The organism is Rhodococcus kronopolitis, from assembly GCF_042654025.1.
GTDB classification, from domain to species: Bacteria; Actinomycetota; Actinomycetes; order Mycobacteriales; family Mycobacteriaceae; genus Rhodococcus_G; species Rhodococcus_G kronopolitis.
Genome location: NZ_JBHSFO010000004.1, coordinates 195,989 through 306,914 on the forward strand (window position 1 = coordinate 195,989; position 110,926 = coordinate 306,914).

General features: G+C 70.4%; 109 protein-coding genes and 1 pseudogene (2 of these 110 cut by a window edge). 60 read left to right on the forward strand and 50 right to left on the reverse strand.

Translation table 11 applies throughout. The annotated features are described in order from the left end of the window. From ACFO6S_RS09810 to ACFO6S_RS09820, 3 genes are all read left to right on the forward strand, one after another. On the forward strand, positions 1-141 hold the final stretch of the coding sequence (locus tag ACFO6S_RS09810) for an acyl-CoA dehydrogenase family protein (RefSeq protein ID WP_378416435.1). The gene continues 1,038 nt to the left of window position 1, outside the view; the window shows 141 of its 1,179 coding nt (coding positions 1,039-1,179); its start codon lies beyond the left edge, outside the window; its stop codon occupies positions 139-141. A 34-nt stretch (positions 142-175) separates the two neighbouring features. Then, positions 176-1,093 carry a VOC family protein gene (locus tag ACFO6S_RS09815; RefSeq protein WP_378416437.1) on the forward strand — a complete coding sequence of 306 codons (918 nt, stop codon included), beginning with the start codon at positions 176-178 and terminating at the stop codon, positions 1,091-1,093. A gap of 173 nt (positions 1,094-1,266) precedes the next feature. After that, positions 1,267-1,998: a flavodoxin family protein gene (locus tag ACFO6S_RS09820; RefSeq protein WP_378416439.1), complete on the forward strand. Its 732-nt coding sequence runs from the start codon at positions 1,267-1,269 to the stop codon at positions 1,996-1,998. A gap of 64 nt (positions 1,999-2,062) precedes the next feature. Here ACFO6S_RS09820 and ACFO6S_RS09825 read toward each other — a convergent pair whose 3' ends face one another. From ACFO6S_RS09825 to ACFO6S_RS09840, 4 genes are all read right to left on the reverse strand, one after another. Then, positions 2,063-3,226, reverse strand: coding sequence for an alpha/beta hydrolase (locus ACFO6S_RS09825; protein WP_378416441.1), 1,164 nt, complete (start codon positions 3,224-3,226; stop codon positions 2,063-2,065). Positions 3,227-3,420: 194 nt separating this feature from the next. Continuing rightward, positions 3,421-4,209, reverse strand: coding sequence for an SDR family NAD(P)-dependent oxidoreductase (locus ACFO6S_RS09830; protein ID WP_378416442.1), 789 nt, complete (start codon positions 4,207-4,209; stop codon positions 3,421-3,423). 28 nt (positions 4,210-4,237) lie between these two features. Further along, entirely contained in the window at positions 4,238-4,462 is a 225-nt protein-coding gene (locus ACFO6S_RS09835; protein WP_378416444.1) for a hypothetical protein, read from the reverse strand. A 16-nt stretch (positions 4,463-4,478) separates the two neighbouring features. Continuing rightward, positions 4,479-5,639, reverse strand: coding sequence for a Rieske 2Fe-2S domain-containing protein (locus tag ACFO6S_RS09840; RefSeq protein WP_378416446.1), 1,161 nt, complete (start codon positions 5,637-5,639; stop codon positions 4,479-4,481). A gap of 176 nt (positions 5,640-5,815) precedes the next feature. On the opposite strand from ACFO6S_RS09840, the gene hsaA reads away from it, so the two are divergent. Continuing rightward, a complete protein-coding gene (hsaA, locus tag ACFO6S_RS09845; RefSeq protein WP_378416448.1) occupies positions 5,816-6,982 on the forward strand; it encodes a 3-hydroxy-9,10-secoandrosta-1,3,5(10)-triene-9,17-dione monooxygenase oxygenase subunit in 1,167 nt (388 codons plus the stop codon). On the opposite strand, the gene ACFO6S_RS09850 is transcribed toward hsaA, so the two are convergent. Further along, complete coding sequence (locus ACFO6S_RS09850) at positions 6,979-8,958, reverse strand: acyl-CoA dehydrogenase family protein (protein ID WP_378416450.1); 1,980 nt, start codon at positions 8,956-8,958, stop codon at positions 6,979-6,981. The two genes, hsaA and ACFO6S_RS09850, sit on opposite strands and share 4 nt — an antisense overlap. A 120-nt stretch (positions 8,959-9,078) precedes the next feature. On the opposite strand from ACFO6S_RS09850, the gene ACFO6S_RS09855 reads away from it, so the two are divergent. Next, positions 9,079-10,278 carry a homogentisate 1,2-dioxygenase gene (locus tag ACFO6S_RS09855; RefSeq protein WP_378416451.1) on the forward strand — a complete coding sequence of 400 codons (1,200 nt, stop codon included), beginning with the start codon at positions 9,079-9,081 and terminating at the stop codon, positions 10,276-10,278. Continuing rightward, complete coding sequence (fahA, locus tag ACFO6S_RS09860; protein WP_378416915.1) at positions 10,275-11,447, forward strand: fumarylacetoacetase; 1,173 nt, start codon at positions 10,275-10,277, stop codon at positions 11,445-11,447. The genes ACFO6S_RS09855 and fahA overlap by 4 nt, the downstream gene beginning before the upstream one ends. A 105-nt stretch (positions 11,448-11,552) precedes the next feature. Here fahA and ACFO6S_RS09865 read toward each other — a convergent pair whose 3' ends face one another. Then, complete coding sequence (locus ACFO6S_RS09865) at positions 11,553-13,085, reverse strand: FAD-dependent oxidoreductase (protein ID WP_378416452.1); 1,533 nt, start codon at positions 13,083-13,085, stop codon at positions 11,553-11,555. Positions 13,086-13,267: 182 nt separating this feature from the next. Here ACFO6S_RS09865 and ACFO6S_RS09870 point away from each other — a divergent pair, with 182 nt between their 5' ends. The 7 genes from ACFO6S_RS09870 to ACFO6S_RS09900 all read left to right on the forward strand — a co-directional run bounded on the left by ACFO6S_RS09870 (position 13,268) and on the right by ACFO6S_RS09900 (position 20,897). Next, positions 13,268-13,891: a TetR/AcrR family transcriptional regulator gene (locus tag ACFO6S_RS09870; protein ID WP_378416454.1), complete on the forward strand. Its 624-nt coding sequence runs from the start codon at positions 13,268-13,270 to the stop codon at positions 13,889-13,891. 208 nt (positions 13,892-14,099) lie between these two features. Further along, positions 14,100-15,263, forward strand: coding sequence for a steroid 3-ketoacyl-CoA thiolase (locus tag ACFO6S_RS09875; protein WP_378416456.1), 1,164 nt, complete (start codon positions 14,100-14,102; stop codon positions 15,261-15,263). An 83-nt stretch (positions 15,264-15,346) separates the two neighbouring features. Next, positions 15,347-17,548: an acyl-CoA dehydrogenase gene (locus ACFO6S_RS09880; protein ID WP_378416457.1), complete on the forward strand. Its 2,202-nt coding sequence runs from the start codon at positions 15,347-15,349 to the stop codon at positions 17,546-17,548. A gap of 11 nt (positions 17,549-17,559) precedes the next feature. Continuing rightward, positions 17,560-18,768 carry a lipid-transfer protein gene (locus tag ACFO6S_RS09885; RefSeq protein WP_378416459.1) on the forward strand — a complete coding sequence of 403 codons (1,209 nt, stop codon included), beginning with the start codon at positions 17,560-17,562 and terminating at the stop codon, positions 18,766-18,768. 2 nt (positions 18,769-18,770) lie between these two features. After that, complete coding sequence (locus ACFO6S_RS09890) at positions 18,771-19,643, forward strand: MaoC/PaaZ C-terminal domain-containing protein (protein WP_378416461.1); 873 nt, start codon at positions 18,771-18,773, stop codon at positions 19,641-19,643. Continuing rightward, positions 19,640-20,290 (forward strand): PaaI family thioesterase, encoded by a 651-nt coding sequence (locus ACFO6S_RS09895; protein ID WP_378416463.1) that lies wholly within the window; start codon positions 19,640-19,642, stop codon positions 20,288-20,290. The genes ACFO6S_RS09890 and ACFO6S_RS09895 overlap by 4 nt, the downstream gene beginning before the upstream one ends. Positions 20,291-20,495: 205 nt before the next feature. Continuing rightward, positions 20,496-20,897 carry a DUF1801 domain-containing protein gene (locus tag ACFO6S_RS09900; protein WP_378416464.1) on the forward strand — a complete coding sequence of 134 codons (402 nt, stop codon included), beginning with the start codon at positions 20,496-20,498 and terminating at the stop codon, positions 20,895-20,897. Positions 20,898-20,994: 97 nt separating this feature from the next. On the opposite strand, the gene ACFO6S_RS09905 is transcribed toward ACFO6S_RS09900, so the two are convergent. The 3 genes from ACFO6S_RS09905 to ACFO6S_RS09915 form a co-directional block, all read right to left on the reverse strand. Then, entirely contained in the window at positions 20,995-21,714 is a 720-nt protein-coding gene (locus ACFO6S_RS09905; protein WP_378416466.1) for a hypothetical protein, read from the reverse strand. 120 nt (positions 21,715-21,834) lie between these two features. Continuing rightward, on the reverse strand, positions 21,835-22,212 hold the full coding sequence (locus ACFO6S_RS09910) for an SHOCT domain-containing protein (protein ID WP_378416468.1): 378 nt from the start codon (positions 22,210-22,212) through the stop codon (positions 21,835-21,837). A 154-nt stretch (positions 22,213-22,366) separates the two neighbouring features. Then, on the reverse strand, positions 22,367-25,210 hold the full coding sequence (locus tag ACFO6S_RS09915) for an FAD-binding and (Fe-S)-binding domain-containing protein (RefSeq protein WP_378416470.1): 2,844 nt from the start codon (positions 25,208-25,210) through the stop codon (positions 22,367-22,369). 259 nt (positions 25,211-25,469) lie between these two features. Here ACFO6S_RS09915 and ACFO6S_RS09920 point away from each other — a divergent pair, with 259 nt between their 5' ends. Next, the gene (locus ACFO6S_RS09920; RefSeq protein WP_378416952.1) at positions 25,470-25,898 is read left to right on the forward strand and encodes a hypothetical protein; all 429 of its coding nucleotides are present in this window, start codon (positions 25,470-25,472) and stop codon (positions 25,896-25,898) included. 321 nt (positions 25,899-26,219) lie between these two features. Here the strand turns inward: ACFO6S_RS09920 and ACFO6S_RS09925 are convergent. Together ACFO6S_RS09925 and casG are read right to left on the reverse strand one after the other, a co-directional pair. Then, a pseudogene (locus tag ACFO6S_RS09925) lies at positions 26,220-26,549 on the reverse strand (nuclear transport factor 2 family protein); the annotation flags it as partial. Beyond that, the gene (gene casG / locus ACFO6S_RS09930; protein WP_378416471.1) at positions 26,509-28,170 is read right to left on the reverse strand and encodes a steroid-24-oyl-CoA synthetase; all 1,662 of its coding nucleotides are present in this window, start codon (positions 28,168-28,170) and stop codon (positions 26,509-26,511) included. The gene casG and the pseudogene ACFO6S_RS09925, both read right to left, overlap by 41 nt. 203 nt (positions 28,171-28,373) lie before the next feature. On the opposite strand from casG, the gene casI reads away from it, so the two are divergent. Continuing rightward, a complete protein-coding gene (gene casI / locus ACFO6S_RS09935; RefSeq protein ID WP_378416473.1) occupies positions 28,374-30,083 on the forward strand; it encodes a steroid-22-oyl-CoA synthetase in 1,710 nt (569 codons plus the stop codon). 80 nt (positions 30,084-30,163) lie between these two features. On the opposite strand, the gene ACFO6S_RS09940 is transcribed toward casI, so the two are convergent. Both ACFO6S_RS09940 and ACFO6S_RS09945 read right to left on the reverse strand, forming a co-directional pair. After that, on the reverse strand, positions 30,164-30,907 hold the full coding sequence (locus ACFO6S_RS09940; RefSeq protein ID WP_378416474.1) for a thioesterase family protein: 744 nt from the start codon (positions 30,905-30,907) through the stop codon (positions 30,164-30,166). Further along, on the reverse strand, positions 30,904-32,325 hold the full coding sequence (locus ACFO6S_RS09945) for a DHA2 family efflux MFS transporter permease subunit (RefSeq protein WP_378416475.1): 1,422 nt from the start codon (positions 32,323-32,325) through the stop codon (positions 30,904-30,906). The genes ACFO6S_RS09940 and ACFO6S_RS09945 overlap by 4 nt, the downstream gene beginning before the upstream one ends. A gap of 57 nt (positions 32,326-32,382) precedes the next feature. Between ACFO6S_RS09945 and ACFO6S_RS09950 the strand changes: the two genes are divergently transcribed. Then, a complete protein-coding gene (locus ACFO6S_RS09950) occupies positions 32,383-32,904 on the forward strand; it encodes a winged helix-turn-helix transcriptional regulator (RefSeq protein ID WP_378416477.1) in 522 nt (173 codons plus the stop codon). Positions 32,905-32,916: 12 nt separating this feature from the next. Here ACFO6S_RS09950 and ACFO6S_RS09955 read toward each other — a convergent pair whose 3' ends face one another. Further along, a complete protein-coding gene (locus tag ACFO6S_RS09955) occupies positions 32,917-33,363 on the reverse strand; it encodes a nuclear transport factor 2 family protein (protein ID WP_378416478.1) in 447 nt (148 codons plus the stop codon). 133 nt (positions 33,364-33,496) lie between these two features. On the opposite strand from ACFO6S_RS09955, the gene ACFO6S_RS09960 reads away from it, so the two are divergent. The 9 genes from ACFO6S_RS09960 (at position 33,497) to ACFO6S_RS10000 (ending at position 42,328) form a co-directional block, all read left to right on the forward strand. Next, positions 33,497-34,996: an MFS transporter gene (locus ACFO6S_RS09960; protein ID WP_378416480.1), complete on the forward strand. Its 1,500-nt coding sequence runs from the start codon at positions 33,497-33,499 to the stop codon at positions 34,994-34,996. A gap of 43 nt (positions 34,997-35,039) precedes the next feature. Next, positions 35,040-36,206 carry an acyl-CoA dehydrogenase family protein gene (locus ACFO6S_RS09965; RefSeq protein WP_378416482.1) on the forward strand — a complete coding sequence of 389 codons (1,167 nt, stop codon included), beginning with the start codon at positions 35,040-35,042 and terminating at the stop codon, positions 36,204-36,206. Next, complete coding sequence (locus ACFO6S_RS09970; protein ID WP_378416484.1) at positions 36,203-37,165, forward strand: bifunctional MaoC family dehydratase N-terminal/OB-fold nucleic acid binding domain-containing protein; 963 nt, start codon at positions 36,203-36,205, stop codon at positions 37,163-37,165. Before ACFO6S_RS09965 ends, ACFO6S_RS09970 begins: the two co-directional genes overlap by 4 nt. Next, the gene (locus ACFO6S_RS09975; RefSeq protein ID WP_378416487.1) at positions 37,165-38,274 is read left to right on the forward strand and encodes an acyl-CoA dehydrogenase family protein; all 1,110 of its coding nucleotides are present in this window, start codon (positions 37,165-37,167) and stop codon (positions 38,272-38,274) included. Before ACFO6S_RS09970 ends, ACFO6S_RS09975 begins: the two co-directional genes overlap by 1 nt. Beyond that, positions 38,271-38,714: a MaoC family dehydratase gene (locus ACFO6S_RS09980; RefSeq protein WP_378416489.1), complete on the forward strand. Its 444-nt coding sequence runs from the start codon at positions 38,271-38,273 to the stop codon at positions 38,712-38,714. Before ACFO6S_RS09975 ends, ACFO6S_RS09980 begins: the two co-directional genes overlap by 4 nt. Further along, the gene (locus ACFO6S_RS09985; protein ID WP_378416490.1) at positions 38,714-39,892 is read left to right on the forward strand and encodes a lipid-transfer protein; all 1,179 of its coding nucleotides are present in this window, start codon (positions 38,714-38,716) and stop codon (positions 39,890-39,892) included. Before ACFO6S_RS09980 ends, ACFO6S_RS09985 begins: the two co-directional genes overlap by 1 nt. Before the next feature lies 1 nt (position 39,893). Beyond that, positions 39,894-40,712, forward strand: a complete 819-nt coding sequence (locus ACFO6S_RS09990) for a MaoC/PaaZ C-terminal domain-containing protein (RefSeq protein WP_378416492.1) — start codon at positions 39,894-39,896, stop codon at positions 40,710-40,712. Between the two features lie 5 nt (positions 40,713-40,717). After that, positions 40,718-41,497, forward strand: coding sequence for an SDR family oxidoreductase (locus ACFO6S_RS09995; protein ID WP_378416917.1), 780 nt, complete (start codon positions 40,718-40,720; stop codon positions 41,495-41,497). 69 nt (positions 41,498-41,566) lie between these two features. Further along, positions 41,567-42,328, forward strand: coding sequence for an SDR family NAD(P)-dependent oxidoreductase (locus ACFO6S_RS10000; protein WP_378416494.1), 762 nt, complete (start codon positions 41,567-41,569; stop codon positions 42,326-42,328). Between the two features lie 72 nt (positions 42,329-42,400). On the opposite strand, the gene ACFO6S_RS10005 is transcribed toward ACFO6S_RS10000, so the two are convergent. Next, positions 42,401-43,651 carry a cytochrome P450 gene (locus tag ACFO6S_RS10005; protein WP_378416495.1) on the reverse strand — a complete coding sequence of 417 codons (1,251 nt, stop codon included), beginning with the start codon at positions 43,649-43,651 and terminating at the stop codon, positions 42,401-42,403. A 159-nt stretch (positions 43,652-43,810) separates the two neighbouring features. Here ACFO6S_RS10005 and ACFO6S_RS10010 point away from each other — a divergent pair, with 159 nt between their 5' ends. Then, positions 43,811-44,563, forward strand: a complete 753-nt coding sequence (locus tag ACFO6S_RS10010) for a phosphatase PAP2 family protein (RefSeq protein WP_378416497.1) — start codon at positions 43,811-43,813, stop codon at positions 44,561-44,563. On the opposite strand, the gene vsr is transcribed toward ACFO6S_RS10010, so the two are convergent. Together vsr and ACFO6S_RS10020 are read right to left on the reverse strand one after the other, a co-directional pair. After that, positions 44,529-44,972, reverse strand: coding sequence for a DNA mismatch endonuclease Vsr (gene vsr / locus ACFO6S_RS10015; RefSeq protein WP_378416919.1), 444 nt, complete (start codon positions 44,970-44,972; stop codon positions 44,529-44,531). The two genes, ACFO6S_RS10010 and vsr, sit on opposite strands and share 35 nt — an antisense overlap. Before the next feature lie 76 nt (positions 44,973-45,048). Beyond that, entirely contained in the window at positions 45,049-46,206 is a 1,158-nt protein-coding gene (locus ACFO6S_RS10020; RefSeq protein ID WP_378416499.1) for a DNA cytosine methyltransferase, read from the reverse strand. A 391-nt stretch (positions 46,207-46,597) separates the two neighbouring features. On the opposite strand from ACFO6S_RS10020, the gene ACFO6S_RS10025 reads away from it, so the two are divergent. Then, entirely contained in the window at positions 46,598-47,836 is a 1,239-nt protein-coding gene (locus tag ACFO6S_RS10025; RefSeq protein WP_378416501.1) for an Nramp family divalent metal transporter, read from the forward strand. 68 nt (positions 47,837-47,904) lie between these two features. Here ACFO6S_RS10025 and ACFO6S_RS10030 read toward each other — a convergent pair whose 3' ends face one another. Next, positions 47,905-49,488, reverse strand: a complete 1,584-nt coding sequence (locus tag ACFO6S_RS10030) for an MFS transporter (RefSeq protein ID WP_378416503.1) — start codon at positions 49,486-49,488, stop codon at positions 47,905-47,907. A 100-nt stretch (positions 49,489-49,588) separates the two neighbouring features. Between ACFO6S_RS10030 and ACFO6S_RS10035 the strand changes: the two genes are divergently transcribed. The 3 genes from ACFO6S_RS10035 (at position 49,589) to ACFO6S_RS10045 (ending at position 51,802) form a co-directional block, all read left to right on the forward strand. After that, complete coding sequence (locus ACFO6S_RS10035) at positions 49,589-50,218, forward strand: TetR/AcrR family transcriptional regulator (protein WP_378416505.1); 630 nt, start codon at positions 49,589-49,591, stop codon at positions 50,216-50,218. Between the two features lie 108 nt (positions 50,219-50,326). Continuing rightward, complete coding sequence (locus ACFO6S_RS10040; protein WP_378416507.1) at positions 50,327-50,980, forward strand: chymotrypsin family serine protease; 654 nt, start codon at positions 50,327-50,329, stop codon at positions 50,978-50,980. 6 nt (positions 50,981-50,986) lie between these two features. Continuing rightward, complete coding sequence (locus tag ACFO6S_RS10045; protein WP_378416509.1) at positions 50,987-51,802, forward strand: DUF6319 family protein; 816 nt, start codon at positions 50,987-50,989, stop codon at positions 51,800-51,802. On the opposite strand, the gene ACFO6S_RS10050 is transcribed toward ACFO6S_RS10045, so the two are convergent. Together ACFO6S_RS10050 and ilvD are read right to left on the reverse strand one after the other, a co-directional pair. Then, positions 51,781-52,767, reverse strand: coding sequence for an adenylate/guanylate cyclase domain-containing protein (locus ACFO6S_RS10050; RefSeq protein ID WP_378416921.1), 987 nt, complete (start codon positions 52,765-52,767; stop codon positions 51,781-51,783). The two genes, ACFO6S_RS10045 and ACFO6S_RS10050, sit on opposite strands and share 22 nt — an antisense overlap. A 37-nt stretch (positions 52,768-52,804) precedes the next feature. Further along, the gene (ilvD, locus tag ACFO6S_RS10055) at positions 52,805-54,517 is read right to left on the reverse strand and encodes a dihydroxy-acid dehydratase (RefSeq protein ID WP_378416511.1); all 1,713 of its coding nucleotides are present in this window, start codon (positions 54,515-54,517) and stop codon (positions 52,805-52,807) included. 215 nt (positions 54,518-54,732) lie between these two features. On the opposite strand from ilvD, the gene ACFO6S_RS10060 reads away from it, so the two are divergent. After that, positions 54,733-55,572 (forward strand): DUF4913 domain-containing protein, encoded by an 840-nt coding sequence (locus ACFO6S_RS10060; RefSeq protein ID WP_378416513.1) that lies wholly within the window; start codon positions 54,733-54,735, stop codon positions 55,570-55,572. Positions 55,573-55,609: 37 nt separating this feature from the next. On the opposite strand, the gene ACFO6S_RS10065 is transcribed toward ACFO6S_RS10060, so the two are convergent. The 10 genes from ACFO6S_RS10065 to ACFO6S_RS10110 form a co-directional block, all read right to left on the reverse strand. Further along, positions 55,610-56,179, reverse strand: coding sequence for a TIGR03086 family metal-binding protein (locus ACFO6S_RS10065; protein WP_378416514.1), 570 nt, complete (start codon positions 56,177-56,179; stop codon positions 55,610-55,612). Positions 56,180-56,193: 14 nt separating this feature from the next. Beyond that, a complete protein-coding gene (locus ACFO6S_RS10070) occupies positions 56,194-56,970 on the reverse strand; it encodes a VOC family protein (protein WP_378416516.1) in 777 nt (258 codons plus the stop codon). Positions 56,971-57,023: 53 nt separating this feature from the next. Next, positions 57,024-58,529, reverse strand: coding sequence for an MFS transporter (locus ACFO6S_RS10075; RefSeq protein ID WP_378416518.1), 1,506 nt, complete (start codon positions 58,527-58,529; stop codon positions 57,024-57,026). 99 nt (positions 58,530-58,628) lie between these two features. Next, complete coding sequence (locus tag ACFO6S_RS10080) at positions 58,629-59,477, reverse strand: 3-hydroxybutyryl-CoA dehydrogenase (RefSeq protein ID WP_378416520.1); 849 nt, start codon at positions 59,475-59,477, stop codon at positions 58,629-58,631. Between the two features lie 128 nt (positions 59,478-59,605). Continuing rightward, a complete protein-coding gene (locus tag ACFO6S_RS10085; RefSeq protein ID WP_378416522.1) occupies positions 59,606-60,694 on the reverse strand; it encodes a hypothetical protein in 1,089 nt (362 codons plus the stop codon). Further along, positions 60,691-61,878: a sensor histidine kinase gene (locus tag ACFO6S_RS10090; protein WP_378416524.1), complete on the reverse strand. Its 1,188-nt coding sequence runs from the start codon at positions 61,876-61,878 to the stop codon at positions 60,691-60,693. The genes ACFO6S_RS10085 and ACFO6S_RS10090 overlap by 4 nt, the downstream gene beginning before the upstream one ends. 25 nt (positions 61,879-61,903) lie before the next feature. Continuing rightward, entirely contained in the window at positions 61,904-62,194 is a 291-nt protein-coding gene (locus tag ACFO6S_RS10095; protein ID WP_378416526.1) for a LuxR C-terminal-related transcriptional regulator, read from the reverse strand. A gap of 174 nt (positions 62,195-62,368) precedes the next feature. Then, positions 62,369-63,433, reverse strand: coding sequence for a hypothetical protein (locus tag ACFO6S_RS10100; RefSeq protein WP_378416528.1), 1,065 nt, complete (start codon positions 63,431-63,433; stop codon positions 62,369-62,371). Continuing rightward, a complete protein-coding gene (locus tag ACFO6S_RS10105) occupies positions 63,430-64,647 on the reverse strand; it encodes a sensor histidine kinase (protein WP_378416530.1) in 1,218 nt (405 codons plus the stop codon). The genes ACFO6S_RS10100 and ACFO6S_RS10105 overlap by 4 nt, the downstream gene beginning before the upstream one ends. Next, entirely contained in the window at positions 64,644-65,249 is a 606-nt protein-coding gene (locus ACFO6S_RS10110; RefSeq protein ID WP_378416923.1) for a response regulator transcription factor, read from the reverse strand. Before ACFO6S_RS10110 ends, ACFO6S_RS10105 begins: the two co-directional genes overlap by 4 nt. A 944-nt stretch (positions 65,250-66,193) precedes the next feature. Between ACFO6S_RS10110 and ACFO6S_RS10115 the strand changes: the two genes are divergently transcribed. From ACFO6S_RS10115 to ACFO6S_RS10145, 7 genes are all read left to right on the forward strand, one after another. Then, positions 66,194-67,258, forward strand: coding sequence for a magnesium and cobalt transport protein CorA (locus tag ACFO6S_RS10115; protein ID WP_378416925.1), 1,065 nt, complete (start codon positions 66,194-66,196; stop codon positions 67,256-67,258). Positions 67,259-67,626: 368 nt separating this feature from the next. Next, positions 67,627-67,839 carry a dodecin gene (locus tag ACFO6S_RS10120; protein WP_378416532.1) on the forward strand — a complete coding sequence of 71 codons (213 nt, stop codon included), beginning with the start codon at positions 67,627-67,629 and terminating at the stop codon, positions 67,837-67,839. Between the two features lie 172 nt (positions 67,840-68,011). Then, positions 68,012-69,061 (forward strand): ATP-dependent DNA ligase, encoded by a 1,050-nt coding sequence (locus ACFO6S_RS10125; RefSeq protein ID WP_378416534.1) that lies wholly within the window; start codon positions 68,012-68,014, stop codon positions 69,059-69,061. After that, positions 69,058-69,420 carry a DUF309 domain-containing protein gene (locus ACFO6S_RS10130; RefSeq protein ID WP_378416536.1) on the forward strand — a complete coding sequence of 121 codons (363 nt, stop codon included), beginning with the start codon at positions 69,058-69,060 and terminating at the stop codon, positions 69,418-69,420. Before ACFO6S_RS10125 ends, ACFO6S_RS10130 begins: the two co-directional genes overlap by 4 nt. Beyond that, positions 69,420-70,490 carry a DNA polymerase domain-containing protein gene (locus tag ACFO6S_RS10135; RefSeq protein WP_378416538.1) on the forward strand — a complete coding sequence of 357 codons (1,071 nt, stop codon included), beginning with the start codon at positions 69,420-69,422 and terminating at the stop codon, positions 70,488-70,490. The genes ACFO6S_RS10130 and ACFO6S_RS10135 overlap by 1 nt, the downstream gene beginning before the upstream one ends. 783 nt (positions 70,491-71,273) lie before the next feature. Then, positions 71,274-71,864 carry an HdeD family acid-resistance protein gene (locus tag ACFO6S_RS10140; protein WP_378416540.1) on the forward strand — a complete coding sequence of 197 codons (591 nt, stop codon included), beginning with the start codon at positions 71,274-71,276 and terminating at the stop codon, positions 71,862-71,864. A gap of 2 nt (positions 71,865-71,866) precedes the next feature. Beyond that, positions 71,867-72,919 carry a L,D-transpeptidase gene (locus ACFO6S_RS10145; protein WP_378416542.1) on the forward strand — a complete coding sequence of 351 codons (1,053 nt, stop codon included), beginning with the start codon at positions 71,867-71,869 and terminating at the stop codon, positions 72,917-72,919. Between the two features lie 9 nt (positions 72,920-72,928). Here ACFO6S_RS10145 and ACFO6S_RS10150 read toward each other — a convergent pair whose 3' ends face one another. Then, the gene (locus ACFO6S_RS10150; RefSeq protein WP_378416544.1) at positions 72,929-73,501 is read right to left on the reverse strand and encodes a TetR/AcrR family transcriptional regulator; all 573 of its coding nucleotides are present in this window, start codon (positions 73,499-73,501) and stop codon (positions 72,929-72,931) included. A gap of 79 nt (positions 73,502-73,580) precedes the next feature. Between ACFO6S_RS10150 and ACFO6S_RS10155 the strand changes: the two genes are divergently transcribed. Then, positions 73,581-75,344, forward strand: coding sequence for an ABC transporter ATP-binding protein (locus ACFO6S_RS10155; protein ID WP_378416546.1), 1,764 nt, complete (start codon positions 73,581-73,583; stop codon positions 75,342-75,344). 131 nt (positions 75,345-75,475) lie between these two features. Then, the gene (locus ACFO6S_RS10160) at positions 75,476-76,771 is read left to right on the forward strand and encodes a DUF2252 domain-containing protein (protein WP_378416548.1); all 1,296 of its coding nucleotides are present in this window, start codon (positions 75,476-75,478) and stop codon (positions 76,769-76,771) included. Positions 76,772-76,818: 47 nt separating this feature from the next. Here ACFO6S_RS10160 and ACFO6S_RS10165 read toward each other — a convergent pair whose 3' ends face one another. From ACFO6S_RS10165 to ACFO6S_RS10190, 6 genes are all read right to left on the reverse strand, one after another. Continuing rightward, positions 76,819-78,786: a M13 family metallopeptidase gene (locus ACFO6S_RS10165; RefSeq protein WP_378416926.1), complete on the reverse strand. Its 1,968-nt coding sequence runs from the start codon at positions 78,784-78,786 to the stop codon at positions 76,819-76,821. 75 nt (positions 78,787-78,861) lie between these two features. Continuing rightward, positions 78,862-79,830 carry a peptidase associated/transthyretin-like domain-containing protein gene (locus tag ACFO6S_RS10170; RefSeq protein WP_378416550.1) on the reverse strand — a complete coding sequence of 323 codons (969 nt, stop codon included), beginning with the start codon at positions 79,828-79,830 and terminating at the stop codon, positions 78,862-78,864. Positions 79,831-79,936: 106 nt separating this feature from the next. Next, positions 79,937-80,650, reverse strand: a complete 714-nt coding sequence (locus ACFO6S_RS10175) for a DUF4190 domain-containing protein (RefSeq protein WP_378416552.1) — start codon at positions 80,648-80,650, stop codon at positions 79,937-79,939. A 129-nt stretch (positions 80,651-80,779) separates the two neighbouring features. Further along, positions 80,780-81,685, reverse strand: a complete 906-nt coding sequence (locus ACFO6S_RS10180; protein ID WP_378416554.1) for a PaaI family thioesterase — start codon at positions 81,683-81,685, stop codon at positions 80,780-80,782. Between the two features lie 28 nt (positions 81,686-81,713). Next, the gene (locus ACFO6S_RS10185; protein WP_378416556.1) at positions 81,714-82,619 is read right to left on the reverse strand and encodes a PaaI family thioesterase; all 906 of its coding nucleotides are present in this window, start codon (positions 82,617-82,619) and stop codon (positions 81,714-81,716) included. Positions 82,620-82,706: 87 nt separating this feature from the next. Further along, positions 82,707-83,480, reverse strand: coding sequence for a pirin family protein (locus ACFO6S_RS10190; protein WP_378416558.1), 774 nt, complete (start codon positions 83,478-83,480; stop codon positions 82,707-82,709). A gap of 171 nt (positions 83,481-83,651) precedes the next feature. Between ACFO6S_RS10190 and ACFO6S_RS10195 the strand changes: the two genes are divergently transcribed. Next, positions 83,652-84,020, forward strand: a complete 369-nt coding sequence (locus ACFO6S_RS10195; RefSeq protein ID WP_378416561.1) for an antibiotic biosynthesis monooxygenase — start codon at positions 83,652-83,654, stop codon at positions 84,018-84,020. Between the two features lie 37 nt (positions 84,021-84,057). Here ACFO6S_RS10195 and ACFO6S_RS10200 read toward each other — a convergent pair whose 3' ends face one another. Then, on the reverse strand, positions 84,058-84,819 hold the full coding sequence (locus ACFO6S_RS10200) for a pirin family protein (protein WP_378416563.1): 762 nt from the start codon (positions 84,817-84,819) through the stop codon (positions 84,058-84,060). A 5-nt stretch (positions 84,820-84,824) separates the two neighbouring features. After that, entirely contained in the window at positions 84,825-85,790 is a 966-nt protein-coding gene (locus ACFO6S_RS10205) for a pirin family protein (RefSeq protein ID WP_378416565.1), read from the reverse strand. Positions 85,791-86,022: 232 nt separating this feature from the next. On the opposite strand from ACFO6S_RS10205, the gene ACFO6S_RS10210 reads away from it, so the two are divergent. The 6 genes from ACFO6S_RS10210 to ACFO6S_RS10235 are packed head-to-tail and all read left to right on the forward strand — an operon-like array spanning position 86,023 to position 91,425. After that, positions 86,023-87,165, forward strand: coding sequence for an ABC transporter substrate-binding protein (locus ACFO6S_RS10210; protein ID WP_378416567.1), 1,143 nt, complete (start codon positions 86,023-86,025; stop codon positions 87,163-87,165). A gap of 47 nt (positions 87,166-87,212) precedes the next feature. Continuing rightward, complete coding sequence (locus ACFO6S_RS10215) at positions 87,213-88,052, forward strand: ABC transporter permease (RefSeq protein ID WP_378416568.1); 840 nt, start codon at positions 87,213-87,215, stop codon at positions 88,050-88,052. Continuing rightward, complete coding sequence (locus tag ACFO6S_RS10220) at positions 88,040-88,954, forward strand: ABC transporter permease (RefSeq protein ID WP_378416569.1); 915 nt, start codon at positions 88,040-88,042, stop codon at positions 88,952-88,954. The genes ACFO6S_RS10215 and ACFO6S_RS10220 overlap by 13 nt, the downstream gene beginning before the upstream one ends. After that, positions 88,951-90,018: an ABC transporter ATP-binding protein gene (locus tag ACFO6S_RS10225; protein WP_378416571.1), complete on the forward strand. Its 1,068-nt coding sequence runs from the start codon at positions 88,951-88,953 to the stop codon at positions 90,016-90,018. The genes ACFO6S_RS10220 and ACFO6S_RS10225 overlap by 4 nt, the downstream gene beginning before the upstream one ends. 52 nt (positions 90,019-90,070) lie before the next feature. Then, on the forward strand, positions 90,071-90,835 hold the full coding sequence (locus ACFO6S_RS10230) for a GntR family transcriptional regulator (protein WP_378416573.1): 765 nt from the start codon (positions 90,071-90,073) through the stop codon (positions 90,833-90,835). A 50-nt stretch (positions 90,836-90,885) separates the two neighbouring features. After that, a complete protein-coding gene (locus tag ACFO6S_RS10235; protein WP_378416575.1) occupies positions 90,886-91,425 on the forward strand; it encodes an SdpI family protein in 540 nt (179 codons plus the stop codon). Between the two features lie 162 nt (positions 91,426-91,587). Here the strand turns inward: ACFO6S_RS10235 and ACFO6S_RS10240 are convergent, their stop codons facing one another. The 3 genes from ACFO6S_RS10240 to ACFO6S_RS10250 form a co-directional block, all read right to left on the reverse strand. Beyond that, entirely contained in the window at positions 91,588-92,145 is a 558-nt protein-coding gene (locus ACFO6S_RS10240) for an HD domain-containing protein (RefSeq protein WP_378416577.1), read from the reverse strand. Further along, positions 92,142-93,272, reverse strand: coding sequence for a TauD/TfdA family dioxygenase (locus tag ACFO6S_RS10245; protein ID WP_378416579.1), 1,131 nt, complete (start codon positions 93,270-93,272; stop codon positions 92,142-92,144). Before ACFO6S_RS10245 ends, ACFO6S_RS10240 begins: the two co-directional genes overlap by 4 nt. A gap of 149 nt (positions 93,273-93,421) precedes the next feature. Next, entirely contained in the window at positions 93,422-94,348 is a 927-nt protein-coding gene (locus tag ACFO6S_RS10250) for an NADP-dependent oxidoreductase (protein ID WP_378416581.1), read from the reverse strand. Between the two features lie 90 nt (positions 94,349-94,438). Here ACFO6S_RS10250 and ACFO6S_RS10255 point away from each other — a divergent pair, with 90 nt between their 5' ends. The 3 genes from ACFO6S_RS10255 to ACFO6S_RS10265 all read left to right on the forward strand — a co-directional run bounded on the left by ACFO6S_RS10255 (position 94,439) and on the right by ACFO6S_RS10265 (position 96,496). Then, positions 94,439-95,053: a TetR/AcrR family transcriptional regulator gene (locus tag ACFO6S_RS10255; RefSeq protein ID WP_378416582.1), complete on the forward strand. Its 615-nt coding sequence runs from the start codon at positions 94,439-94,441 to the stop codon at positions 95,051-95,053. A gap of 13 nt (positions 95,054-95,066) precedes the next feature. Next, positions 95,067-95,708: a DedA family protein gene (locus ACFO6S_RS10260; protein ID WP_378416584.1), complete on the forward strand. Its 642-nt coding sequence runs from the start codon at positions 95,067-95,069 to the stop codon at positions 95,706-95,708. A 65-nt stretch (positions 95,709-95,773) separates the two neighbouring features. Continuing rightward, on the forward strand, positions 95,774-96,496 hold the full coding sequence (locus ACFO6S_RS10265; RefSeq protein WP_378416586.1) for an SIMPL domain-containing protein: 723 nt from the start codon (positions 95,774-95,776) through the stop codon (positions 96,494-96,496). Between the two features lie 10 nt (positions 96,497-96,506). Here the strand turns inward: ACFO6S_RS10265 and ACFO6S_RS10270 are convergent, their stop codons facing one another. Together ACFO6S_RS10270 and ACFO6S_RS10275 are read right to left on the reverse strand one after the other, a co-directional pair. Then, on the reverse strand, positions 96,507-97,367 hold the full coding sequence (locus tag ACFO6S_RS10270; protein WP_378416587.1) for a DUF6929 family protein: 861 nt from the start codon (positions 97,365-97,367) through the stop codon (positions 96,507-96,509). 10 nt (positions 97,368-97,377) lie between these two features. Next, a complete protein-coding gene (locus ACFO6S_RS10275; RefSeq protein WP_378416589.1) occupies positions 97,378-98,313 on the reverse strand; it encodes a DUF5996 family protein in 936 nt (311 codons plus the stop codon). Between the two features lie 112 nt (positions 98,314-98,425). On the opposite strand from ACFO6S_RS10275, the gene ACFO6S_RS10280 reads away from it, so the two are divergent. From ACFO6S_RS10280 to ACFO6S_RS10290, 3 genes are all read left to right on the forward strand, one after another. Further along, positions 98,426-99,262, forward strand: a complete 837-nt coding sequence (locus tag ACFO6S_RS10280; RefSeq protein ID WP_378416591.1) for an alpha/beta hydrolase — start codon at positions 98,426-98,428, stop codon at positions 99,260-99,262. A gap of 89 nt (positions 99,263-99,351) precedes the next feature. Then, a complete protein-coding gene (locus tag ACFO6S_RS10285) occupies positions 99,352-99,489 on the forward strand; it encodes a hypothetical protein (protein WP_378416592.1) in 138 nt (45 codons plus the stop codon). Then, a complete protein-coding gene (locus tag ACFO6S_RS10290) occupies positions 99,489-100,457 on the forward strand; it encodes an alpha/beta fold hydrolase (protein WP_378416593.1) in 969 nt (322 codons plus the stop codon). Before ACFO6S_RS10285 ends, ACFO6S_RS10290 begins: the two co-directional genes overlap by 1 nt. Positions 100,458-100,600: 143 nt before the next feature. Here the strand turns inward: ACFO6S_RS10290 and ACFO6S_RS10295 are convergent, their stop codons facing one another. Next, positions 100,601-101,119: a 5' nucleotidase, NT5C type gene (locus ACFO6S_RS10295; protein WP_378416595.1), complete on the reverse strand. Its 519-nt coding sequence runs from the start codon at positions 101,117-101,119 to the stop codon at positions 100,601-100,603. A gap of 173 nt (positions 101,120-101,292) precedes the next feature. Further along, on the reverse strand, positions 101,293-101,730 hold the full coding sequence (locus ACFO6S_RS10300; protein WP_378416597.1) for a 6,7-dimethyl-8-ribityllumazine synthase: 438 nt from the start codon (positions 101,728-101,730) through the stop codon (positions 101,293-101,295). A 123-nt stretch (positions 101,731-101,853) separates the two neighbouring features. Here ACFO6S_RS10300 and ACFO6S_RS10305 point away from each other — a divergent pair, with 123 nt between their 5' ends. Then, entirely contained in the window at positions 101,854-102,162 is a 309-nt protein-coding gene (locus ACFO6S_RS10305) for a rhodanese-like domain-containing protein (protein ID WP_378416927.1), read from the forward strand. Positions 102,163-102,222: 60 nt separating this feature from the next. On the opposite strand, the gene ACFO6S_RS10310 is transcribed toward ACFO6S_RS10305, so the two are convergent. From ACFO6S_RS10310 to ACFO6S_RS10325, 4 genes are all read right to left on the reverse strand, one after another. Then, complete coding sequence (locus ACFO6S_RS10310; RefSeq protein WP_378416599.1) at positions 102,223-102,585, reverse strand: hypothetical protein; 363 nt, start codon at positions 102,583-102,585, stop codon at positions 102,223-102,225. 98 nt (positions 102,586-102,683) lie between these two features. Beyond that, positions 102,684-103,055, reverse strand: a complete 372-nt coding sequence (locus ACFO6S_RS10315) for a DUF5313 family protein (RefSeq protein WP_378416601.1) — start codon at positions 103,053-103,055, stop codon at positions 102,684-102,686. Beyond that, positions 103,052-103,525, reverse strand: coding sequence for a MarR family winged helix-turn-helix transcriptional regulator (locus ACFO6S_RS10320; protein WP_378416603.1), 474 nt, complete (start codon positions 103,523-103,525; stop codon positions 103,052-103,054). The genes ACFO6S_RS10315 and ACFO6S_RS10320 overlap by 4 nt, the downstream gene beginning before the upstream one ends. 233 nt (positions 103,526-103,758) lie before the next feature. Further along, positions 103,759-105,534 carry a cytochrome c biogenesis protein DipZ gene (locus ACFO6S_RS10325; RefSeq protein ID WP_378416606.1) on the reverse strand — a complete coding sequence of 592 codons (1,776 nt, stop codon included), beginning with the start codon at positions 105,532-105,534 and terminating at the stop codon, positions 103,759-103,761. A gap of 180 nt (positions 105,535-105,714) precedes the next feature. Here ACFO6S_RS10325 and ACFO6S_RS10330 point away from each other — a divergent pair, with 180 nt between their 5' ends. From ACFO6S_RS10330 to ACFO6S_RS10355, 6 genes are all read left to right on the forward strand, one after another. Continuing rightward, positions 105,715-106,401: a fasciclin domain-containing protein gene (locus tag ACFO6S_RS10330; RefSeq protein WP_378416607.1), complete on the forward strand. Its 687-nt coding sequence runs from the start codon at positions 105,715-105,717 to the stop codon at positions 106,399-106,401. 150 nt (positions 106,402-106,551) lie between these two features. Continuing rightward, on the forward strand, positions 106,552-107,199 hold the full coding sequence (gene sigK, locus ACFO6S_RS10335) for an ECF RNA polymerase sigma factor SigK (RefSeq protein WP_378416929.1): 648 nt from the start codon (positions 106,552-106,554) through the stop codon (positions 107,197-107,199). Next, entirely contained in the window at positions 107,192-107,965 is a 774-nt protein-coding gene (locus ACFO6S_RS10340) for an anti-sigma factor (RefSeq protein ID WP_378416609.1), read from the forward strand. Before sigK ends, ACFO6S_RS10340 begins: the two co-directional genes overlap by 8 nt. 91 nt (positions 107,966-108,056) lie before the next feature. Continuing rightward, complete coding sequence (locus tag ACFO6S_RS10345; protein WP_378416610.1) at positions 108,057-109,574, forward strand: flavin-containing monooxygenase; 1,518 nt, start codon at positions 108,057-108,059, stop codon at positions 109,572-109,574. Positions 109,575-109,770: 196 nt separating this feature from the next. Then, positions 109,771-110,667: a hypothetical protein gene (locus tag ACFO6S_RS10350; RefSeq protein ID WP_378416612.1), complete on the forward strand. Its 897-nt coding sequence runs from the start codon at positions 109,771-109,773 to the stop codon at positions 110,665-110,667. 182 nt (positions 110,668-110,849) lie between these two features. Next, a protein-coding gene (locus tag ACFO6S_RS10355) for a hypothetical protein (protein WP_378416614.1) crosses the window boundary here: on the forward strand, positions 110,850-110,926 show its 5' end (the start). It continues 505 nt past the right edge of the window; only the first 77 of its 582 coding nucleotides appear in the window; its start codon is at positions 110,850-110,852; the stop codon falls past the right edge of the window.

Sequence of the window (110,926 nt, forward strand, 5' to 3'; positions counted from 1 at the left end):
AAGCACCCGATGCAGCGCTTCTTCCGGGACGCGCACGTGGGCATCGCGCACGCGATCCACGTGCCCGGTTCGATCTTCCACTCCTCGGCGCTGGCCCAGCTCGGCGGCGAGCCGCAGGGCATCCACCGGTCGATGATCTAGTCCACCCCGACTCGCGAATAGATAGGTAGAGAACATGACTGAAATCCGGTCGCTCGGATACCTCCGGGTCCAGACCGCGGACGTCCCGCGTTGGCGCGAGCTGGTCGTCGACGGGCTCGGCATGGCCGTCGGGTCGGGTCCGGAGCCGGACGGGCTGTACCTGCGGGTCGACGAGCGTCGCTCACGGCTGCAGGTGCTGCCCGGCGACGTCGACCGGGTGCTGGCCGTGGGCTGGGAGGTCCGCGACGAGTTCGCCCTCGAGGCCGTGCGCCGGCAGGTCGAGAAGGCCGGCGTCGAGGTCACCGAGCTGTCGGAGGAGGAAGCCCTCTACCGGGACGCCGAGCGGGTCATCACCTTCCGCGACCCGTCCGGCACCCTGCTCGAGGTGTTCTTCGGGCCGGTGCTCGACCACAGCCCGGTGGTCACCCCGCACGGTGGCAACTTCGTCACCGGTGCGTCGGGTCTGGGCCACGTGGTGCTGCCGACGCCGGCGGCCACCGAGACCTACGCCTTCTACACCGAGGTGCTCGGGTTCCTGCCGCGCGGTGCGGTCCGCCTCGGCGGGCCGAACGCGCCGCTGCCTGCCCGGCGGGTGCGCTTCCTCGGCGTCAACCAGCGGCACCACAGCCTGGCGATCTGCCCGGCGCCGCCGACCGAGGCCCCCGGCATGGTGCACCTGATGATGGAGGTCGACACCCTCGACGCCGTCGGCCAGGCGCTCGACCGGGTCGGCAAGCTCGGATTCACGATCTCCTCGACCCTGGGTCGGCACACGAACGACAAGATGGTCTCGTTCTACGTGCGGGCACCGGGTGGCTGGGACCTCGAGTTCGGCACCGAGGGGATGCTGGTGGACGAGAGCCACTACACCGCGGAGGAGATCACCGCGGACAGCTACTGGGGCCACGACTGGTCCGCCAGCGAGCCGCTGGCGGCGTTCCAGCCGAAGTAGTCGATCGGCAGGCCCGATCGGCCGGATTCTCCACACCGGAAGAACGCGGCGGTCGCCCTCACCGGGCGGCCGCCGCGTTCTTCCGTTGCCGGGTTCGATGCGTCCGGGGTCTACTCTCGCGCCCCGCGGGCGCATATCGTGGAAGGCCGATCCCACTCTGCCGAGGAGTTGCGATGGCCGCCCAGCTCGAACCGGAACCGGTGCCCAGCTTCGAGGGGCTGCTGGCGACGTACGTCAACTGCACGCTGAAGCGGTCGCCGGAGCGAAGTCACACCCAGGGCCTGATCGACCGCAGCGTCGGACTGATGCGCGAGGCCGGGGTCGCGGTCGACGAGATTCGCGCGGTCGACCACGACATCGCGACCGGCGTCTATCCCGACATGACCGAGCACGGCTGGCCCAGCGACGAGTGGCCACGACTGTACGAACGGATCATCGCCTCGGACATTCTGGTGCTGGCCGGACCGATCTGGCTGGGGGACAACAGTTCCGTGATGAAGAGGGTGATCGAGCGGCTGTACGGGTGTTCCTCGATCCTCAACGAGAAGGGGCAGTACGCCTACTACGGCCGGGTCGGCGGCGCTCTGCTCACCGGCAACGAGGACGGCGTCAAGCACTGCGCGATGAACGTGCTCTACAGCCTTCAGCACCTGGGCTACGTGATCCCGCCGCAGGCCGACGCCGGTTGGATCGGGGAGGCCGGGCCCGGGCCGTCGTATCTCGACGAGGGCTCCGGTGGGCCCGAGAACGACTTCACCAACCGCAACACCACCTTCATGACCTACAACCTGATGCACCTGGCGGCGATGCTCCGCCGCGAGGGTGGTATTCCCGCGTACGGCAATCAGCGATCGATGTGGGACGCGGGTTGTCACCCGAGGTTCGCCAATCCCGACTACCGCTGACCCGGCGGTGGCCGCGCCCCGTCCCCGAGCGCGGCCACCGGTGGTGTCCTCGGTGTGGTCCCGGTCAGGCGGGGAGGCCGAGTGACCGCGCCAGCGTCGGCCAGGCCTTGGGCAACTGGTCCACCCAGTAGGCCCAGGCGTGGGTGCCCGTCGGCTCGAAGTCGAACGTCGCCGGAATCTGCAGTTCCTTCAGTTCGGACTGCAGTTTGCGGGTGCAGACGTCCGCCGCCGCCTCGATGGACCCGCCCACGACCACCCGTTCGGCGTAGTTGGCGATGTCGGGGGTCTCGTACCGGCCCGGCAGCCCCGAGGCCACCGAGACGTAGATGTCCTTGCCGCGCAGTGCTTCCGCGTTGCGCACCGAGTCGTGTTCGGCCCACTGCGGACCGCCGACCTTGCCCCAGAGGTTTGCCGGGTCGCCGCCCCGCGAGGACACCGTCGCCTGCACGCTGAGGCGTCCCACGTCGTTGGTCGTCGAGTAGCAGCCGCTGAACACCGCGATGCCGCGGTACATCTCGGGATACCGGTGGGCGAGCATCATTGCGCCCTGCGCACCCATGGACGCGCCCAGCAGCGACTTGACGCCGTTGGTCTTCAGTCGGGCGTCGAGTAGCGGCGGCAACTCCTTGGTGATGAAGGTTTCCCACTTGTGCAGGCCGACACTCGGGTCGATCCGGTCCCAGTCGGTGTACATGCCGGACACGCCGCCGTTGATCATCACGACGTTGACGTTCTTGTCCGCGAAGAACTGCGGGGCACCGCCGATGCTGACCCAACCGCTGGTGTCCTCGCTGGCGTCGACGCCCTCGAGCGCGTAGATCGACGGGCGCGGGACGGAGTTGTCCTTCGGCAGCAGGACCTCCACCCCGATGTCGCGGCGCATCGCAGGCGAGGCCACGGTGAATCGGACCAGCTGATCGGACTTCTCTTCCTCCCCGACGATCGCCGCGACGGTGATGTCGTCGCGGAGCGCGGGCAGCGGTGGGTGCTCGTTCTGGAGCGGACCGGGAATCGTAGACCCCGCGGTGACGCTGCCCCCGTCGGAACTGCCTCCCACGCTTCCGACCACGCTGCCGAGGCTGCCGCTCGCACTGCCGGCGCTCCCGGAGTCGTCCGCTGCCGCGGCGGGGCCGATCGGCAGTGCGACGAGCGAAGCGACCGAGATGCCGAGGACCGCTGTGCGCAGGGTGCGGCGTACCGAGCGTGTAGAGACCGAACCTGTCGTCACAGAACATCCCCTAGATGGTGCGATTCATTTTGGGGAGAACCTACCGCGGTAAGTGCCGCGCCCAGGGAAATTCAGACGATTTGGTCTGTTTGGTGGAGTCGCGGTCGCGACGCCCTGCCGTGCAGACGACCGTGGCCGCACCCCGGGATCAGGGGTGCGGCCACGATGTGTCCAGGCGTCGGATCCGGTGCCTGCTAGCGGCCCATCAGCTTGCGCATCGCCTCGGCCGCGCCCTTGACCTTCTTGTCGCGGGGGAAGCCGCTGCGCTTCTGCGCGGCCTCGTAGTTGCCGCCTGCGATCCAGATGGGGCCGTCGGTGAGGTGCTCGAGACCCTCGCGGGCCGCGTCCTCGGCCTCCTGGACGATCATGCCCGGGATGTCGAAGTTCAGTCCGGCGCGCACCATGGCGGGGGTGCGGGTGACGCCGAGGACCAGCTCGACGACGTGCACGCCGTGCGGCTCGAGCTCGAGCCACAGGCTCTCCGCGAACACCCGGCTGAACGCCTTCGACGCCGCGTAGATGCTCTGGTGCTCGGAGCCCATGTAGCCGGCCAGCGAACCGAGCAGCATGATGCCGCCACGGCCGCGGTCGCGCATCAGTCCACCGAAGTGGTGCGAGAGCTCGAGCTGCTTGATGATGTTCAGCTCGATCACGCCGCGGAAACCGTCGAGGTCGCCGGTGACGAACTCGTGTCCGTAGCTGTTCGCGCCTGCGTTGAAGATCAGCAGGCCGACCTCGACGTCGTCGGTGACCCGACGGATCTGGGCGAGTGCATCGGTGGCGAGCAGGTCCAGCGACAGGGTGCGAACCTCCACACCGTGCGTGCGGACCTTCTCCGCGGTCTCCTCGAGCGGGCCGGGCTTGCGCGCGATCAGGACGAGGTTGAAGCCCGCCTGGGCCAGCTCGTCCGCGAACGCCGCACCGACGCCCTCGGAGCCGCCGGCGATGACGGCCCACGGGCCGTACTGGTTGATGTCGATCATGAACGGATCCTCTCGGAAAACAGCGTGGTCAGGGTGCGATCTGGGGCTCGGGGACGGGATCCTCGTTGGTGATCGAGATCCGGCCCTCGACCGCGGCGCGCTGGATGGTGGCGTTGAGCGCCTCGCAGCGCATCACGGGAGCGCCGGGACGTCCCTCGCGACCGGACCAGTTGTGGATCTCCTCGCAGGTCTCCTGCGCGGCAGCGTTCCACTGGATCGCGGTGTGCTCCCAGCTGTGCTTCTGGACCTGCACGCAGGCCCCGCACCGCTCACACGCCAGCGGCTGCATTCTCCCGTGCCTTCTGCTCGAGGTTCGCGTCGACCTGCTTGCGCCAGGACGCGACGGCCTTGGAGGTGTCCATCTCGTGCTCGAAGCGCTCGGTCATCTCCGGCTGCACGTCCGCGCGGTCCACGTAGAACTGCTCGTACCAGCGGCGCAGCTGGTAGACCGGACCGTCCTCCTCGCACAGCAGCGGGTTCTCGATCCGGGTCTTGTTCTTCCAGATCGCGATGTCCTGCTCGAAGCCCTTGGCGATGAAGGTGCCGAAGTTCTTGGCCATCTCCGTGGCGGCCTCGCCCTGGAACCGGTCCGACTTCTTCACGATGATGCCGTACATCAGCACGAACTTGTCGGGGCCGACCGGGTAGTGGCAGTTGAGGAGGACGGACTCGACGTCGTAGTCCTCGTACTTGTAGGTCAGGTCGTCGATCATGAAGGACGGCCCGAAGTACGACGCGTCGGAGCGGCTGCCGACCATCTTCGGCGTGCCGGAGGCGTGCGGTCGCATGTCCTCACGCGCCTGGCCGTGCATGAACTGGCTGGCGACCTGGCCCTCGAAGACGTTCTTGAAGAACGTGGGGAACGAGTAGTGCACGTAGAAGAAGTGCGCCATGTCGACGATGTTGTCGACGATCTCGCGGCAGTTGGTGTCGACCTCGGTGGTGTACCAGACCCAGTCGGACCACTCGTCGGACAGCGCGCCCTCGATCCTCGGGATGTACATGTCGGCCTCGGTCGGCGCCTTGCCCTCGGGGTCGTTCCAGACGAAGAGCATGCCGTCCTGGTCGAGGGTGGTCCAGGCGCGGGTCTTGGCGATCGGCGGCACCCGGCGGGCGTAGGGGATGCCGGTGCACTTGCCGTTGCCGCCCCAGCGCCAGTCGTGGAACGGGCACGCGATGGAGTCGCCCTTGACCTCGCCCTGGGACAGGTCGCCACCCATGTGACGGCAGTAGGCGTCGAGGATCTTGATCTCGCCCTCGCTGGTGGCGAAGACGACCAGCTTGGTGCCGAAGGCCTCTACCGAATGCGGCTTGCCGTCGCGGTAGTCCGCGGACAGGCCCAGGCAGTGCCAGCCTCGCGCGAACCTGGTGGGCGCCGTTCCGGACTCGATAACGCGAACTTCATCGTCTGCGGACTGCGTGCTGGTCACGGTTGTTCCATCCCTTCGAGCGATGCCGCCTGGGCTGCGGCGAAAGACCATTGGCGATCGTTGTTTGCGACGCTAGTGAGGGGTGAAGTGGGTGTTTCCTCCAATCTCACTGGCCGGGACGATTCCGACATGACGCGCCGGTCGCGTCGGCGCTCGCCGCCGATAAGATCTATCGAATGACCAACGAGGTTCTCGGGGCCGTGCGCGAACTCCTCCCCGCCATCGCCGCCGGCGCGCTGGCGACCGAGGATGCGCGGCGGATTTCCGAGACGACCATCGGCGCGCTCACCGACGCCGGGGTGTTCCGGATGTTGCAGCCCGCGCGGTACGGCGGCGCCGAGACCAACCCCGTCCACTTCTACGAGGTCGTGCGGGCCATCTCGGGGGCCTGCGGGTCCACCGGCTGGGTCGCCTCGGTGCTCGGCGTGCACCCGTGGCATCTCGGGCTCTTCGACGATTGCGCGCAGGCCGAGGTCTGGGGCGAGGACCCGGACACCCTGATCTGTTCGTCGTACGCGCCGATCGGCCGGATGACGCCGGTTCCCGGTGGGTACGAGGTCTCGGGCGTGTGGCGGTTCTCCTCCGGCGTCGACCATGCCGACTGGGCGCTGCTCGGTGGGATGCTGGTCGGGGATCAGGGCGAGCCGATGGACTTCACCACGATTCTCGTGCCGCGCAACGACTACGAGATCCGCGAGATCTGGGACGCGGTCGGCCTGCGGGGCACCGGCAGCAACGAGATCACCGTCGTGCGGGCCTTCGTGCCGGAGTACCGGGTGATGCGGAACTACCAGATCTCGCAGCTGCGTGGCCCGGGCCAGGAGGTCAACACCGGCCCGCTCTACAAGATCCCGTTCGCGACGGTGTTCACGACGGCGATCGCCGCGCCGGTGATCGGTGTGGTGGCCGGTTGCTACGAGACCTACCTGGCGACCATGCGCGACCGGGTGCGGCTGAGCCTTGGCGGCGGCCGGTTCGTCGAGGACCGGTTCGCGCAGGTGACCGTCGCCCGGGCGGCCTCCGAGATCGACGCCTCGATCCTGCAGATGGACCGCAACGTGACGGCCCTGTACGAGGCCGCGTCCGCTGGTCAGGAGATCACGATGCTGCTGCGGCTGCGCTCCCGGCGAGACCAGGTGCTCGGTACCGAGCGTGCCCTCGACGCCATCGAGAAGCTGTTCAAGACCGCGGGTGGGCAGTCCTTGGACCGCGGCAACCCGATCGAGCGGGCCTGGCGCGACGCCCACGCCGGTGGGGTACACGTCGCCAACGACACCGAACGCGGACTGCAGCTCTACGGCCGCGGCGCGTTCGGTCTCCCGGTCGAGGACAACATGGTCTAGGACGGCTGCTCCTTCGACGTGGCCGCGGTGCCGCCGAACCGGCGCGCGAGGTTCTCCGATGTCGTCGCGCCCGGGCTCCACTGTGCGATCCACGGGCCGGTGCCCTCGCTCTGGTCCAGCACCCCGGACTCGAGCCAGGCGTAGCGCCGCCCCAGGGCCGATTCCGCGATCGTCTGGTCGACCGCGTCGGTGTTGTCCCACAGCGCCGCGAACAGCCGGTCCACCCGCAGCCGGGACTGCAGGCAGAACGCGTCGGCCAGCTCGGGGGCGGCGGTGCCGGTGTCGCCCGGCTCGTGTCGCTGCAGCTCGGCGCGCACGCATGTCGCGGACATCGCAAACAGCTCGGCGCCGATGTCGACCACCCGGCCGAGGAACGCCTGGTGCTTCTCCATCCCGGCCTGCCAGCGTGCCATCCCGTAGAACGTGGACCGGGCCAGCTTGCGCGCGCTGCGTTCGACGAACCGCAGGTGCGTCGCGAGCAGGCCGAACTCGCCGTACGAGTTGGGCAGCTGCCCCTTGCCTGCGACCAGGTGCGGCAGCCACTTCGCGTAGAAGCCGCTGGCGCCGAGCGCCGCCCGCGCCTTGTGCTGCAGGTCCGCCTTGGCGTCCGCGAGGTCCCCGGCCGCGGCCAGGTGCGCGTCTACGGCCTCCCGCGCGACGAGCAGCCGCATGATCTCGCTCGAGCCCTCGAAGATCCGGTTGATCCGCAGGTCCCGCAGCTGTTGCTCGGCGGGTACCGCCCGCTCGCCGCGGGCGGCCAGCGACGCCGCCGTCTCGTACCCGCGGCCGCCGCGGATCTGGACGAGTTCGTCGGCGATCAGGCAGGCCATCTCGCTGGCCCACAGCTTGGCCAGCGCGGCCTCGATCCGGATGTCGTTGCGCCCCTCGTCCGCCATCTGACCCGACAGTTCGAGCACCGACTCCAGCGCGTAGGTGGTGGCCGCGATGAACGAGATCTTGGCGGCCACGGCGCCGTGCCTGCCGACCGGGCGGCCCCACTGCACCCGCTCGGCGGACCATTCCCTGGCGATCTTCAGCGACCACTTCCCGGCCGCGGTGCACATGGCCGGAATCGCGAGCCGGCCCGCGTTGAGCGTGGTCAACGCGATCTTGAGGCCGTCGCCCTCGCGGCCGATCAGGCTCGTGCGCGGCACCCGCACCCGGTGCATCCGGGTGACGCCGTTCTCGATGCCGCGCAGGCCCATGAAGGTGTTGCGCCGTTCGACGGTGATGCCCGGCGCGTCCGCCTCGACGACGAAGGCGGAGATACCCCCGGGGTGCGCATTGCCCGGCTCGCCGGGGCGCCCCTCGCTGCGGGGCACCCGGGCCATCACCACCAGGAGCTCGGCGACCACACCGTTGGTGGTCCAGAGCTTGACGCCGTCGAGCAGGTAGCCGTCGCCGTCGGCGGTCGGCGTGGCGGTCGACGCCATCCGCGCGGGGTCCGACCCGACGTCCGGTTCGGTCAGCAGGAAGGCCGAGATCGCGCCCTTCGCGCAGCGCGGCAGGAACTCGCGCTTCTGGGCCTCGGTGCCGGCCAGCTTCAACGGTTCCGGCACGCCGATGGACTGGTGTGCGGACAGCAACGCCCCGATGCTCGGATGCACCGACGAGACCAGCATCAGCACCCGGTTGTAGGCCACCTGGGACAGGCCGAGCCCGCCGTACTCCTCGGGCACCTTGAGCCCGAAACAGCCGAGTTCGGCGAGGCCGCGGACGTACTCGTCCGGGATGACCGAGTCCCGTTCGATCACCGAACCGTCAAGGCCTGCGCAGTATTCGGCGAGCTCCGCGAGAAACCGTCCGGTGCGCGCGTCGGCATCGGGGGCCGGCCGGGGGAATGGGTGCACCAGGTCCAGCCGGAACCTGCCGAGAAACAATTCCTTGGCGAAGGAGGGTTTGTCCCAGCCGCTCTCCCGGGCTTCCTCTGCGACGGCGCGCGCCTGTTCCTCGGTGACCTGGGCCGGTGCAACCATGATTCGCCTCCTCGACGGGCGATCGGAGAACCTACTGGCGAGTATTCCCCTCTCGTCAGGTCACCGACAACCCCTGGGCTGCCTACAGTGGTAGGTGGATTGCCCGCCCAGGAGGTCGCCATGGCGTACTACCGGCAGCTCGGCAGCGTCCCGCCGAAGCGGCACACCGCGCACCGCGACCCGGCCGGCCGGCTCTACCGCGAGGAGCTGATGGGCGAGGAGGGCTTCGCCTCCGACTCCTCGCTGCTGTACCACCGCGGTGTCCCGTCGGCGATCGTCGACGCCACGGTGTGGGAGCCCCCGGACCAGACGACGACGCCGAACCATCCGTTGACGCCGCGGCACCTGGCCCTGCACGAACTGTTCCCCGAGTCGGCGTGGGCGGAGACCGACGTGGTGACGGGCCGCCGGCTGCTGCTGGGCAACGGGGACGTCCGGATCTCGTACGCGGTGGCCGCGGCCCACTCGCCGCTCTACCGCAACGCGCTCGGCGACGAGGTGGTCTACGTCGAGTCCGGGGCAGGCCGCGTGGAGACGGTCTTCGGCGCGCTCGAGGTCCGCTGCGGCGACTACGTGCTGCTGCCCATGTCGACCACGCACCGATGGTTGCCACGGGGTCCGGAGCCGTTGCGCGCGTATGTCATCGAGGGGAACGGCCATCTCGCCCCGCCGCACCGCTACCTGTCCAGGTTCGGCCAGTTTCTCGAGCACGCGCCCTACTGCGAGCGGGACCTGCACGGCCCCGTCGCGACGCTCACCGAGGACGGCTCGGACGTGCCGGTGCTGGTCAAGCACCGCGCCGCCGACGCCGTGGTCGGCACCCGAATGGTCTACGCGGAGCATCCCTTCGACGTCGTCGGCTGGGACGGCTGCCTGTACCCGCTCACCCTCAACGTCGCCGACTACGAGCCGATCACCGGTCGCGTGCACCAACCGCCGCCCGCCCACCAGGTGTTCGAGGGCACGAACTTCGTCGTCTGCAACTTCGTGCCCCGCAAGGTGGACTACCACCCGCTCTCGATCCCGGTGCCGTATTACCACTCGAACGTGGACTCCGACGAGGTGATGTTCTACTGCGGCGGGGACTACGAGGCGCGCCGGGGATCCGGGATCGGGCCGGGCTCGGTCTCGGTGCACCCGGGTGGCTACGCGCACGGACCCCAACCGGATGCGTACGAGCGCAGCATCGGCGTCGAGTTCTTCGACGAACTCGCCGTCATGGTCGACACCTTCCGGCCGCTCGGGCTCGGCGAGGGCGCGCTGGCCTGCGAGGACCGCGGCTACCCGTGGACGTGGGCCGGGCGGGGCCCGACGCGGTGACGGTGCTCGAGGTTCCCGGCGACTCGCCGTTCGGGACGTCGAACCTGCCGTACGGGGTCTTCTCGACCGCCGACGCCGGGCCGCGGGTCGGGGTTCGACTGGGGGAGTGGGTGATCGACCTGTCCCGGGCTCTGGGCGAGGAGTGCTTCGCCCACCCGAGCCTCAACGCGTTCCTGGCGCAGGGGCGGGCCCGCTGGGCCGAGGTCCGCGGCAGGCTCGCGGAGCTGGTGACGGGCGAGGTGCCGGACGACGCGGTCGTCGGGTTGGGCGCGGCGAGGATGCACCTGCCGTTCGAGGTGGCCGACTACGTCGACTTCTACGCCTCGCAGTCGCACGCCACCAACCTCGGTCGGCTGCTGCGGCCGGATTCCGTTCCCCTGCTGCCGAATTGGAAACATCTTCCGGTTGGCTACCACGGCCGATCCGGCACGGTGGTGGTCTCGGGCACCGGCGTGGTGCGGCCGTGCGGACAGCTGGGGCCCACGGGCGGTCCGGGTCCCGACTTCGGGCCGTCCCGGCGCCTGGACATCGAGGCCGAGGTGGGGTTCGTGGTCGGCGTCGGCTCCGAGCCTGGCAGCCGGATCACGCCCGCCGAGTTCGCCGACCACGTCTTCGGCGTCGTGCTCGTCAACGACTGGTCCGCGCGCGACCTCCAGTCCTGGGAGGGCGCGCCGCTGGGGCCGTTCCTCGGCAAGTCCTTCGCCACCTCGATCTCGCCCTGGGTGGTGCCGCTGGCGGCGCTCGAGGCGGCTCGAATCGACACTCCGGCACAGGTTCCCGAGCCGCTGCCGTACCTGCGTGGCGGTGGCAGGTGGGGTCTGGACATCGAGCTGTCCGTGGCGTGGAACGGTGACGTCGTCTCCCGCCCACCGTTCCGCGAGATGTACTGGTCGCCCGCACAGATGCTGGCGCACCTGACCGTCAACGGCGCCCGCACGCGCACCGGCGACCTGTTCGCCTCCGGCACCGTGTCCGGACCGACCCGGGACCAGTATGGCTCGTTCATGGAATTGAGCTGGGGCGGAAGCGAACCCGTGACCGTCGGCGGTCGGCCCCGCACGTTCCTCGAGGACGGCGACGAGGTGGTGATCTCCGCGACCGCGCCGGGCGGCGATGGCCGCCGGATCGGCCTCGGTGAGGTGCGCGGACGGGTGGCGGCGGCGAGGTGAGGGGCCGCATGGTGACGGGCTCGGTCCGGGGCGGAAGTGATATCGGCCCCGCCCGTCCTCTGAGGGAGAGGTCGGGCGGGGCCGGGTCCGGTGGCGGCCGGTCGGTCAGCCGATCATGTGCTGCGCGGCGCGGAAGGAGAACACCATCGCGGTGCCGAGCGGGACGCCCGGGCCGGGGTAGAACTCGCCGCTGAGCGAGGCGCTGGTGTTGCCGGCCGCGTACAGCCCCTCGATCGGGGTGCCGTCGGCGCGCAGCACGCGGGCGTCGACGTCGGTGACCAGTCCGCCCTTGGTGCCGAGGTCGCTGAGCACGATGCGGGCCGCGTAGAACGGGCCCGTGGCGACGGCGCTCAGCGCGGCGTTGGGGGCGTCGCTGGGCGGGCAGAAGAACGCGTCGTACGGGTCCTCGCCGCGGTGGAACGCCTCGTCCACACCGGTCTTGGCGTAGCCGTTGAACTGCTCCACGGTGGCCCGCAGGGCGTCCGCGGGCAGGCCGGCCTTCTCGGCCAGCTCCTCGACGGTGTCCGCCTGCACCCAGGTGCCTGCCGCGAGGTGCTTCGCGGGGGCGGTGTTCGGGATGCTGATGCCGGGCAGGCCGCCACCCTCGCGGGAGTCGAAGATCATCCACGACGGGACGGCGTCGCCCGTGGTGTTGCGTGCGTGCATGGCCCGGCCGAACTGGTCGTAGGGCAGCGACTCGTTCAGGTAGCGCTCGCCGGCCTTGTCGACCACGATGCCGCCGCGGATGCCGACCAGGAACGCGGCCGAACCGTCGGGCTGCTCGACGCCGGGGCAGAACCAGGCCTGGTCCATCAGCGCGGTGGCGCCGCCTGCCGCGACACCTGCCGCGATCGGGTCGCCGGTGTTGGCGTCGAACGGACCCATCGACCACGCGGCCTTGCCGGGGGTTCCGGACTGCTCGCGGACCGCGGCGTTGCCCTCGATGCCGCCTGCTGCCATCAGCACGCCGCGGCCGGCGCCGATGCGCACGGTCTCGCCGTTCGCCTCGGCCTCCACGCCGACCACCCGGCCGTCCTCGACGACCAGGCCGGTGACGTTGACGCCGGTGCGCAGCTCGGCGTTGCCGGTGCCCGCGACCGCGGCGAGCAGGCGGCCGATCAGGGCGCGGCCGCCGATCATCTTGCCGGGGGCGTGGCCCTGGCCGGTGCGGTCCTGGTCGAGTTCGGGGCGCACCTTGTCGGCGAGGTCGCCGATGTCGGCGGGGTCCAGGTCGAGCGGGTTGATCGAACGGCCGCTGTCCATCCGGCCCTCGCGACGGTAGTAGTCGGGGAAGGCGCGGAACTCGAACTCGATGTTCGGGTCCTTCTCCAGCAGCTCGACGACGACCGGCGCGGTGTCGACGTAGGCGTCCTGGCGCACGCTCTCGGCGTCGCCGAGCAGGTTGCGCAGGTAGGTACGGGCGTTCTCGGTGGAGTCGGGCAGCCCCGCACGCTCCTGGACCTGGGTGCCCGGCAGCCAGATGGAGGCGCCGGAGTACGAGGAGGTGCCACCGAACAGGTCGGTCTTCTCCAGGACGACGGTGCGCAGTCCCTGCGCGGCCGCGGCGTAGGCCCCGGTCAGGGCGCCGCCGCCGGAGCCAACCACCACCACGTCGAATTCGTCGGTCCAAGCCTGCATCTGCGTCTTCCTCCATCGCGCCGGTCGACTCACTGTGCGGTGTCGACGTACTGCCCCAGGCAATCGTAGGAGGGCCTCGAGCGGGGCCTTTGTTCCCACTGAGCGGAACAGGCTGCCGATCCCGCTCTACAGATGTAAGGATCCATGGAGCAGAATCAGGCTGAACAGAAGGTGGGGGAGTGATGCCGAGGATCTCGGAGGCACGCGACGCGGCGGAACCGAGCTCGGTCGAGCAGCGCGCACGGCACGGCCGGATGCTGGATGCGGCCGCGCAACTGGCCTCGGAGAAGGACCTCGAGCGGGTCCAGATGCACGAGGTGGCCAAGCTGGCCGGCGTCGCGATCGGCACCCTCTACCGCTACTTCCCGTCGAAGACGCACCTGTTCGTCGCGGTGATGGTCGATCAGATCGACCAGATGGCCGGCGGCTTCGCGCGCCGCCCGCGGACCTCCGACATCCCGGCCGACTCGGTGTACGACGTGCTGTTGCGGGCGAACCGCGCGCTGATGCGCCGGCCGAAGCTGGCGACCGCGATGATCCAGTCGGCGGCGAGCTCGAACGCGGCGACCATCCCGGACGTCGCGAAGATCGACCGGAACTTCGAGACCATGCTGCTGCGGTCGGCCGGGATCTCGGAGCCGACCGTGCACGACACCACCGTCATCCGGCTGACGGTGTCGCTGTGGTTCGGCCTGATCCAGGCCGGGCTGAACGGGCGGGCGTCGATCCCGGAGACGGAGTCGGACCTCCGCACGGCCTGCGACCTGCTGATGGTGGACCTGTCGAATGCGCCCAGCCGCGTCTGACCGCACTACCGGCCGACCCGAACCCCGATGCCGCGCACCTCGCGCGGCGCCGGGGTTTTCTCGTCTCCTGGCCCGCCCGGCGCGGCGCCGGTTCGAGCCATTGCCTCCGGAGTCAAAGTAGAATACATTTCAGAAAAGTGCTCGTGCTGCGCCGCGGACGAGCCCGGGCCCGGCGCCCCGCGTCGGCATCTGAGCAAGGGGAACTGTCATGAGCAATGTCGTCATCGTCGAGGCCGCCCGGACGCCGATCGGCCGTCGCCGAGGCGCCCTCGCGGGCCTGCATCCCACCGAACTGCTCGGTGCCGCCCAGCGTGGCGTCCTCGAGCGCGCCGGGGTGTCCCCGGAGGAGATCGGCCAGATCATCGGCGGCGCCGTGACCCAGGTCGGCGAGCAGTCCAACAACGTCGCCCGCAATGCGTGGCTGCACGCGGGACTGCCGTACACCACCGCCGCGACCACGGTCGACTGCGCCTGCGGCTCCTCGCAGCAGGCCGTGCACCTGGTCGCCGGGCTCATCGCCTCCGGTCAGATCGACGCAGGCATCGGCTGCGGCGTGGAGTCGATGAGCCGGGTGTTCCTCGGGCAGGCGCTGGCGCCGGGCACCGGCCTGCCCTACCCGGCCGACTGGACCATCGACCTCGGTGACCAGTTCACGTCCGTCGAGCGGATCGCGACCAACCGCGGCATCAAGCGCGGCGACGTCGACGCGCTCGGCCTCGAGTCCCAGCGGCGGGCCGCCCAGGCCTGGGCCGAGGGACGTTTCGACCGCGAGATCGTGCCCGTGCAGGCGCCCGTCGTCGACAAGGAGGGCACCCCCTCCGGCGAGATCGCCACCGTCACCCGCGACGGCGGCCTGCGCGAGACCACCGCCGAGGCGCTGGCCGCACTCAAGCCGGTCGTCGAGGGTGGCGTACACACCGCAGGCAACTCCTCGCAGATCAGCGACGGCGCCGCCGCGGTGCTGCTGATGAGCGAGGAGAAGGCTGCGGCGCTGGGCCTGCGTCCCCGCGCCCGGATCGTCAGCTCGGGCATGGTCGGATCCGACCCGTACTACCACCTCGACGGCCCGATCGACGCCACCCGGCACGTGCTGGCCAAGGCAGGCATGACCCTCGGCGACATCGACCGCGTCGAGATCAACGAGGCCTTCGCGGCGGTCGTGCTGTCCTGGGCGCAGGTGCTCGAGGCCGACATGAGCAAGGTCAACGTCAACGGCGGCGCCATCGCGCTCGGTCACCCCGTCGGCTCCACCGGCGCCCGGCTGATCACCTCCGCGCTGCACGAGCTCGAGCGGTCGGACACCTCCACCGCGCTGATCACGATGTGCGCCGGCGGCGCCCTGTCGACCGCCACCGTCATCGAACGCATCTGACCGGAGGGTCCGGCCGGCTCTTCCCGGGGCGGCCGGACCCCGCCAGAGTATTTAGAATTTCTTCTACTTTTTGAGGACTGTCGATGACCATTGGACTGAGTGACGAAGACCGCGAACTCCGCGACTCGGTGCGGGGCTGGGCCGCGCGCCACGCCACGCCCGCCGTCGTGCGGGAGGCCGTCGAGGCCAAGCGCGAGGAGCGTCCCGGGTACTGGGGGGCGCTCGCCGAGCAGGGGCTGCTCGGACTGCACCTGCCGGAGGAGGTCGGCGGCGCCGGCTACGGGCTGGTCGAGCTCGCCGTGGTCGTCGAGGAACTCGGACGCTCGATGGTCCCCGGCCCGTTCCTGCCCACCGTGCTGGTCAGCGCGGTGCTCGCCGACGCCGGTCGGGACGGCGAGCTCGCCGGACTGGCGGACGGCTCCACGTTGGGCGCGGTCGCGCTGCAGCCGGGCACGCTGCGCCTGGTCCGCGACGGCGACGGCGGCGGTGTCCGGCTGACCGGTACCTCCAGCCACGTGCTCGGTGGGCACGTCGGCGACCTGCTGCTGGTGGCGGCCCGCGACGGCGACGCCACCGCCTGGGTGCTGCTGCGCCGGGACCGGGTCAAGCTCGCCGACCTGTCCAGCTACGACGTGGTCCGTCGCAGCTCGGAGTTCACCGTCGACGGCCTCGAGCTCGCCGCCGACGAACTGCTCGTGGTGGACCCGCAGCGGGTGCTGGACCTGGCGGCGACGCTGTTCGCCGCCGAGGCGTCCGGCCTCGCGGACTGGGCGGTCACCACCGCCGCGGAGTACGCGAAGGTGCGTCAGCAGTTCGGGCGGCCGATCGGGCAGTTCCAGGGCGTCAAGCACAAGGTCGCGCGGATGCTCACCCTGGCCGAGCAGGCCCGGGTCTGCGCGTGGGACGCGGCGCGGGCGATGACCCCCGGCAACGGTGCCGCCACGGACGAGGCCTCCCTCGCGGCCGCCGTCGCAGGCGCCACCGCGCTCGAGGCCGGCTTCTCGGTCACCCGGGACTGCATCCAGGTGCTCGGCGGCATCGGCTACACCTGGGAGCACGACGCGCACCTGTACCTGCGCCGCGCCCAGTCGCTGCGCATCCTGCTCGGCTCCACCGCGAGCTGGCGTCGCCGCGTCGCCCAGCTGACCGTCGACGGAGCTCGTCGCGTGCTCAGCGTCGAGCTGCCGCCGGAGGCCGAGCAGGTGCGCGCCGACGTGCGCGCCGAGCTGGCCGCCGCCGTCGCACTCTCCGGCGCCGAGCGCACCACGTACCTGGCCGAGAACGGCTACACCGCACCGCACTTCGCGGCCCCCTGGGGCAAGGGTGCCGACGCGGTCAGCCAGCTGGTGATCGCGGAGGAACTGCGCGCGGCCGAGCTCGAGCCGCACGACATGATCATCGGCAACTGGGTGATCCCGACCCTGATCGCACACGGCAACGCCGAGCAGCTGGCGCGCTTCGTGCCGCCGTCGCTGCGCGGCGACATCGTCTGGTGCCAGCTGTTCTCCGAGCCCGGCGCCGGCTCCGACCTCGCCGGCCTGTCCACCAAGGCCGTCAAGGTCGACGGCGGCTGGAAGCTGCAGGGCCAGAAGGTGTGGACCTCGATGGCACGCGACGCGCACTGGGGCATCTGCCTCGCGCGCACCGACGCCGACGTGCCCAAGCACAAGGGCCTGTCCTACTTCCTGATCGACATGAAGAACACCGCGGGCCTCGACATACGCCCGCTGCGCGAGATCACCGGTGAGGCGCTGTTCAACGAGGTGTTCTTCGACGACGTCTTCGTCCCGGACGAGATGCTGGTCGGTGGCCCGGGCCACGGCTGGAAGCTGGCCCGCACCACCCTGGCCAACGAGCGGGTCTCGCTCTCGAACGACTCCTCCCTCGGCTCCGGTGGCGAGGCGCTGCTCGACCTCGTCGAGTCGCTGCCCGGCGGCATCGACGACGAGCAGCTCACCGTCCTCGGAAAGGTGCTGTGCGACGCGCAGTCCGGCGGACTGCTGGGGCTGCGCACCACGCTGCGTTCGCTCGCAGGCGCCCAGCCGGGTGCCGAGTCCTCGGTGGCGAAGCTGATCGGCGTCGAGCACCTGCAGCAGGTGTGGGACGTCGCGATGGAGTGGGCCGGCCCGTCCTCGCTGCTCGGCGACCAGCACCGGATGTCGGCGACCCAGATGTTCCTCAATTCCCAGTGCATGTCCATCGCAGGTGGTACCACCAATGTTCAGCTGAACATCATCGGCGAGCGGATCCTCGGGCTCCCGCGTGACCCCGAGCCCGGAAAGTGAGTGTTACAACCATGAATCGCACCTTCGTCGTCGGTGTCGGCATGACCAAGTTCGAGAAGATCGAGTCTCGTGACTGGCAGTACCCGGACATGGTGTCCGAGGCCGTGGGCGCCGCGCTCGCCGACGCGGGCGTCTCGTACGACCAGGTGCAGCGGGCCGCGGTCGGCTACGTCTTCCAGCCGTCGGCCGCCGGCCAGCGCGCGCTGTACGAGACGGGCCTGACCGGCATCCCGATCGTCAACGTCAACAACAACTGCGCCACCGGCTCGTCGGCGCTGATGATGGCCCGCGAGTGGGTGCAGGGCGGCATCGTCGACGTCGCGCTCGCGGTGGGCTTCGAGCAGATGACCAAGACGGCCCTCACCGGAAACGGTGAGGTGCCCAAGGTCTCCACGCTCGACGACCACCTCAAGGTCATGACCGCCAAGCACGAGTGGGGTCGCGGCCCGATGACGGCGCAGCTGTTCGGCAACGCGGCGCTCGAGCACATGGAGCGCTACGGCACCACCGTCGAGCAGATCGCGTCCGTCGCGGTGAAGAACCACAAGCACTCGGTCAACAACCCGTACGCGCAGTTCCGCGACGAGTACACGCTGGCGCAGGTGCTGGAAGACAAGATGATCCACGCACCGCTCACCCGCTCGCAGTGCTCGCCCACCTCGGACGGTGCGGGCGCCGCGATCGTCGTCAGCGAGCGCTTCGTGCGCGAGCACGGCCTCGAGGACCAGGCGGTCGAGATCGTCGCGCAGGCACTCACCACCGACACCGCGGAGGCGTTCGCCGAGCAGTCGATGATCGACGTGGTCGGGGCCCCGATGACGCGGGCCGCGGCCGAGCAGGTGTTCGCCGAGTCCGGCCTCACCATCGACGACGTCGACGTCATCGAGTTGCACGACTGCTTCGCGATCAACGAGATCATCACCTACGAGGGCCTCGGACTGTGCGGTGCGGGCGAGGGCGGCAAGCTGGTCGAGTCCGGCGCCACCACCTACGGCGGCCAGTGGGTCGTCAACCCGTCCGGTGGGCTGATCTCGAAGGGACATCCGCTCGGCGCAACCGGCCTGGCGCAGTGCGCCGAGCTGACCTGGCAGCTGCGCGGCCAGGCCGACGCCCGCCAGGTCGACGGCGCCCGCGTTGGCCTGCAACACAATCTCGGCCTCGGTGGCGCGTGCGTGGTCACGCTGTACCGGGCCTGCACCATCTCGAAGGAGACTCAGTAAGCATGCCGATCGACGTGGCGGCCGCACTGGCCGCCGAACCCACTGTCCGCGAAGCCAACTGGACCGAGCGCGACGTGCTGCTCTACCACCTGGGCCTGGGTGCCGGGGTGAACTCGCTGGATCCGGCCGAGCTGGGCTGGGTCTACGAGAAGGGCCTGCGGGTGCTGCCGACGTTCGCGATGGTCGCGGGCCAGGGCGTCTCGGCGGGCAACCTCAAGCCTGCCGGGATGAACATGCCGGGCATCGACATCGACCTGCGCAAGATCCTGCACGCCGGGCAGTCGCTGACCGTGCACGCCCCCATTCCCGCGAACGGTGCGGCCCGGGTCTCGTCCCGGGTGGCCAACGTGTGGGACAAGGGCAAGGCCGCGATGATCGTGCTCGAGCAGGCCGCCGCCGACCTCGACGGAAACCCGTTGTGGACCACCGAGATGCAGATCTGGGCGCGCGGCGAGGGCGGCTTCGGCGGCGATGCCGGACCCGAGGTCTCCGCGGCGGCACCGGAGCGCGCGCCCGACGCGGTGCTGGTGTCGGCGACCAGCCCGCAGCAGGCGCTGGTGTACCGGCTCAGCGGCGACATGAACCCGCTGCACGCGGACCCCGCGTTCGCGAAGATGGCCGGCTTCGAGCAGCCGATCCTGCACGGGCTGGCGTCGTTCGGGATCGTCTGCAGGGCGGTCGTGGACGGGTTGCTCGACGGCGACCCGTCTCGGGTGCGCAGCCTGTCGGTGCGGTTCGCGGGGTCGGTGTACCCGGGCGAGACGATCGAGACCTCCGTCTGGCGGGACGGGGACACCCTGACCCTGCTCGCGACCTGTCCGGAACGGGACGGCTCGGCCGTGCTGACCCACGCAACCATGGAGGTTCGATCGTGAACGTCGGCGACCATCCCACCGCCCAGACCCACGCCCACGGAACGGTGCTGACCTCGGCGCCGCAGGACGCACCGGTGGACCGGGCGACCGCCGCGGCCCGGCGCGTGATCGACGCGATGCTGCGCACCGACCGGGGCAACGCCAACCTGGACCGGGTCGCGGAGGAGCTCAACAGCATCGCCGACCATCTCGAGGAGCACGCTCCCGAGGTGGCCGAACGCCTCATCGACATGTGGGGCGGCGAGGGCGTCACCCGTCACGACCCGGTGACCGGACCGGAGAACGCGATCGCGCCGCCGCTGGTGCTGGCGGGACTCGAGGACGGCTCGGTGCAGGGTGTCGTCACGCTGACCCTGCCGTACCAGGGACCTCCCGGGTGCGTGCACGGCGGCGTCTCGGCGCTGATCCTCGACCACGTGCTCGGCGTCGCGAACGCGTGGGGCGGCCGGGCGGGCATGACCGCGCAGCTGAACGTGCGGTACCACCGCCCGACCCCGCTGTTCGAGCCGCTGACCATCACCGGCAAGCAGATGTCGGTGGAGGGTCGCAAGATCAACACCGTCGGCGACATCAAGACGGCGGCAGGCGACGTGTGCGTCTCGGTCGAGGGCCTGTTCATCGACGCGGCGGTGCCGCGCCCCCGCTGATCGACGCACCTGCCCCGCCGAATGCCGCATTCGTTCAGCCAGACGAACGAATGCGGCATTCGGTCTTTCGGAGTGAGCGCCGAAGTGGTTGCGCGGCAACGTGATCTGACCCTGCCGGTTCTCGCGATGCGGTCACGGCGGCCGTCCCGGATACTCGAGTCGAGACGGCAATCGTTTGCGAGAACGACCGGTGAGGAGCTGTTCGATGGACGGAGCAGGCGGAGATACTCCCGCTCAGCTGATCGACGCGAGAATCGAGGAGCTGGGCGACTGGCGGGGCGAAACCCTCGATCGGATCCGACATCTCGTCCACCAGGCCGAGCCCGACGTGGTCGAGGAGTGGAAGTGGCGAGGGGTTCCGGTGTGGTCGCACGCCGGCATGATCTGCACCGGCGAGACCTACAAGAGCGCGGTCAAGGTCACCTTCGCGAAGGGCGCATCGCTGGCGGACCCGGCCGGCCTGTTCAACTCCAGCCTCGACGGCAACACCCGGCGTGCCATCGACTTCCACGAGGGCGACGTCGTCGACGAGGACGCGTTCAAGGCCCTCGTCCACGCCGCGGTGGCGCTGAACACGTCCTCGGAGAGCGGACGCCGCGGAAAGTGACGCGCTCCGCGTCAGTCGGCGGACACTGGGCGTCGGACCCGGTTCCGGCCCGACGCCCAGTGCTGCCGAGGCGTCTGTCCCCGACGGGAGCGGGGACCTAGCTGCCGGCACTCCCGGTGCTGCCGGTACTTCCACCGTCTCCGCTGCCTGCGCTGCCAAGGCTGCCGGTGTCGATGCCGAGCAGCGTCAGGATCGCGCTGAACGCCCCGGGAGTGTCGATCACGGCGCTGCCGATGTTCAGCACGGACGACCCGAGTTCGATCTTCGAGCCGACGAGCACCGGTTTGAAGTCGAGGGCGGGCTGGGTGATGTTCGGGTTCACGCACACCCCGAGAGCGACGTACACGCCCGGGGGAATGTCGTCGACCTGGTAGGTGCGCTTCCGGACGAGGGCGCTGGTGACCTCCAGGGAGGGGCCCCACTGGAACAGTGCGGGGTCGATCTGGTCGAGCGGCGGGATGGTCCCGGCCGCGATGTCCGGCAGCAACGGGATGGCCTTCTCCGCGTTCAGCAGGGCGGCGGTGCAGACGGTGAGCGCCTGGGCGAGACCCCGGTTCGGGTCGTCGAGTTCGAGGGTCAGGTCGTTGTCGACGAGGGTGGCCGTGAGGACGGGCGGCTCGGGTGGGGGAAGGGCCTGGGCCGAGGCCGTCGCCGGCAGTGACAGGGCCGCGGCCCCGGCCACCGTCGCGGCCGCCGCCGTCGCGGCGATGGTCCGCCGCACCCGAGTTGTCCTTGCGTTCGTCGTCTTGGCCATCAACATGTCCACCTCGTTCGAGTTGTACCGCTGACACAGCTTCGGTCCGATCGCGTTCGACACTAGCCAGATCCACTCGGAACTCGACCGATTTCGGCCGTGTTCCGGCCGTGTCGTTTCGGCCGGTCGGTGGGCGCAGGTGCTATGGCGCCCACCGACCGGGCGTCGACGATCAGCCGAGCGTCAGGCCAGGGCCTTGGCCTTGAGCTGCTCGAACTCGGCCTGAGTGATGGTGCCTGCGTCGAGCAGCGTCTTCGCCTCGGCGATCTGCGCGGCACCGGACTGGCCGGCGACCTCGCGGATGTAGCTGTCGGCGGCCTGCTTGGCCTCGAGCTGCGCCTCGCGGTTCCGTTCGGCGATGCCCCGGCCGCGGCTGATCAGGTAGACGAACGCGGTCAGGTACGGCAGCAGGACCAGGAAGATGATCCAGACGACCCGGACGACACCGGACATCTTCCGGTCGCGGAACAGGTCGGTGAGAATCTGGAACAGGACCAGCAGGTAGGCAACAAACGCGAAAACCACGAGCGTGTACCAGAGCAGGTCCCAGAATGAATCCATCACAGCGTAATTCCCCTTCAAGGGTGAGAGTCCCGGACTCGGGACATGGCATCAGCTAATTACTAGCAGGCGGGGAGCGGTTTCCGGTGTCGCCGGGCCGTGGTGCCGGGTCCGGATGTGCAAGGCGTCGACCTCGGCGTCGTTTCGGGCGGCGTCAGCGCTCGGTGGTGCCGTGTCCACCGGACTCGAGCGCTCCGGCGAACAGTTGCGCCAGGTGGATTCCGGTGCGGCCGGCCAGGTCCTCGGCCTGGGTGCGGCAGGAGAAGCCGTCCGCCAGCAACACGTCATCGGGTCCGGCCGCCCGTAGCGCGGGCAGCAGGGCATGCTCCGCGACCGCGACGGACACGTCGTAGTGCCCGGATTCCATGCCGAAATTCCCCGCCAGGCCGCAGCACCCGGCCAACTCGGTGACCGTGGCCCCGGACCGCTCCAGCAGCAGACGGTCGGCCTCGAAACCCAGCACGGCGTGTTGGTGGCAGTGCGGCTGCACCAGCACGCGCGTGCCGTCCAGTCGTGGTGGCGACCACGGCGAGCCGTCGGATCCGACTGCGGCGGTGAGGAATTCAGCCAGGGTGTGGGTGGAGGTCGAGGTCAGGCGGGCGCGGGGGTCGTCGGGCAGCAACTCGAGCAGGTCGGAACGCAGCACGGCGGTGCACGACGGTTCGAGCCCCACGATCGGCCGTCCCGCGCGCAGGTGCGGCTCGAGCTGGTCCAGAGTGGCGGCGAGTTGTGTTCTCGCACCGTCCAGTTGGCCGGTGCTGATCCAGGTCAGCCCGCAGCAGGCGGACCGCTCGGTGATCAGCACCCGGTAGCCGGCGTCCTCGAGCAGCAAGACCGCGGCGCGCGCCACCGCCGGCGAGAACGCGTTGGCGAAGGTGTCGACCCACAGCAGCACCTCGGGCCGGCCGGCCGACGCATCGTCTCGCCGCCGCCACCACCGGCGGAAGGACCGCGGAGCCAGGGTCGGTGCCGCCCGGCGGGGGTCGATGCCCGCCAGCCGCAAGCCGGCCCGGCGCAGCGGGGCGATCCCCGCGGCCGCGTTCACGAGTGCGGGCGCCGCGACTGCGAGGCGCAGCCACTGCGGCAGCCGGCCCAGCGTGTAGTGGGCGACGGGGCGCCTGCGGCCCCGGTACTTCCGGTACAGCGACTCGGACTTGTACGCGGCCATGTCCACCCCGGCGGGGCAGTCCGAGGCGCAGGCCTTGCAGGACAGGCACAACTCCAGCGACTCGGCGAGTTCGGGGGCGTCGAATCCGCCGGTGACCAGGGTCCCGTTGAGCACCTCCTGCAGCACCCGGGCCCGGCCCCGGGTGCTGTCCTTCTCGTCGCGGGTGGCCAGGTACGACGGGCACATGAACCCGCCCGTCGCGGAGCCGTCGGCGCGACACTTGCCGATCCCCACGCACCGGTGTGCCGCGACCGCGAGGTCGCCGCCGTCCGCGTCGAGCGCGAGCCCCCCGACACCCGGCGTGCTCCGCACCCCGGCCAGCCGCAGCTGCGCGTCGACGGCGTCCGGTCGCACCACCACGCCGGGGTTGAGCACGCCGTCGGGGTCGAAGAGTCCCTTGAACTCGGCGAAGGCGGACAGTGCGGCGGGCGAGTACATCAACGGCAGCAGTTCCGAGCGCGCCCGGCCGTCACCGTGCTCGCCGGACATCGAACCACCATGCGAGGCAACGAGAGTCGCGGCGTCGACGAGGAAGGCCCGGAACCGAGCCGGTGCGTCCGCAATGGGCAGGTCCAGCCGCACGTGCACGCAGCCGTCGCCGAAATGGCCGTAGAGCAACCCGTCGACCCCGTGCTCGCGGGTCAGGTCCTCGAAGTCGCGCAGGTAGCGGCCGAGTCGGTCCTGCGGCACCGCGGCATCCTCCCAGCCCGGCCACGCCGGGTGCCCGTCCCGGGTGCGTCCGGAGAGTCCGACCCCGTCCGCCCGGATCCGCCACAGTGCAGCCGATTCCGCGCCCGTCGGCAGTACCCGGGTGTCCACAGCGCCGGAGGCCCGGCACAGCGCGGCCGCCCGGTCCAGGGCCTCCGCCGGGGTGTCACCGGCCATCTCGACGAACAGCCAGCCGGCGCCACGCGGCAGGTCGGGCACGGTGCCGTGGTGCCGGCGCACCACGTCGACAAGGCGCGCGTCGATGCCTTCGACGGCCAGTGGTCGCGTGGCGAGCAGGGCGGGCACGTCGTCCGCCGCGGACGGCATGTCGGGGTAGCCGAGCACGGCCAGGGCTGTCGCCGCCGGTACCCGGACCAGGGTCACGGTGGCGTCCAGGAGCAGCCCGCAGGTGCCCTCGGTGCCGACGAACGCCCGGGCCAGGTGGTGACCGCGCTCGGGCAGCAGGTGTTCGAGCGAGAACCCGGAGACCTGCCGTTCGAATCGTCCCAGTTCGGTACGCAGCACGGCCAGGTTGGCGGTGACCAGCCGGTCGAGCCCCGGCACGGCGCTGAGGTTCTCGGCCAGGGTGCGCGGCGTCCCGGTGCCGTCCAGGATCCGCAGGCTGCGCACGTTGTCGGAGGTGCGGCCCCAGGCCACCGCGCGTGGTCCGCAGGCGTTGTTGCCGATCATGCCGCCGAGGGTGCAGCGGTCCTGGGTGGACGGGTCCGGTCCGAATCGCAGGCCGTGCGGGGCGGCGCCGCGCTGCAGCGCGGTGAGCACCACGCCGGGCTGGACGACGGCGGTCCGGGCGTCGGGATCGAGTTCGAGGATCCGACCAAGGTGACGGCTGTAGTCGAGCACCAGCCCGGAGCCGACGGCATTGCCCGCGACCGAGGTGCCGGCACCGCGGGCGGTGACGGGCAGGCCGTGCTCGCGAGCGAAGTCGAGGGTGGCCGCGATGTCCTCCGCCGAGCGCGGGAAGACCACCGCGGTCGGGACCACCCGGTAGTTCGAGGCGTCGGAGGAGTACTCGGCGCGCCGCCTCGTGTCGTCGTCCACCTCGCCCGCGATCCGCGTGCGCAACGCCGTGACGGCGGACGGTATGGCCTCGGGGCTGGGCACCTTTTCGATACTACGGCGCTCGGGCCCTGCCGAACGTCGTGCGAGGTCAGGGTGCCGAACCGTGGGGTCTGGTGAGGTGGCCGGGTTGACCTGTTCGACATCGCGGGTTCCGAGTCCGTCGCTCGAATGAATCATTGTGTTAGACACAATGATTCATTCAGGTGGCTGACGGAGTCGAATATCTGCGGAAGCCCCGATCCGGGCGCGACCGACGGTGCATGATGGCGGCCTCACATATTCTTCAGGAAAGGTGTCCCAAGTGAAGACAACCCCCAAGCGCATCGCCCGTGTCGGAATGATCGCCGGCGTCGGTGCGCTCGCACTCCTCGCGAACCCGGCCCTCAGTTCGGCCGTGGTCGCAGGCACCGCCGACGTGACCGTCGAGGGTGCCACCGTGGTCGTCAAGCTGAGCGGTGTCAGCTCGCCGACGCTGATTGGGTGCGCGGCCCAGATCCTCGATTCCAAGAACGAGGGCCCCGGCGGCCTGGTGCCGCTGACCGGCGAGCCCGGTGTCGGCACGTACACCTCGCCGGTCCTGGACAACGGCGACTACCGGGTGGTGGCGGTGTGCACCGACGCGTCCGGGCTGACCGGCCTCACCGCTCCCGGTGGCGTGCCCGTCACCATCACCGGTGGCACCAGCAGCGAGCTCGACTTCGGCAGCCTGAACCTGAACTTCGGCAGCTGATCGCCGACGCACAGGCAGTATGTCGGGCCGGGACCGAGCGTTCCCACTTGCCTCGCGAGCAGCGAGTCGAGCGGGTCGGTCCCGGCCCGACGTCCGTGCGGGTCCGTCAGTCGCGGCGCAGCAGTCGTTGTGCGTGCTCGCTGAGGTCGCCGGTGTGGTCGATGCAGCACAGCCGCTGCGTGAACCGCCACCGGCCGTCGGCGAGGGCAAACCTGTCGAAGTATCGGCCCGTGAGTACGGGTTGCAGCGACAGTTCCCGGCCGCCTGCAGCACCGTGACGTAGGACAGCGAGGACGCCTCGATGTTGCTCTCCGCCACGGTGATGCGCACATTGGTGGTGACGTGCTTGGTGCGCGGCGACGGCGGGGTGCCGTGCATCTTGATGAACGTCTCGTTGGCGCGGAGGACGGCGCCGGCGTCGCGGTCGATGGGAGTGCCCACCGGGACGCCGGCACCGTCGCACTGTCCGTAGACGGCGTCGGTGAACAGCTCCGACACCTCGGCCAGTGCGCCGAGGTCGATCAGGTGCGAGTACGCGACGATCAGGTCGCGGACCGCCTCGGTCGCGGCCAGCCGCTCGATCGTGTGCCGAATGTCCATCGCGCGGACGCTACAGCGCGATCTTGCCGCGGGCCATCTTTCCGGTTGCATTGCGCGGCAACGGTTCGGTGGTCAGGCGCCACCGGGACGGCACCTTGAAGTAGGACAGTCGCTCGGCCGCGAACGCGCGGAGCTCCTCCTCGTTCGCGGTGCCGCCGTTGGCGATCACGACGATCGCCGCGACCTCCTGGCCCAGGTCCGGGTGGGCCTCGCCGATGACCGCGCACTCGACCACGTCGGGGTGCTCGTCGAGGCACTGCTCGATCTCGGTGGGGTAGATGTTCTCGCCGCCGCGCAGGATCAGGTCCGAGCGTCGGCCGGTCAGCCGCAGCCGGCCGCCGTCGAGGGTGCCGAAGTCGCCGGTGTGCAGCCAGCGGTCCGCGTCGATGGATGCGGCGGTGGCCTCGGGGTTCTCCCAGTAGCCGAGCATCACGTACGGGCTGCGGACGCAGACCTCGCCCTCGACGCCTTCTTCGACCTGCTCGCCGGCGACGTCGCGGATCTCCAGCGCGACGCCGAAGACCGGCCGGCCGAGGGTGCCGGGGAAGGCGGCGATGTCGGAGGGGAGGGCGACCGCGATGCCGGTGCTGCACTCGGTGAGGCCGTAGCTGTCCACCAGTGAGTCCTGCGCGAACGGCACCTGCTCCTGCAGGCGCTGCTTGAACTCGACCGACGACGGGGCCGAGGCCAACGAGAAGGCCGACAGCGACGAGGTGTCGTACTTGCGGATGTTGCCGTGCTCGATCAGGCGGTTGGCCATGGTCGGCACCGCGCCCCAGTTGGTGATCCGCTCGCGCTCGACGAGGGTGAGCGCGCGGTCGACGTTGAACGCGCCCTGGTAGATCACCACGGCGCTGCCGGTGGCCATCCGCGGCACCACGATGTTGTGCAGGCTGGCGATGTGGAACAGCGGGGAGGTCAGCAGGTAGCGCAGTTCGCTCGGGACGGCCGGGTCGTAGTCCTGGCCGCGGAATGCGAGGGCGAGTGCGTCGCTGTAGCGGTGGTAGTCGGCGACGGCGACCAGGTTGCGCTGCGAGTGCAGGGCGCCCTTGGGCTTTCCGCTGGTGCCGCTGGTGAACAGGATGACCGACGGGTCGTCCTCGCCGACCTCGGCGACCGTCAGCTCGGCGCCCGCTCGGTCCGCGATCAGCCGGGGCATGTCCTGCTCCATGGTGAGCACCGGGACGTCGGTGTCCACCTCGGTGAGCAGCGCGGCGCGCTTGGCGTCCACGATCAGCACCTTCGGGGCGGTGAGGGTGAGTCCGTGCTCGATCTCGCGCGGCACCCACCAGGCGTTGAGGCCGACGGTGACGGCGCCGAGTGCCTGGGTGGCCCAGAACGCGACGACCCACTCGATGGTGTTGGCGGCCAGGATGCCGACCCGGTCGCCGACGCCGACGCCGTAGTCCTCGCGCAGCACCGCGGCGAACGCGGCAACCGCGTCGGCGTGCTCGGCGAAGGACATCCGGCGGTCCTCGGTGACCAGGTAGTCGCGGTCGCCGTATGCCGCGGCCGAGGTCAGCAACTCGTGGACCGCGCGCTGGCGGTTCGGCAGCACCGGAATGCGAGCGCCGAGAACCTCTTCCTCGACCAGCTCGAACGGGCTGCCCGGTCCGGTGAGACGGGACATGACAGAGGCCAGGAATGCCTGCTGGTCAGCGGCAGTGGTCATCGATGAGGTGCCTTTCTCGAGCGCTCAAACTGCACAGAACATGTCACGGGCACTCTCGCGAGAGGAGAGGATTTCCACTGACCGAGACTCGGCTTCGTGCTGGTGCGCGGCGTCGATACGGTCGGTCAAATTCACTGCAGCAAATGTATGACCGCGATCTATGGTGGCACGCGAGGCGTGCTCCGGGTTGGATGAGGCGCACCATGACCACCACCGAAACCACTGCCGTGGCCGCCCCGGTACCGGGGACGAGCCGCGATTCCGTCGCCGAGATGCTGATGGACCGCCTCGGCGACCAGCATCTCGGCCTGCGCACCCGCGAACAGGACTGGACCTGGGACCAGGTGGTCCGCGAGTCGGCCGCCTGCGGCTCCCTCGCCCAGTCGCTGCGCGCCGACGGTCCGCTCCACATCGGCGTGCTGCTCGAGAACGTGCCGGAGTTCCTGTTCTGGCTCGGCGGCGCGGCGCTGACCGGCGGCACGATCGTCGGCATCAACCCGACCCGCGGCGCGACCGAGCTCGAGGCCGAGATCCGCTACGTCGACTGCCAGCTGATCGTCACCGACACGGCCGGCATGGCGAAGCTGCGCGGCATGGACCTGGGTCTGGCCGAGGACCGGTTCATCCTGGTCGACGCCCCGGACTACCAGTCGCGGCTCGACGCGCACCGGGCGGAACCGGTGATCGCCGAGGGCGTCGACGAGAACACCCTGTTCCTGCTGCTGTTCACCTCGGGCACCACCGGCATGTCGAAGGGCGTCAAGTGCAGCCAGGGCCGGCTGGCCCGGCTCGCCTACGCCAACACCGGCAAGTACGGCCACCACCGCGGCGACGTCGACTACTGCTGCATGCCGCTCTTCCACGGCAACGCGCTGATGGCGCTGTGGGCGCCTGCGCTGGCGAACGGTGCCACCGTGTGCCTGCCGGAGGCCCGCAAGTTCTCCGCGTCGGGATTCATGCCGGACGTGAAGTTCTTCGGCGCCACCTTCTTCACCTACGTCGGCAAGGCGCTGGGCTACCTGATGGCGACCGCGGAGACGCCGGAGGACATCGACAACACGCTGGAACGTGGGTTCGGCACCGAGGCCTCGCCGGAGGACAAGGCCGAGTTCGTTCGCCGCTTCGGCGCGGTGCTGCACGAGGGCTACGGATCGTCCGAGGGCGCCGGTTCCGTCCGGCTCGACCCGGAGGCGCCCGCAGGCGCGCTCGGCCGTCCCGCCCACGACGGCATCGCCGTGGTGAACCCGGAGACCCGTGAGCAGTGCGTCCGCGCGGTCCTCGACGAGTACGGCCGGGTGCTGAACCCGGACGAGGCAATCGGCGAGATGATCAACAAGGAAGGCGCCCGCGCCTTCGAGGGGTACTACAAGAACGACGTCGCCGACGCCGACAAGATCAAGCACGGCTGGTACTGGACCGGCGATCTCGGGTACGTCGACGAGGCCGGGTTCATCTACTTCGCCGGCCGCAAGGGTGACTGGATCCGGGTCGACGGCGAGAACACCTCGGCGCTGATGATCGAGCGGGTGCTGCGGCGCCACCCCGACGTCATCGCGACCGGCGTCTACGCCATCCCGGATCCCCGTTCGGGCGATCAGGTGATGGCCGCGATCGAGCTGGATACGCTCGAGTCGTTCGATGCGGACGCGTTCGCGTCGTACCTGGTCGCCCAGGAGGATCTCGGCAGCAAGGCCACCCCACGGTTCGTCCGCGTCTCGACGAGCCTGCCGATGACCGGGTCCAACAAGGTGCTCAAGCGTGAGCTGCAGGCCGACCTGTGGCGCACGGACGAGCCGGTGTTCCGGTGGGAGGGTCGCGGCGCGCCCGTGTACCGACTGATGACGGAGGCGGACAAGGCCGCGCTCGAGGCGGAATTCGTCAGCTTCGGCCGCCAGCGTTTCCTGGGCGTCTGACCGCCCGCGACCGCGACACCTTCGGCAGGATCGGCCCCGCATTCCGGGGCGGATCCTGCCGAAGTCGTTGACGGGCGGGGTCAGCTAGCCAGGATCCGGCGCAGCTGCCGGGCCTGGGCGGTGAGGTCGCCGGACGGGGCGAACAGTTCGGTCTCGTCGACGCAGAGGGTCTCGCTCGCCCACACGGTGCGGTGCCGGAGCCGGTGCCACGACGAGCGGGACCGCCCGGTCGGCACGAAGTGGGCACTGAACTCGGCCGTCGGGATGGGTACCGGCGCCGTCCGGGTGGCGTACAGCGCAGGCGGTAGGGCGTCCAGCAGTACCGCGGCCAGTTCGGGCCCGGCCAACCCGAGCGACGGGTCCAGCCTGATCCAGACGTCGAACTCGGGCGTATCGCCGCCGGCGAACGGCCGGGCGTCGTTGATCGGCCGGATGTCGAGGTGCTGGGCGAAGGGGACGAAGTCGACGGGGACGTCCAGGCGCGGCAGCGCCGCGGGGTCGGCAACGTACGACGCGAATCCCGTTGCGGGCAGCGTTATCTCGCCTGCATCGCGGGTCAGCCGGACCAGCGCGGTCACCGAGTCGGACAGCTCGACCAGGGAGCTGACGGTGCGTCCGCCGCGCTCGGGACCGACGGTCAGCTCCGCCGCGCCCGCCTGGACGGGCCGGTGGAAGTGCGCGGTGACCGCGGCCGGTACCGCCCCGGTGGCCTCGGCCGCCGCGCGGAGCACGGTCGCGACGACCAGCCCGCCGTGGATGCCGTCGAAACTGCGCCAGCCGGAGTCGAACTCGACGCGGGAGGTCGGCGCGGCGGCCGCGGTCATCGCGCGGCCTCCACGGAGAGTGCGCGCGAACTCATGCCGAGCGACAGGCCCGCCGCGGCGACGGCGACGGCGACGATCAGCCACCAGACCGTCTGGAACGCGGCGTGGGTGGCGTCGTAGCCCGCGGGACGCGCGTGGGCGAGGACGGCCACGACCAGGCTCACCCCGAGCACCGAGCCGATCTGTCTGCTCATGGTGACGACGGCGCTGCCGGTGGCGGACCGGTCCGGGGGCAGGGTCGCGGTCGCGGCGGACAGGATGGTCGGCAGTGCCAGTCCCACCCCGACCCCGGCGATCAGCCAGCCGGGCAGGACCTGGGCCGCGTAGTGCGGTTCCGGTCCGGCCGAGACGAGGATCAGCGCGGTGCCGGTGGCCCACAGCGCACACCCGACGGCGGCGATGGTGCCGGGCGCCAGACGCCGCGCCAGCACCTGGCCGACCACCGCGAACAGCGGGACCAGCAGCGGTCCCGGCGCGATTGCCAGGCCGGTGCGCAGGGCGGAGTAGCCCCAGACCTCTTGCAGCCACAGGATGTTCGCCAACAGCCCGGCCGCGAAGGCGGCGGTGAAGGCCAGCGCGGTCGCATTCGACCACGCGAAGGTCCGCACCCTCAGCAGGGTCGGTTCGATCAGCGGCGCGCGGTGGCGGGTGTTGCGCAGCCAGAACCCCGCGACCGCCGCGAGCGCGACCGCGAAGGAGGCGAGGATCGACGGGTCGGTCCAGCCCCACTCGGGTCCCTGGACCAGGCCCAGGGACAGCGCGCCGATGCCGGCGGTCAGCAGTCCCGCGCCGAGCAGGTCGAGCGGGCCGTCGTCGGTGTCGGTGCGGACGTTCGGCACGATGCGGACGGCGGCGATCAGGAACGCGATGCCGATCGGGATGTTGATCAGGAACACCCAGCGCCACGAGGCCTCGACCAGCAGCCCGCCGACCACCGGCCCGAGGGCTGCCGCCGCTGCGCCGGACGCGGCCCAGATTCGCACCGCCCCTGCTCTTTTCGGCTCGGGAACCGCGCTGACCAGCAGGCCGAGGCTGGACGGGGTGAGGGCGGCCGCGCCGACCGCCTGCAGCAGTCGGGCGATGACCAGCAGCCACAGCGTCGGGCTCAGCGCGCAGGCCGCGCTGGCGACGGTGAACAGCGCCAGGCCCAGGAGGAATCCCCGTCGCCGACCCACCCGGTCGGCCCACCGGCCCATCGGGACGAGCAGCGCGGCGAACACGATGGCGTAGCCGTTGAGAACCCAACTCAGTTGTCCGAGTGAGTGTCCCGGGTAGCTCGTGGCGATGTCGGCGAACGCGACGTTGACGACGAAGAGGTCCAGGCTGGCGACGAAGGCCGCACCGGACAGGACTGTGAGGAGGGGGCCGATCCGCGGTGGCGCGGTGGCCCCCGACTCGACCTGACTATGGATTGCCATAGTCAGCAACCTAGGTGCTGGCTATGCTTTAGGCAAGCCAGGGGTATGCTGAGGCGCATGGACGCGGCACGGTTGGACGGATTTCTCGCGGATCGAGGGGCGTGGCTGGCCGGTTCGCACTGCTCGATCGGCCGGGCCATGGAGGTGGTCGGTACCCGCTCGGCGATGCTGATCCTGCGCGAGGCCTATTACGGGACGACCAGGTTCGACGACTTCGCGCGCCGGGTCGGCATCACCGAGGCGGTGGCCGCGTCCCGGCTGCGGGAGCTGACGGCGGAGGGGCTGTTCGAGCGCCGGCCGTACCGGGAGCCGGGGCAGCGCACCCGCTACGAGTACGTGCTGACGGAGAAGGGCCGGGACCTGCTGCCCGCCGTCCTCGCGCTGATGCAGTGGGGTGACAAGTACCTGCAGGGCGGGAGCGGGGGCCCGCTGGGGCTGCGCGACGACACGACCGGCGAGCCGGTGCGGGTGCAGGTGCGCAGCGAGTCCGGCCGGGAGGTGCCGCTGGCGGAGCTGCGGGTGACGCCGAACGTCACCGAGGATCAGGTCGCGCGGGCGATGGCGGCTCGGCGTCCGTGACCCGGGGCGCGGTCAGGCGCCCGGCACGGTGACCGGGTTGTCGGACCCGAAGTCGACGACCAGTTCGCGGCGGGCGAGCAGCCAGCGGCCGCCGACCCTCCGGTACCGGTCCTGGTAGCGGATCGCCAGCGCGTTGTCGCGCAGCGCGCCGTCCCGGTCGCGGTAGACGTGGTGGGCCGTGCAGTAGGTCTGCCCTGCCGCGGTGTCCCCGTCGACGTCGAGAACCTGCTGGTGCACGGCGTGGTGGGTCGACAGCAGATGGGCGGTGGCGCCCAGCACGGTCGCGACGATCGCCTCGGCGCCGGTGACGACGGCGTCCTGGCCGCGTCGGACCAGGGCGGGCGGCTGCACCAGCTCGGCGTCCGGGGCGAGCAGCGCGGTCAAGCCTGCGGCGTCGCGACCGTCCACCGCCGCGGCGTACCGGCCTGCCAGGTCCGCCAGCGCCATCCGATCGTTCATGGCCCGAGTATGCGGTCCGGCCGCGGGCGCGGTCCCTTCGCGGTCCGCTGGGCGGGATCGGACGGTCCCGGAGCGGGCCCCGGCGTGGGACGGTGCGGGCTGCACCCGCGTCACGAGTCGCTCTGGAGGGGATTTGCCCGCATCATCACGGATCGGCAGGCGGCCGAGCGCCCGGATCGTGGTGGCGGCGCTCGCGTCCTGCGGCATCGCGGTCTCGCTGATGCAGACCATAGTGATGCCGTTGTTGCCCGAGTTCCCACGACTGCTGGACACCTCCGCGGCGAATGTCACGTGGCTGGTCACCGCAACCCTGATCGCGGGCGCGGTGTGCGCCCCGGTCCTGGGCCGGTTGGGCGACATGTTCGGCAAGCGCCGGATGCTGCTCGTCGCGCTGGCCGTCATGACGGTGGGCAGCGCGCTGGGCGCGGTGTCCGACGAGTTCGCGGTGGTGCTGGTGGCCCGGGCCCTGCAGGGCGCCGCGATGGGCGCCATTCCGCTCGGAATCAGCATCATGCGCGACGAGTTGCCGCCGGACGAGGTCGGATCCGGTATCGCGCTGATGAGCGCCACCCTCGGTGCCGGTGGCGCCGTCGGTCTTCCGCTGACCGGTGTCGTCGCGGAACACCTGAGCTGGCACTGGCTCTTCGGCGGGTCCGCGGTGCTCGGGCTGTTCGAGATCGTCGTGGTCTGGGCGCTGGTACCCGAGTCGCCGGTGCGCACCGGCGGACGATTCGACCTGGTCGGGGCGCTCGGCCTGTCCGGCGCGCTGGTCTGCCTGCTGCTCGCGATCACCCAGGGCAACGGCTGGGGCTGGACCAGCGGGCCGGTCCTCGGGCTGTTCGCGGCGGCTGCGCTCCTGCTCGGGGCCTGGGGCCGGTACGAGCTGCGGCTGTCCGCGGGCGGCCGAGATCACGGGGCGGTCGGGGAACGGACCCGTCAGCCGCTGGTGGACCTGTGGGTCTCCGCCCGGCCTGCGGTGCTGTTGACGAACATCGCGTCGGTGCTGATCGGTTTCGCCATGTTCACCTCCTTCATGGTCAGCGCGCAGATCTTCCAGGCGCCGACCGACACCGGGTACGGCCACGGGCTGTCGCTGACGCTCAGCGGCGTCGCGCTGCTGCCGAGCGGGTTGATGATGATCGCCTTCGCCCCGGTGTCGGCCCGCCTCTCCCGACGGCACGGACCGCGGACAACCTTCCTGCTCGGTGCCGTATTCCTGGCGGCAGGCAACCTGACGCGGACCCTGATGCCACCCCAGCTGACGGTGCTCGTCGTCGCCATCGCGGTCACCGCGATCGGGTCGGCATTCGCCTACGGCGCGATCCCCGCGATGATCATGAGCGCGGTACCGGTCTCGGAGACCGCGGCGGCGAACAGCCTCAACTCGCTCGCCCGGTCGCTCGGCACGTCCTCCTGCAGCGCGGTCGTCGCCGCCGTCACCACCGCGTCGGTCCTGCAGGTCGCGGGTGCCGAGTTCCCGACGGCAGGCGCGTACGCGGCGGCGTTCGGGATCGGGACCGTGGCGGCCGTGCTCGCGCTCGGCGTCGCGGTGTTTGTCCCACCGGCCCGTGACGGTGCGCCGGATCTACCGCTGAGTGAGATTCCGGGGCAGCGGAGCGGCGTCGCGACGTAGCGTCCGATTCGCGGCAAGTGACGCGAGACATGGGAGAGCATCGATGGAGTTGAGGGAGTCGGCAGCGCAGGCCGAGCTTCGGCAGGAACTGCGGGCGTACTTTGCGGCCCTGCTGCCTGAGGAGAAGCGTCGGGCAGCCGGCGAGCAGGGCGTGGGCGGCGAGTACTTCCGTGAGGTGGTCAAGCTGCTCGGCCAGGACGGTTGGCTGGGCATCGGCTGGCCCGTGGAGTACGGCGGACAGGGCCGCTCGATCGAGGACCAGTTCGTCTTCTTCGACGAGGTCCAGCGGGCCGGGTTGCCGTTCCCGTTCGTGACCGTGAACACCGTCGGCCCGACGCTGATGAAGTACGGCACGCAGGAGCAGAAGGACCGCTTCCTGCCCGGCATCCTCGCAGGCGACATCGTCTTCGCCATCGGCTACACCGAGCCCGAGGCAGGCACCGACCTCGCCTCGCTCAAGACCCGCGCGGTCCTCGACGGCGAGGAGTGGGTGGTCGACGGCAACAAGATCTTCACCTCCGGCGCCAACACCGCGGACTACGTGTGGCTCGCCTGCCGCACCGATCCCGAGGCCCCCAAGCACAAGGGCATCTCGATCCTCGTCGTCCCGACCGACGACCCCGGCTTCTCCTGGTCGCCGATCAACACCGTCGGCGGCCTGATGGTCACCTCGACGTACTACAGCGGCATCCGGGTCCCGAGCAAGGACGTCATCGGCGAGATCAACGGCGGCTGGCAGCTGATCGCCGCGCAGCTCAACCACGAGCGCATCGGCCTGGCAGCGATCGGTGGCCGTACCTACGGCCTGTGGCACCAGGTGCTGCAGTGGTCCAAGGACAACGGGACCATCGAGATCCCCTGGGTGCAGCAGGAGTTTGCGCGTACCCACGCGAAGCTCGAGGCGATGCGCCTGCTCAACTGGAAGATGACCTCGGCCGTCGCAGCGGACAAGCTGTCCGGTGCGGACGCAGGCGCCACCAAGACGTACGGCACCGAGACCCACATCGACGTGTACCGCACCCTGCTCGGCATCCTCGGCGCGGCAGGCCGGATCCGGCCCGAGTCGCCGGGCGCGCTGCTGGCCGGTCAGATCGAGCAGATCTCGCGTCAGGGCATGGTCAACACCTTCGGCGGCGGCGTCAACGAGGTCCTGCGCGACATGGTCGGCACGATGGGCCTGGGCCTGGTGCGGGAGAAGAGGGTCAAGTGAGCGAATTCCTCACCACACTCAAGGCATTCGAGGGCCAGACCCTCACGCCCACCACGTGGGGTCCGGACGAGGTCAACACCCCGATGATCCGGCACTGGGTCGAGACGATGGGCGACACCAGCCCGATCTACCTCGACGACGAGGCCGCCCGCGCCACCGGTCGCGAGGGCGCCGTCGCGCCCGCGCTGATGGCGCAGGTGTGGATCATGCGGACCTTCACCGACAAGATGGCGAACAACGACCCGTCGCCGGTGTGGACCGAGATGATCGCCACCCTCGACGCCGCGGGCTTCACCTCCGTCGTGGCCACCGACTCCGACTTCGAGTTCTTCGCGGAACTGCGCCCCGGGGACCGGGTCTCGGTCACCGAGGTGATCGAGGCGATCTCCGAGGAGAAGACCACCGGCCTGGGAGTCGGGCACTTCGTCACCACCCTCAAGACGTATCGCCGCGGCGGTGCCGCGAATGTGGACGGTGGTGACGACGAGGTCGTCGCGACCCAGCGGTGGCGCACGTTGCGCTTCACGCCGAAGGCCGCCGCGAAGCCCAAGGGCCTGCGCCCGCGCCCGGCGCTCAACGCTGACAACGCCTTCTGGTTCGAGGCCGCCATGGAGCACCGCCTGGTGATCCAGCGCTGCACCGCCTGCGGCACGCTGCGGCACCCGACCGGACCGATGTGCGGTCAGTGCCGCTCCCTCGACTGGGACACCGTCGACGCCTCGGGACGCGGCACCGTCTACAGCTTCGTGGTCAACCACCACCCGCAGATCCCCGGATTCGAGTACCCACTGGTCGTGGCGACCATCGAACTCGAAGAGGGCACCCGCCTGATCGCGAACATGACCGGCATCGCGCCGGACGAGGTCGAGATCGGCATGCCGGTGGAACTGGACTGGATCGACGCCGACCCGGAACTGACGCTTCCCGCGTTCCGGCCGGCCGCACGGAAGGACTCCTGATGGACTTCAGCTTCAGCGAAGAGCAAGAGGCGATTCGCAACCTCGCCGAAGAGGTCTTCACCAGCAAGGCCGACATCGACCGGGTCAAGAAGGTCGAACTGAGCGATGAGCGCCTCGACCGCGACCTGTGGCGCGAACTGGCGGGCACCGGTCTGCTCGGCATCGCTCTGCCCGAGAACCTCGGCGGCGGCGGACTCGGCTTCGCCGAGCTGTGCGTCCTGCTCGAGCAGCAGGGGCGCTTCGTCGCGCCGGTCCCGGTGTGGCCGTCCGCCCTCGCCGCCCTCGCGGTCGCCGAGTTCGGCACCGCCGAGCAGGCCGCGGCGCTGGTGCCCGGTGTGGCCGACGGCAGCCACTTCCTGACCGTCGGTGTCGAGGAGTTCGGCCCGTACGTCGACGGCGACCCGCAGACCACCGCCACCGAGGCGGACGGCCGGTGGACGCTGACCGGAGCCAAGGCGGTCGTCCCGGTGACCCACGTCGCGCATCGCGCGATCGTGTCGGCCACGACGCCGTCCGGCCCCGCGCTGTTCGTCGTCGATCTCGCGGGATCCGGTGTGTCCGTGGAGCAGACGCAGTCCACCAACTGGGAGATCTGCGGCAACGTGACCCTCGACTCGGCCCCGGCCGAGCTGCTCGGTCCCGCCGACGGCAACTCCGTCCAGTGGCTGGTCGACCGGGTGGAGCTCGCGCTCGCGGCCCTGCAGATCGGCGTCGGTTCGGGCGCCACGGCGCAGGCCGTGACGTACCTCAACGGCCGGCATCAGTTCGGCCGTCCGCTCGCGACGTTCCAGGCGGTCAACCATCAGCTCGCCGACTGCTACATCGACCTGCAGGCGATGAGCGTGACGCTGTGGCAGGCCGTGCAGAACCTGGCCGACGGCGACCCGGGCACCTCGGTGCTCGTCGCCAAGTGGTGGGCCACCGACGGTGGTCAGCGCATCGCGCACCGCACCACGCACGTGCACGGCGGCATGGGCGTCGACACCGACTACCCCGTGCACCGGCACCTGTTGTGGGGCAAGCAGATCGGCGCCACCCTCGGCGGCTCGGCATCCGACCTCGCGCGCCTCGGCGCGCAGCTCGCCGCCGGCGTCGAGGTGGTCGCATGACCGCCGCCGCGGTGACGGGCCGCAGCTTCGGCGACGTCGCGGTCGGCGACGTCCTGCCCGAGCTGGCGATCCCGCTCACCCGCACGCTGATCGTGGCCACCGCGCTCGCCACCCGCGACTTCCAGGACGTGCACCACGACCCCGAGCTGGCGCGCGAGCGTGGCTCGAAGGACGTGTTCATGAACATCCTCACCAGCAACGGCCTGGCGGGACGGTTCGTGACGGACTGGGCCGGGCCCTTCGCGACGGTTCGCCGGGTGAAGATCCGCCTCGGTGCGCCGAACTACCCGGGCGACACGATGACGATGACCGGCGAGGTGGTCTCCGCGGAGAACGGGCTCGTCGAGGTGAAGGTGCAGGGCGCGAACAGCCTCGGCAACCACCTCTCCGGCACCGTCACCGTCGAGTACCCCGCCGCCGTCGAAGGGAAGGACGCCTGATGGCCATCAGCCCGCTCTCCGGCACCGCCGCGATCGTCGGCATCGGCGCCACCGAGTTCTCCAAGAACTCCGGCCGCACCGAGCTGCAGCTGGCCTGCGAGGCGATCATCGCCGCGCTGGCCGACGCCGGTATCGACCCGTCGGAGGTCGACGGCCTGTCGACCTACACCTCGGAGACCAACGGCGAGGCGATTGTCGCCCGCAACTGCGGACTCGGGGAACTGAAGTTCTTCTCCCGCATCCACTACGGCGGCGGCGCCGCCTGCGGGACCGTGCAGCAGGCCGCGATGGCCGTCGCCACCGGCGTGGCGGACGTCGTGGTGGTCTACCGCGCGTTCAACGAGCGGTCCGGGGTCCGGTACGGACTCGGTCAGCACGACCGCCCGATGGACAGCACCGCCGACCGTGCGGCGTACGCGTGGATGACCCCGCAGGGTCTGTCGACGCCCGCCCAGTGGGTCGCGATGTTCGCCCGCCGCTACATGCACCAGTACGGCGCGACGAGCGAGGACTTCGGCCGGGTTGCCGTCGTGGCGCGCAAGCATGCCGCGAACAACCCCGCGGCGTGGTTCTACGGCAAGCCGATCACGCTCGAGGACCACCAGAACTCCCGGTGGATCGCCGAGCCGCTGCACCTGCTGGACTGCTGCCAGGAGACCGACGGCGGCCAGGCACTCGTCATCGTCTCGGCCGAGCGGGCCAAGTCGCTGGCGAACACGCCCGTCATCATCAAGGGCGCCGCGCAGGGCAGCGCCAAGGACCAGCACATGATGACCAGCTACTACCGTCCCGACATCACCGGGATCCCGGAAATGGGGCTGGTCGGGCGGCAGCTGTACGCGCAGTCCGGACTGACGCCGGACGACATCAACGCGGCGGTCCTCTACGACCACTTCACCCCGCTGGTGCTCCCGCAGCTCGAGGAGCTCGGCTTCTGCAAGCCGGGCGAGGCGAAGGACTTCATCCGCGAGGGCAACCTGGAGATCGGCGGACGACTGCCGGCCAACACCCACGGCGGCCAGGTCGGCGAGGCATACCTGCACGGCGTCAACGGAATTGCCGAGGGAGTGCGACTTGTGCGCGGCACCTCGACCAACCAGCCGGACAACGTGGAGAATGTGTTGGTCACCGCGGGCACCGCGGTTCCGACCAGCGCACTGATTCTGGGAGTTGAATAGATTGAGCACCACTGAGACCGTCGCCGAGAACGCGGGGCGTTGGCGCGGAACGGATCTGGGTACCCGGACCGTGAGCTACACCGAGCGCGACGCGATCATCTACGCGCTCGCGGTCGGCGCTCAGGCGACCGAGCTGGACCTCGTGTTCGAGGACCGGCTGCGGGTGCTGCCGACGTTCGCGTTGACGCTGGCGCAGTGGGCGCCCGACGAGCTCGGCGGCCGCGGGGCGTTCGACACCAAGACCGCACTGCACGGTTCGCAGGAACTGCGGGTGCTCAAGCCGCTGCCGCGTTCCGGTGAGGTGACGCTGACGGCGTCCGTCGGGGAGGTCTGGGACAAGGGCGCCGCGGCGGTGTTCGAGGTGCTCGTCGAGTGCGAGTACTTCGTCGCGACGTGGTCGCTGTTCGCGCCCGGTTCCGGCGGATTCGGCGGGGAGCGCGGGCCGTCCAAGCCCGCAGGCCCGGTCGGCGAGCCGAACCTGGTGGCGGAACTCGCGACCTGGGAGAACCAGACCGCGCTGTACCGCCTGCTCGGCGACATGCACCACATCCACATCGACCCCGAGGCGGCGGCGCGGATCAACCAGCCGCGGCCGATCATGCACGGGCTGTGCACCCTCGCGGCGGCGACCCTGCCGCTGGCCCGCGAGCTCGGTGTCCACCCCGCGGACCTCGTCGAGCTGTCCGGACGTTTCGCGGCACCGGCCTTCCCGGGCCAGACGCTGACGGTCCGCGGCTGGCGCGACGACGACACGGTGGACTTCGAGGTGGGCGCGGACACCGTGGCCATCGGCGGCGCCCGCGCGAAGTTCGCCCGGTGAGCACGATGCTGGAGAACCCGGCGGACTTCACCGGTCGCGCGGTCCTGATCACCGGCGGCACCAAGGGAATCGGACGCGTCGTCGCGGAGACCTTCCTCGCCGCAGGCGCGCAGGTGACCGTGTGCGCGCGGTCCGAGCCCGAGACGCTGCCCGAGGCGGGCGGCCGTCGGGCCGCGTTCCTCGCGGTCGACGTGCGCGACCCGGAGGCAGTCCGCGTGATGGTCGAGCGGGCCGCCGCGGACATGGGTCGGCTCGACGTGCTGATCAACAACGCCGGTGGCTCGCCGGACGCGGACGCGGCGGAGGTCTCGCCCCGGTTCGTGGAGAAGATCGTCGCGCTGAACCTGCTGGCGCCGTTCTACGTCGCGCAGGCGGCGAACCGGGTGATGCGGGAGCAGGCCGACGGCGGCTCGATCGTCAACATCGGTTCGGTGTCCGCGCACGACCCGCAGCCGGGGACCGCGGCGTACTCCGCGGCGAAGGCCGGGCTGCTGGTGCTGACGCGTTCGCTGGCGCTCGAGTGGACACCGAAGGTCCGGGTCAACCACATCACCACCGGGCTGATCCGCACCGAGGCCGCGGCCTCGGTGTACGGCGAGGACGGCGGTGCCGCGGTGACGCGGACCCTGCCGATCGGGCGGATGGCCGTGCCGAACGACATCGCCGGTGCCTGCCTGTTCCTGGCCGGGCCGCTGTCGTCGTACGTCAACGGCGCGGACCTGGCCGTCCACGGCGGTGGCGAGTACCCTGCCCGGTACCTGGCGACTCATCCCGAGATTGCCTGAGCCGCAGGCATACTCGTGTGCCTGCCGGGCATGTGCCGGTAGTACGCACCGCTGAAACGGAGAGCAACTGTGGGAATTCTCGACGGCAAGGTCGCGCTGATCACCGGCGCCGGACAGGGTATCGGTCGCGGCATCGCCCTCGCCCTGGCGAAGGAGGGCGTCGCGATCGCGGTGGCCGGCCGGACCGAGGCGAAGCTGGACAAGACGGTCGCGAAGATCGAGGCGATCGGTGGCACGGCGATCCCGGTGCGCTGCGACGTGAGCGTGGCGTCGGACATCGAGGCCGCGGTGGCCCGCACCGTCGCCGAACTCGGCGGCGTGGACGTGCTGGTCAACAACGCCAACGACTGCAAGCCGGGGGCGTTGCTGGACGCGGACGACGCCGAGTTCGAGAAGTCGTTCTCCACCGGGCCGCTGGCCACGCTGCGGACCATGCGGGCCTGCCACCCGCACATGAAGGCCCGCGGCGGCGGCTCGATCATCAACCTGGTTACCTCCGCGGCGGTCCGCTGGGACGCCAGCAACTACGGCGTCTACGGGTCGATCAAGGAGGGCATGCGCTCGCTCACCCGGGCCGCGGCCTGCGAGTGGGGCGTGGACAATATCCGCGTCAACTCCGTTGCACCGCATGCGCTCTCGCCCGGACTGAAGTGGTGGATGGATAACAACCCGGAGGAGGCCGCCGAGTTCGTCGCGAGCATCCCGATGGGTCGGGTCGGCGACCCGGAGGCCGACATCGGCCGGGCCGTGGTCTTCCTGGTCTCCGAGGACTCCCGGTACCTGACCGGTGCCACCATCCCGCTCGACGGCGGTCAGTCCCGCTGGGGCTAGGCACTTCGTGCTCGTGCGCGGTTGACGGGTCCACAGACCCGTCAACCGCGCACAAGCGACGCGGCCGCCTCGTCAGTGCGCGACGGGGCAGGTGCCGTAGTCGACCTTCAGCTCCTTGACGCCGTTGAGCCAGGCGGAGCGCAGCCGCTTCGGGTCCCCGAGCCGGGAAATGTCCGGCAGGTGGTCGGCGATCGCGTTGAAGATCAGGTCGATCTCCACCCGCGCCAGGTTCGCTCCCATGCAGTAGTGCGCTCCCGTCCCGCCGAAACTCAGGTGCGGGTTGGGGTTACGGGTGATGTCGAACTTGGTCGGCGCCTCGAAGACGTCCTCGTCGAAGTTGGCGGAGCTGTAGTACATGACCACCCGCTGCCCCTTCTTGATCGAGGTGCCCGACAGTTCGGTGTCCTCGAGCGCGGTGCGCTGGAACGCGATCACCGGGGTGGACCAGCGGACGATCTCGTCGGCGGTGGTCGACGGCCGTTCCCGCTTGAACAGCTCCCACTGGTCCGGGTTCTCGAGGAACGCGAGCATGCCGTGGGTGATGGCGTTGCGGGTGGTCTCGCTGCCGGCGACCGCCAACTGGATGACGAAGTAGCCGAACTCTTCCGGCGCCAGCGAGTGGCCGTCGACGTCGGCGTGCACCAGGCTGGTGACGATGTCGTCGGCCGGGCAGGCCCGCCGCTGCTCCGCCATCTGGTACGCGTAGCCGAGGATCTCCACCGACGCCTGCACCGGATCGCCTGCGACCTCCGGGTCGTCGTAGGCGGTCATCTGGTTGGTCCAGTCGAAGATCTTGCCGCGGTCCTCCTGCGGCACGCCGAGCAGTTCCGCGATGGCCTGCAACGGCAGCTCGCTGGCCACCTCGGTGACGAAGTCGCCGGTGGGGTTCGCGGCCGCCGCGGCGACGATCTGGGAGGCGCGTTCGGTCAGGGTCTCGCGGAGCGTCTCGACGGCCCGCGGGGTGAACATCCTCGAGACCAGCTGGCGCAGCTGGGTGTGCTCCGGGGCGTCCTTGTTCATCAGCACGATGCGCTGCATCTCGACGTTCTCGCGGGTGATGTCGTCGGCGTAGCGCGGCACCGCGGTGTTCTGCCAGGACGAGAACACGTCGCTGCGTCGGGAGATCTCCTTGACGTCGGCGTGTTTGGTGACCACCCAGCAGCCCTCGTCGTCGAATCCGCCGACGTCACGGGCCTGTGGGTTCCACCAGATCGGCGCGCTGCGACGCAGCTCGGCGAACTCCCGCAGCGGCAGCGCGCGGGCGTAGATGTCGGGGTCGGTGATGTCGAAACCGGTGGGGAGGTCGGGGGTGGTGCGGGTCATTCCTGGACTCCTGCCGAGGGTAATTCCGTTACAGGGTGAATTGAATACTCCGTAAATTGAAACACCGGACCGGCCCGGTCCGCCGGGGATTGGCCGGACTCCGGTGCCCGGGACGCCCCACTCAGGGTTCTGCCAGTTTTGCTGAGTAACTTCCGGTGAATGCAACACCAACTTTCGGGTCCGCCGAGGCACTGGTCCTATGCGGTCCTCGCACTGCTGATCGCGCTGCTCGCCGTGGTCACCTTCGGTCCGTGGCAGATGGCGAGCAACCCGTTGATGCGCGCGTCCACCTGGCTCTACACACAGATCGACCTGGCGACGTCCGGGTGGTCGAGCGGGGCCGGGACGCTGGTGGATCTGGTCACCGAGGGGCTGCTGGTGCTGCTCGCCGGTCTGCTGGCGCTGACCGTGTGGTTGGCGCGGGGCAACGTGCGGGCCGTCGCCGTGGGGCTGTCCGGTGGGGCCGGGGTCGTCGGCGCGATCGCGGCGACGCTGTTCGTCAAGGCGATGTTCGCCGAGCCGCGGCCGTGCGAGGCGGTGCCGGACCTGCACGCGCTGTCCGAGTGCCCGCCGATGGGCGACTGGTCCTTCCCGAGCAACCATTCCGGGATCTCCGCTGCGCTCGCCGCGGCGGTGGTGCTGACCGCGCTCGCCGCAGGCACCCGGCGGACCTGGCTGCCGGTGGTGGCGGTGGCGTCGGCCGTGGTGACGGCGGCGCTGCGGGTGGTCAGCGGCGTGCACTACCCCCACGACGTGGTGGCCGGGCTGCTGTTCGGCTCGTCCGTCGCGGTCGCGGTGACCATCGCGGCGACCCCGGTCGCGGTCGCGGTGCTCACCCGGTTGGGCATGGGCGGTCTCGTCGAGGCGGACGATGTCGTCACTGCGCCGGTGCCGCTGGTGCGCCAGCCGTAGGCGGGTCTGCGGGGCGGTCGAGCACGCGGTCCACCGCGTCGGCGGCAGTCACCGGGTCCTGGTGCTCCCAGACCCGCACCACCCGCCACCCGGCGGCGGCCAGCCGGGCATCGGTGTCACGGTCCCGCACCACGTTGGCGTCGAGCTTCTCGGCCCACCACCCGGCGTTGTTCTTCGGTGCGGTGCCGTGCACGGGGCAGCGGTGCCAGAAGCAGCCGTCGACGAACACCGCCACCCGCGCGGTCGGGAACACCAGGTCGGCGCGCCGGCGCAGGCCGGGCAGTGGGGCCCGGTCCACCCGGTAGCGACGGCCACGCCGGTGCAGTTCGCGGCGCAGCGCCATCTCGGGTGCGGTGTCGCGGCGGCGCTGCTCACGCATGCGGCCGCGGACGGACGCGGACGCCGGCATCGGTTTCGCTGCGGGTGTCGGCGTCGGCTCGTGATGCGGCGTCGCCGCGTGATCGGTCACGGCCATGAGGCCATTGTCACGCCGCGCGGGCCGGATCCCCACCCATGCGCTCGAGATGCTCGTGGACGTCGTCGAGGAAGCCCGGCACGAAACGCAGGCTGCCCATCCGGACCCGACGCAGGAAGCCTGCGGTGGCGCGGGCCGAGAGCAGCTTCGAGTCGTCGAGGAAGCCGCCGAGGTCCTCGTAGGGGTGCTGCACCGGCCAGGTGCTGAGGTCCGCGCGGTAGGCGTCGCCGCCGCAGCCCCAGGCCGCGGTCGGCCATGCGTCGCCCGGCTTCAGCGGCCGGTCGGCGGAGCCGTCGTAGGGCACCGGGTCCGCCAGTCGGTCGCCGACCCACGCCGACATCCGGGTGCTCACGGCATTGCCGACCAGCTTCCACCGGTGCCCGGCGCGCAGCCCGGGAACCTCCAGCGCGGGCCGCGTCCAGTCCGGGTCGAAACCCTGCAGCCGTTCCGCCCCGACAATTCCCGGGGTGACCAGCTCGCCGGTCAGCATCCGAACCGCAGGCGGGCTCGCGATGCCGATGGACGACCCGCCCTTGAGGGTGGGCACGGCGTTGACCGCCCAGCCGAGGCCGCGGGTGCCCTCGGTCCAGTAGAAGCCGCACGGGTGGTCGCCCGGATCGCCCTCGTCGGCGGCGCCTGCGTCGTCGGCGAAGAGCACCTCGCGGGGGTCCTCGGTCCGCGAGGCCAGCATCAGCACCCGCTGACGACGCTGCGGCAGCCCGAACGCGCGGGCATCGACCACCCGGTAGGCCCAGCGGTAGCCCAGCTCGTCGAGCGCGGAGGTGACGTGCCGCATCGCGGCGCCGCGGCCGAGCTGCAGCATGAACGGCACGTTCTCCAGCAGCAGCCAGCGCGGCCCCTTCTTGCGCTTGACCAGTCGGAACACCTCGTCGACCAGACCGGAACGGGAGCCGGTGATGCCGACGGTCCGGCCGGCCTGGGACAGGTCCTGGCAGGGGAAACCCGCGGTGACCAGATCGATACCGGCGGGCAGCGAGCGCAGCGCGGTGACGTCGGTGTGCAGGTCCGCGTCCGGGAACCGCGCAGCGAGCACGGCACGGGCGCCCTCGTCGATCTCGCAGTAGAGCTCGGTGTCCCAGCCGTGCCCGGCCAGGCCCAACTCGAGGCCGCCGATGCCGGCGAAGAGCCCTACCGCGCGCCCGCTCACCTGACTCCTACCGCCGTTCCCGCTCGTTGCGGCCGTCCGGTACGGCCTAGAGAACCGTACCCGGATATTCGCCGCTCCCGATGTCACCGCCGACGCCCCGAGGTTCACGCCCGGTCGCGTCGGGAAGTGGTCGGCGGCGTGCGCTCCGGCCGGCGCGCGGTGACGGGTCGGGTCGGCGTATCGCGGCTGCTCGGCCGGACGGTCCGGCCGGCCGGTCGGCAGGTCCGGGAGCGGTCGGGTGGCGGTGTCCTGCGGTGCCGATCGCGCCGCCCCGACGGTCACCGCGGAGCGGATGTCGCCACCGAAGTTTGGGTAGCCGAACATTTTGATACGGTTGATAGAAATATTGCTGAAATGAACGGGGTGGTCAGTGGAGAGCGTTCGTACTGAGGTGCGCGATCAGGCCCCTGTGCGCCGTGGCGGGGGCATCGGGCGGCTGATCGTGCTGGCCGGCCCCGCCTTTGTCGCCGCGATCGCCTACGTCGACCCGGGGAACGTCGCGGCCAACCTGACGGCAGGCGCCAAGTACGGCTACCTGCTGGTGTGGGTGCTGGTGGCCGCCAATGCGATGGCCGTGCTGGTGCAGTACCTCTCCGCGAAGCTCGGTCTGGTCACGGGCCGCTCGTTGCCCGAGATGCTGGGTGAGCGTCTGCGACCGGCGTCGCGCAAGGCGTTCTGGGTGCAGGCCGAGCTGGCCGCCGTCGCAACCGACGTCGCGGAGGTCATCGGTGGCGCGATTGCGTTGAACCTGCTGTTCGGGGTTCCGCTACCGCTCGGCGGGCTGATCACCGGCGTGGTGTCGATGGTCATCCTGGCCACTCAGACCCGCGGCCAGCGCACCTTCGAGTTCGTGGTGATCGGGCTGCTGGCGATCATCACGCTCGGGTTCGTCAGTGGCCTCGCGTTCACCGACGTGGACGGTGGGGAGGCCCTGCGCGGGCTGGTGCCGCGGTTCGAGGGCACCGAGACCGTGCTGCTGGCGGCCAGCATGCTCGGCGCGACGGTGATGCCGCATGCGATCTACGTGCACTCCGCGTTGGCGCGGGACCGGCACGGCCGGGGGATCAAGGCGGCCCTGCTGCCACGGTTGCTCAAGGCAACCAAGCTGGACGTCGGCTTCGCCCTGCTCATCGCGGGCTCGGTGAACATCGCGATGCTGCTGCTGGCCGCGTCCGCGCTGCGCGGCTTCGAGGGCACCGACACGATCGAGGGCGCGCACGCGGCCATCTCCAGCGCGCTCGGGCCGACGGTGGCGGTCATGTTCGCGGTCGGGCTGCTGGCGTCGGGCCTGGCGTCGACCTCGGTGGGCTGCGCGGCCGGTGCGGAGATCATGCACGGGCTGCTGCACTACCGGATCCCGATGCTGGTGCGCCGGATCGTGGTGCTGATCCCGGCGCTGGTGGTGCTTTCGCTCGGCATCGACCCGACCCTGGCGCTGGTGATCAGTCAGGTGGTGCTGAGCTTCTGCATTCCGTTCGCGCTGATCCCGCTGGTGCGGATGACGTCCGAGCGGGCGCTGATGGGCGAGCACCGCAACCTGCGCGGCACCACGATCGCGGCCTGGACGGCGACCGGCGTCATCGTCGCGCTGAACGTGGCGCTGCTGGGGCTGACGATCACCGGCGTCTGACCCCTCGCCCGCCCCGCCCCGCCGCCCCCGCCCCCGTTGGCATCGAATGAACGGAATCGTTCATTCGATTAGATCGAGTGAACGTTCCGTTCATTCGGCTGCGGGGCAGGCGTGGCGGGCACGGTGTCGGCGGGGCTGCGGCGACGTCCCGGCGCCCAGATGCCGACGGCCACCGCCGCGACCAGCATCACCCCGGCCAGCACGTACGACGCGTGCGACATCCCGGCCAGGAAGGCCGACCGGGCGAAGTCGGCGAGCTGCTCGCCCTGCGGGCCGCCGGCGAGCTTGGCCACCTCGAGCGCCGCGGCCAGCGAACTGCCGACCGGTTCCTTCGCTGCCTCGGGCAGGGCCGCGACCGCTGGCGCGATGTTGTGGCTGTACGTGGCCGCGAGCAGGCTGCCTGCCAACGCGGTCCCGACCGCCGCGCCGATCTCCCGGGTGGTGTCGTTCACCGCGGACGCGACGCCCTGCTTGCCGTCCGGGGTGTTCTCGACGATGCCGGTGGTCGCAGGCGCGGTGCACAGGCCAAGCCCGAGGCTGAAGATCAGGAGGGCGACCATGGCCGGCCCGTATCCGCCGTCGACCTCCAGCCTGCCGATCAGCACCAGGCTGAGCCCGGCCAGCGCGAGCCCGGCGACGGTGAGCGCACGCATCCCGACCCGGGGGATCAGCCAGGGCGTGATCGCGGAGATCGCGACCATCGGCACGGCCATCGGGGCCAGCGCGAGTGCGGCTTGCAGTGCGCTGTAGCCGAGCACCAACTGCATGTACTGGATGAGCAGGAAGAACAGTCCGAGCGTCCCGACGAACTGCAGCGTCAGCGAGGCCGCGCCGGCACCGAACCCGCGGATCCCGAAGAGCCTCACGTCCAGCAGCGGATGCTCGCGACGTAGCTCGACGGCCGCGAACGCGACCCCGGCCATGACGCCGACGATCAGGGCGACGGCCACCACGGGATCGGTCCAGCCCCGGATCGGTCCTTCGAGCAGGCCCAGGACGAACAGTCCGATCGAGGCCGTCGACAGCACCGCCCCGACGACGTCGAAGGCGGGCGAGTCCCGATCGCGCGACGACTGCAGGGTCCAGGAGAGCGCGAACAACGCGAGCGCCGCCACGGCGAAGCCGACGAAGATCGACTGCCACTGCCACCGTTCGAGCAGCACGCCCGACACGAGCAGGCCCGCGATCCCGCCGGATGCGGCGACGCCTGCCCAGATGGCGACGGCCCGCGACCGCTGCGCCGGCGGGAAGCTCACGGTCAGCAGTGACAGGGTCGCGGGCATCACCAGGGCGGCGCCGACGCCTGCCACCGCGCGCGAGGAGATCAGCCACAGCGGAGAGTCCTGGAAGATCGGGACGGCGGATGCCGCGGCGACGATCAGCAGCCCGATGACCAGCACGCCCCGTCGGCCGTACCGATCGCCGAGCGCACCCGCGGGCAACAGCAGGGCGGCCAGTGTGAGGGTGTAGCCGTCCACGATCCAGGTCAGCTGGCTCTGGGTAGCGCCGGTGTCCAGGGCGAGGCTGGGCAGGGCGGAGTAGAGCGCCGCGGAGGCGGCCATGACCATCGCGACCGCGGCGCACACGACGGTCAGTGTCCATACTTCTCGCGCGGACCATTTCGTCTCGTCGAGCGGGGCGTGCTGGACCATGTCTACCTCTCGACAGCGAAACAAGACCATCAGTCTCGTTTAGTAACGAGACCGCCAGTATCGTTTGAGGCCGGCGATTCCACAACCCCTCGGAGGTGTCATGGGCGAGCAGCCTGCCGCCGCGTCCGGTGCCGGTCCCCGCGAGGACCCGCGCCGGGTGCGCTCACGGGCCCGGCTCCTCGACGCGGCCACCACGCTGCTGGTCAAGGGCGGGACCGAGGCCGTCACCATCGACGCGGTCACCCGCGCGGCGAAGGTGGCCCGGGCGACGCTGTATCGCCACTTCGACAGCGGTACCGAGCTTCTCGCGGCCGCCTTCGGTCGGCTGGTGCCACCGGTCGCGGTGGTCGCGGAGGGCGGTGACCTCCGTGAACAGCTCGTGTCGCTGCTGACCGCGCAGGCCAAGCTGATCGAGGAGGCGCCGATGCAGCTGACCGCGATGTGCTGGCTCGGCATGGGGCCCGGCCTCGGCGACAACGCCGACCGTCCCGAGCTGCGGTCGTTGCGACGGCACATCGCCGAGCAGTACCGGCTGCCGTTCGACCGGATCCTCGCCGGTCCGGCGGCGCGCGAACTGCTCGGCGACATGGATCCGGACCTGGTGCTGGCGCAGTTGGTCGGACCGGTCGTTTTCACCCGGCTGGCCACGCTGCCGCCGTTGGGTCCGGACGCCTGCGCGCGGATTGTGGACGACTTTCTGCGTGCCCGGGCCCTGCCGGAGGGCGATTGATCGGCATGAATTTCGTGGTTCGGGCTCGCGCGGCGACCGCTCACCCGGATAGTGTGACTTAGCGCACACCAACCGGCTACGTCGATCCCGGCGAATAGGGGACGCACGATGCTCAAGCGAATTGCTCTGCTGATTGCTTTCGTTACCGCGATGGCCGGACTGCTGGCGGTGGGGCCCGCATCGGCCGCCGAGCGTGCGGTCCTGGGCGGTGGCTCCGGGATCGTCCTCGGCGGGGAGGCGATGTGCACGCTGACCACGATCGGCACCGACAGCGGCGGCAGACTCGTCGGCATCACCGCGGGACACTGCGGCGAACCGGGGATGGCCGTCGGGGCGGTGGACCGGCAGGAGCTCGGCGTCATCGGTCACATGGTCGGCAAGAACAAGGGCCTCGACTACTCGGTCCTCGAGTTCGACCGCAACAAGGTGATTCCCGTGAACCGTGTCGGCAACGTCACCATCACCGGGATCGGCACGCCTGCGGCCTTCCCGAATGTGGTGTGCAAAGAGGGCCTGACGACGGGTAACACCTGTGGAGTGGTCTGGGGAGACCTGTTGCAGAGCAACGAGACCTGGACCCAGATGTGCGTTATAGAGGGTGACTCGGGAAGTCCGGTCGTGCTCGGCACTACTCTGGTGGGCATGGTGAATGCGTACGTGGGATTCGCGTGCCTGGGCCCGGAGCTCGGCACGGACATCGACGTCATCATGAGCGATATCAACGCTCATGGCGGCGCCGGCGCGGGCTTCCGCCCGATCTAGCCGCCGATGCCACCTCGCAAGAACAGCGTCGACCGTCTGACCGAGCAGGACCTGACGGAACTGGCAGCAGCGGTCGCCGCCGGTAAGCGCGCGACCGTGTACCTCAACGACGCCACGCCGAGTCTCGGCCTGGCGGCGGGCTGTTCGGCCCGGGTGCTCTCGATCGACGGCGGCACGGTGCTGATCCGGCCCAAGGGAGTCAACGACGAGCTGCCGTTCGAGGCGGACGAGCTGCGTCGCACCCAGAACTCAGCCAAGTCCCCGGCGAAGCCCGCCGCCGCCAAGGCGGCCTCGAGGTCCGTCACGCCGAGACAGCCGAAGCCGGTGCCTGCCAAGGCGATCGAGCCTCGGCCTGCGCCTGCCGCGACCGCAGCCCCCCGGACGCCGACAACCGCGCCGGTCGCGGTGCCGGCATCCGTCACCCCACCGAAGGCAGCCGTGACCGCACCCAAGACCGAGCCAGTGAGCCAGGCGCCCGAGAAGCCGGCGCCCGCGTCGCGCCGCGCGCGCCGGCCGAAGGACGCGACCAGCGTCAGCGTCACCCTGCACGCGGAGGCCGCCAACGAGTGGACGGTCACCGTCACGCACGGCGAGCGGCGACCGAGCAAGGCGGTGCCCGTGGCCGCGGACGCGGTCGAGCGCGCGGTCCGCGAGCTCGGCGACCCGGTCGCGGAGCAGGCCGTTGCGGCGGTGCTCTCCGCCGCCAGGGACGCCGCGGCCAGGCGGGTGCGCGAGCTCAGCGAGCAACTGGCGGAGGCGCGCACCACCCTCGAGGCGCTGGGCGCCGACGTGCCCGAGACTCAGGCCCGCCGCAGCGCGTAGGCCTTGAGGCGGTTGTACCCGCGTACCCGGAGCGTCCGCAGCGAGCGCAGCTCGACGCCCGGGACGTCGGTGAGGGCATCGGCGAGGTCGGCGTCGACGAGCACGGTGCCCGGACGAGCCGAACTGGTCAGTCGTGCAGCGATGTTCACCACCGAGCCGTAGGCGTCGCCGAACCGGACCAGCACGGTGCCCCGCGCGAGCCCGACCCGCAGGTCCGGCAGTTCCTCGGTGCTGTGCGCGGCGTCCTGCAGCGCCAGCGCGATCCGGCCGGCGTCGGCAGGGTCCTCGACGGCGAACATCACCTCGTCGCCGACGTTCTTGATCACCCAGCCGCGGCCCTGGCTGATCACGTTGGTGACGGTGGACTCGAAGTACTCCAGCAGGCGGGTGAGCTCGGTGACGCCCAGGCGCCGGGTCAGGCTGGTGTATCCGACCATGTCCGCGAATCCGATGACCAGCGTGCGGGTCTCGGAGTCCTCGCCGCGGTTGTCGAGGAACCGGGCGGCGTTCGAGGCGAGGTGCCGACGCCACACGTACGACTGCAGGTCCTGCAGCGCGGGAAGCATCTGCTCCGCGACCAGGGCGGCCTGCGTGGCGACGGCGTGCACGCTGACCGTCTCGTCCCCGGTCCGCTCCCGTTCCACGCGTTCCAGGATGTGACTGTTGAGCAGGCCCAACTGCCACTCGGCGAGTCGGGAGAAGGACTGCCCCAGCGCCCGGGTCACCGACACCTCGAGGTCGGGATCGATGATGCCCCGGTCGACCAGCGAGGTGATGCTGCTCAGCGCGGCGACGTCGGCGTCGGTGAACATCGGCGCGTCGGGATCCGTGTCGACCGCGAAACCCATTGCGATCCAGAGCCGTTGCGCCCGCTCCAGCGGGATGCCCGACAGTTCGGCGACCTGCTGGCGGGTGTACTTGATCTCGCCGCCGAGGAGGTTGCGCTCGATCTCGGCCTGGATCATGGCGAACTCGCGGGCCTGTCGCCGCCCGGAATGGTGCTCAGTCACACACGGCCCCGTTCGACGCCGAACCGACGAGCTTCGCGTACTTGGCAAGCACGCCTCGGGTGTAGCGGGGCGGCAACGGTTCCCAGCCCTGGCGCCGACGGTCGAGTTCGTCGGCGTCGACCAGCAGGTCCAGGGTTCCGGTGCCGATGTCGAGCCGGACGGCGTCGCCGTCGCGGACGAATGCGATCGGTCCGCCGTCCACCGCCTCCGGGGCCACATGCCCGACGCACAGGCCGGTGGTGCCGCCGGAGAAACGGCCGTCGGTCAGCAGCAGCACGTCCTTGCCGAGGCCGGCGCCCTTGATGGCCGCGGTGATCGCGAGCATCTCCCGCATCCCGGGCCCGCCCTTGGGGCCCTCGTACCGGATCACGACGGCGTCGCCCGCGGCGATGGTGCCGTTTTCGAGCGCATCGAGTGCGCCGCGTTCGCGGTCGAAAACCCTTGCCGTGCCTTCGAACACATCGGACTCGAAGCCGGCCGACTTGACCACCGCGCCGCCGGGTGCCAGCGAACCGGACAGGATGGTGATTCCGCCGGTCGGGTGGATCGGCGACGACATCGCCCGCAGCACCACGCCGTCGGGGTCCGGCGGGTCGATCTCGGCCAGGTTCTCCGCCATGGTCCGGCCCGTCACCGTCAGGCAGTCGCCGTGCAGCAGGCCCGCGTCGAGCAGCGCCTTCATCACCACCGGGACGCCGCCCTGGCGGTCGACGTCGAGCATCACGTGCTTGCCGAAGGGCTTGACGTCCGCCAGGTGCGGCACCTTCGCGCCGATCCGGGAGAAGTCGTCGAGGGTCAGCTCGACCTCCGCCTCGTAGGCGATGGCGAGCAGGTGCAGCACCGCGTTGGTGGAGCCGCCGTAGGCCATCACCACGGCGATGGCATTCTCGAATGCCTCCTTGGTCATGATGTCCCGTGCGGTGATGCCCTGCTCGATCAGCCGGACGACGGCCTCGCCGCTACGCCGCGCGTAGCCGTCGCGGCGCCGGTCCGAGGCGGGCGGCGCGGCGCTGCCGGGCAGCGACATGCCCAAGGCCTCGGCGACGCAGGCCATGGTGTTGGCGGTGTACATGCCGCCGCAGGCACCCTCGCCGGGGCAGAACGTCCGCTCGATGGCGTCGACGTCTGCGCGGCTCATCAGTCCTCGCGAGCACGCGCCGACCGCCTCGAAGGCGTCGATGATGGTGACCTCGCGCTCGCTGCCGTCGGACATCTTCGCCAGGCCGGGCAGCGCGGAGCCGGCGTAGAGGAAGACGTTGGCCAGGTCCAGGCGGGCGGCGGCCATCAGCATGCCGGGCAGCGACTTGTCGCAGCCGGCGAGCAGCACCGAACCGTCCAGGCGTTCGGCCTGCATCACGGTCTCGACGCTGTCCGCGATCACCTCGCGTGAGACCAGCGAGAAGTGCATGCCCTCGTGGCCCATCGAGATGCCGTCCGAGACCGAGATGGTGCCGAACTCGAGCGGGTACCCGCCCGCGGCGTGCACGCCGTCCTTGACGGCGGTCGCGAGTCGGTCGAGGGACAGGTTGCAGGGGGTGATCTCGTTCCAGGACGAGCCGACGCCGATCTGGGACTTTCCCCAGTCTGCGTCGCCCATGCCCACCGCGCGCAGCATGCCGCGGGCTGCGGACTTCTCCAGCCCGTCGGTGACGTCGCGGCTGCGCGGTTTGACGTCGTGTGTGGCGGAATCCTTCGGTGCGGTCACGGCGTTGCTCCCCACGATCGATCATCACGATTTACGTGTGCCCATCCATGATGACGCGTCGGGACGGTCGGTGAGGGGTGATCGCGTGCGGGGAGTTCGCCGTGGCGGCCCGCGAGGCGCCGGTGGTCCGGTGACCGAATGGGCTGTCGGTGGTGGTCGATAGTGTTCCCGGCAGACGCATTCCGACCGTCGCTGCATCTACAGGGGGTAGAGACATGCAGGTCCCTGACTGGACGACAACCAATCCAGACGGCTCGTACTCGCCGGAGGAGGCACTGCGCCTGCTGCTCGGGTACCGCGATGCGATGAGCGCACGGGCGGTGGACGGTGAACCGGGCAATGCCGACCTTCCGCCACTGACTCGCCAGGACCACGCCAATGCGTTGGAAGTCGTGGGGGCCCTCCTGCGGGAGATCGGCCAGGACCGAGGCCGCGCGGTCGAGGCGGCCCTCGCGGCCGGGCTGGCCTGGCGCGCGATCGGCAGTCGCCTGCGCGTAGAGGAGCAGTCGGTCCGGGAAGAGTTCCGATCGAGGCTCGACACGGAACTCGAGTCCAGTTGGAAGGCTCAGGGCGGGGGAAGTCCGGATCTCCTGTGGCCGGACGAGATGCCTCGGCCGTCCGAGGCTGCCGGGCGCGCGCTCGGCTACGACGACGATCGTGACAGCGGCGACGGGGACCGGATCACCCCGGCTTTCGAGAATGTCATCGACTGGGTCGAGGGCTATTTCCTCCCCGTAGTGCGTCGGCGGGTCGAACTGGGCCCGGGGGACCTGCTCGTCTGGGACGAGCAGTGGTGGATGTACCCGGAGGTGGTGGCGAGGTTCATGGCGCTGCACTACGCGTGGGAAGCGGCACGGGCTTCAGACGACGCCGCCGCGATGTCGAGCTGGTGGATCCAGCACCTCGATCCGCATCTGCGGGTGATCCTCGACCCCCACACCGGACCGATGGCACGCCGCTCCCGGGCGGGGAGCGAACCCGGTGTGCCCCGCCTGCCGAACTCGCCGGTTCCGAACGAGGTGCGGGACGCGATTCTGCGCGGCCCCGATTCCTGACCCCAACCCGGCACGTACGCCGAGGCCTCCGGATCGATCAGCGTGGTCCGGTTCGGTCGTCGCGCCCGGTCAGGGCAAGCAGCTGGGTCTGCAGCGGCGCGTCGTCGGCGACGGCGATCGGCGGCGCGAACAGGCCACTGGCGCTCAGCATCTCGCGTTCCTGATCGAGGTCCTCCCAGACCGCGGCGACCAGACCCGGGTCGAGGGACTCGTCCACCCCGGCCGCACGGGCCAGGTCCCAGCTGTGGATGGTGAGGTCGGCGACCTGCTGGTGCAGGTACTCCTCGACGGTGACGGTGCCGTAGGACAGGTGTACCCGCGCGGACGGCGAGGCGACCGACCACGCGAGTACCGCGAGCCCGGCGTGGTGCTCCCACTCGGCCGCCAGGTCGTCGCCGAGCGGGTGCACCCGGGCACCGGCCTCGGACAGGGTGAGCCCGCCCAGCAGCGGCGGCACCCACTGCTGCTCGACTATCACGTGACGAACCAGATCTGCTGTGTCCCAGTCGGTGTCGGGAGTCGGTGCGGCCCAGTCGGTGACGCCCCGAACCCGCGTGTCGAACTCCTGCTTGGCTCGGTGCTGGAGCTCGAGCCACCCGAGTGCCACCGGCCCGCCCGCCGCTACGCGGATTCGCCGGTCATGACGCTGAACACGGCCCCGGTGGGGTCGCTCAGCACCGACATCCGTCCGACGGCAGGCATGTCGAAGGGCTCGACCATCACGCTGCCGCCGCTGGCGGTCGACTTCGCGGCCGTCGCATCGGTGTCCTCGACGGCGAAGTAGACGTGCCAGTGGGTCGGCACCTGCGGCATCCGGGGCGTGGTGCAGCCGCCGACCTGGGCCTCGCGGACCTTCAGGATAGTGTAATCGCCGCCCGGCATGTCCGACGTGGTCGCGGCCAGCCCGAGCACCGCCCGGTAGAAGGCCAGCGCCTTCGCCGGGTCGGGGGTGATCAGCTCGTTCCAGATGACCGAGCCGGGCTCGTTCACCAGGGTCGCGCCGATGTGCTCGCCTGCCTGCCACAACCCGGCGACGGCGCCGGTCGGGTCGGCGACGAACGCCATTCGGCCGGACTGCCCGATGTCGACCGGACCCATGATCAGCTCGCCGCCGGCCGGGACGACCTCGGCAGTCGCCGCGTCGGCGTCGTCGGCGGCGAGGTAGGTGTTCCAGATCGAGGGGGCGCCTGCGGGGGTGCCGGGCGGTTGGCCCCCGATGGCGGCGACGAGCCCGCCACGCAGCGTGGCCATCGAGTAGACGCCGCCGTCCGGAGTGGGCATGTCGTCGAACTGCCAGCCGAACAGTTCGGTGTAGTACGCCTTGGCCGCGCCGGGATCGGTGGCGGACAGGTCCACCCAGCAGGGGGTGCCCTGCTCGTAGCTGGTGCGTATGGGCATGACCAGATTCCTTCCGCAGGAGAAAGTCGGTCTCGCGGGGCGAGGCCCACCGACTACGGTTCCAGGCCGCGTCCGGTTTGGGAAGAGGGCACCGGTTGCACGGCCGGGGCGGCGATGTCGCAGTGCGGGCAGCAGTCGACGGTCTCGTCGTGCCGGGCAGCTTCGGCAGACTCGGCGGGCAGTGGCGTCGCGCCCGCCGGGACCAGTGCCGCGGCCAGCGCCGCGCCGATCACCAACAGCCCCATGCAGATCAGCATCGCGACGTGGAAGCCGTCGGAGAACACCTGCGGGTCGGTGTAGTCGGTGCCGGTGATGCCCGCCAGGCCGGGCAGCGCGGCAACCGCAAGCAGCTGACTGCTGCGGGCCACCGCGTTGTTCACCCCGGACGCGATCCCGGCGCGGTCGGTGGACACGGAGTTCAGCACCGCCCCCGTCAGTGGGGCCACCAGCGCGCACAGCCCGAGACCGAAAACCAGCACGCCGGGCAGCACGCCGGTTAGGTACGACGCACCGGGCCCGATCCGCAGCATCAGCGCCAGCCCGACCGCGGACAGCAGCGGTCCGACCGTCATCGGCAGCCGCGGGCCGTGGTGCTGTGCCCACCGGCCGGCGCGGGCGGAGAGCAGCAGCATCAGCACGGTGATGGGCACGGTGGCCGTGCCTGCGGCGAGCGGTGAGTACCCGGCGGCGAGCTGCAGCTGCAGCACCAGCAGGAAGAACACCCCGCCGAGCGCGGCGTAGACCGCGAACGTCACCAGGTTCGCGGCGACGAAGACCCGGGACCGGAACAGTGCCGGCGGGATCAGCGGGTCGGTGCTGCGGCGTTCGACGACCACGAAGACGGCGAACACCGCGAGGCCACCGAGCACGGGCAGCCACTGCTGGGCGATCAGGCCGTAGGTGATCCCGGCGAGGCCGACGGCGGCCAGGACCGCGCCCACGACGTCGAGTCGGCCCTGCTGCTGCGGGTCGCGGCTCTCCGGCACGTGCCGCAGCGCCACCCACACCACGGCGACCGACAGCGGCAGGTTCAGCAGGAACACCGCTCGCCAGCTGGAGACCTGCACGATCCACCCGCCGAGCAGCGGGCCGCCCGCGGCCGCGACCCCGCCGAGGCCGGACCACAGGCCGATCGCGGCGCCGCGATCGTCGGGGTCGATGGCGGCGGAGAGCAGCGCCAGGCTGCCGGGGGTCAGCAGCGCCGCGCCGACCCCCTGCAGGATCCGGGCCGCGACCAGCATCTCGATGTTCGGGGCGACGCCGCACAGCAGCGACGCGGCCGCGAACCAGACTGTTCCCCAGACGAAGACCTTGCGCCGGCCGAGTCGGTCGCCGAGCGCGCCCGCGAGCAGGATCAGCGAGGCCAGCGTGAGGGTGTAGCCGCTGAGCACCCACTGCAGTCCGGCGACGGTGGCGTCGAGGTCCTCGCCGATGCGGGGCAGGGCGATGTTGACGACGGTGGCGTCGAGCATCGCGAGGGACGAGCCGAGGACGGTGGCGAGGACCACCCAGCGCCCGGTGGCCGAGCGCAGGCGGACCGGCTGCCGGGTCGGGCCCATGCGGGTGACGCTACGCCGACAGTCCGCACCCCGGCGGCACGCGTCGCGGGCGCCATTGCGGCGCGACGGGGTACCGCCGGGGTGCGGGTCGGGGGGTGACTAGCTGTAGTCGTAGAAGCCGCGACCGCTCTTGCGGCCGAGCTGGCCGGCATCGACCTTGCGGCGGAGCAGGGCCGGCGGGGCGTAGTGCGGCTCGGCGAACTCCGCGTACAGCGACTCGGCGGCCGCCAGTGCGACGTCCAGGCCGACGGTGTCGAGCAGCGTCAGCGGGCCCATCGGGTAGCCGCAGCCGCCCTTCATGGCCTCGTCGATGTCCTCCGCGGTGGCGTAGCCGGACTCGAGCATCCGGACGGCCTGGCACAGGTACGGGATGAGCAGCGCGTTGACGATGAAGCCCGAGCGGTCGCCTGCCCGGACCGTCTTCTTGCGCAGCGTGTTCTTGGCGTAGTCGGTGACCGCGAGGACGGTCTCCTCCGACGTGGTCAGGCTGACCACGATCTCCACCAGCGGCATCACCGGCACCGGGTTGAAGAAGTGCACGCCGACGACCTGGCCGGGCCGCTCGGTGGCCTTGGCGATCTTGATGACGGGGATCGACGAGGTGTTGGTCGCCAGGATGCCCGCAGGCTTGACGATCTTGTCGAGCTTGCCGAAGATCTCGTACTTGAGCTCCTCGATCTCCGGGGCGGCCTCGATGACCAGGTCGCGGTCCGCGAACTCCTCGATGTCCAGGGTGACGCGCACCCGTGCGATCGCGGCGTCCGCCTCCTCCTGGGTGATCTTGCCCTTGGCGACGCCGCGGGAGATCGACTTGGCGATCCGCTCCGTGGCGGCGTCGGCGAACTCCTGCTTGGTCTCGAGGACGAGGACCGAACTACCGGCCTTGGCGCACACCTCTGCGATACCGGCACCCATCGTGCCGCCACCGATCACTCCGACAAGCTCCACAGCTACTTCTCCAGACACGTGTTGGTCATCTTGGCTTCTGTGCACATTCTGCTACGCGCCGGTCACGGCGCGTTCCTCGGTACGAAGCTCGTTCGTGCGGATCTTCGGGGTTGCGAGCCCCCCGGCGCCTATCTCCGACCGGGGACGGCTGCGGGTTCGGGCACGTCGTCGTCGGTTCGCATCGTCACACTGACCCGGTCCAACCGGTCGTACTCGACGCGTCGAACGTGAGTGGCGTGCTCGGAGACGATGGTTGCCAGCGTGTCCCGACCGGCGGGCAGGGCCCGCGCGGTGAGGGTCCCGTCCTCGCACGAGTCGAGCTCCTCGACAAGACCCGCCCGGATCCGGGCCACCGACCCTGCAGATGCGCCGGCCAGGCCACCGTCGTCCAGCAGGACGACATGTGCGCCCCGTCGCCGAGCCGCGTCGACCGCCGCGCACACCGCCGAGTCCGAGGCGAACACGGGCGCCCGAAGGGTGTCGCGCAGGTGGGATTCCAGTACCGCGCAATCCTCGCGTTCCCCCGCGGAGAACCGGTGCCCGGCAGCGGCGGCCTCGAGGATCGGGCGGGCCAGGAGGTCCAGTCGGCAGAGCTGGGTGTCCCGCTCGCGCAGCACTGCCTCGGTCATGGCCTCGTCGGCGGCGCGCTCGGATTCGCGTTCGCGCAGCCGGAACACCGCAAACCCGACCCTCCGGATGCTGAACGCGAAGAACGCCGACATCAGGACGGGGGCGAGATTGATCGAGGCCAACCGAATCCCGGTGCCCCAGCCCTGCCCGGTTGCGTCGCTCCAGGTGCCGCTGGTGAGGATGACCAGCGCCGCTCCCACGAACGCGTACGCCGCGCGGCCCCGCACCGACATGTAGACCAACACCACCGTCACCGCGCGTATCTGCCAGGCCGAGTCCAGCGTCCAGCCCGGCACGGGCAGCTGCCACAGGACCAGCACGCAGGCGATCGGCCCCAGCGCGGTCAGCGCGAGCGTGTGGACCGTCGGCAGCGGGTCGCCCGGCACGGCGATGATCACCGCTGCCCCGGCCGAGACCAGCGCTGCTGCCAGCAGGGACGGCCAGACAGAGTGCACCCCGTCCAGGTTGGCAAGGGCCGCGACGGTGAAACTCAGGCAGAACATCGCAACCAGCACCCGCGCGGCGGGCCGGTCGAGGCCGAGCAGGACGCGCACGTCACGGAAGTCACCGGACCCGGTGCCGGTCACGACGGTGCCGTCCAGCGCAGGGCGACACGAGTGCCGCGGTGGGCCGCGGAGTGGATCTCGGCGGCGCAGCCCGGTACCGAATCCATCCGCGATCGAATGCACACGCTGATGCCCAGTCCGTACGGCGGAATCCGGTCGGGGTCGAACCCTCGACCGTTGTCGGCCACCAGCACCTGCACGCCGTCGGTGTCGACGTCGACGGCGACGAGCCGGTCCGCAGCCTGCTTCGCGCTGTCCGCGTGCTGGATGCTGTTCCGGAGGGCTTCGGCGGCGGCGGAAGCGATCGCGCGACAGGCCTCGCGGGGAATGGCGACGGGCGAGCCCAGCCGGACCTGAAGGTCGACGGCGCCGCCCTCGTCGACGTCCGTCAGCGCGGAGCGGATCAAGGCGACCGCGGCGTCCGCGTCGAGGTCCTCGGTGGCCACGTCGCTGGCGTGCAGGCGGTCGAGTTCGCGAAGCGCGAGGCCGGACTGGGCGCCGAGCTGGTCGTCGTTGCCGCGCCGTGCGATGCCGAGCAGCGTCGACATGACGCTGTCGTGGATCAGTGCGTCGAACCGCTTCCGTTCGACGTCCCGCGCGGCGACCGCGGCGGTCGACGCGGACTGCCGCGAGGCGGCGGCGCGGGCGCGGTCGAGAATGCGGCCGGACTGAACCGCGGCGATGGCGGCCAGGACGAACATGCTGTTGGTCATCACGACGTTGAAGATCTCCGGCAGCAGGGTGCTCCCTGGTCCGGCTCGGGTGACGTGCCGTATCGCCTCCGCCGCGCAGCTGCTGACCACGAGGTACAGCACGCCGAGGGTCGGAGGCCAGCACACCGCCGCGGCCATGGCCACGAGCCCGGAGATCGCAGACAACCACACGTCGCGGGTCGGCGGGAGGTTCCCCTGCAACGCGGGCAGCCAACCGGCCATGGTGACGAGATAGGTCGTGGCGCCCAGTGCGCTCAATCTGCGCACCCACCTCAGGTCGGGGGCGTAGCTGGCCGGCCACAGGGCGAGCAGGGGCGCGAACACGATGACGACGGCAACCGGGGTGTACCACGGTGCCAGCACATCCGACTGGACGAAGAGAACGGGGATCAGCACCACGGCGAAGAACAAGGCCCCGGTGCCGAGCACGCGGGCAAAGGTGCGGATGATCCCGGCCTCCGCATCGCCGATTTTGCTGTTGCGCGCGGTCATTCGCGCCAGACCGGCGTCGGCTGGATCACAGCTCGTCGATGGAGATCAACCCGTCCTGCACCGCGCGCGCCACGAGGGCGGCCTTGGTCGGGGCCGCTCGGTCCACCTGTGCGTACTTGGCGCGGATCCGCGCGAGGTGGGTGTTGACGGTGCCGAGTGAGAGGTACATCGCCGAGGCGACCGCGCTCTTCGAGTCGCAGTGCAGCCACCGAAGCAGTACCTCGGTCTCGCGGGCGGACAGCGTCGGCCGGATCAGCGCGGGCCGGGCGACGGGCGTCGCCTGCGGTGCGGCAGGCACGATGCGCGGTCGCTGCATGTGCGGGCGGTGGAGAACGTGGTTGAGAGTCGTGGACATGTGCGCCCCCCGGGGAGTAAGTCGTCGTTGCATGGCCCGCAGAGAGTCGGGCCACGCTCCGCACTGACGCTAGGCGGCGCCGTGAGGGTTGCCCAGACGGAAGTTCTCTGCCCCCAGAACTGGGGGCATAGTTGGCTACCCGGAGGGTGTGGTCTCGGGGTGGGCCGGGTGGACGGGCAGGCCGTCGGGGCCGAACTCGATTCGCCGCACGCCATCGCCGCTGCTGGCGAGGACCGTCGCCGCGGCTTCGCGCCCCGGCGGCAGGATCCGCACGGTGACGGTGCCGTCGAGTGCGCCGTCCAGTTCGTCGGCCACCAGGGACAGCAGGCGCTTACGGGCGGCCGCGTCCGCCGCGTCCATGCCGCCGTCGTCGAGCAGGATCACCTCGATTCCCCGGGTGCGGGCTGCTCGGGCCGCGTCCGACACCGGAGCATTCGCGAGACCCGGGGCACGGAGGGTGTCACGCAGGTGGGCCTCGAGCAGCCGGCAGGCCAACCGTTGGTCGGCGTCGAGGTGGGCCTCGGTGCTGATCCGTTCGAGTAGCGGCCGGGCCAGTTCGTCGAGTCGGCGCAGCTGGCGGTCACGCTCCTCGAGCGTCGCAGAGTCGGCCGCCTCGGCTGCGACGCGCCGGGTCGTCTGCTCGCGCAGTTCGGCGATCGCCCGGGCGTCGGGGCGGAGCTTGTAGGCGAAGTAGGTGGCCATCAGGAGGGGCGGGAGGCTCCTCGACGACACGTTGAGACCGTGCTCGGCACCCAGCCCGGTCTGGATCGACCAGGCGACGAAGGTCGCGGCCGTGGCGATGAATCCCAGCCAGGCGTACCCGGTCCGCCCGCGCACACACATGAATGTGTAGATCGCGACGGACGCTCCGAGCGGCCAGGACTGTGCCTGCTGCGTGACCGTGACGGGCGCAGGCAACATCGAGAGCGCCAGCATGCAGCTGAGCGGTCCGACGGCCGCGAGGGCGATCGCGGCCGGCGTCGGCAGGGGGTGCCCGGCGACCCGGACCAGGGCCACCGCGCCACCGCTGATCACCAGCACGGCGAGGGGGAGCGGCCAGAATGCGCTCTCCCCGTCGTGCGAGGAGACGGCGAGGAGCGCAACGGTGAGGGTGTAGAACCAGACGAGGACCATCGCTGCGCGGCTCTGCATGCCCAGCAGTTCACGGGGGTCACCGATGTCGCGGGTCGTGTCGGTCATGGTGCACACCAGGTCAGGTGGACTCGGGTGCCGTCGGCGGGCCGGGAGTCGATGTGCGCTGAGCCGCCGGGCACCTGCTCCATCCGAGCCCGAATGCTGACGGCGATGCCGAGGCGGTGGGTGGGCACCGAATCGGGGTCGAAGCCGATGCCGTGGTCGGTGATGCAGATGCTGAGCCGGTCCGGTGCGATTGTGACGACTACGGATTGGCGTGCGTCGGGCCCCGCGTGCGCGATGCTGTTGCGGAGCGCCTCCGCCAGTGCCCCGCCCATCGCACGGACGGCGTCCGCGGGCATGGAGACGGTCGCCGTCGCGGGGTGCCGCAGAGTTTGCAGGGTGGCGTTCTCGGCTACCTCCGTCGCGGCGGTTCGCAGGTGCGAGAGCACCTCCGGGTCGGCGAAGTGCTCGTGCAGTCCGGGGCCGGAGCGGAGCGAGTCGAGTTGGCGCATCGTCGCGGCGGACTGCCGTGCCACGCTTGGGGTTGCGCCCTGCCTCGACGCGGAGAGCAGCGTGGACATCACCCCGTCGTGGATCAGCGCGTCGAACCGTTCGCGCTCGACCGTCCGGGCGTGCTGTGCGGCCGCGGCCGCCGCGGCGGCGTGGGTGGCGTCGGTGGTCGCGTCGAGCATCCGGCCGGTGCGCAGGGCCATCGCGCCGGCGCCGACGAACAGCATGGCGAACATGGCGGGGAACGCGATGTTCGGGACCAGCAGAATCGCCACACCTCGGGAAAGTGCCGCACTGTTGACGAGATGGACTCCGGTGTAGGCGATTACGACGTGCGCGAACGCACAGGCGGGCCCCCAGGCCGCGAGGGCGGCGAGGCCGGCGAGGCCGGGGAAGAGCAACAGCCAGATCGCGGTGCCGTTTGCGGGGGTGGCGCCGTTCCACGCGAGGGGCCACGCGGCGAGTGCCAGCAGGTAGGCGAGGGCAGCGGTTCCGCATGCCACCCGCAGGATCCTGATGTCGGGGAGGAAGGACACGGCCATGAGCGAGAGGCCGGAACCGAAGACCGCAACAGCGGCGGTCGGGGTCCACCATCGGTCCGTCAGGTGGGCCTGCGAGGTGATGGACGGCAGCAGCAGGGCGAGGTAGAGGAGGTAGCCTCCGCCGATCAAGCGGGTGAACAGCCGCAGGATGCGGTCGGCCGCCGCATGCCGGGCGCCGGCGGCTGGCGTGGTCGGGGCGGCGGAGCCGTCGGGGGACCGGGTCACCGGTGGTCGGGATGGCGGGGCATGGGCAGCCACCCGTCCTCGACGGCCCGCTTGTAGAGGTCGGTCTTGGTGCGGGCAGGCCGGCCGGCCTCGGCGTACTTGGCCCGGATCCGTGCGAGGTAGTCGTTGACCGTGTGTTCGGCCAGCCCGGTGAGGCTGGCGACCCGGGCGGCCTTCTCGCCGGAGGCATAGTGCGCCAACACGTCTCGCTGCCGTGGGCTGAGCCCGACATCGAGCAGTCCGGGGTCGCCGTCGATGGCGGCCGCCCATTCGGTGGTGACCACCTGCTCGCCGTTGGCCGCGGCGGTGATCGCCGCGACGACGGTGGCGGTGGGCTCGGACTTGCGGACCACTCCGAGCACCCCGGCCTTCGCGGCCAGGCGAACCAGGTAGGGATTCTCCGCGCCGGTGAAGACCAGGGTCTCGAGCCCTGCCGCCCGCAACTGCTCGACATTGGTCCGCGGCGAGGAGCCGTCGCTCAGGCGCAGGTCCAGGATCACCAGGTCCATCGGGACGTTTCGCGCGAGGAGTTCGGGGACGGTGGCGGCGGCGGCCACGAGGACGAGATTCGGGTGCTCGGCCAGCATTGCCTCGAGCCCCATCACGACGGACTCGTGGTCCTCGACGACACCGATCCGGCGAGGTGTGCTCGCGGACGGAATCGTCTCGGGGTCGGTGTCGATCACGGTGTGCCTCGCTCGTCTGGGCGTCTTCGGTGGGGAGGTGGGTCGGCCGGCTAGGCGGTCGGTCATCGGTGCTGGGCTGGGGTGTTGCGGGCAGACGCTAGCAGTCGGCGCGGAGGCCGTGGGCGAGTAGCCTCGGCGTCGCGGCTCCGGCGAGCGTGTGCTGTCCGCGACGCGAACCGGACATCACGAGGTCAGGGTGGGTTCGGTCATCGCCGCAGGTGGGTGCGTCGATCGGCGGCCGGTCCGGATTGCCGCGAAATCTTCTGGACGTTCGACCAAATTGGTCTTCGGCAGTTGTGTCCTGTGATAAAAATTGTGCGGCGCCACCTCGGTAGCGGACCGGTTGCCCCTGCCGTCCGCCGTGCCTCCCCGCGGGCCGGAGGTGTGCCCCGGGACGGGACCGCGCCGAACCGGTTCCCGCCCCCTTCTTCTCGATGCCGACCGAGGCGGTTCGCGCGACGGGCCGGCGGTTGTCTGCGGGTGATCTCCGGGCCGGAGAAGCGGCCGCGACTCTCCGGGGGCCGACCGCGCCCGCGCGTTCTCTGCTTGGACGGGCACCAGGCCCCGGAGTAGGGTGTCGGCGTCCGGCACGTGCCGGCTTCAGATTGGTCGAGGGAAGAGGAGGTGTGGCTTGTCGTGAAGGGCCAACCTCCGAGTACCTACCGAAGTCGCTAGTCGCGCAAGGCTGTCCAGGCTCGCGTGGTGTCGACTTCGATCGCATCGGTGTCGCGCTGGGCGCGGCGCCCGGCCGAACCCCGACCTACGCGAAAGCTGAACCCATGCGTCAAAAGCGCCCCTTCCGCGAACTGCTGCCCAGCCGTGCCGCGAACCCCTCGAACGAGCTCGTCCCCGAGCACTCGATGGCCCCGCATCAGACGCCGCCCGTCCCGGCGATCGCTCCGGTGGAGGCCAGCGTCGTCAACAGCGCCGTCTACCGCGACGGGTACCGGATCGAGACGCCGTCGAACCTGGCCGAGGCGCTGCGCAGCCTGCCCGATGCGTCGTCGATGGCCTGGATCGGGATGTACCGGCCCGACGCCGAGCAGTTGTACGCCGCGGCCGAGCAGTTCGGACTGCACGAGCTGGCGGTCGAGGATGCGATCGTCGCGCACCAGCGTCCGAAGCTCGAGCGGTACGGCGACACCCTGTTCGTGGTGCTGCGCGCCGCCCGGTACCTCGACGAGACCGAGCGCGTCGACTTCGGTGAGCTGCACATCTTCTGCGGTCCGACCTTCGTTCTCACCGTGCGGCACAGCGAGTCGCCGGACCTGTCCGCGGTGCGGGCGCGGATGGAGAGCGACCCGGACCTGTTGCGGCTCGGCCCCGAGGCGGTGCTCTACGCGATCCTCGACGCCGTCGTGGACGGGTACGCACCCGTCGTCGCCGGCCTGCAGAACGACATCGACGAGATCGAGACCGAGGTGTTCAGCGGCGACCCGAAGGTGTCGCGGCGCATCTACGAACTGACCCGCGAGGTGATCGAGTTCCAGCGCGCCACCCGGCCTCTGCTCGACATGCTCAGCGGACTCTCGGCCGGGTTCGAGAAGTACAACACCGACGAGGAACTGCAGAAGTACCTGCGCGACGTCACCGACCACGCCACCACCGTGGTCGAGCGGGCGGACGGATTCCGGCAGCTTCTCGGCAACATCCTCACCGTCAACGCGACGCTGGTCTCGCAGACGCAGAACGAGGAGATGTCCGCGCTGACCCAGGCCAGTTACGCGCAGAACGAGGAAATCAAGAAGGTCTCGGCGTGGGCGGCAATTCTGTTCGCGCCCACCCTGATCGGGACCGTGTACGGCATGAACTTCGATTCGATGCCGGAGTTGCACTGGGCCGGTGGCTACCCGATGGCGCTGGGGATGATGATGCTCACCTGCGGCGGGCTGTACACGATCTTCAAGCGTCGGGGCTGGCTGTAGGCGCCTCGCGCCCGTGAGTCCTTCCGGCCAGTTGGGGGCGGAAAGGACTCACGGGTGCCGCCGTGGCCTCAGCCCTGGTTCTGGCCGGCGGCGTCCTTGCCTCCGCGCAGCTTCTTCCACTGGGTGCTGACGATGTACTTGACGAGCAAGCCGTAGTTGCGGAGCTTCTCCACGTGCGGTCCCCTTAGCTAGGTGAAATTCGGCGCGTTGGTCTCGCGGCCGTCGGCCACTCTACGGTCACGGATATCTCCGCATGGCGGGTTCTTCGATTCGTACAACGCTAATTTCAGCACGCTGGCGTCTGTACACCGTCGGTCGCCCGGTCATACGCTGGTGGGACCGGCGTCACCGAAGAGTGAGGAAGACCGATGAGCGACCATGTCTACAGCGTCACCGAGGTCGTCGGGACCTCCACGAAGGGCGTCGACGACGCCATCGCCACCGCGGTGGCCCGCGCGAGCGAGACCGTCCGCAACCTGGAGTGGTTCGAGGTGCTGCACACCCGAGGGCACATCGTGGACGGGAAGGTCGCGCACGTACAGGTGACCGTGAAGCTGGGCTTCCGGCTCGACCCTGCGTAGCGCCGCTGTCACCGAGCGAGTGAACGAGCGAACGAGTGAATGTGCCGTTCATTCGACTACATCGAATGAACGCTTCCGTTCATTCGATTGGATCGAGTGAACGTGCCATTCATTCGACGGGACTGCGCGTGTTCACCTCGCGCGGCCGCGACGGGTGCGCAAGTATGGGGTCGTGGATCTGCCGTTGACTCCGCCGCTGCAACCGATGCTCGCGAAGGCCGCCGTCGACGTGCCCGCACAACCCGTCGGGCAGGACCCGGTGTGGTCGTACGAGCCGAAGTGGGACGGGTTCCGGGCGATCGTCTTCCGGGACGGCGACGAGGTGGTGCTCAGCTCCCGCAGCGGCAAGGACCTCGGCCGGTACTTTCCCGAGATGCTCGACGCGATCCGCCGGGAGCTCCCCGCCCGCTGTGTCCTCGACGGCGAGCTGGTGGTGCCGCGAGAGGTGGACGGCCGCACCCGGCTGGACTGGGAGGCGCTGTCCGAGCGGATCCATCCCGCGGCCAGCCGGGTGACGTTGCTGTCCGAGCAGACGCCGTCGCAGTTGGTGGGGTTCGACCTGCTGGCGCTCGGTGACGACGACCTGACCGGCCGGCCGTTCGCGCGGCGCCGGGAACTGCTGCTCGACGCGGTGGGCGGCGGCCCGTCCTGCCACGTCACCACGGCGACCACCGACGCGAGCCTCGCACAGGAGTGGTTCGCCAAGTTCGAGGGCGCCGGTCTGGACGGAGTGGTCGCGAAAAAGCTTGCCGGACAATATCTCCCGAACAAGCGCGAGATGATCAAGGTCAAGCATGCGCGCACCGCGGACTGCGTGGTGATCGGCTACCGGCCGCACAAGAGCCAGCCCGGCATCGGGTCGATGCTGCTCGGTCTCTACGACGGTGACGAGATGCACTTCATCGGCGGCGCCTCGGCCTTCACCGCGGCCAGGCGGATCGAGCTGCAGGCCATCCTCGACCCGCTGCGGCTCGGTGAGGACGTCGTCCACGACGGCGAGTCCAGTCGCTGGGCGGCGGGCAAGGACCGGCAGTGGGTGCCGCTGCGGCCGGAACTGGTGGTGGAGATCGCTTACGACCAGATGGAGGGCGACCGGTTGCGTCACGCCGGTCGGTTCCTGCGCTGGCGTCCCGACCGGGAACCGCGTGAATGCACCTACGAGCAACTGGAGGTCCCCGTGCGATACGACCTGACCGACGTGCTGGCGGGTGGCGCGTCATGACCGGGACCGGCGACCTCGGTGCCGTGGTCACCGAGGCGCAACGGCTCCTCGACGGCGGGGACCCGGCGCAGGCGCAGCGGCTGTTCGAGGTCACCTGGCGCACCGCCCCCGCCGACGAGCTCGAACTGTGGGAGGGCCTCGGTCGGCTGGCCGCCGGACTGGGTGCCGCGGTGGGGGACGGGCCGGGTGCGGCCCGGGAACTTCGCCGCGGCGCCGAACTGGTCGGGGTCTTCGAGGAGCACCCGCCGCACGCCCTCGACGTCGCCGGGCTGCGGGCCTGGGCGCGGCACCTGGCGGACGAACTCGACTCCGGTATCCCCGTCGAGACGGTGCCACTGCCTCGACTGAGGATGCCCTGATGGCCGCCGGAAGTGCGGGTGCCGCAGTCGAACTCGACGTTGCGGGTACCGCGGTCCGGCTGTCGAGCCCGGACAAGATCTACTTCCCGCAGCTGGGCGCCGACGGCGGCACCAAGCGTCACCTGGTCGAGTACTACCGCACCATCGCGCTCTTCGACGGGGGCGGCATCATGACCGCCCTACGGGACCGGCCGACGCACCTGCAGCGGTTCCCGGACGGCATCGAGGGTGAGGAGATCTACCAGAAGCGGATCCCCGCCAAGCGGCCCGAGTACGTCGGCACCTGCACCGTCACCAACCCGAACGGCCGCACCGCCGACGCCCTGCTGGTGCGCAGCCCCGCCGACATCGTGTGGGCCGCGCAGATGGGCAACGTGACCTTCCACCCGTGGCCGGTGCGCTCGGCCGACCCGGACCGTCCCGACGAGCTGCGTATCGACCTCGATCCGCAGCCCGGCACCGGGTTCGCCGAGGCCCGCGCGGTGGCGCTGGACGTGCTGGCCCCGCTGCTCGACGAGCTGGGGTTGGTGGGCTACCCGAAGACCTCCGGCGGTCGTGGGGTGCACGTCTACGTCCGGATCGAACCGCGCTGGGACTTCATCGAGGTGCGCCGCGCCGTGATCGCGCTGGCGCGGGAGGTCGAGCGCCGCGACCCGTCCCGGGTGACCACCGCCTGGTGGAAGGAGGAGCGCGGCGCCCGCATCTTCGTCGACTTCAACCAGACGGCCCGGGACAAGACGGTCGCGTCGGCCTACTCGGTGCGCAAGACCCCGCGGGCGACGGTGTCCACGCCGGTGACCTGGGCGGAGCTCGCCGATGTCGAACCGGACGACTTCACCATCGCCACCGTCCCCGAACTGGTCGCCCGGCGCGGCGACCCGGCCGCGGGCATCGACGCCGTCGCGTACTCGCTCGACGGTCTGCTGGAGATGGCGGAGCGGGACGCCTCGAACGGGCTCGGGGACATGCCGTACCCGCCGCAGTACCCGAAGATGCCGGGCGAGCCGAAGCGGGTGCAGCCGAGCAGGGACCGGGACCGGACCAGCAAGAACGGGTCCGCAGAGCACTGACCTGGACCCAGCGCACCCGGCACTCGCCGGATGACCTCCCCAGGCGTCGTTCTCTCCGATGCCTAGTCTTTTCGCCTGCAGAAATTGGGCTGTCTGCCAGTGGCAACGGTAGAAGGGTTTCCGGAACGGAGGGGATTCGACCCGTTCGCGAGGACGGGAAACGGGACCTTCTGCGCCAGTCGGAACAGGTCTAGCGTTGACCAGACGGGTCGGGCCCGGACGACGAAGCGGTGATCGCGTGGGAGATACGCTCTGGTACGTCTGGTTCATTCCGTGGGATGCCAGACAGTGGCTGTTCGACACGTTCCCCTGCGTGCGCGACTTCCGGCTCAGTTGTCAGTAGGCGATCCGACATGAACGTGATCTGGTGGCTCATGCCCTATGGCATCGTCCCGGACCCAATCCGCAACTGGATCCGGGACAACGCACCCTGCTGGCTCGGCGGGTACTGCCCCTGAGGAGGTGAACGTGATGGACACGTGGACTCCGTGGTTCCGGCCCATCACTTTCGCCGGTTCTCGGGAAGAAGGACACGCCGAGCTGTGACAGACATCGACGGCCTGATCCCCGAAACGCCGTCGCCTTCCGACAGTTTGCCGTTCACACGGACCCCTTGCGAGTTCGCCGCATCGTTGCGGAGCTGTGGCAACCACCGCGATCTGCGGCACCGTCGGTCGCCGTGTCGTCACGCGCGGGTCGGGCGCGCGAGAAGTAGGCTCACCAGACCACGCCCAGCCGCGAGGTCTGGGTGTCTTTGGCACAGGCTCACACTCGGAGGTTGCGATGACCGACAGATCTCTCGTCGACAGCAATGAGGCCATCCTGCGGATCGGCAAGGACGTGTGGTGGTCGGTGGTGCTGCGCGGCGTCATCGCGATCGTCTTCGGCATCGTCGCGCTCGCCTGGCCGCAGGTCACCGTGCACGCGCTGGTCTTCGTGATCGGCATCTACTGGATCCTCGACGGCCTGGTCACGGCGGCCCGGGCGGTGGCGGCCCGCTCGGTCACCAGCGGTTGGATGTGGTGGCTGCTCGCCGCGGTCGTCTCGGTGGCCGCCGGTATCGCGGTCCTGGTCTGGCCGGAGATCACCGCACTCGTCTTCGTCTACATGGTCGGTTTCTGGGCCATCCTGATCGGCGTGCTCGAGGTGCTCGGCGCGTTCCAGGTGCGTTCGGCCGGTGGTGCCCACTGGGGCTGGCTGTTGGTCGCAGGCATCGTGGCGGTGGTGTTCGGTCTGGTGCTGGTGATCTTCCCCGGCGACGGAATCATCGGGCTGATCAAGGTGATCGGCGTGTTCGCGATCATCGAGGGCGTCCTGTTGCTGGTGGCGGCGTGGCAGGTTCGCACCGCGGCCAAGCGGAGCGGCGTGGTCTGACGATGGCCACCCGGGCCCCGGGGAGCAGCACCACGAGAACTGCACGGTCGCGCTGGTCTGGTCGGATTGCCGTCGCAATGCTGGGTGCCGTAACGGCTGGGGCGACACTGATGGCTCCGGCGTCGGCGGCGCCGCTGTTCCCGGGTGGACCCGAGCTGCCCTCGCTGCCGCAACCCCAGCTGCCCCAGTTGCGGCTTCCCGAGGTCCCGGCGTCCCCGCCGCCCCGCCTGGAGTTGCCCCGACTCGAGCTGCCGGTGCTCGAACTGCCGGAGCTGCCGGGTCTCACGCTTCCCGAGGTGCCCGGACTGCCCGTGCCCGTCGCCCCGGCGCCGGTCGCGCCGGTGGGCCCCGCGAACTTCTCCCCACCCCGCCTGGACCCGTCCGAGGGGGAGGTCGTCGGCGTCGCGCAGCCGATCGTCATCCGGTTCGACGAGAGAATCGGCGACCGCGCCCAGGCCGAGCGGGCCGTCCGGATCACCAGCACGCCGCGGGTGGACGGCCACTTCTACTGGATCGACGACAGTCAGGTCCGGTGGCGACCGAACGCCTTCTGGCCGGCACACACCGACGTGGTGGTCGAGGCGGGCGGTGCGCGATCGGCGTTCCGGATCGGCGACGCCCTGGTCGCGACCGCGGACGACAACACCAAGCAGATCGTGGTCACGCGCAACGGGGAGATGGTCAGGACGATGCCCACCTCGATGGGCAAGGCCGGTCACGAGACGCCCAACGGCACCTACATCGTCGGCGAGCGAGTGCGTGAGATGTTCATGGACTCGTCCACCTACGGCGTTCCGGTGGATTCGCCGGAGGGCTACCGGACCTACGTGGAGTACGCCACGCGGATCTCCTACAGCGGGATATTCGTCCATGCGGCCCCGTGGTCGGTGGCCGACCAGGGTCACCGGAACGTCAGTCACGGCTGCCTCAACGTGAGTACGGAGGACGGACGGTGGTACTTCGAGAACGCCAGGAAGGGCGACCCGGTGATCGTGCAGAACACCACCGGCGGCATCCTGAGCGGGTACGACGGCCTCGGAGACTGGAACCGGTAGGGATTCCGCTCAGTCCCGGATGATCCCGGAGATGGTCTTGTCGATGGCCTCGAGGGCCTCGGTCCGCGAGTAGCCCTCGTGCTCGAAGCTCTCCCAGCCGGTGAGCAGTGTCCACCACAGCATCCTGCGGATCCAGCGGACCTCGAGCGATCTTCCGATAGAGCCCTCGTCCTGGCCGCGCTCGATCAGGGCGATCAGCGGGGCGTCGATGGTGTCCAGACGGTCCCAGAACTCCTGGTTCGCCAGCGAGTGGGGATCGCCGAAGACGAGGGTGATCACCGGTCCCAGGCCGAAGCACTCGTGGCTCATCCGGCGCAGCGCGGCGTCCGCCGACCCGTCGGTGGGGCGGGCCCGTTCCAGCGCCGCGCCGAGGTTGTCGAGCGCGTCCTGGCCCAGTGCGACCAGCAAGTCGGCTCGTTCGGGGTAGTACCGGTGCAGGGTGCTCCGACCCACCTCCGCCTCGGCGGCGATCTCGGCGAGTGAGGCGCCCGAGTTCCGCCCCAGAACTTGGAACGCCGCGTCGAGGATCGCGCGGCGCGTCCTGGCCCGAGTTCCTGATTCGACAGCGGAATCTATGGACATGGACTGACGGTAGCAGCATCGAGATCCAATCTGGAACAAAACACGACATAAATGAGACATTGATGGTTCACTGATGGACATGACTGATTCGACTGCGTCGGAGTCCTGGCCGAACGTGCGACTGCTGTGGTCGTTCATTCGTCCGCACCGCGCGGTACTGCTGCTGGGCATCTTCCTGGGACTGATCTTCACGGCCACAGGGCTTGCAATGCCGATGATGATCAAGCTGGTCCTGGATCGGATGAGCGCGGGCGAAGGCATCGCCGTGCCCGTCACCATCCTGGTCTCCATTCTCGTGGCCGCCGGCTTCGTCGGATTCACGCAGCTGAATCTGATGGGTGCGCTTGCCGCCCGGGTGGTGTATGACGCACGGGAATCCATGGTGCGCAGCTTCTTTCGCGCGACTGTCGGCGGCGTGACCAAGCGTCCGTCCGGAGAACTCGTCACTCGAGTCACCTCGGACACGTTGCTGCTGCGCGAGGCTGCGTCCTCCTCGCTGGTCGAGCTCGTCAACGGCGTCGTGGCGATCACCGGAACCATGATCCTGATGGCACTGCTCGACCCCGTCCTGCTGGCCACCATGGTGGGTGCGCTGGTGGTTGTCGGGGCGTCCTCTGCCCTGCTGATGCCATTGATCGGCAAGACGCAGCGGCAGGCATTGGAATCGGTGGGCAGGCTGGGTGGGGTGCTGGAGGGCGCGCTGCGCGCGATTCGGACGGTCAAGTCGAGTCGCGCCGAGAGTCGTCAGGTCGATCAAATCATCGTCGACGCCAAGGAAACCCAGCTGCACAGTGTTCGTATTGCGCGGATCTCCGCGGTGGTCTGGGCGGTGTCCAGCGGCGGTCTGCAACTGGCCGTTGTCGGCGTCCTGGCCCTCGGCGCCTGGCGGGTGAGTACCGGAGCCCTGGTCGTCTCCAGTCTGATTGCCTTCCTGCTGTACGCATTCCAGTTGGTCGCTCCCGTGACCGCGCTGACCGGCAACTTCTCCATGATTCAAGCCGGAATCGCTGCGGCAGTCCGGATCCGGGAGGTGCAGGGCATGGAGGTGGAGGAGACGAATGCCGTCGAGGTTCGGTTGCTGCGGCCAGGAGCCCACGTGCCGGTCCTCGAACTGGTCGACGTGACGGCGCGGTATGCCCCCGGGGCGGACCCGTCCTTGCGTTCGGTGAGCGCGGCGATACCCGCGCGTGGGCACACTGCCATCGTCGGTCCGTCCGGTGCAGGCAAGACCACCGTCTTCTCCGTCCTGTTGCGCTTCCTGCATCCCGAGGATGGTGATGTCCTGCTCGACGGTGTCCCCTACTCCGACTTGCCCTACGAACAGGTCAGGTCACGGCTTGCGTACGTGGAGCAGGAGACGCCCATCGTGCCGGGCACCATGCGCTCGAATCTGCTGTTCACCCACCCCGAGGCCAGCGAGGCGGAGGTATGGGATGCGCTGCGCGCGGTGCATCTCGACGAGTTGGTCCGAAGCCTCGACGACGGACTGGACAGTGAGCTGTCCGGCACCGCAATTTCAGGTGGCCAACGGCAGCGAATTGCGCTGGCCCGAGCGATTGTTCGGCGGCCCGACGTCCTGCTGCTGGACGAGGCCACCGCGCAGATCGACGGCCGGACCGAGGCTGCGATCCACGACGTGATCCGCGAGCTGTCGAGGGACAGCGCCGTGGTGACCATCGCCCACCGGCTCTCCACCGTGGTCGACGCCGACACCATCCTGGTGATGGAGAACGGTCAGATCCGGGCCCGCGGCACTCACGCCGAACTGCTGCGATCGGACTCGCTGTACCGGGAGCTGGTCGCGGCGCTGCGGATCAGCACCGCCGGGCCCATCGCCGTCTGACCGCCCGCATGTCTCGCCGCAGTCCCGTCTAGCTGCGGGGACGCTCGCGACGGCGGTACCATCGGCCGATGGCAGGCGTCGTGTTCGAACCGCCGGAACCCGCCGACGCTCGCCGTCGACGGGGGAAACGCGTGCGAGCCACCATCCGGCGGGAGTCGCTGGGGGAGTGGTCGCCGCCGGACGAGCGACCTGACCCGGTCGAGATCCTCGACCGGCAGAACGCCAACAGGGTGCCCGAGCTGGTCCCGCTGCGCTACGAGCGGATGCTGGCCTCGCCGTTCAGCTTCCTGCGGGGATCGGCGGCGATCATGGCGTGGGATCTCGGGCACGGGCCGCGAACCGACCTGATGGTCGCGGCCTGCGGCGACGCCCACCTGGCGAACTTCGGACTCTTCGCCAGCCCGGATCGGCGACTGGTGTTCGACCTCAACGACTTCGACGAGGTACACCGCGGCCCCTTCGAGTGGGACGTCAAGCGGCTCGCGGCGTCCGTGTTCGTCGCGTCGATCGAGAACGGTGACGAACCTCGGGAGGCGCGCGCGGCCGCCCGGGTGGTGGGGCAGGCGTACCGGGAGACCATGGCGCGCGCGGCCGGCATGACGTCCCTCGACATCTGGTACACCCGGATCGAGGTGGACGACCTGCGTGAACTGGAGCGGGAGATGACTGCCCGGCAGGTGGCCGTCACCGAGGCGGTGTTCGCGAAGGCGGAGCGGCACACCCCGCTGGACAACCTCACCCGGTTCGCGACCGTCACCAGCGAGGGCCTGCGGATCAAGGAGGATCCGCCATTGGTGGTGCGGCTACCGCGCGACCGGCACGCCGAGGCGACGAAGATGCTCTTCGACGCCTACGCCAACTACCTGGACACCCTCGCGAGCGACCGCCGACAGTTGGTGATGCGGTACCGATTCCAGGACATCGCGCGCAAGGTGGTGGGGGTCGGGTCCGTCGGAACCATGTGCTTCATCGTGCTGTTCGTCGGGGACACCAACCAGGACCCGTTGTTCCTCCAGATCAAGGAGGCGCAGGAATCGGTGCTGGCGCCGTACGTAGCGGGCGTCGAGTACCGGGACCAGGGGCAGCGGGTGGTCGAGGGGCAGCGCCTGATCCAGAGTGCGAGCGATCCGTTCCTCGGCTGGTTCACCGGGACGGGTCCGCTGGGCCGCGACTTCTACGTCCGGCAGCTGCGGGACAAGAAGGGCGGTTTCGACCCCACGGCCCTGCGGCCGGAGGGCATGCGGGTGTACGCGCGGGTGTGCGCGAGCTCGCTGGCCCGCGCCCACGCCCGCACCGGGGACCCGGTCGCGATCGCGGGGTACCTCGGCAGCGGGACCGTGTTCGACAGGGCGATCGAGCGGTTCGCCGTCCGCTACGGCAAGCAGAACGGGCGGGACTATCGGCGGGTGCGCGCCGCGCGGGGCTGACGGCCGGCTCGATCCGCCCGTCAGCTCCCGCGATCGCTCCGTCTGCGCTACCAGATGCGCACGCGGCGTTCGGGTTCCAGGTAGAGGGCGTCGCCCGGAACCACGTCGAACGCGTCGTGGAAGGTGTCCAGGTTACGGACCACGCCGTTGCAGCGGAACTCCGGCGGCGAGTGCGGGTCCACCGCGAGCCGGCGCAGGGCCTCCTCGTCGCGTGCCTTGGTGCGCCACACCTGCGCCCACCCGAAGAACACCCGCTGCAGTCCGGTCAGGCCGTCGAGTTCCGGGGCCTCGTTGCCGTCGAGCGCGATCTGGTAGGCCGCCAACGCGATCGACAGGCCGCCGAGGTCACCGATGTTCTCGCCGATGGTGAACTCGCCGTTGACGGTGTGTCCGGGCAGTGCCTTCGGCTCGAATGCGTTGTACTGCTCGATCAATGCCGTCGTGCGCTTGCCGAACTCGGTGCGGTCGTCATCGGTCCACCAGTCGACCATGTTGCCGTCGCCGTCGTACTTTGCGCCCTGGTCGTCGAAGCCGTGCCCGATCTCGTGTCCGATCACCGCGCCGATACCGCCGTAGTTGGCGGCGTCGTCGGCCTCGGCGTCGAAGAACGGCGGCTGCAGAATCGCTGCGGGGAAGACGATCTCGTTCATCCCGGGGTTGTAGTAGGCATTGACCGTCTGCGGCGTCATGAACCACTCGTCGCGGTCCACCGGGCCACCGAGCTTGGCCAGGTCGCGGTCGTGCTCGGCGGCGTGACCGCGGCGGTAGTTGCCCACCAGGTCGTCGCCGGCGATCATCAGCCCCGAGTAGTCGCGCCACTTGTCGGGGTACCCGATCTTCGGGGTGAACTTCTCCAGCTTGGCCAGCGCGGCCTCACGGGTGTCCGGGCCCATCCACTCCAGCTCGGAGATGTTGCGGCGGTAGGCCTCCTGGAGGTTCGCCACCAACTCCTGCATCCGGGCCTTGGCCTGGGCCGGGAAGTGCCGTTCGACGTACACCTTGCCGACGGCCTCGCCGAGCAGGTCCTGGACCAGCGTCACGCCGCGCTTCCAGCGTTCGCGGTTCTCCTCGGTGCCGGTGAGCGCCTTGCCGTAGAAGGCGAAGTTCTCGGCCACCACCGCCTCGGTGAGATACGGTGCGCGCGCGTGGATCACCCGCCACGCCAGCCAGGCCTTCCACTCGTCGAGCGGGCGCTGGGTCCACTGCTCGGTCAGCGCGGTCAGGAAGCTGGGCTGCCGGACCACCAACTCCGCGAACGACTCGGGCGTGCCGCCGAATCCGGACACCCATGCGGCCCAGTCGAATCCGGGGTTGTCGCGGATCAGGTCCCCGAGCGTCACCAGGTTATAGCTCAGTTCGGCATCACGCCGCTTGACCACGTCCCAGTGTCCGGCCGCGACCGAGGTCTCGAGGTCCAGGATGCGCTGGGCGTCACCCGCCGGGTCGGGTCGGCCGGCGAGGGCGAGCATTGCCTGCACATGGGCGAGGTACTCCGCACGGGTGTCGGCGTAGGAGTCCTCGCGGTAGTAGGACTCGTCGGGCAGGCCGATGCCGGACTGCGTCAGGTGCGCCAGGTACCGGGTGGAGTCCTTGGCGTCGGTGTCGATGTAGCCGGCGACGACCCCGCCGACACCGACCCGCTCGAGCTCGCCCAGCAGCCGCGCCAGCGCGGAGAGGTCGGCGGCGGCGTCGACCGCGGCCAGTTCCTCGGCGATCGGCTCGAGGCCCGCGCGCTCGGCGGCGTCGGCGTCCATGAACGAGCTGTAGAGGTCGCCGATCCGCTGGGCGTCGGTGCCCGGCTCGCCCCCCGACTCCGCCGATTCCGTGATGATCGCCTGCACGTCGACCTCGGCCTGGTCGTAGAGGGTGCGGAAGGCGCCGTCGACCGCCCGGTCGGCGGGGATCTCGTAGCTGTCCAGCCACTGTCCGTTGACGTGGACGAACAGGTCGTCCTGGGCTCGGGTGCCCGTGTCGAGGTGGGTGAGGTCGATTCCGGAGCGCGTCATGCCCTCCATCATGGCCGCTCCGCGGCTCGTGCGCGGTTAACGGGTCCGGGGACGACCCGTCAACCGCGCACGGGCGCGAAGTGCCTAGATCCCGACGTTGATGGCGCCGCGATAGCCGTCGGCGGTCTTGACGACGGTCACCACGCCGGATTCGTCGAAGATGCCGTCGGTGGCGTTGCTGCTGTTGTTCTCGCGGCCGGTGTGTTCGTCGTACGGGGTCCCGGCATAGACCTCGTCGAGCAGTGCCTCGTCGAAGAACAGTTGGGTGGTCAGCACGGTCTTCTTGTCCACGTGCACCTTGAGGTGGATGTGCGTGGTCCGGCCCATGTACCAGCCGGGGAAGATGGTGGTGAAGGTGCCGACCCCGTTGGCGTCGGTGACCTGCGCGCCCCGCAGGTACGTGCCGTCGTCGGTGGTGGTGGCCTCGCCGTCGCCGACGCTGTAGGAGCCGTCGGAGGTCTCCCCGGACCCGGCGCCGCCCGGGCCGCCCGGGCCGCCCGGGCCGGCCGGGCCACCCGCGCCGCCCGGCCCGCCTGCCGGAGGCGCACCCATCGGAGGCTGGCCGCCCGGTCCGCCGCCGGCCGGGGGTCCGCCGTTCGAGGCCTGCGATCCCGACTCGAAGCCGGAGTACACCCCGCCGGCGTCGCAGTGCCAGATCTCGACCACGGCGTTGGCCGTGCCTCCGCCACCGTCGGGGGTGCAGGTGGCGCTGTCCTGTGCCCGGATCGCCAGCTCGAAGGTGGTGCCGGGCCGGTCCTCCCGGATGTCGCTGCGGATCGAGTCGACATCGAACCAGTACGGTCCCTGCGTCTCCTCCTTGCTGGCCACGCACTGCGGGGCCCGGGCCAGCAGTGCCATCACGTCGTCGCCGGCGGCCGTCGCGGCGGCCGCGGTGGAGGCGCCCGTGCCGGGGGTGCCGGTGGTGGAGCCGCCGCCCGACGCGCCGTTGCCCGCGCAGGCCGCCAGGAACCCGCTGAGCCCGACCGTGCCACCGAGGGCCAGGGCACGGCGCCGACTGACCCGGGCCCGGCTGCGTTCGATGTCCTTGTTCACGCTGTCTCCCGTCTCGCTGTTGCGTCCACCGTCGCGGGGCAGGCTGGGAGAAGGCTGTGACGGACCTGTCCGGTCGCAGCGAGGTTGCCGGCAGTCGGCGGTGAGGTCAGCGCGGCGGGACGACCGGGGGAGTCTCCAGGGTCACCGAGAATCGGTCTTCGACGTTCTGCTGGAACTCGTCCACGCAGCGTTGCTGGGCTCGTTCGCTGCTGCCTGCGTCGCGCATGCAGTCGACGAAATCCCGTCCGCCGACCTTGTTGAACAGGCCGACGCCCACAACCACCAGGACGATCGAGACGATCACCGCGAGCACGCCGAGCAGGATGCCCGCCAGCGACATGCCGCCGTTGGTCGCGCGCTGCTTGCGGACCTGCGAGCGGCCGACGAATCCGAGGATCACCGCGAGGATGCCCAGCACCACGCCGCCGACGACGGTCCACGAGGTCACCAGGGCCAGGATTCCGACGATCAGGGCGGCGATGCCCGCGCCGTTCTGCGGGGCCTGGGCGCCGGGCTGGGCGGGGTAGGGCTGGGCGGGGTACGGCTGGGGGGGATAGGACGGGCCCGGATACTGGCCGGGTTGCTGCTGCTGTCCCGGGTAGGGCTGGCCGGATTGCTGCGGTTGTCCCGGGTAGGGCTGTCCGGGGTACTGGGGTGGCTGGCCGGGGTACTGCTGCCCCGGCGGTTGCGGGGGACCCGGGTACGGGGGCTGGTACTGCGGGTAGTTCGGCTGGCCGCCGGGCTGAGACCCGGGCTGATCCGCCGACGGCGGTTCGTCGCCCGGTTGCGGGCCGTTCGGTGGCTGAGGGGGCTGAGTCATCGTCTCTCCTCGATCGAAACCGTGAACGCCGAATCTGATCGCCCCTGCAGGATAGTCCGCGCCCGGCCGATTCGTCCGGTTCCGCCGCGGTGGCCCGGCGCCCGGTCCCTCGGCGGGACGGGCGCGTGGTCAGACCAGTTGAATGCTGGCGGCCGCGCGCACCAGTACCTGGCCGGCCGGGTCGACGAGCCGGGTCTCCACGAGGGCGAGCCGGCGTCCGGCCCGCACCACCGTGGCCTCGGCGCTGATCCGGGGGCCGTCGACGGCGGGGGAGCGGACGAAGTCGATCCGCAGGTCCAGCGTCCGGTAGTCCTGACCGGGTGCGGTCAGGCTTTGCCCGGCGAGCCCGGTCAGCAGGTCCGCGGCGGAGACCAGGACGCCGCCCTGAATCGACCCGAGCGGATTGCTCATCCACTCGCGCGGCGCGAATTCTCCTGCCACCCGACCCTTCTCGATGTCGACGAGGTCCACGTCCAGCAGTCCGGCGAGGGGTCCCCGGGCGATCCGCCCGGCCTGGATCCCGGCGACGACGTCGAGGCCGGCGAGCCCGGCGAACTCGGCCGCGTCGGTGACGGGTTCCGCGGCGGGTACGGGCAGGCGTTCGCCCCGGGCGATCGCCTCGGTGTGGGTGGCCGGTCGGGTGACCACCATGCCGCGGGACTGCAGGGCCACTGCTACCTGGCCGTCCGGCCCGACCATCTCGCCCGTGGCGAGCCCGGTTCCGGTCTCGAGGTCGAGGTGTACGGCCTGTCCGCGGGCCACGATCGCGCCGGAGGCCGGGAGCGGTGCGGCCATCGCGGCCGTGATCTGGGAGAGCACCACCGAGGCGCCGGCCGGCATCGACGTGCCGACCGCACCGCCGGGGACCGCGTCGACGAGCACGCCGATCGAGCCGAGGACGGTGCGCCCGCGGTGGTCGTGGAAGCGGGGGCCCAACTCCTGCTCGAAACGCACCGAGCCGGGCTCGAGGTGGAGGGCCCGCACATCCATCAGTTCGTTGAGACGATCCAGGCGCAGGGTTTCCGTCGCGGTCATGCGGCCTTGTCTATCACCCGGGTGGTCCTCACTCGAGTTGGGCACTGGAACCGGTGCGGGCGAGCAGGTGTCCGTCGGCGTCGAGCAGTCGGGTCTCGATCAGCACGATCCGGCGTCCGGCCCGTACCACCTCGGCCTCGACGCGGATCGGCGGTCCGTCGACGGCGGGGGACCGGATGAAGTCGATCTTCAGGTCCAGCAGCCGGTACGACTGCCCGACGGCGGTCAGTGCCTGCGCGTTCAACCCGCTGGTCAGGGCCGCGGCGGCGAAGAGGATGCCGCCCTGCACCGAACCGATCTGATTGCTCATCCACGGGGTCGGCGCGAATCGGGCGGAGACGGTGGTCTCCCCGACGGACTCGACCTCCAGCCCGATCAACCCCGGGAGGGGTCCGCGGGGGAGGGTGCCGGCGGCGATGCCGGTCACGACGGCGCGACCGTCGAGTCCGGCCAGGGACTCCGGATCCGCAGGCTCCGGGGCCGGGACCACCAGGGTCGGGCCCGCCGCGAGGTGCACCTCGTTCTGTGCGGCGCGCGTCACGATGACGCTGCGGGCCAGCAGGCGCACCGCGGTGACGCCGTCGGTGGCGACCCGTCCGGCGGACAGGCCGGTGCCGGCATCGAGGTCGAGGTGCTCGGTGCGGGCCCGGGAGGTGACCAGGCCGGTGGCGGGCAGCGGGGCGGCGACCGCGGCCGTGAGCTGCGAGACCACGGTCCGGTGGCCCGGAGGGAGCGAGGCGTAGAACGCGCCGGCGACGGCGGAGTCGGCGAGCACGCCGACCGAGGCCATGCCGGACTGCCCGCGATGGTCGTGGAATCGGGGGCCGATCGCGGCCTCCAGGTCGGTGCCCGCGGGGGACATGTCGAGCACGCGGACGCCCATCATCGTGTTCAGGGGGTCGACTCCACGCGGGCGGGTTGCGGGTGTGGTCATGGAATCTCAATAGCAGCCCGCGACGGTGTCGAGTAGTTCAGGGTCTCGCCTGGCGGGACGCCGCGGAATCGAATGGGACGGTCGGGGCTAACCGCCGAGGCGCGCGTGCATCTCCCAGACCAGCACCTCGGCGGGCTGCGCCGCGCTGAGTCGCTGCCCGCCGGTCGCGCTGAACCGGACCGCGTCGCCCTCGGACAGGATGCCCGCGCCCTCGAGCGTCACCTCGCCCTGCGCGACGAACAGGTGCAGGTACGGGGCCTCCGGCAGCGCGACGGTGTCGCCGGCCCGCATCCGCGCGACGTACATCGCGGCCTGCGAGTTCGCGATACCGATGGCCGCCTGGCCGCGGTGCTTGCGCATCCCCGACGCGACCGGCACCAGGCCGCCGCGCATCAGTTCGTCGTCGATCTCGAGCTGCTCGTACCCGGGGGTGATGCCGGATTCGTCCGGCAGCACCCACATCTGGACGAAGCGGACCGGCTCGGCGTGCTCGGCGTGCGGCGAGCCGGGCAGTCGCCAGGAGTCGTTCTTCTCCGAGTGCAGGATTCCCGAGCCTGCGGTCATCCGCTGGGCCAGACCGGGATAGATGACGCCGGAGTGCCCGATCGAGTCCTGGTGCACCAGCGAACCGCGCAGCACCCAGGTGACGATCTCCATGTCGCGGTGCGGATGGGTGTCGAAACCCTCACCGGGCAAGACGATGTCGTCGTTGTTGACCAGCAGCACGCCGTGGTGGGTGTTGTCGGGGTCGTAGTGCTGGCCGAAGGAGAAGGAGTGCTTGGAGTCCAGCCAGGAGATCCGCGAGGCGAGCCGGTCGTCGGCGCGGCGGATGTCGACATGCGGTGTGGTCGGTGCCGTCATGGTGGGGTCCTCCCTCGTGGTGTCTGGGTTCCAGGGTACGGAGGAGCTCCGGAAGGACCGCGATCCTGTCGCCGTACCGTCCGAGTTTCGCGGCACCGCCGGTGGCCGTTGCGCTGGTATTTTGAGTAGGTCGCATGGCGTGGTTGTGCGCGGGAGCCGAGGCGGGAACTAGTGAGCAACACCGAGGGCGTCGGAGCGGACGACACCGCTGAGGTGGTGGCCGAAGGCGCCGCCGCGAACGTGACGACCACGATCGTGCGCCGGATCAAGTCGGGCCGTGACGACGAGTTCGCCGACTGGATTCAGAGCGGCCTCGGCCTGGCCCGGATCTTCCCCGGTTTCCTCGGCGGTGGGTGGCTCAAGGAGAGCAGCGTCTCGGACGTGTGCGTGATCGTACTTCGCTTCGAAACGCAAGCTGCCCTTGACAACTGGCTTGGCTCGGCACTGCGAGGGGGATGGCTGCGCACCGGCAAGTACATCGCCGAGGAACTGCCCAACGACCGCGCCACGACGGCCGTGGACCTGTTCGAGCGGCCCTGATCCGGTTCGGATCCGCGGGCGCGGGTGACGGCGGAGCCTAGCTCCGTAGTCGGGAACCGAGCCCGGCATGCATCTCCCAGATCAGTACCTCGGCGTCCTCGGTTGCCGTCAGCCGCTGCCCGCCGGTTCCGGTCAGCCGCACCGAATCACCGTGGGAGACAGGGCCGACACCCTCGACGTCCACCACGCCGCGGGCCACGAACACGTGCCCGAACGGCGCGTCGGGAATCGTGACCGAACCGCCCGGCCGCAGCCGCGCGGCGTGCAGGCCCGCCTTCCGGTTTCGCAGCCCGATGGCGGCGTCGTTCCGGTGCCGGGGCAGGCCGGAGGCGACCACGACGAGCGCGCCGGCGTCGAGCTCGTCGCCGATCGGCAGTTCCTGGTAGCTCGGCTCGATGCCGAACTCGTCCGGTGGAACCCACATCTGCACCAGGTGGACCGGTTCGGTGGCACGCGTCCCGTCGGTGCGAATCCGGTCGTTGCGCTCGGAGTGGTCGATGCCCCGGCCCGCGCTCATCCGCTGCGCGAGACCGGGGTAAACCACACCCGAGTTCCCCTCGGAGTCCTGGTGGACCAGCGATCCGCTGAGCACCCAGGTGACGATCTCCGCGTCCCGGTGCTGGTGGGTGTCGAAGCCCTCGCCGGCGTCGACGATGTCCTCGTTGTTGACCACCAGCAGCCCGTGCCCGTACTCCGCGGGGTCGAAGTTGCCCGCGACGGGCATGCTGTGCCGTGAGTCGAGCCAGCCGTACCTGAGGTGCCTGCGCTCGCCTGCGCGTTGAACCACCACCTCGGCCATCGGTGTCAGCTCAGCGTCTCGTGGGCGGCGGGGACGGAGCCGAGCCGACCCGCCTGGAAGTCCTCGAACGCCTGCATGACCTCGGCCCGGGTGTTCATCACGAACGGGCCCGCCATCGCGACGGGTTCGCGGATCGGTCGGCCGCCGAGGATGAAGACCTCGAGCGACTCGGTCCGCGAGTCCTGGGTGTCCGCGGCCGCGATCGTGAGGGTGTCGCCGCGGCCGTAGACGGTCATCTGGCCGCTGTGGACGGGGCGACGCTCGGTGCCGACCAGTCCGTCGCCGGCCAGTACGTACGCGAGTGCGTTGAACTCGGGGTCCCACGGCAGGGTCAGGCTGGCGCCGGGTGCGATGGTGGCGTGCACCAGGGCGATCGGGGTGTAGGTCGAGCCCGGTCCGGCATGGCCGTCGACCTCGCCTGCGATGACGCGGACCAGCGCGCCGCCGTCGGGGCTGGAGAGCAGGGCGACCTTGGCGCCGGTGATGTCCTGGTAGCGGGGCGCGGCCATCTTGTCGGCCCGGGGCAGGTTCACCCACAGCTGGACGCCGTGGAACAGGCCGCCGCTCAGCACCAGGTGCTCGGGCGGGGTCTCGATGTGCAGGATCCCGCCGCCTGCCGTCATCCACTGGGTGTCGCCGCCGCCGATGGTGCCGCCGCCGCCGTTGGAGTCCTGGTGCTCCATGATCCCGTCGATCATGTAGGTCACTGTCTCGAAGCCGCGGTGCGGGTGCCACGGGGTGCCCTTGGGCTCGCCGGGGGCGTAGTTGACCTCGCCCATCTGGTCCATGTGGATGAACGGGTCGAGGTGCTTGAGGTCGATGCCGGCGAAGGCGCGGCGTACCGGGAAGCCCTCGCCCTCGTAGCCGACCGGTGCGGTGGAGACACCGAGCACCGGCCGGGCCGTCGCGTCGGGTGCGGGCGCGGCGATGCGGGGCAGGTCGAGGATGTGGTCGACGGTCACGGCAGGCATGGGATGCTCCTCCGGCTCAGTAGTTGATGATTCAACTAGTTCACTGTAGCTCAACACCGTGGGTTCGGAGATATTCCCGGGGGTCGGCCGAACCGTGTCAGTCGTTCAGGCGGCGTTCACCCGGAGGTCCCGACGGGTCTCTTGGCTATACAACTTGTGCGTACAGAGTCGGTCCCGATCGGCCGCTCGGGTCGCAGCGGCCGGGTTCCCCTCACCCTGGAGTCGGACAAACGTGCGCAGAACATCGATTCGCAACGCGGGCCTCATTCTCGTCGCGGGGGCCGTGGTCCTCGGCTCGGCCGCCTGCACCAAGAAGGCCGACGCGGTCGCGTCACCCGCGGCCGCTGCCGCCGCCACCTCGGTCACCGAGGCCGGCGGCATGGACGCGCTGGTCGCCGCGGCGAAGGCGGAAGGAAGCCTCAATCTCATTGCGTTGCCGCGAGACTGGGCGGGATACGGCGCCCTGCTGGACGGCTTCGCCGCGAAGTACGGCATCGCCGTGACCGTCGACAATCCGGAGGCCAGCAGCTCCGACGTGGTCAACGCGATCAAGTCCCTCAAGGGTCAGGACCGGGCGCCCGACGCGGTCGACGTCGGCACCGCCTTCGCGATCAGCGGCGCCCAGGACGGCCTCTACGCGCCGTACCGGGTGGCGACCTGGGACGACATCCCCGAGTCGCAGAAGTCGCCCGACGGCACCTGGTACGCCGACTACGGCGGATACATCTCGATCGGCTGCGACGCCGCAAAGGTGACGGTGTGCCCGGCCTCGTTCGCGGACCTGGCCAAGCCCGAGTACCGCGGCAAGGTCGCACTCACCGGCGATCCCCTCAAGAGCAACTCGGCCCTGATGGCGGTGTGGTCCGCGGCGCTGGCCAACGGTGGCTCGCTCGACGACATCGCGCCGGGCATCGACTACTTCGGCGAGCTCAAGGCCAGCGGGAACTACGTGCCGGTGAAGGCGACCGCTGCGACGATCGAGTCGGGCGAGACCCCCATCGTCGTCGACTGGGACTACCTCAACGCGGCGAAGACCGAGGACCTCGCGAACGCCGGGGTGCGCTGGACCGTCGCCGTCTCGGGTGACGCGACCATCGGCTCGTACTACGCGCAGGCGGTCAGCGCGACCGCCCCGCACCCGGCCGCCGCCCGGCTGTGGCAGGAGTACCTCTACAGCGACGAGGGCCAGAACGGCTACCTCGCGGGCTACGCGCGCCCGGCGCGGCTGCCGGCCATGACGGCCGCAGGCACCGTCGACCCGGCCCTGGCCGACCACCTGCCCACCGTCGACGTCAAGGCCGAATTCCCCACGGATGCACAGGCAACCGCGGCGAAGGAGACCATGACGCAGACGTGGGCGAGCGCGGTCCAGTAGTGCGATCCGGGACTGCCGTGCGCCGCCCCGGCCCACGGTGGAGTTGGTTGGGGCTGGCGCCGTTCTTCGGCTACGTGGGGGTGTTCTTCCTGCTGCCCACCGTGGTCATCGGGTACTCCGCGTTCCGGGTGCGCGGCGAAGCGGGCACCGGCGCGTTCGGCCTCGCGAACATGACGTCCGCGCTCGGCGGCGCCTACCTCGACGCGTTGTGGAACAGCGCCACGATGTCGCTGGTGTGCGCGGTGCTCGCCGCCGTCCTCGGCGCGGCGCTCGCCTACGCGGTGGCCACCAGCCGGGGCGGGCTGCTGCAGAAGCTGGTCTCCACCAGCGCGGCGGTGCTCGCGAACTTCGGCGGGCTGCCCCTGGCCTTCCTGTTCGTCGCGGCGATCGGGAACGCAGGCGTGCTCACCGTCTTCGTGGAGGAGAACTTGGGGCTCTCGCTCCGCGACGACCTGGGCCTGGACCTGTACTCGCGGGGCGGGGTCCAGTTCGTCTACCTGTACTTCCTGATCCCGCTGATGGTCCTCGTCATCACCCCGGCGATCGAGGGCCTGCGCCCCGAGTGGCGGGAGGCGGCCGAGGGGCTCGGGGCGCGTGGCTGGCAGTACTGGCGGCACGTCGCGGGCCCCGCGCTGCTCCCGCACTTCCTCGGCGCCGTCGCGTTGCTGTTCTGCACCGCCTTCTCCTCGTACGCGACCGCGGAGGCGCTCACCAACGGCACCCTGGCGATCACGCCGCTGCGGATCGACGCCGCGCTGTCGGGGAACGTCCTCGCCGGGCAGGAGAACCTGGGCGCGGCGCTGGCCCTGTCCATGATCGTGGTGGTGGTCCCGCTGACCCTGCTCTACCAACTGATGCAGCGGAGGAGTTCGCGATGGTTGCAGTGATCGACGCGCCGGTGACGCCGAGCGCGGCGCCCCGGACAGCGGGGGCGCCGATGCGTGCGCCGGCCCCGCCGCGACCGGTCGGCCGGGCCGGGCGGAACGCGCCGCCGGTGCGCCGCTGGCGCGGAGTGGTCCTCGGGCTGGCCGGGCTGTACTTCCTCGGCCCGGTCCTGGTGGCCTTCTGGTTCACCGTGGACGGCGTCGACGGGCCTTCCCTGGCGGCGTACACCCGGATCTTCACCGCGGCCGGCTTCGTGGACTCGATGACGAGTTCGTTGCTGCTCGGATTGATTGCGGTGGCAATCACTTTGGCGCTGATGCTGCCGACGATGCTGCTGGTGCACCTGCGGCTGCCGAAGGCCCGGCCCTACGTCGAGGTGTTCTCGCTGCTGCCGCTGGTGATCCCGCCGGTGGCCCTCGTCGTCGGCGTCCGCGGCGTGCTCGGCTGGGGCAACGGCAGCGAGTTCGTCGAGGTCTCCGCCGCGTTCACCGCGCTGCAGAACCAGTCCCTGCCCCTGGTGCTCGCGCTGATGTACGTGGTGATCGCCCTGCCGTTCACCTACCGCAGCCTCGACGCGGGGCTCCGCGGCTCGAAGGTGACTGTCCTGGTGGAGGCGGCGCTGAACCTGGGCGCCCGCTGGCCGACGGTGCTGTGGCGGGTCGTGCTCCCGGCCCTGCGGACGTCGCTGCTCAACGCGGGCTTTCTGGCCTTCGCACTGGTGATGGGCGAGTACACGATCGCGAAAATCCTCATCTTCCCGACCTTCCCGGTGTGGCTGGCCCAGTCCGGCGCCACCGACGGCCAACTGCAGGTGGCGCTGGCGCTGCTCAGCCTGGCCTTCACCTGGGCGCTGCTGCTGATCGTGGTGGCGGTCGCCGGCCGAACACGAAAGGCAAAGCCATGACGAACCCGAACCTCCGAACCGAGAACGAGGGCACCGCAGTCAGTTTCGTCGGAGTTCGCCGCACCTTCGGCGCCGTCAACGCACTGGACGGACTGGACCTCGACGTGGCCCCGGGTGAGCTGGTGGCGCTGCTCGGGCCGTCCGGCTGCGGCAAGACCACCGCCCTGCGGATCCTGGCCGGTTTCGACCGGCCGGACCGCGGGCAGGTACTGGTCGGCGGGTCCGACGCGGCGGGCCTGCCCGCCAACCGTCGGGACATGGGGATGGTCTTCCAGTCCTACAGCCTGTTCCCCACGATGAGTGCCCAGGACAACGTCGCGTTCGGGCTCCGGCTGCGGGGTCGCAGCGAGCGGGGTCGCGGACGGCTCGCCAGGGCCCGCGAACTCCTCGAGCTGGTGGGCCTGGCCGACCACGTCGCCAAGTTCCCGCACCAGCTCTCCGGCGGGCAGCAGCAGCGGGTGGCGTTGGCACGGGCGTTGGCGATCGCGCCCCGCGTGCTGCTGCTCGACGAGCCGCTCTCGGCGCTCGACGCCAAGGTCCGCTACCAGCTGCGGGAGGAGATCCGCCGGATCCAGTTGGATCTGGGCGTGACCACCCTGCTGGTCACCCACGACCAGGAGGAGGCCCTCGCCATCGCGGACCGGGTCGCGGTGATGCGGGCCGGCCGGCTCGAGCAGTGCGCGCCGCCGAGTGAGGTGTACCGGCGTCCGGCCACGCCGTTCGTCGCCGAGTTCGTCGGCACGATGAACCACATCCCGGCGGTCGCCGTGGACCGCGGCACCGTCCGGGTGGGCGAGCAGACCCTGGCCTGCGACGGGCAGTGGCCGGGTACCGGTCCGGTGACCGTGCTCGCGCGCCCCGAGGCCGTGCTGGTGCACGAGGACTCCGACGGCGACACGGCCGTCACGGCCGCGACCTTCTACGGCGCGTCGACGCGGCTGCGGCTGGCCCGGCCGGACGGCTCGGAACTGCTCGCCGACGTCGCCAGCCACCGCGGGGCGACGCTGACCGCCGGCACCCGGGTGCGGGTGTCCCTGCTCGACCGCCCGGTCCTGCTGGCGTGACCGGTGGGCGCGAAGGTGCGGGCCATCTCCCGCGCGTCGGTACGGTAGCGAAATGAGTGCGGAAGCAAGCGATCTGCCGCTGTACCGGTCGATCGCCGCGGACCTCCAGACCGCGATCGAACGCGGTGACTTCGCGGGCGGCGCGACGATGCCGTCGGAGAACGAGCTGACGGCGCGGTACGGGGTCTCCCGCGGCACCATTCGCCAGGCGTTCGCCTTCCTGCGGTCGACCGGGGTGGTGTCGTCCCGTCGGGGTGCCCGACGGCAGATTCAGGGCGGTCCTCGGGTGCAGTCGATGACGGAGCTCGTCAGCTTCTCGCGCTGGGCTCGCAGCGTCGGCGAGGTGCCCAGCAGCCGGACGCTGAACGCCCGGGTGGTGCCTGCCCCCGCCCTCGTCGCCGAGAAGCTCGGTGTCACGGAGGGAGCCAACGTCTTTCACACCGAGCGGGTCCGTCTGCTGGGCGATGCACCGACGCTGATCGAGAGCACCTACTACCCGGAGGCCCTCGCGACGCTGATCGAGGCGATCGATCTCGACACCCAGTCGATCACCGACCGGCTGGGGGATCACGGCATCGTCTTCGCTTCCGCCGAGCACGCCATCGACGCGGTCGCCGCGACGCCGCGTGAGGCCGAGCTGCTGGGCCTGGAGCCGGGGGCTCCGCTACTGCGGACGATCCGCCGGACGACGGACCCGGCCGGCGCGGTGCTGGAGTGCTCGATCGACCTCTCCCCAGGCGAATCGATCGCGTTCGTGGTCCGCAACTCGCTGGCCGCGGGCGGGACCAGTCGGGTCAGCTCGCGGAGCGAGCAGTAGCCGGTCGCGGACGCCCGGGGTCGGGCAGGCGCAGCCTAGGCTGATGGGCAATGAAGAACAGATCCAAGCCCGCGTTGTGGCTTTCGTTCGCTGTTTTCGTCGGCGTGTGGGCGTGGCTGGCCGTGACGGCCGACGCGGAGCTGCCGGGCCACTTCGACGGGTCGGGCACGGTGACTCGATGGGACTCGAAGTGGTCGTTCCTCCTGCCGATGGCCGGGGTCGGGGTGGCTGCCACCGCTGTGTTCGCGGGGGCAGGCCGGCTGATTGCCCGCGTCCCCGGCCATGCGATCAATCTCCCGAGCCAGGGCGCCCATCGATACTGGACCAGTCCGGCCAATCGCGGCGAGTTGAATCGGAGGACCTCAGAAGATCTCGAGTGGATCGGCGCAGCCACCCTGATGCTGCTCGCGTGGATGACCGGGGTGTCGGGGAGCACGACGGGCGACTCGACGAGCGGGTGGGCGCTCGCCGTTCCCACGGCGCTGTATCTGGTGGTCGTGCTCGGCCGTTGCGTGTACCTGGTCGGGGGCCCTCGTTACCGGGTTCCGAGGGAGCGGCCGATGTCGGAGCAGCCCGAATCGCCGGTCTGACCTGTCCTACACGGTGGCGACGTGGGGGACGAAGTTCCTGCGGGTAAGTCATCAGCGCAAACAAGAGGATCCGTTGTCCGAGTGAGCCGGACAGCGGATCCTCTTGTTCGGAAAGGGCGCCTGCCTCTGGGATTCGTGCGGGAGGAGGGGTCGCCGTCACCGCTACCCCTGCAGCGTCCGGTCCAGAGCGTCGATGTCCGCGCGGAAGTCGGCGAGTGTCACCACGGGCGCAGCGGGGTCCTTGCCGAGGTCGTCGAACCTGCGCAGCCGGCAAGCGGCCTCCGCGAAGGGCTCGGCGGCGAACGCCTCCACCTCCTCGTCGCTCATCGACCCGCCCTGCACCGACATGGTGAACTTGGACGCGCCCGAGAGCTTGTCGTAGTAGGCGGGGTCGGTGGCGCACAGGTAGCGCTTGGCCGCGACGTGCAGCCGTACCGGCTCGGTCACCGCGTCGTCGAACCAGGTGGACAGCCACTCGGCGGCGACGGCGTCGTGGTGGTTGTCGTTGCCCGACATGAGCTCCCGGCCGCTGACCGCGCCGGAGAAGTGGCCGACGTCGTGCAGTACCGCAGCCACCACCAGCTCGGTGGGGGCGCCCTCCGCGCGGGCGGCCCGCCCGGTCTGGAGCATGTGCTGGGCCATGGACACCTGCTCGCCGAGGTACTCCTGACCGCCCTCCCCGTCGAACAGCGCGGTCAGGGCGTCGTAGGCGTGGGTCATCGGGTCTCCTGGTGGGTCTCGAGGGTGCTCAGCAGACCGTCCAGGTCCGCGTAGGTGCCCTGCAGGTGGCGGCCGCCGGCGGCGGCAAAGGCGGTGCGCGCGTGCAGCAGTCGGGTGTTGTCGAAGATCAGGCAGTCGCCGGCGCCGAGGTGGAAGTTGAGCTGTGCCTCGGGCGCGTACAGCCGCTCGGCGAAGGCTCGGTAGGCGCGGTAGAACTCGCGCGCACGGGCGGGATGCAGGCGCGGCACCACCATCGAGCGGTTGTTGAAACGGATCTCGCGGATCCGGCCGGCCTGGTCGAGGGAGATCAGGGGCATGACGGCGCTCAGGTGGGCGTCGGGGGAGTCGAAGCGGTAGGTGACCGCGGTGGTGGTGAGGATCTCGAAGGCGCGGGGATCGTGCTCGCGCAGGGCGGCCGCGGCCGCGAAACCGTCGACCAGGCCGGACTCGCCGCCGACCGAGGCGTTGTGCAGGCAGTGCAGGAGCTGGAGCGTCGGAACCGGGTCGCGGTAGGGGTTGTCGGTGTGCGGGCTGATCGCGAGGCCGGTGAACGCGAGGTTCACCGCGTTCTCCTCGACTCGCACGTCGAAGAGCCTGCCGTAGTTGGTTTCCCGGACGAAGCCGAAGGTCTCGGCCACTGTCGTGACCTGACCGGGCTCGGTCGGCACCCCGCGCAGCAGGGCGAACCCGCGCTCGACCACCTCACGCAGGGCCGGGGCGGGGTCGGTGAGGTAGTCGGCCCAGTCGTGGGAGATCAGCGGTGACACCTCGGATGCCGTGCGCCACAGATGCTTTCCCTGTTCGGTGCGTGAATCGGTCAGCGGCGCCGGCTCGTCCGCGGCGAGCAGTGCGGCGAGCTCGAAGGTGGACCGGTGGCCGTCGGGGGCGAACTCGACCTCGACGCGGTCGCCACGGAGCCTGGCCTCGCGGACCAGCAGGTCGGCGGGCAGGTCGACGATGTTGAACAGTCGCTGACCGCTGACGGCGTCGCGGCTCACGGCGTCGGTGCAGGCGTCGCGCAGCCACACCGCCGCCACCTCGACCACCGCGCCGTCGACCGCCAGACGTAGGTCGCCGTCGACGACCGATGCGTCGATCGCCCTCTTCTCGATAACTTGGCTGTACATGTCAACGAGGTTGGCAGGGTCGGACGTCCGGTCGACAACGTGACGATGAACAGCGGGTGGCAGATTTCCGTCGGTGGTGTGCGCCGACTGTGCAGTTGTCGGGGAATCCCGCGAGTGGGCAACCGACAGGCGCACACTCGCGCAGACGGTCAGGGCACGAGCACGAACTTTCCGCGCGGATGCGGCTGTGCGAGTTCGGTGTGCGCCTGCGCGGCGGAGTCGAGGGGGAAGGTCTTCGCGACCTCGACGACGAGCTTGCCCTGTCCGGCCAGCTCGACCAGCCTGGGTCGGGCCTCGCGTCGGATCCGTACGCCCTCCGGGTCGCCGCCGCCGATGGCGGTGAAGCCGTCCTGCGCCGCCCGGCTGAATGCGGCGATGGTGACGATCCTGCTGCGGTCCGCGACCAGTTCGAGTGAGGCGTCCACGGCCTCGTCGGTTCCGATGGTGTCGACTGCCGCGTCGAATCCGTCCGGTGCGGCCGCGCGCAACCGGCCCACCAGGCCGTCGCCGTACTCGACCGGGACGACGCCGAGGCCGCGCAGGTAGTCGTGGTTCGACGCCCGCGCCGTGCCGACCACGGTGGCGCCCCGCGCGACGGCCAGTTGCGCCGCCAGCGATCCGACGCCGCCGGACGCGCCGTGGATCAGGACGGTCTCGCCCGTGTCGACGGCGGCATTGGTCAGGGCGTCGACGGCGGTGCCGCCGGTGGTCAGCAGTCCCGCGGCCTGCTCCCAGGGCAGTGCGGCGGGTTTGGCGAGCACGCTCGTGGCAGGCACGTTCAGCAGTTCGGCGTAGCCGCCGGCACCGGTGTAGGCAATCACCTCGTCGCCCACCCGGAAGGGGCCGTCGTCGCCGACCGCGACCACCACGCCGGACACCTCGAATCCCGGTCGTACCGGCAGGGTGCCGGGATCGGTGCCGAAGGTGCCGTTGTACATCTTGAAGTCGGCGGGATTGACGCCCGCCGCACGTACCTCGACCTGGACCTGTCCGGGTCCCGGCGGGGGCACCTGTTCGTCGACGACGGTGAGGACCTCCGGCCCTCCGAATGTGGGCGCGATCACGGAACGTGTCATGACTGGACAACCGCGGCGCGGTGCCGGTCTATTCCGGATGTACCGGGACCAATCTTGTACCAGGTCCAAGTTTGTGGATACGCTGGGATCGTGACTCAGGTGGTGGGACTCCGGGCGGCGAAGAAGCTCGAGACGTGGCGCGCGCTGCGTGCGGCGGCGGTCGAGCTCGTGACCGCCCGCGGGTACGACGGCGTCTGCGTGGAGGAGATCGCCTCGGCCGCGAACGTCTCCAAGAGCACGCTGTTCAACTACTTCGACTCCAAGGAGTCGCTGCTGCTCGACCCCGACCCCGAGGACCCCGCCCGGTGGCGGGCCCGGGCGGCCGACCGCCCCGACGACGAACCGCTGTGGGACTCGTTGCGGGAGATCATCGTCGGCTGCGTCGGACCCGACGAGCCGAAACTGCTGTTGCGCAAGAGCATCATCGTCACCTCGCCGGCCACGCTCGAATCGGCGTGGGCGGCCAGCGAGCCGTTCCGATCCTTCATCCGGGAATGGGCCGCCGACCGCATCACCGGCACCGACGACGACGTCTTCCAGGTCGCGCTGGTGGTGAACACGGCCTTCGCGGTGGTACACACCGCGTACCGGGCCTGGCAACCGGACGATGGAGCGGACCGATTCCAGGGGCTGCTGCGTACCGGATTCGACGTAGCCGGTGCGGGATTCGCGAAGCTCGGGCCGCCGCCCTCGGTCGAGGGCTGACGCGGAGCGCACCATGGGCGGACTGCTGGAGCGACTGCAGGGACTCGACATACTCGTCGGGTACTCGGTCGTAGCCGCGTTCGTCTTCACCGAGGACGCGCTGCTGCTCGGCTTCCTGGTCCCCGGCGAGACCGCCGCGATCATGGGCGGCGTGATCGCCAGCCAGACCGATGCGAGCCTGCCGGTGATGATCGCGGTGGTGATCGTCGCCGCGATCCTCGGTGACACCGTCGGCTTCGCGCTGGGCCGTCGGCTCGGACCACGGATCCTGCGCGTCCCGTTCCTCGCAACCAGGCTCGACGGCGCGCAGGCCCTGCTCGAACGGCATGGCGGACCGGCGGTGTTCCTGGGCCGTTTCGTCGCCTACGTGCGGACGGTGATGCCACCGCTGGCCGGCCTGAGCGAGATGCCGTACCGCCGCTTCCTGGCCTTCAACTCCGTCGCCGCGGTGGTCTTCGGCACCGCGAACGTGCTGCTCGGGTACTTCGCGGGGAACTCCCTACCCGCGATCGAGCGCGCACTCGGTGGTGGCACCCGCGCCCTGTTGGTGCTGGCGGCCGTGGTCGCGCTCGTCTGGTGGCTGCGCCGCAGACGCCGCGCCCGGACGGCCGCCGGGCCGACGTCCGCGGACGTCGCGCACCCGGCCGGCACGTAGCCGGCGGCGCGACACGGCAGGCGAACTTCCGGTGCCGGGGTGGCCACACTGGTACACAGTGAGCCATGCAGACGATGCGACGCTCCACCGCAGCCCTCGCCCTCACCGCCGCGGCGGTGGCCGTCCTGGCCACCGGTTGCGCCGACTCCGACGGGGGCTCGAGCGACGCCGCCCCGCAGGGGATCAGCACCCACGGCACCGGGAAGGTGACCGGCACCCCCGACACCGTCACCGTGGTCCTCGGCGTCCAGACCCAGGGCGCCGAGGCCAACGTCGCCCTCGCCGAGAACGCGCAGCGGGCGAGCAGCCTGATCGAGACGCTGAAGGGCAAGGGCGTGGCGGCGCAGGACATCGCGACCTCCAACCTGTCCGTGCAACCGGTCTTCGCGCCCGGCGGCACGGCCATCACCGGCTACCAGGTGACCAACCAGGTGACGGCGACCGTGCGTGAGGTGAGCAAGGCGGGCGAGCTGATCGACGCGGCGGCGGGCGCCTCGGGCGACGCGATCCGGGTGCAGCAGACCTCCTTCTCGATCGCCGACGACAGCGAACTGCGCGCGCAGGCCCGCGCCCGGGCGGTGCAGCAGGCCCAGGCCCAGGCCGGGCAGATCGCCGAGGCGGCCGGGGTGGGCCTGGGCGAGGTCCGGTCGATCACCGAGGTGCCCGCGGGCACACCGGGCCCGTCCCCGCAGGCCGGGATGGCGTTCGACATGGCGCCGTCGACGCCGATCGAGCCGGGCAGCCAGGAACTGAGCGTGAGCGTCGAGGTGGTCTACGAGATCGACTGAGCCGTCGGGCTCAGTCGAATCCCTCGAGCGCGACGCGGCACAGCTCGGCGGGGCGCTGCGCGTCGTCCGGGTCGGTGAGCAGCCAGCCGCCTCGCAGGTCGTCGTCCAACGCCAGCCCCTCGACCTTGCGCAGGCTGGGGCGGCCGTCGGGGTCGAGCAGTCGGGTCCAGTGCACGGCGGGCCGATCACCGGAGTACGCGATCAGCCCGACCGCGGAGCCGGCGATCGCGCCGTCGGCGATCGCGTCGACCGTGTTCTCGGCGGCGGCGAGGAAGACCGTGCGGGTGTGGTCGACGACCGTGGCATCGGTGAACGCGAGCGGGACACCGTCCACGCTGCCCAGATCGAACTGTCGGCAGTCAAGCACCTCCGGGGTCTCGCCGTCGAGCACCCCCAGCGGCAGGTCGACGCTCCCGCTCGGCTGCGCTGCGGCCCCGCGGTGGAACAGTCGCAGCCGGTCACCGGCCACCCCGGCGCCCTCGATGTTGGGCCGCCCGACCAGACCCAGCGCCCGGCTCACGCTGTCGTAGACGTCCCCGGCCTCTCGCAGCGACACCGTGCCGCGACCGGGGTCGAGGCGGGCCAGGGTGCAGCGCGTGGCCAGCGAGCCGGAACCGAGGAGGTGAACACCTCCGTCCGGCGCGCGCAGCGCCGCCTCGAAGTCGGGCTTGTCGGGCTTGGCCAGCGGGGCGCCGTCGGCCGCGAGCGGCACGCTGCTGACCACGAGCTCGGGCAGGGTGACCCAGGCGGCACAGAAGGCGTCGTCCTGCACCGCGAGCAGTCGGTCGTCGACCCGGACCAGCGCCGAACCGGCACGCACGCCGGGCAGGGGATGCACGGACACCAGCCGGGCCCGGAGATTCACTCGCACCGGCACGACACTAGCGGCGCGCCGCCCATCGGCCGGGGTCGCACTCCAGCGCGGAGCGGTCCCATGCGCCGAGCTCGGCGGCCGCCCGGTAGGTGCCCTGCAGGAAGTCGAGCAACACGGCGTCGGGGTCGTTCGCGGTACGGACACGCTCGTACGGCAGCAGGAACTGCCGGAACTCGCTGCTGTAGAAGGCATCCGGCGCACCGATCGGGAAGGTGTCGAACCCGTCCGGCTCGGGATAGGCGTACGCGTAGAACGCGCCCTCCTCGCCGCCGCCCGGCCAGAACCCGCAGCTGCTCAACTCGTGTGAGTAGCCCTCGACCATGACCCAGTCGCCGCAGTTGGGGGCGCCGCCCGGGTGGGTGGGCGCGGTCCGGCCCGAGAACCGGGTGCACGCGAGATCCATGGCGCCCCAGAAGAAGTGGACGGGGGAGACCTTCCCGACGAAGTGGGACCTGAACTCGTGCAGGACGCGGTCCGCCTGCACGAGTTGCCGCCAGAACAGATTCGCGGCGGTCGCGTCGTAGGCGCAGTGGGTGTGGTCCTCCGCGAACGGAATCGCCGGGTCGACCTCGTTGGGGGTGGCCTGGGTGGTCACCTCGATGCCGAGGCGGCGCAGGGCCCGCCCGACCTTGGCGTGGAACTCGGCCACCGACTGCGGTTCGAGCGCGATCTCCTCGGTGCCGCCGTCGCTGGTGACGATGCGCAGCCGGTGCTCGCGGAAGTCGAACTCGATGTCGAAGACCCGGGTCCCGTAGGGGATGGTCGAGGTGGTCAGGCCGCGTGGGGTCACGTACAGGGTGACCTGCCACCAGTGGTTGACCAGCGGCGCCAACGACAGCCGGATCTTGCCGATGATCTGCAGCCACATGTGCAGCGTCTCGCGGGTCTCGGTCCAGTCCGCGACCCGCAGAGCGGGCCAGGCGGGGTTCGTCGGTTCGGACATGGCGCCTCCTCGGGCGGGAATCGCGACGTCTTCACGAGTCTGCCATGGACGGGCGCGACCCGGACCCGCGTTGTCGGCTTGTTCGGTCGGCTCTTCGGCCTATGCTCGGGCCGTGGCGCATACCGAATCCTCGTTCACCGGAAACTACGGCACCCGGATCGTCTACGACGTCTGGACCCCGGACGGTCCGCCACGCGCGGCGCTGGTGCTCTCGCACGGACTGGGTGAGCACGCCCGCCGCTACGACCACGTGATCAAGCGGCTCACCGACCTGGGCCTGGTGGTGTACGCGCCGGACCACCGCGGACACGGACGCTCGGGCGGCAAGCGGGTGCTGCTGAAGGACTGGTCGGACTTCACCGACGACCTGCAGCGGCTGTTCGGCATCGTCGCGCAGGAGCAGCCGGGCCTGGACCGCTACCTGCTTGGACACAGCATGGGCGGTGCGATCGCGCTGTCCTACGCGCTCGACCACCAGTCCGAGCTGGCCGGGCTGATCCTGTCCGGCCCGGCCGTGGACGTCACCAGCGGGACCCCGGCGGCGGTGGTCGCGCTGGGCAAGATCATCGGGCGCTTCGCCCCCTCGCTGCCGGTGCAGTCGCTCGATCCGAACCTGGTGTCGCGGGACGCCGCCGTGGTGGCCCGCTACCGGGCCGACCCGCTGGTGCACCACGGCAAGGTGCCCGCCGGCATCGCGCGGGGCCTGGTGGTCAACTCAGAGACGCTGCCGGCGCGCCTGTCCGGGCTGCACCTGCCGTTGCTGCTGCTGCACGGCGGCGAGGACGGCCTGGCGAACGTGAACGGCAGCCGGCTGATCGCGGGCGAGGCGGGCTCGGTGGACCTGACCTACCACGAGTACCCGGGGCTGTTCCACGAGATCTTCAACGAGCCCGAGCAGGAGAAGGTGCTCGACGACGTGACCTCCTGGCTGGCGGCGCGGCTGCGGTAGCCCCCCGGCGTCGTCGTTCGGCCGCGCGTCCACGGGCTGATTGGGTACCGTCGCGAGATCCCAAGCACCTTCTCCCGAACAGGTTTCCCGTGACCCGCGACATGTTCCACCGACGCTTCGATGTGCCCGGTTCCGGGGCGCTGCCCGTGCCCCCTCGGGCCGCGCCCGCCCGTTCGGCGCCGTCCGGCGGCGCCCGGCACGCCACCCCGGTCCAGGGCGGCCTGTGATGGCGGAGGTGACGCACCGGATCCTGTCGGTCAACGGGATCGAGATGCACGTCGCCGAGTGCGGCGAGGGCCGACCGGTGGTGCTCTGCCACGGGTTCCCGGGGCTGTGGTTCAGCTGGCGTCACCAGCTCGACGCACTCTCGGCCGCCGGATACCGGGTGATCGCCCCGGACATGCGGGGCTACGGCCGCACCTCGGCGCCGCCGGAGGTCGCGGCGTACGACCGGGCGAACACCGCCGCGGACATGGTCGGGCTGCTGGACTCGCTGGGAATCGAGCAGGCGGTGTTCGCGGGCCACGACTTCGGCGCCCACCTGGTGTGGGACCTGCCCGCCTGGGCGCCCGGTCGGGTGACCGCGTTGATGCAGCTCAGCGTTCCGCGCACCCCGCGACTGCCCGTGCAGCCGAGCGTCGGGTTCAGGTACCTCGCGTCCCAGCACTTCGCGCACGTGCACTACTTCCAGGAGCCCGGTGTCGCGGACCGGGAGCTGGGCGATCACCCCCGGGAGTTCTTGGCCAAGCTGTTCCACGCGCTCAGCGGCGCGAACCGGTACCTGGACTGCTGGGAGTTTCCATCGGACGGCAACGGCTACCTGGACGTGCTGCCGGAACCTCCTGCCCTGCCGTGGAACTGGCTCGACGAGGACGAGTTCGGCTATTACGTAGCAGAATTCGAGCGCACCGGGTTCACCGGTGGGCTCAACTGGTACCGCGCCGAGGACGCGGTGTGGGCGCAGAACGAGGCCGTGCACGAGCGCCCGGTGGAGGTGCCGGTCACCTTCATCGCCGGGGCGAAGGATCCGGTGCTCGAGATGATGGGCCGGGATCCGTTCGCGGCCATGCGGAAGCTGGTGCCGGGGTTGGTCTCCACCCACGTGATCCCGGGCGCCGGGCACTTCGTGCAGATGGAGAAGCCTGCGGAGGTGAACGCGGCGATGCTCGAGTTCCTGGGTGGCCTGCCCGTCTGAGCTCGACTCGATGCTCGGCCGGCCGCTGTCGCACGCCGCCGCACGCCGCCCTGTCACCGTCCGTCACCGCCGCGGACTGCCGAATGTCGAACTCGGTCAGTCGAAGTCGGCGAGTGACGCTCCGGTCGGCCCGAGTGGCGCCGTCAGCTCCGGTCGAGGAGGTGCTTCGTCACGGCCGCCCAGTCGGGGAGGTGGGTGCCGTGGCAGCCCGCACCGGGTGCGGTACAGCCTGGACTCTCGTCGAAGCCGAAGTGAATCCAGTTGCCGGCGAACCCGGACGCGCCGTTGTTCGGTCGGTCGTCGACGAGGAAGTCGCCGTGGTTGAGGTTCTTGTGGTGGGAGAGGATCAGCCGCTTGTAGGCGACGGAGTCCTTGCCGAATCCGAAGTGCCGCTGCACCCAGAGGACCTTGTCGTGCCAGGCGGAGGCGTTGGCCCAGGGCGCGGTGGACAGGATGTAGGTGTCGAAGTGCGCTGCCAGCTCGGTGTACGCCTCGATCGCGCCGGGCAGCGGGTCCATGGTGGCGAAGATGCCGGGAATCTCGTCGAGGTCGCCGTCGTGCCTGGCCAGTAGTTCGGGGTGGGCTCGGCCGATGCCGGACTTGAAGTCGACCAGTGTGTTGTCCAGGTCGACGTAGAGGACCTGCTTCGTGGAATCGGGCACAGTGCTCCCTCGCGCGGTGGGTGGAGGTCCGGACAGTTCCGGGATCGAGCGGGAAACCGTTCCGGCCGCTCGATTCGGAGTATGCCAACGACCACCGACACTCGCGTCCGACCGGCCGGATGCGTCATCCGTTCGACTGAATGGATGACGCACCCGGCGGGCGGGAGGGACTGCTACCTGATCGTGGCGAGCGAGGCCAGGGTGCCCGAGCAGGCGTCGGCCACCTCGGCGCCCTTCTTGTCGAAGTGCGCGGAGAAGAAGTCGGCATGGTCGCCGTGCTCGTGGAAGTGGTGCGGGGTGAGGACGGCGGAGAAGACCGGCACGTCGGTGTCGAGCTGCACCCGCATCAGTCCGTCGATGACGGCGGACGCGACGAACTCGTGCCGGTAGATGCCGCCGTCGACGACCAGGCCTGCGGCGACGATCGCGTCGAAGCGGCCGGTGCGGGCGAGCCGCAGCGCGTGCAGCGGGATCTCGAAGGCGCCGGGGGTCTCGAAGAACTCGATCTCGGCGGGATCGTGCCCGAGCTCGCGCCAGTGGGCCACGAAGGCGTCCCGTGCGCGGTCGACGATGGACCGGTGCCAGGTGGACTGAACGAAGGCGATGCTCATGGTCTTGATGCTAGGACCGTGGCCGGGCAACAGCTAACCGGGCACCGAGTCTGTGCCGCCGAGCGGGAGGGTGTTGATACCCCCTTGGGTATGATCGAGGGCAATCGACGAGAAGAGGGAACCATGCTGCAGGTGGATCTGGCCGCGCTCGAGCAGGCGCTGGCCGACGGGGCTCCGGTGATCGACGTGCGTGAGGCCGGCGAGTACGCGCAGGCTCACGTGCCCGGTGTCACGCTGATCCCGCTGAGCGAGTTCACGATCCGGTACGGAGAGATCCCCGCCGCTCCCGTTGTGTACGTCATCTGTGCAATGGGTGGTCGAAGCGCGCAGGCGGCCCAGTTCCTCGGCGCCGCGGGCATCAACGCCGCCAACGTCGACGGCGGCACCGACGCGTGGATCGCGTCGGGCCGGCCGGTCGAGACGGGCGCCTAGCCGCGCCGACGGCCGGTCACGGGCGGTCCGTCCGGACGCCCGTGACCGCCCTGCCCGCCGTCAGAAGTTCGCGGTCACGTTGTGCCTGCCCGGTTTCATCCAGGCGGTCACGACGCCCTTCTTCTTCTCCGGGTCGTTTCCGCCGCAGCCGACGACGAGCCGGAACTGCCCGGCGTCGTTGGCGGTGTACCGGTAGTTCTTCGACCAGTTCGGTCCGGTGCCGTCGCTGACCTTCGCCCAGCCGGACTCGCCGTTCGCGCTCTGCACCAGCACGACCGTCGGCGCCGAGTTCTGCGACCCCTTCTTGCAGGTCAGCGTCCCGAAGACGGTCTGTGGGGTCAGCGCCTGCGCGGCGGGTGCCGCGAGGAGGGTGGGTACCGCGACGAGCGCGGCGGCGACGGTTGCGGCCTTCATCAAGCGCATGTGGATCCTTTCGACAGCGAGGAACTTTCGAAATCACCAGATGCGAGTCTAGGAAGTAACCGTCGTGCGCGCCGGGCAAGCACGCGGCGCGTCGCCGCTCAGCGCCACGCGGCGTCGTAGGAGCCGTCCCGCGCGGCCCGGGCGGCCCGGCGCTTCGCGTTGTTCAGGTCGATCGGCAGGCCGTTCTTCTGCAGTCGCCGCGCGCGGTTCTGGTGGATGTAGACCACCGAGTAGAACAGCGCGAGCAGCACGCCGAGCAGCACCATCGAGCCGCGCAGCCACAGCGGGCCGGGGAACAGCATGAAGATCGCGAACAGCGGCAGGAACGGCACCATCGCCCGGACCAGGTGCCGGACCACGTAGTGGTCGCCGGTGATGTCGTTGAGCACCCAGTCGTTCATCGACGAGGGCAGCTTGGCGCCGCACGCGTACGCGATCCACTGCAGGGGGTTGGGGCGGGTCTTGCTCATGAGTTCAGTGCTCCTGCCTGGAGTGCGGCGCGGTTGATGTTGGTGAGGACGCGGTGCAGCTCCTCGAGTTCGGGCAGCCCGACGCCGAGGCGGGCGACGACGGATCCGGGGATGCGCTCGGCCTGGGTGCGCAGCGCGCGGCCGGCGTCGGTGAGGTCGACGGACAGCTGGCGTTCGTCGTCCGCGCTGCGGGTGCGGGTGATCAGGCCGGACGCCTCCAGTCGCTTGAGCAGCGGGGACAGTGTCGGGGAGTCGAGCTGCAGGGCCGCGCCGATGGCCTTCACCGACATCGGCGCCTCGCCCCAGAGCGCCAGCATGACGAGGTACTGCGGGTGCGTCAGGCCCATCGGCTCGAGCAGGGGGCGGTACACCGAGAGCACCGCGCGGTTCGCGACGGCGAGCGCGAAGCAGACCTGGCGGTCCAGGGCGAGCAGGTCGCCCTCCGGAGGTGTGGCTTCGGCGCGGGTCATGACGTGAATCGTACACGAATAGATCGTGCACTAACTAAATGCGGTGAGCGGTCGGTGAGCGGTCCTTGTGCCGACCGTCAGTCCGCGACCAGGTCCATGCGGAGGAACTCGCGGATGCGGAGCAGTGTCGGTGGGCGTGCCGCGTCATCGGAGAGCGGCCTCGACCTGATCCTGGATGCGCTCGAAGCCCGCCGGGGGGCAACCCGCACACCGGCGGCGGAGCTACCTGCGGCTCAGCCGTAGGTGAACGAGTACGCCTGCAGCCCCGGGGTGAGGGCCACGTCGAGGCGGCCGCGGCTGACGCCGGCGTCGTCGACGAGTGGGTACAGCGTGGGCGGTCCGCTGACCGGGATGGTCTTCTGCTGTCCGTCCCGGGTGACGGTCACGGTGCCGGTACCGCCGACCACCAGGAAGACGTCACGGCCGTGGTAGTTGAGCGCGATGCTCGCGTCGTCGCTCTCGGCGGTGGCGCCCTGGAAGTCGAGGTTCCACCGGCCCCGGTACGCGAAGCTGTCGTCCGGTAGGCCGGCCGGGTAGGCGAACGTGGCACTGCCCTCGGAGTAGCCTCCCGCGCCGCCGTAGTTCACCATTTTGCCTACCCCCAAATAGGTTTCGGTCGTGGTGCCGGCCTGTGGGGTCATGTCCGCGCCGGCGGTCGCGGCGGGCAGGGTCGCGTCGGGGTTGGCGTCCCGGAGCAGCTGGCGGATCAGCTTCTCGGTGACGTCGTAGTCGCCCTCGCCGAACTTGATGTGCCGCACGGTGCCCGTCGCGTCGATCAGGTACTCCGCGGGCCAGTACCGGTTTCGGTAGTTGGTCCAGGTGGAGTAGCTGTTGTCCAGCGCCACCGGGTAGGTGATGCCCAGGCCCGCGGCGCCGTCGACGACGTTGGACTCGACCCGTTCGAAGGCGTACTCGGGCGTGTGGACGCCGATCACCTCGAGCCCGGCGTCGCGGTAGGCGTCGTACCAGCCGGTGACGTGCGGGACGGACCGCTGGCAGTTGATGCAGGAGTACGCCCAGAAGTCGATCAGGACGACCTTGCCGCGCAACGACTTCAGGTCTACCGACGCGCCGCCCGGCGTGTTGAGCCAGCCGTCGATCCCGGTGATGTCCGGCGCCGTGCCGCAGACCTCGAGTTCGGTGGCGCCGTCCGTGCAGTTCGCCAGGCCGCGGTTCTGGTCGTTGACGATGCCGCCCAGGTCGAGCCTGCCGCGGACCTGGCTGCTGTCGGCGAACGTGTCCTGCAGGGAGCTGGTGTAGTCGGGCACCGCACGCTGCAGCACCGCGGGCAGGTTGAGGACGAGCGCGACGGCGAGGCCGATCATCAGGAGCCCGCCGGTGACACGGATGCCCCGCTCGTGCCGACGGAACGCGGTGACGCGCTCGGCAATCCGGCGTCCGGCGAGCGAGAAGACCAGCAGGGGGAGTGCCGCACCGACCGCGAAGGACAGGGTGAGGACGATCGTGGGCAGACCGACGTCGCCGGTGGCGCCCGCGACCACGATGGCGGCGAGGACCGGACCGGCGCACGGCACGTACAGCACCCCGAGGGCCAGTCCGAGACCGAAGCCGCTTCGCCCGGCGCCGACCTGACGCTGCGGGATGCGGGAGAACGGCCGCTCGAGGAGTCGCTCGACCGGCGGGAAGATCAGGCCAAGGCCGATCAGGGTCAGGACGACGAGGCCGACCCAGCGAACCGCGTCCTGCGGCAGGTGCAGGAGCGAGAGCAGCAGTGAACCCGCGAGGGTGAACACGCTGAAACTCAGCACCAGACCGGCGATCACGCGGTACGGACGCAGCCGGTCGCCGAGGGCGAGCTCGGGCCGGACCTCGGTAGCGACCGCTCCGGGTGGGGCATCGGGCGCGGCGGGCGGTGCGTCGGGCGCCGCGCGCGACGGCCGGGCGTTCTGTACGCCGGAGAAGAAGATCACCGGCAGCACGGGGAGGATGCACGGGGAGATGCCGGTGATCAGCCCGCCGAGAAATCCGATCAGCGCGAGTGTTTGCATGCCCGGTATTCGGAGCCGACCGCGTCCCGGCTGGGTCCATGCGAATGCCACGTTCCGAAAGGGCGCTTTACGAACAATTCTCGAATCCGACCCATCCGCCCCGGCGACCACACCGAATCCCCCTCGACAGAACAGATGTCGGGCGGTCGGCCCGGTTGCGATCGAAGGAGTGAATTGTCCATGAAGAACCTCCAGCACAAGGCATGTGTCGCGGTGAGCCTCGCGGCGGTCGGCGTCCTCGGCCTCTCGGCCTGCTCGAGCAACGACTCGGATTCGTCCGACGGGGGCCCGAGCGCGATGACCCAGGACGAGATGACCGGGTCGGCGATGACCTCGGGGGCGATGGCCTCTGGGACACAGGCGAACCCGGCGGCAGACCTGGTCGGGCCGGGCTGCGCGGAGTACGCCGCGACGGTGCCGACCGGGGCCGGCTCGGTGACCGGGATGGCGCAGGACCCGGTCGCGGTGGCGGCGTCGAACAACCCGTTGCTGACGACGCTGGTCTCCGCGGTGTCCGGGCAACTGAACCCCGACGTGAACCTGGTCGACACGCTCAACGGTGGTCAGTTCACGGTGTTCGCGCCGGTCGACGCGGCGTTCGCGAAGGTCGACCCGGCCACCATCGACTCACTGAAGACGGACTCCGCGACGCTGACGAAGGTGCTCACCTATCACGTGGTCCCGGGACAGATCAGCCCCGCGAACATCGACGGCCAGCACCCGACGGTGGAGGGCGGCACGGTGACGGTCACCGGGTCCGGCGACAACCTGAAGGTCAACGACGCGGCGGTGATCTGCGGCGGCGTGCACACGGCCAATGCGACGGTCTACCTGATCGACTCGGTGCTCATGCCGCCCGCGCAGTAGACGACGCGCGATGTGGCCGGCCGATCGGGTGCCGGCCCATCCGCCGTCTGCGCCGCTCCGAATCACCGGTGTGAGCGGGAGGTGTCGATTGTGGACGGCAGATACGGCGACGCCATGTGTGTCGACGGGTACGTGAGCGACAATGGTGCGATGCACCCCGACGGCTCCGACGACTCGCACGCGGATGCCGATGGCGACCGCGCCTGCCAGGTGACTCCGGGCGGCGCGTCCGGTGACGTGGCACAGGCGCGCCGACTGACGGAACTGCTCGCGGCGGTCGCCGACGGGGATCGTCGCGCGTTCGCCGACTTCTACGATCTGACCTGCGCCCGGGTCTTCGGCCTGTCGACCCGGATCCTGCGGAACCCCGCGTTGGCCGAGGAGGTCACGCAGGAGGTGTACCTGCAGATCTGGTCGGGCGCCGGACGCTACGACCCGGACCGCTCCAGCCCGGTCGGATGGCTGATGACGCTGACCCACCGACGCACCGTCGACCGGGTCCGGGCCGAGCAGTCCGCCTCGGACCGCAACACCGTGTACGGGTACGCGCAACTGGGCCGCGACCACGACGTGGTGGTCGAAGAGGTCGGCCAGCGCCTCGACGAGGAGGCAGTCGTGGGCTGCCTGGACTCCCTGACCGCGACGCAGCGCGAGGCGATCGGGTTGGCCTACTACGGCGGCCAGACCTACCGGGAGGTCGCCGACCAGCTGGACGTGGCGCTGCCGACGATCAAGTCACGTATCCGCGACGGACTCATACGACTGAAGAACTGCCTGGGGGTGAGCACCGATGCCTGAGACCACGACTCCGCCCGGCGGCGACGGACTTCTCGAGCTTGCCTACGTGTACGCGCTCGGCGCGGTCTCGGACTCCGAGCGGCGCGAGATCGCCGTGCGGCTCGCGGCGACGGATCCGGACACCTCGGCGCAGTTCATGCGGATCGTGCGCGAGGTGCGGGAGACGACGGCCAGGATGTCGGTACTCGACGCCACCACGCCACCGTCGGACCTGCGGGCCAGGATCCTGGCAGCGGTGGACGAGGACGGGGCCACGGTGGACGGGGGCGGGGTCGTCACCGACCTGGACGCTCGCCGGGCGGCGCGCCGGCGACGCTGGACACGGGTGATCGCGGCCGCGGCGGCCGTCGTCGTGATCGGGGTCGGCGGTGCGGTGGCCGTGAACCAGCTCTCCGGAAACCAGCCCGCGCCGCCGAGCGTCGCGCAGGTCATGTCGGAGCCGAACACCCTGAGCGCCAGTGCCGAGGTGGCCGGGGGCTCCGTCAGCGTCACCGCGTCGCGGCAGCTCGACGCCGCCGTTGTCTCGATGGAGTCGGTGCCGCCGCCCCCCGCGGGGCAGGTCTACCAGATGTGGCTGATGCCGGCGGACGGGGCGACCGAGTCGGCCCGGTCGGCCGGCACCATGAGCGCGGACACCATGCCGCCGCCGTCCGGCGAGGTCATCACCGGTCTCGGGGACGCGCAGACCGTCGCGATCACCGTCGAGCCCGGTACCGGTTCCGCGTTGCCGACGAGCGACCCGATCGTCAAGCTCTCGCTGGCCTGATCCCGCTCCGGCCCGGCGAATGCCCGGGCGCGGGGCGGGTCCGCGACGTAGGGTCGGCCGTGACGTGGCGGAACTCGACGGAGGGTTTTCGATGGCGGCACAGCACCACAGGGCGGGGCACTACGACGCGGTGATCGTGGGCGCAGGTTTCGGCGGGATGGGAGCCGCGATCCAGCTCGAGCGCCTCGGCCTGGACAACCTCGCGATCCTCGAACGCGAGGACGACCTGGGAGGCACCTGGCACGTCAACCGCTACCCCGGCCTGGCCGTCGACATCGCGTCGGTGACGTACTCCTACTCGTTCGAACCGAACCCGTACTGGTCGCGGCTGTTCGCCCCCGGCGCCGAGCTCAAGCGGTACGCCGAGCACGTCGCGGACAAGTACGACCTGCGCCGGCACATGCGGTTCGGTGCCGTCGTCGAGGGGGCGCGCTGGGACGAGGACGCCCAGCGGTGGGAGATCTCGATCCAGGGAGAGCCGCCCGTCACCGCGAAGTACCTGCTCACCGCGACCGGCTTCCTGTCGCAGCCGCACCTGCCGGACATCGACGGCATCGACTCGTTCGCCGGGAAGGTCATCCACACCACGGCGTGGGACGCGGACCACGACCTGACCGGAACCAGGACGGCGATCGTCGGGACCGGTGCCACCGCCGTGCAGTTGATCCCGGAGGTGGCCCGCAGGGCCGCGGAACTGACGGTCTACCAACGGACCCCGATCTGGGTGCTGCCGAAGGTGGACGTCGCGATCCCCGGTGTGGTGCAGCGGTTGTTCGCGCGGGTGCCTGCGGTCCAGCGTGCGGCGCGCGCGGTGAGCTCGGGGATCCTCGAGGCGGTGATGGTGAGCGCGGTGCTGCACTTCAAGCAGACGAAGCTGCTCAACAAGGGTGCCGCCGCGGCGTCCCGGGGACACCTGCGCGCGCAGGTCGGCGACCCGGAACTGCGGCGACAGCTGACGCCGGACTACGACTTCGGGTGCAAGCGTCCGACCTTCTCCAACAGCTACTACCGCACCTTCACCAGGCCGCACGTGCGCCTCGAGACCGAGACGATCGAGCGGATCGAGCCCAACGCCATCGTCACCGCGGACGGCCGCAGGACCGAGATCGACACCCTGATCCTGGCCACCGGATTCAACCTCTGGGACGTGAACTTCCCGGCAATCGAGATCATCGGCCGGGAGGGCCGCAACCTCGGGAAGTGGTGGCGCGACAACCGTTTCCAGGCATACGAGGGGGTCTCGGTGCCGCAGTTCCCGAACTACCTGACCCTCGCCAGCCCGTACTCGTACAGCGGGCTGTCGTACTTCACCACCATCGAGTCGCAGATGGCGCACATGGAGCGACTGTTCGGTGAGGTGCGCAGGCGCGGCGCGGACGTGTTCGAGGTGACCGAGCGGGCCAACGGCCGGTTCCTCGACCGGATGACGGAGAAGCTGGACGACTCGGTGTTCTACGGCGGCAGCTGCCAGACGGCGCGGAGCTACTACTTCAACCAGCACGGTGAGGCGGCGATCCTGCGGCCGACGTCGACGGCCGATGCGTTCCGCGAGGCACGGAACTTTCCGCTGGACGACTACCGGTTCGGGGCGTCCAGCGTCACGACGTGAGGTCACGCCCCTGCCGGGCGAGCTCGATGGGCGCGGCCGGGGTGCCGACGGCCAACGTCAAGATTGCTTTACCTAATCTTTTGTTCCGTTTTGCCAATTCTTGGTGAAACCCGTGTTAGCTTCAGCCTCGGCCGTGTGTGATGTCTAACACAATGCCGAGGTCGTCAGGGTTCACTTCCGCAGAACAGGAGCACGAATGTTTTCTTCTTCGCTTCCCCGTTACACGGTTCCGGCCGCCAGCGCCGCCGCGATCGCAGGACTCTTCCTCGGGGTAAGCCCCGCGTCGGCGGCGGTCAACCAGACCGACTTCAAGAACTCTTGTGCGGCACATGCTTTCGGGTTCGCAGTCCCCAAGACGGTCCAGGGTGGCGTGGTGGTCGACGCGCCGGATCTGGTCGAGGCGGGCGAGACCTTCACGTACCGAATTCAGCCGACGCCTGCGTCGTATCCCGATGTCGACACCGGAGCGACGACCGTCAACCTGTCGCGACTCAAGATCGACTACGAGATCCCCGCGAACGCCACGTTCGTCAAGGCCGAGGTTGTCGCCGGCACCGCCACGAACCTGACCGGGGTGGCGCCGGACGTCCAGCGCGTCAACGAGGCCGGCGCGCCGGACGCGGCGGGCGGCATCCTGCGACTGTCCGGGAACAACGAGGTGTCGGTGAACGGTCCCGGCGCGGCCGCCGACGTGGAGGGCGGGATCGTGGCGCCCAAGACCAAGACCAACCTCGACGGTTCCCCGAACGCCGCGGGCGAGACCTTCTTCCAGCTGCCCGCAGTCGACGTCACCGTGACGGCCGGCGCCGTCGGCACCGACATCACCCCGAAGGTGCGGGTCTCGGGCGACGCCGGGGCCTACGACAACCCGGCCAACTACTACTCCTTCCTGGCCAATGCGGCGCTCGGCACCACGCCGGTCCTCGCGGCCACCAACTGCGTGCCGCGGGACAGCGCCACGGCGGACCTGAATGCGGGTGGCGGCGCGCTGGCCACCATCGTGGTCGGCGAGCCGGGCCCCGGCGGTGGCGACGGTGACGGCGGCTCCGGCAGTGCCGGTAGCCTGACCGATCTGTTCGGTTCGCTGTCCTGACCTAGCTGTCCGTCCTCCGCGGAGGTCGTCGGTCGTGTGGCCGGCGCCCTCCGCGGAGTGGTTTGTCGAGGCCCCGAGTTCGACGACGGGCCCGACGCCAACCGGTACGACGAGGAGAATCCGCCCGGGAATCGGGCCCCACTGCTCGCGGTCGCCGAACGGGCTCGGGGACAATGGACGCCATGGCGACCATTCAATCCTCGGCGAGCGACGAGAACTTCGCGATGCTGCAGCAGGACCCGTTCTTCGACGTGATCAC

Bases quoted from the DNA above. Each gene is read 5' to 3' on its own strand.
- ACFO6S_RS10200 (WP_378416563.1), bottom strand. From the start codon at position 84,819: ATGGCCGAGGTGGTGGTTCAACGCGCAGGCGAGCGCAGGCACCTCAGG.
- ACFO6S_RS10155 (WP_378416546.1), top strand. From the start codon at position 73,581: ATGACTGATTCGACTGCGTCGGAGTCCTGGCCGAACGTGCGACTGCTG.
- ACFO6S_RS10045 (WP_378416509.1), top strand. From the start codon at position 50,987: ATGCCACCTCGCAAGAACAGCGTCGACCGTCTGACCGAGCAGGACCTG.
- ACFO6S_RS10040 (WP_378416507.1), top strand. From the start codon at position 50,327: ATGCTCAAGCGAATTGCTCTGCTGATTGCTTTCGTTACCGCGATGGCC.
- ACFO6S_RS09940 (WP_378416474.1), bottom strand. From the start codon at position 30,907: ATGACCGCGGCCGCCGCGCCGACCTCCCGCGTCGAGTTCGACTCCGGC.
- ACFO6S_RS10030 (WP_378416503.1), bottom strand. From the start codon at position 49,488: ATGGTCCAGCACGCCCCGCTCGACGAGACGAAATGGTCCGCGCGAGAA.
- vsr (WP_378416919.1), bottom strand. From the start codon at position 44,972: ATGCCGGCGTCCGCGTCCGTCCGCGGCCGCATGCGTGAGCAGCGCCGC.
- ACFO6S_RS10115 (WP_378416925.1), top strand. From the start codon at position 66,194: ATGGCCCCGCATCAGACGCCGCCCGTCCCGGCGATCGCTCCGGTGGAG.
- ACFO6S_RS10130 (WP_378416536.1), top strand. From the start codon at position 69,058: ATGACCGGGACCGGCGACCTCGGTGCCGTGGTCACCGAGGCGCAACGG.
- ACFO6S_RS10165 (WP_378416926.1), bottom strand. From the start codon at position 78,786: ATGGAGGGCATGACGCGCTCCGGAATCGACCTCACCCACCTCGACACG.
- ACFO6S_RS10075 (WP_378416518.1), bottom strand. From the start codon at position 58,529: ATGGGCCCGACCCGGCAGCCGGTCCGCCTGCGCTCGGCCACCGGGCGC.
- ACFO6S_RS10205 (WP_378416565.1), bottom strand. From the start codon at position 85,790: ATGCCTGCCGTGACCGTCGACCACATCCTCGACCTGCCCCGCATCGCC.
- ACFO6S_RS09885 (WP_378416459.1), top strand. From the start codon at position 17,560: ATGAATCGCACCTTCGTCGTCGGTGTCGGCATGACCAAGTTCGAGAAG.
- ACFO6S_RS09965 (WP_378416482.1), top strand. From the start codon at position 35,040: ATGGAGTTGAGGGAGTCGGCAGCGCAGGCCGAGCTTCGGCAGGAACTG.
- ACFO6S_RS09855 (WP_378416451.1), top strand. From the start codon at position 9,079: ATGGCGTACTACCGGCAGCTCGGCAGCGTCCCGCCGAAGCGGCACACC.
- ACFO6S_RS09910 (WP_378416468.1), bottom strand. From the start codon at position 22,212: ATGGATTCATTCTGGGACCTGCTCTGGTACACGCTCGTGGTTTTCGCG.
- ACFO6S_RS10320 (WP_378416603.1), bottom strand. From the start codon at position 103,525: ATGACCCGCGCCGAAGCCACACCTCCGGAGGGCGACCTGCTCGCCCTG.
- ACFO6S_RS10050 (WP_378416921.1), bottom strand. From the start codon at position 52,767: ATGATCCAGGCCGAGATCGAGCGCAACCTCCTCGGCGGCGAGATCAAG.
- hsaA (WP_378416448.1), top strand. From the start codon at position 5,816: ATGACCAACGAGGTTCTCGGGGCCGTGCGCGAACTCCTCCCCGCCATC.
- ACFO6S_RS10010 (WP_378416497.1), top strand. From the start codon at position 43,811: ATGCAACACCAACTTTCGGGTCCGCCGAGGCACTGGTCCTATGCGGTC.
- ACFO6S_RS10140 (WP_378416540.1), top strand. From the start codon at position 71,274: ATGACCGACAGATCTCTCGTCGACAGCAATGAGGCCATCCTGCGGATC.
- ACFO6S_RS10005 (WP_378416495.1), bottom strand. From the start codon at position 43,651: ATGACCCGCACCACCCCCGACCTCCCCACCGGTTTCGACATCACCGAC.
- ACFO6S_RS09945 (WP_378416475.1), bottom strand. From the start codon at position 32,325: ATGGCAATCCATAGTCAGGTCGAGTCGGGGGCCACCGCGCCACCGCGG.
- ACFO6S_RS10350 (WP_378416612.1), top strand. From the start codon at position 109,771: ATGTTTTCTTCTTCGCTTCCCCGTTACACGGTTCCGGCCGCCAGCGCC.
- ACFO6S_RS10135 (WP_378416538.1), top strand. From the start codon at position 69,420: ATGGCCGCCGGAAGTGCGGGTGCCGCAGTCGAACTCGACGTTGCGGGT.
- ACFO6S_RS09995 (WP_378416917.1), top strand. From the start codon at position 40,718: ATGCTGGAGAACCCGGCGGACTTCACCGGTCGCGCGGTCCTGATCACC.
- ACFO6S_RS10035 (WP_378416505.1), top strand. From the start codon at position 49,589: ATGGGCGAGCAGCCTGCCGCCGCGTCCGGTGCCGGTCCCCGCGAGGAC.
- ACFO6S_RS10305 (WP_378416927.1), top strand. From the start codon at position 101,854: ATGCTGCAGGTGGATCTGGCCGCGCTCGAGCAGGCGCTGGCCGACGGG.
- ACFO6S_RS10185 (WP_378416556.1), bottom strand. From the start codon at position 82,619: ATGACCACACCCGCAACCCGCCCGCGTGGAGTCGACCCCCTGAACACG.
- ACFO6S_RS09890 (WP_378416461.1), top strand. From the start codon at position 18,771: ATGCCGATCGACGTGGCGGCCGCACTGGCCGCCGAACCCACTGTCCGC.
- ACFO6S_RS10175 (WP_378416552.1), bottom strand. From the start codon at position 80,650: ATGACTCAGCCCCCTCAGCCACCGAACGGCCCGCAACCGGGCGACGAA.
- ACFO6S_RS10240 (WP_378416577.1), bottom strand. From the start codon at position 92,145: ATGACCCACGCCTACGACGCCCTGACCGCGCTGTTCGACGGGGAGGGC.
- ACFO6S_RS10120 (WP_378416532.1), top strand. From the start codon at position 67,627: ATGAGCGACCATGTCTACAGCGTCACCGAGGTCGTCGGGACCTCCACG.
- ACFO6S_RS09815 (WP_378416437.1), top strand. From the start codon at position 176: ATGACTGAAATCCGGTCGCTCGGATACCTCCGGGTCCAGACCGCGGAC.
- ACFO6S_RS10275 (WP_378416589.1), bottom strand. From the start codon at position 98,313: ATGTCCGAACCGACGAACCCCGCCTGGCCCGCTCTGCGGGTCGCGGAC.
- ACFO6S_RS09820 (WP_378416439.1), top strand. From the start codon at position 1,267: ATGGCCGCCCAGCTCGAACCGGAACCGGTGCCCAGCTTCGAGGGGCTG.
- ACFO6S_RS10315 (WP_378416601.1), bottom strand. From the start codon at position 103,055: ATGAGCAAGACCCGCCCCAACCCCCTGCAGTGGATCGCGTACGCGTGC.
- casG (WP_378416471.1), bottom strand. From the start codon at position 28,170: ATGACCACTGCCGCTGACCAGCAGGCATTCCTGGCCTCTGTCATGTCC.
- ACFO6S_RS10145 (WP_378416542.1), top strand. From the start codon at position 71,867: ATGGCCACCCGGGCCCCGGGGAGCAGCACCACGAGAACTGCACGGTCG.
- ACFO6S_RS10310 (WP_378416599.1), bottom strand. From the start codon at position 102,585: ATGCGCTTGATGAAGGCCGCAACCGTCGCCGCCGCGCTCGTCGCGGTA.
- ACFO6S_RS09880 (WP_378416457.1), top strand. From the start codon at position 15,347: ATGACCATTGGACTGAGTGACGAAGACCGCGAACTCCGCGACTCGGTG.
- ACFO6S_RS10060 (WP_378416513.1), top strand. From the start codon at position 54,733: ATGCAGGTCCCTGACTGGACGACAACCAATCCAGACGGCTCGTACTCG.
- ACFO6S_RS09830 (WP_378416442.1), bottom strand. From the start codon at position 4,209: ATGATCGACATCAACCAGTACGGCCCGTGGGCCGTCATCGCCGGCGGC.
- ACFO6S_RS10100 (WP_378416528.1), bottom strand. From the start codon at position 63,433: ATGACCGACACGACCCGCGACATCGGTGACCCCCGTGAACTGCTGGGC.
- ACFO6S_RS09865 (WP_378416452.1), bottom strand. From the start codon at position 13,085: ATGCAGGCTTGGACCGACGAATTCGACGTGGTGGTGGTTGGCTCCGGC.
- ACFO6S_RS09980 (WP_378416489.1), top strand. From the start codon at position 38,271: ATGACCGCCGCCGCGGTGACGGGCCGCAGCTTCGGCGACGTCGCGGTC.
- ACFO6S_RS10340 (WP_378416609.1), top strand. From the start codon at position 107,192: ATGCCTGAGACCACGACTCCGCCCGGCGGCGACGGACTTCTCGAGCTT.
- ACFO6S_RS09985 (WP_378416490.1), top strand. From the start codon at position 38,714: ATGGCCATCAGCCCGCTCTCCGGCACCGCCGCGATCGTCGGCATCGGC.
- ACFO6S_RS10095 (WP_378416526.1), bottom strand. From the start codon at position 62,194: ATGCAGCGACCGCGCATCGTGCCTGCCGCACCGCAGGCGACGCCCGTC.
- ACFO6S_RS10290 (WP_378416593.1), top strand. From the start codon at position 99,489: ATGGCGGAGGTGACGCACCGGATCCTGTCGGTCAACGGGATCGAGATG.
- ACFO6S_RS09870 (WP_378416454.1), top strand. From the start codon at position 13,268: ATGCCGAGGATCTCGGAGGCACGCGACGCGGCGGAACCGAGCTCGGTC.
- ACFO6S_RS10235 (WP_378416575.1), top strand. From the start codon at position 90,886: ATGAAGAACAGATCCAAGCCCGCGTTGTGGCTTTCGTTCGCTGTTTTC.
- ACFO6S_RS10090 (WP_378416524.1), bottom strand. From the start codon at position 61,878: ATGACCGCGCGCAACAGCAAAATCGGCGATGCGGAGGCCGGGATCATC.
- ACFO6S_RS10245 (WP_378416579.1), bottom strand. From the start codon at position 93,272: ATGTACAGCCAAGTTATCGAGAAGAGGGCGATCGACGCATCGGTCGTC.
- ACFO6S_RS10345 (WP_378416610.1), top strand. From the start codon at position 108,057: ATGGCGGCACAGCACCACAGGGCGGGGCACTACGACGCGGTGATCGTG.
- ACFO6S_RS09955 (WP_378416478.1), bottom strand. From the start codon at position 33,363: ATGAACGATCGGATGGCGCTGGCGGACCTGGCAGGCCGGTACGCCGCG.
- ACFO6S_RS10325 (WP_378416606.1), bottom strand. From the start codon at position 105,534: ATGCAAACACTCGCGCTGATCGGATTTCTCGGCGGGCTGATCACCGGC.
- ACFO6S_RS09900 (WP_378416464.1), top strand. From the start codon at position 20,496: ATGGACGGAGCAGGCGGAGATACTCCCGCTCAGCTGATCGACGCGAGA.
- ACFO6S_RS10150 (WP_378416544.1), bottom strand. From the start codon at position 73,501: ATGTCCATAGATTCCGCTGTCGAATCAGGAACTCGGGCCAGGACGCGC.
- ACFO6S_RS10190 (WP_378416558.1), bottom strand. From the start codon at position 83,480: ATGACGGCACCGACCACACCGCATGTCGACATCCGCCGCGCCGACGAC.
- ACFO6S_RS10260 (WP_378416584.1), top strand. From the start codon at position 95,067: ATGGGCGGACTGCTGGAGCGACTGCAGGGACTCGACATACTCGTCGGG.
- ACFO6S_RS10225 (WP_378416571.1), top strand. From the start codon at position 88,951: ATGACGAACCCGAACCTCCGAACCGAGAACGAGGGCACCGCAGTCAGT.
- sigK (WP_378416929.1), top strand. From the start codon at position 106,552: ATGCACCCCGACGGCTCCGACGACTCGCACGCGGATGCCGATGGCGAC.
- ACFO6S_RS10230 (WP_378416573.1), top strand. From the start codon at position 90,071: ATGAGTGCGGAAGCAAGCGATCTGCCGCTGTACCGGTCGATCGCCGCG.
- ACFO6S_RS10180 (WP_378416554.1), bottom strand. From the start codon at position 81,685: ATGACCGCGACGGAAACCCTGCGCCTGGATCGTCTCAACGAACTGATG.
- ACFO6S_RS10250 (WP_378416581.1), bottom strand. From the start codon at position 94,348: ATGACACGTTCCGTGATCGCGCCCACATTCGGAGGGCCGGAGGTCCTC.
- ACFO6S_RS09850 (WP_378416450.1), bottom strand. From the start codon at position 8,958: ATGGTTGCACCGGCCCAGGTCACCGAGGAACAGGCGCGCGCCGTCGCA.
- ACFO6S_RS10070 (WP_378416516.1), bottom strand. From the start codon at position 56,970: ATGCCCATACGCACCAGCTACGAGCAGGGCACCCCCTGCTGGGTGGAC.
- ACFO6S_RS09975 (WP_378416487.1), top strand. From the start codon at position 37,165: ATGGACTTCAGCTTCAGCGAAGAGCAAGAGGCGATTCGCAACCTCGCC.
- ACFO6S_RS09875 (WP_378416456.1), top strand. From the start codon at position 14,100: ATGAGCAATGTCGTCATCGTCGAGGCCGCCCGGACGCCGATCGGCCGT.
- ACFO6S_RS10110 (WP_378416923.1), bottom strand. From the start codon at position 65,249: ATGGGGCTCGAGGCAATGCTGGCCGAGCACCCGAATCTCGTCCTCGTG.
- ACFO6S_RS10330 (WP_378416607.1), top strand. From the start codon at position 105,715: ATGAAGAACCTCCAGCACAAGGCATGTGTCGCGGTGAGCCTCGCGGCG.
- ACFO6S_RS10220 (WP_378416569.1), top strand. From the start codon at position 88,040: ATGGTTGCAGTGATCGACGCGCCGGTGACGCCGAGCGCGGCGCCCCGG.
- ACFO6S_RS10265 (WP_378416586.1), top strand. From the start codon at position 95,774: ATGCAGACGATGCGACGCTCCACCGCAGCCCTCGCCCTCACCGCCGCG.
- ACFO6S_RS10300 (WP_378416597.1), bottom strand. From the start codon at position 101,730: ATGAGCATCGCCTTCGTTCAGTCCACCTGGCACCGGTCCATCGTCGAC.
- ACFO6S_RS09950 (WP_378416477.1), top strand. From the start codon at position 32,383: ATGGACGCGGCACGGTTGGACGGATTTCTCGCGGATCGAGGGGCGTGG.
- casI (WP_378416473.1), top strand. From the start codon at position 28,374: ATGACCACCACCGAAACCACTGCCGTGGCCGCCCCGGTACCGGGGACG.